This window comes from Brevibacillus sp. TJ4, from assembly GCF_044627595.2.
Lineage (GTDB): Bacteria > Bacillota > Bacilli > Brevibacillales > Brevibacillaceae > Brevibacillus.
Map to the genome: position 1 here is coordinate 1,676,602 of NZ_CP185865.1, position 112,501 is coordinate 1,789,102.

Annotated in this window: 135 protein-coding genes and 2 pseudogenes (2 of these 137 running past the window's edge); 125 read left to right on the forward strand and 12 right to left on the reverse strand. The window is 48.9% G+C overall.

Going from position 1 to position 112,501, the window contains the following annotated elements; genetic code table 11:
• From smc to istA (ACAF76_RS08135), 18 genes are all read left to right on the forward strand, one after another.
• Positions 1-222: the final stretch of a chromosome segregation protein SMC gene (smc, locus tag ACAF76_RS08050; protein WP_400163410.1), read on the forward strand. Its footprint begins 3,351 nt before the window's first position; 222 of the gene's 3,573 nt are visible here — the last part of the coding sequence; its start codon lies off the left edge, out of view; the stop codon is at positions 220-222.
• A gap of 42 nt (positions 223-264) precedes the next feature.
• Positions 265-1,278, forward strand: a complete 1,014-nt coding sequence (ftsY, locus tag ACAF76_RS08055) for a signal recognition particle-docking protein FtsY (protein ID WP_400163411.1) — start codon at positions 265-267, stop codon at positions 1,276-1,278.
• A 142-nt stretch (positions 1,279-1,420) separates the two neighbouring features.
• A complete protein-coding gene (locus ACAF76_RS08060; RefSeq protein ID WP_400163412.1) occupies positions 1,421-1,759 on the forward strand; it encodes a putative DNA-binding protein in 339 nt (112 codons plus the stop codon).
• Between the two features lie 10 nt (positions 1,760-1,769).
• Entirely contained in the window at positions 1,770-3,176 is a 1,407-nt protein-coding gene (gene ffh / locus ACAF76_RS08065) for a signal recognition particle protein (protein ID WP_400163413.1), read from the forward strand.
• Positions 3,177-3,287: 111 nt separating this feature from the next.
• Positions 3,288-3,560: a 30S ribosomal protein S16 gene (rpsP, locus tag ACAF76_RS08070; RefSeq protein WP_005834322.1), complete on the forward strand. Its 273-nt coding sequence runs from the start codon at positions 3,288-3,290 to the stop codon at positions 3,558-3,560.
• Positions 3,561-3,583: 23 nt separating this feature from the next.
• Entirely contained in the window at positions 3,584-3,811 is a 228-nt protein-coding gene (locus tag ACAF76_RS08075; protein ID WP_400163414.1) for a KH domain-containing protein, read from the forward strand.
• A 54-nt stretch (positions 3,812-3,865) separates the two neighbouring features.
• On the forward strand, positions 3,866-4,306 hold the full coding sequence (locus ACAF76_RS08080) for a YlqD family protein (RefSeq protein ID WP_400163415.1): 441 nt from the start codon (positions 3,866-3,868) through the stop codon (positions 4,304-4,306).
• Positions 4,303-4,821 carry a ribosome maturation factor RimM gene (rimM, locus tag ACAF76_RS08085; protein ID WP_400163416.1) on the forward strand — a complete coding sequence of 173 codons (519 nt, stop codon included), beginning with the start codon at positions 4,303-4,305 and terminating at the stop codon, positions 4,819-4,821. Before ACAF76_RS08080 ends, rimM begins: the two co-directional genes overlap by 4 nt.
• A gap of 12 nt (positions 4,822-4,833) precedes the next feature.
• Positions 4,834-5,580 carry a tRNA (guanosine(37)-N1)-methyltransferase TrmD gene (gene trmD, locus ACAF76_RS08090; protein WP_400163417.1) on the forward strand — a complete coding sequence of 249 codons (747 nt, stop codon included), beginning with the start codon at positions 4,834-4,836 and terminating at the stop codon, positions 5,578-5,580.
• A 154-nt stretch (positions 5,581-5,734) separates the two neighbouring features.
• On the forward strand, positions 5,735-6,082 hold the full coding sequence (rplS, locus tag ACAF76_RS08095; protein WP_400163418.1) for a 50S ribosomal protein L19: 348 nt from the start codon (positions 5,735-5,737) through the stop codon (positions 6,080-6,082).
• A 93-nt stretch (positions 6,083-6,175) separates the two neighbouring features.
• Positions 6,176-6,739 (forward strand): signal peptidase I, encoded by a 564-nt coding sequence (lepB, locus tag ACAF76_RS08100; protein WP_400163419.1) that lies wholly within the window; start codon positions 6,176-6,178, stop codon positions 6,737-6,739.
• Between the two features lie 64 nt (positions 6,740-6,803).
• Positions 6,804-7,688 carry a ribosome biogenesis GTPase YlqF gene (gene ylqF, locus ACAF76_RS08105; RefSeq protein ID WP_400163420.1) on the forward strand — a complete coding sequence of 295 codons (885 nt, stop codon included), beginning with the start codon at positions 6,804-6,806 and terminating at the stop codon, positions 7,686-7,688.
• A gap of 201 nt (positions 7,689-7,889) precedes the next feature.
• Positions 7,890-8,666: a ribonuclease HII gene (locus ACAF76_RS08110; protein ID WP_400163421.1), complete on the forward strand. Its 777-nt coding sequence runs from the start codon at positions 7,890-7,892 to the stop codon at positions 8,664-8,666.
• A gap of 42 nt (positions 8,667-8,708) precedes the next feature.
• Entirely contained in the window at positions 8,709-10,616 is a 1,908-nt protein-coding gene (locus tag ACAF76_RS08115) for a hypothetical protein (RefSeq protein WP_400163422.1), read from the forward strand.
• On the forward strand, positions 10,613-10,915 hold the full coding sequence (locus tag ACAF76_RS08120; protein WP_400163423.1) for an EscU/YscU/HrcU family type III secretion system export apparatus switch protein: 303 nt from the start codon (positions 10,613-10,615) through the stop codon (positions 10,913-10,915). Before ACAF76_RS08115 ends, ACAF76_RS08120 begins: the two co-directional genes overlap by 4 nt.
• Positions 10,912-11,283, forward strand: coding sequence for a YraN family protein (locus ACAF76_RS08125; RefSeq protein ID WP_400163424.1), 372 nt, complete (start codon positions 10,912-10,914; stop codon positions 11,281-11,283). Before ACAF76_RS08120 ends, ACAF76_RS08125 begins: the two co-directional genes overlap by 4 nt.
• Before the next feature lie 245 nt (positions 11,284-11,528).
• Positions 11,529-12,641 carry an Ig domain-containing protein gene (locus ACAF76_RS08130; RefSeq protein ID WP_400163425.1) on the forward strand — a complete coding sequence of 371 codons (1,113 nt, stop codon included), beginning with the start codon at positions 11,529-11,531 and terminating at the stop codon, positions 12,639-12,641.
• 508 nt (positions 12,642-13,149) lie between these two features.
• Complete coding sequence (istA, locus tag ACAF76_RS08135; protein ID WP_421617676.1) at positions 13,150-14,076, forward strand: IS21 family transposase; 927 nt, start codon at positions 13,150-13,152, stop codon at positions 14,074-14,076.
• Positions 14,077-14,095: 19 nt separating this feature from the next.
• On the opposite strand, the gene ACAF76_RS08140 is transcribed toward istA (ACAF76_RS08135), so the two are convergent.
• The gene (locus ACAF76_RS08140) at positions 14,096-15,316 is read right to left on the reverse strand and encodes an IS256 family transposase (protein ID WP_421617677.1); all 1,221 of its coding nucleotides are present in this window, start codon (positions 15,314-15,316) and stop codon (positions 14,096-14,098) included.
• 83 nt (positions 15,317-15,399) lie between these two features.
• Between ACAF76_RS08140 and ACAF76_RS08145 the strand changes: the two genes are divergently transcribed.
• Both ACAF76_RS08145 and istB (ACAF76_RS08150) read left to right on the forward strand, forming a co-directional pair.
• Positions 15,400-16,008 carry a Mu transposase domain-containing protein gene (locus ACAF76_RS08145; protein WP_421617678.1) on the forward strand — a complete coding sequence of 203 codons (609 nt, stop codon included), beginning with the start codon at positions 15,400-15,402 and terminating at the stop codon, positions 16,006-16,008.
• Positions 16,005-16,748 carry an IS21-like element helper ATPase IstB gene (istB, locus tag ACAF76_RS08150; RefSeq protein WP_227278642.1) on the forward strand — a complete coding sequence of 248 codons (744 nt, stop codon included), beginning with the start codon at positions 16,005-16,007 and terminating at the stop codon, positions 16,746-16,748. Before ACAF76_RS08145 ends, istB (ACAF76_RS08150) begins: the two co-directional genes overlap by 4 nt.
• A gap of 200 nt (positions 16,749-16,948) precedes the next feature.
• Here istB (ACAF76_RS08150) and istB (ACAF76_RS08155) read toward each other — a convergent pair whose 3' ends face one another.
• Complete coding sequence (gene istB, locus ACAF76_RS08155; protein WP_421617417.1) at positions 16,949-17,728, reverse strand: IS21-like element helper ATPase IstB; 780 nt, start codon at positions 17,726-17,728, stop codon at positions 16,949-16,951.
• Entirely contained in the window at positions 17,725-18,966 is a 1,242-nt protein-coding gene (gene istA, locus ACAF76_RS08160; RefSeq protein ID WP_400162873.1) for an IS21 family transposase, read from the reverse strand. The genes istB (ACAF76_RS08155) and istA (ACAF76_RS08160) overlap by 4 nt, the downstream gene beginning before the upstream one ends.
• Before the next feature lie 1,128 nt (positions 18,967-20,094).
• Between istA (ACAF76_RS08160) and ACAF76_RS08165 the strand changes: the two genes are divergently transcribed.
• Both ACAF76_RS08165 and ACAF76_RS08170 read left to right on the forward strand, forming a co-directional pair.
• Positions 20,095-20,691, forward strand: a complete 597-nt coding sequence (locus tag ACAF76_RS08165; protein WP_400162874.1) for a DUF4241 domain-containing protein — start codon at positions 20,095-20,097, stop codon at positions 20,689-20,691.
• 285 nt (positions 20,692-20,976) lie between these two features.
• Positions 20,977-22,041 (forward strand): annotated as a pseudogene (locus ACAF76_RS08170) (YifB family Mg chelatase-like AAA ATPase); the annotation flags it as partial.
• Here ACAF76_RS08170 and ACAF76_RS08175 read toward each other — a convergent pair.
• Together ACAF76_RS08175 and ACAF76_RS08180 are read right to left on the reverse strand one after the other, a co-directional pair.
• Positions 22,016-23,626 (reverse strand): recombinase family protein, encoded by a 1,611-nt coding sequence (locus ACAF76_RS08175; RefSeq protein ID WP_400162875.1) that lies wholly within the window; start codon positions 23,624-23,626, stop codon positions 22,016-22,018. The pseudogene ACAF76_RS08170 and the gene ACAF76_RS08175 sit on opposite strands and share 26 nt — an antisense overlap.
• A gap of 45 nt (positions 23,627-23,671) precedes the next feature.
• Positions 23,672-24,166, reverse strand: coding sequence for an ImmA/IrrE family metallo-endopeptidase (locus ACAF76_RS08180; RefSeq protein ID WP_400162876.1), 495 nt, complete (start codon positions 24,164-24,166; stop codon positions 23,672-23,674).
• 110 nt (positions 24,167-24,276) lie between these two features.
• On the opposite strand from ACAF76_RS08180, the gene ACAF76_RS08185 reads away from it, so the two are divergent.
• From ACAF76_RS08185 to ACAF76_RS08200, 4 genes are all read left to right on the forward strand, one after another.
• Positions 24,277-24,534 (forward strand): hypothetical protein, encoded by a 258-nt coding sequence (locus ACAF76_RS08185; RefSeq protein ID WP_400162877.1) that lies wholly within the window; start codon positions 24,277-24,279, stop codon positions 24,532-24,534.
• A 487-nt stretch (positions 24,535-25,021) separates the two neighbouring features.
• Positions 25,022-25,600, forward strand: a complete 579-nt coding sequence (locus ACAF76_RS08190) for a hypothetical protein (protein ID WP_400162878.1) — start codon at positions 25,022-25,024, stop codon at positions 25,598-25,600.
• Between the two features lie 5 nt (positions 25,601-25,605).
• A complete protein-coding gene (locus ACAF76_RS08195) occupies positions 25,606-25,779 on the forward strand; it encodes a hypothetical protein (RefSeq protein WP_400163060.1) in 174 nt (57 codons plus the stop codon).
• 50 nt (positions 25,780-25,829) lie between these two features.
• Entirely contained in the window at positions 25,830-28,085 is a 2,256-nt protein-coding gene (locus ACAF76_RS08200; RefSeq protein WP_400162879.1) for a P-loop NTPase fold protein, read from the forward strand.
• Between the two features lie 314 nt (positions 28,086-28,399).
• Here ACAF76_RS08200 and ACAF76_RS08205 read toward each other — a convergent pair whose 3' ends face one another.
• The gene (locus ACAF76_RS08205; RefSeq protein ID WP_400162880.1) at positions 28,400-28,753 is read right to left on the reverse strand and encodes a helix-turn-helix domain-containing protein; all 354 of its coding nucleotides are present in this window, start codon (positions 28,751-28,753) and stop codon (positions 28,400-28,402) included.
• A 161-nt stretch (positions 28,754-28,914) separates the two neighbouring features.
• On the opposite strand from ACAF76_RS08205, the gene ACAF76_RS08210 reads away from it, so the two are divergent.
• From ACAF76_RS08210 to ACAF76_RS08275, 14 genes are all read left to right on the forward strand, one after another.
• Entirely contained in the window at positions 28,915-29,136 is a 222-nt protein-coding gene (locus tag ACAF76_RS08210) for a helix-turn-helix transcriptional regulator (protein WP_400162881.1), read from the forward strand.
• 13 nt (positions 29,137-29,149) lie between these two features.
• Complete coding sequence (locus ACAF76_RS08215) at positions 29,150-29,308, forward strand: hypothetical protein (protein ID WP_400162882.1); 159 nt, start codon at positions 29,150-29,152, stop codon at positions 29,306-29,308.
• Between the two features lie 200 nt (positions 29,309-29,508).
• Positions 29,509-29,706 (forward strand): hypothetical protein, encoded by a 198-nt coding sequence (locus ACAF76_RS08220; RefSeq protein WP_400162883.1) that lies wholly within the window; start codon positions 29,509-29,511, stop codon positions 29,704-29,706.
• 103 nt (positions 29,707-29,809) lie between these two features.
• Entirely contained in the window at positions 29,810-30,070 is a 261-nt protein-coding gene (locus tag ACAF76_RS08225) for a multiprotein-bridging factor 1 family protein (RefSeq protein WP_400162884.1), read from the forward strand.
• A 15-nt stretch (positions 30,071-30,085) separates the two neighbouring features.
• Positions 30,086-30,463, forward strand: coding sequence for a hypothetical protein (locus ACAF76_RS08230; protein WP_400162885.1), 378 nt, complete (start codon positions 30,086-30,088; stop codon positions 30,461-30,463).
• Positions 30,464-30,513: 50 nt separating this feature from the next.
• The gene (locus ACAF76_RS08235; RefSeq protein ID WP_400162886.1) at positions 30,514-30,750 is read left to right on the forward strand and encodes a hypothetical protein; all 237 of its coding nucleotides are present in this window, start codon (positions 30,514-30,516) and stop codon (positions 30,748-30,750) included.
• Positions 30,731-30,955 (forward strand): hypothetical protein, encoded by a 225-nt coding sequence (locus ACAF76_RS08240; protein ID WP_400162887.1) that lies wholly within the window; start codon positions 30,731-30,733, stop codon positions 30,953-30,955. Before ACAF76_RS08235 ends, ACAF76_RS08240 begins: the two co-directional genes overlap by 20 nt.
• A gap of 440 nt (positions 30,956-31,395) precedes the next feature.
• A complete protein-coding gene (locus ACAF76_RS08245; RefSeq protein WP_400162888.1) occupies positions 31,396-32,340 on the forward strand; it encodes a YqaJ viral recombinase family protein in 945 nt (314 codons plus the stop codon).
• A 13-nt stretch (positions 32,341-32,353) separates the two neighbouring features.
• A complete protein-coding gene (gene recT, locus ACAF76_RS08250; RefSeq protein ID WP_400162889.1) occupies positions 32,354-33,208 on the forward strand; it encodes a recombination protein RecT in 855 nt (284 codons plus the stop codon).
• A 166-nt stretch (positions 33,209-33,374) separates the two neighbouring features.
• Entirely contained in the window at positions 33,375-34,247 is an 873-nt protein-coding gene (locus tag ACAF76_RS08255) for a DnaD domain protein (protein WP_400162890.1), read from the forward strand.
• Between the two features lie 2 nt (positions 34,248-34,249).
• Positions 34,250-34,966, forward strand: a complete 717-nt coding sequence (locus ACAF76_RS08260) for a BRO family protein (protein ID WP_400162891.1) — start codon at positions 34,250-34,252, stop codon at positions 34,964-34,966.
• Between the two features lie 3 nt (positions 34,967-34,969).
• A complete protein-coding gene (locus ACAF76_RS08265; protein WP_400162892.1) occupies positions 34,970-35,452 on the forward strand; it encodes a RusA family crossover junction endodeoxyribonuclease in 483 nt (160 codons plus the stop codon).
• Between the two features lie 22 nt (positions 35,453-35,474).
• A complete protein-coding gene (locus ACAF76_RS08270; RefSeq protein WP_400162893.1) occupies positions 35,475-36,197 on the forward strand; it encodes a hypothetical protein in 723 nt (240 codons plus the stop codon).
• Between the two features lie 32 nt (positions 36,198-36,229).
• Positions 36,230-36,385 (forward strand): hypothetical protein, encoded by a 156-nt coding sequence (locus ACAF76_RS08275; protein ID WP_400162894.1) that lies wholly within the window; start codon positions 36,230-36,232, stop codon positions 36,383-36,385.
• Here ACAF76_RS08275 and ACAF76_RS08280 read toward each other — a convergent pair whose 3' ends face one another.
• Positions 36,386-36,601 (reverse strand): hypothetical protein, encoded by a 216-nt coding sequence (locus ACAF76_RS08280; protein ID WP_400162895.1) that lies wholly within the window; start codon positions 36,599-36,601, stop codon positions 36,386-36,388. It abuts the gene before it with no gap.
• Positions 36,602-36,668: 67 nt separating this feature from the next.
• On the opposite strand from ACAF76_RS08280, the gene ACAF76_RS08285 reads away from it, so the two are divergent.
• Positions 36,669-38,510: a DNA cytosine methyltransferase gene (locus ACAF76_RS08285; protein ID WP_400162896.1), complete on the forward strand. Its 1,842-nt coding sequence runs from the start codon at positions 36,669-36,671 to the stop codon at positions 38,508-38,510.
• Positions 38,511-38,527: 17 nt separating this feature from the next.
• Here the strand turns inward: ACAF76_RS08285 and ACAF76_RS08290 are convergent, their stop codons facing one another.
• On the reverse strand, positions 38,528-38,803 hold the full coding sequence (locus ACAF76_RS08290; protein ID WP_400162897.1) for a CPCC family cysteine-rich protein: 276 nt from the start codon (positions 38,801-38,803) through the stop codon (positions 38,528-38,530).
• Positions 38,804-39,319: 516 nt separating this feature from the next.
• On the opposite strand from ACAF76_RS08290, the gene ACAF76_RS08295 reads away from it, so the two are divergent.
• From ACAF76_RS08295 to ACAF76_RS08545, 51 genes are all read left to right on the forward strand, one after another.
• Complete coding sequence (locus tag ACAF76_RS08295) at positions 39,320-39,586, forward strand: hypothetical protein (RefSeq protein WP_400162898.1); 267 nt, start codon at positions 39,320-39,322, stop codon at positions 39,584-39,586.
• Between the two features lie 17 nt (positions 39,587-39,603).
• A complete protein-coding gene (locus tag ACAF76_RS08300; protein WP_400162899.1) occupies positions 39,604-39,888 on the forward strand; it encodes a hypothetical protein in 285 nt (94 codons plus the stop codon).
• Positions 39,889-40,268: 380 nt separating this feature from the next.
• Positions 40,269-40,655 carry an ArpU family phage packaging/lysis transcriptional regulator gene (locus ACAF76_RS08305; RefSeq protein ID WP_400162900.1) on the forward strand — a complete coding sequence of 129 codons (387 nt, stop codon included), beginning with the start codon at positions 40,269-40,271 and terminating at the stop codon, positions 40,653-40,655.
• Positions 40,656-40,936: 281 nt separating this feature from the next.
• Positions 40,937-41,140: a hypothetical protein gene (locus ACAF76_RS08310; protein WP_400162901.1), complete on the forward strand. Its 204-nt coding sequence runs from the start codon at positions 40,937-40,939 to the stop codon at positions 41,138-41,140.
• A gap of 2 nt (positions 41,141-41,142) precedes the next feature.
• Positions 41,143-42,093, forward strand: a complete 951-nt coding sequence (locus ACAF76_RS08315; RefSeq protein WP_400162902.1) for a hypothetical protein — start codon at positions 41,143-41,145, stop codon at positions 42,091-42,093.
• 136 nt (positions 42,094-42,229) lie between these two features.
• Positions 42,230-42,907 carry a hypothetical protein gene (locus ACAF76_RS08320; RefSeq protein WP_400162903.1) on the forward strand — a complete coding sequence of 226 codons (678 nt, stop codon included), beginning with the start codon at positions 42,230-42,232 and terminating at the stop codon, positions 42,905-42,907.
• An 894-nt stretch (positions 42,908-43,801) separates the two neighbouring features.
• A complete protein-coding gene (locus ACAF76_RS08325; protein WP_400162904.1) occupies positions 43,802-44,317 on the forward strand; it encodes a hypothetical protein in 516 nt (171 codons plus the stop codon).
• A 43-nt stretch (positions 44,318-44,360) separates the two neighbouring features.
• Positions 44,361-44,855: a hypothetical protein gene (locus tag ACAF76_RS08330; protein WP_400162905.1), complete on the forward strand. Its 495-nt coding sequence runs from the start codon at positions 44,361-44,363 to the stop codon at positions 44,853-44,855.
• Between the two features lie 217 nt (positions 44,856-45,072).
• Positions 45,073-45,636, forward strand: coding sequence for a ParB N-terminal domain-containing protein (locus ACAF76_RS08335; protein ID WP_400162906.1), 564 nt, complete (start codon positions 45,073-45,075; stop codon positions 45,634-45,636).
• Positions 45,626-46,660: a DNA cytosine methyltransferase gene (locus tag ACAF76_RS08340; protein WP_400163061.1), complete on the forward strand. Its 1,035-nt coding sequence runs from the start codon at positions 45,626-45,628 to the stop codon at positions 46,658-46,660. The genes ACAF76_RS08335 and ACAF76_RS08340 overlap by 11 nt, the downstream gene beginning before the upstream one ends.
• Positions 46,661-46,796: 136 nt before the next feature.
• Positions 46,797-47,030, forward strand: a complete 234-nt coding sequence (locus ACAF76_RS08345) for a hypothetical protein (RefSeq protein ID WP_400162908.1) — start codon at positions 46,797-46,799, stop codon at positions 47,028-47,030.
• A gap of 34 nt (positions 47,031-47,064) precedes the next feature.
• On the forward strand, positions 47,065-47,523 hold the full coding sequence (locus tag ACAF76_RS08350) for a hypothetical protein (RefSeq protein WP_400162909.1): 459 nt from the start codon (positions 47,065-47,067) through the stop codon (positions 47,521-47,523).
• Between the two features lie 76 nt (positions 47,524-47,599).
• The gene (locus ACAF76_RS08355; protein ID WP_400162910.1) at positions 47,600-48,223 is read left to right on the forward strand and encodes a hypothetical protein; all 624 of its coding nucleotides are present in this window, start codon (positions 47,600-47,602) and stop codon (positions 48,221-48,223) included.
• On the forward strand, positions 48,204-49,613 hold the full coding sequence (locus ACAF76_RS08360; RefSeq protein ID WP_400162911.1) for a terminase large subunit domain-containing protein: 1,410 nt from the start codon (positions 48,204-48,206) through the stop codon (positions 49,611-49,613). Before ACAF76_RS08355 ends, ACAF76_RS08360 begins: the two co-directional genes overlap by 20 nt.
• 14 nt (positions 49,614-49,627) lie before the next feature.
• Entirely contained in the window at positions 49,628-51,178 is a 1,551-nt protein-coding gene (locus tag ACAF76_RS08365) for a phage portal protein (protein WP_400162912.1), read from the forward strand.
• Positions 51,175-52,086, forward strand: a complete 912-nt coding sequence (locus ACAF76_RS08370; protein ID WP_400162913.1) for a minor capsid protein — start codon at positions 51,175-51,177, stop codon at positions 52,084-52,086. The genes ACAF76_RS08365 and ACAF76_RS08370 overlap by 4 nt, the downstream gene beginning before the upstream one ends.
• A 54-nt stretch (positions 52,087-52,140) precedes the next feature.
• Positions 52,141-52,374: a ribosomal-processing cysteine protease Prp gene (locus ACAF76_RS08375; protein ID WP_400162914.1), complete on the forward strand. Its 234-nt coding sequence runs from the start codon at positions 52,141-52,143 to the stop codon at positions 52,372-52,374.
• Positions 52,349-53,047: a hypothetical protein gene (locus ACAF76_RS08380; protein WP_400162915.1), complete on the forward strand. Its 699-nt coding sequence runs from the start codon at positions 52,349-52,351 to the stop codon at positions 53,045-53,047. Before ACAF76_RS08375 ends, ACAF76_RS08380 begins: the two co-directional genes overlap by 26 nt.
• A 15-nt stretch (positions 53,048-53,062) precedes the next feature.
• A complete protein-coding gene (locus tag ACAF76_RS08385) occupies positions 53,063-54,019 on the forward strand; it encodes a phage major capsid protein (RefSeq protein WP_400162916.1) in 957 nt (318 codons plus the stop codon).
• Between the two features lie 22 nt (positions 54,020-54,041).
• Entirely contained in the window at positions 54,042-54,212 is a 171-nt protein-coding gene (locus tag ACAF76_RS08390) for a hypothetical protein (protein ID WP_400162917.1), read from the forward strand.
• A complete protein-coding gene (locus ACAF76_RS08395) occupies positions 54,193-54,510 on the forward strand; it encodes a DNA-packaging protein (protein WP_400162918.1) in 318 nt (105 codons plus the stop codon). Before ACAF76_RS08390 ends, ACAF76_RS08395 begins: the two co-directional genes overlap by 20 nt.
• Positions 54,498-54,884 carry a hypothetical protein gene (locus ACAF76_RS08400; protein ID WP_400162919.1) on the forward strand — a complete coding sequence of 129 codons (387 nt, stop codon included), beginning with the start codon at positions 54,498-54,500 and terminating at the stop codon, positions 54,882-54,884. Before ACAF76_RS08395 ends, ACAF76_RS08400 begins: the two co-directional genes overlap by 13 nt.
• Positions 54,884-55,378, forward strand: coding sequence for an HK97 gp10 family phage protein (locus tag ACAF76_RS08405; RefSeq protein WP_400162920.1), 495 nt, complete (start codon positions 54,884-54,886; stop codon positions 55,376-55,378). The genes ACAF76_RS08400 and ACAF76_RS08405 overlap by 1 nt, the downstream gene beginning before the upstream one ends.
• The gene (locus tag ACAF76_RS08410) at positions 55,371-55,856 is read left to right on the forward strand and encodes a hypothetical protein (RefSeq protein ID WP_400162921.1); all 486 of its coding nucleotides are present in this window, start codon (positions 55,371-55,373) and stop codon (positions 55,854-55,856) included. Before ACAF76_RS08405 ends, ACAF76_RS08410 begins: the two co-directional genes overlap by 8 nt.
• Positions 55,828-56,025 (forward strand): hypothetical protein, encoded by a 198-nt coding sequence (locus tag ACAF76_RS08415; RefSeq protein ID WP_421617681.1) that lies wholly within the window; start codon positions 55,828-55,830, stop codon positions 56,023-56,025. The genes ACAF76_RS08410 and ACAF76_RS08415 overlap by 29 nt, the downstream gene beginning before the upstream one ends.
• 1 nt (position 56,026) lies before the next feature.
• The gene (locus ACAF76_RS08420; protein WP_400162922.1) at positions 56,027-57,442 is read left to right on the forward strand and encodes a phage tail sheath N-terminal beta-sandwich domain-containing protein; all 1,416 of its coding nucleotides are present in this window, start codon (positions 56,027-56,029) and stop codon (positions 57,440-57,442) included.
• A gap of 11 nt (positions 57,443-57,453) precedes the next feature.
• Positions 57,454-57,855 (forward strand): phage tail tube protein, encoded by a 402-nt coding sequence (locus ACAF76_RS08425; protein ID WP_400162923.1) that lies wholly within the window; start codon positions 57,454-57,456, stop codon positions 57,853-57,855.
• Positions 57,856-57,888: 33 nt separating this feature from the next.
• Positions 57,889-58,320: a phage tail assembly chaperone gene (locus ACAF76_RS08430; RefSeq protein WP_400162924.1), complete on the forward strand. Its 432-nt coding sequence runs from the start codon at positions 57,889-57,891 to the stop codon at positions 58,318-58,320.
• Between the two features lie 197 nt (positions 58,321-58,517).
• Entirely contained in the window at positions 58,518-60,860 is a 2,343-nt protein-coding gene (locus ACAF76_RS08435) for a phage tail tape measure protein (RefSeq protein WP_400162925.1), read from the forward strand.
• A 58-nt stretch (positions 60,861-60,918) separates the two neighbouring features.
• A complete protein-coding gene (locus tag ACAF76_RS08440; protein WP_400162926.1) occupies positions 60,919-61,200 on the forward strand; it encodes a heavy metal-binding domain-containing protein in 282 nt (93 codons plus the stop codon).
• Between the two features lie 53 nt (positions 61,201-61,253).
• Positions 61,254-61,805, forward strand: a complete 552-nt coding sequence (locus ACAF76_RS08445; RefSeq protein WP_400162927.1) for a hypothetical protein — start codon at positions 61,254-61,256, stop codon at positions 61,803-61,805.
• Positions 61,806-61,827: 22 nt separating this feature from the next.
• The gene (locus tag ACAF76_RS08450) at positions 61,828-62,820 is read left to right on the forward strand and encodes an XkdQ/YqbQ family protein (RefSeq protein ID WP_400162928.1); all 993 of its coding nucleotides are present in this window, start codon (positions 61,828-61,830) and stop codon (positions 62,818-62,820) included.
• The gene (locus tag ACAF76_RS08455; protein WP_400162929.1) at positions 62,817-63,242 is read left to right on the forward strand and encodes a DUF2577 domain-containing protein; all 426 of its coding nucleotides are present in this window, start codon (positions 62,817-62,819) and stop codon (positions 63,240-63,242) included. Before ACAF76_RS08450 ends, ACAF76_RS08455 begins: the two co-directional genes overlap by 4 nt.
• Positions 63,239-63,676, forward strand: coding sequence for a DUF2634 domain-containing protein (locus tag ACAF76_RS08460; protein ID WP_400162930.1), 438 nt, complete (start codon positions 63,239-63,241; stop codon positions 63,674-63,676). The genes ACAF76_RS08455 and ACAF76_RS08460 overlap by 4 nt, the downstream gene beginning before the upstream one ends.
• Complete coding sequence (locus ACAF76_RS08465) at positions 63,669-64,415, forward strand: baseplate J/gp47 family protein (RefSeq protein WP_400162931.1); 747 nt, start codon at positions 63,669-63,671, stop codon at positions 64,413-64,415. The genes ACAF76_RS08460 and ACAF76_RS08465 overlap by 8 nt, the downstream gene beginning before the upstream one ends.
• Entirely contained in the window at positions 64,412-65,140 is a 729-nt protein-coding gene (locus ACAF76_RS08470; protein WP_400162932.1) for a hypothetical protein, read from the forward strand. Before ACAF76_RS08465 ends, ACAF76_RS08470 begins: the two co-directional genes overlap by 4 nt.
• Before the next feature lie 12 nt (positions 65,141-65,152).
• On the forward strand, positions 65,153-65,671 hold the full coding sequence (locus ACAF76_RS08475) for a hypothetical protein (RefSeq protein ID WP_400162934.1): 519 nt from the start codon (positions 65,153-65,155) through the stop codon (positions 65,669-65,671).
• A gap of 10 nt (positions 65,672-65,681) precedes the next feature.
• On the forward strand, positions 65,682-67,751 hold the full coding sequence (locus ACAF76_RS08480; protein WP_400162935.1) for a DUF4815 domain-containing protein: 2,070 nt from the start codon (positions 65,682-65,684) through the stop codon (positions 67,749-67,751).
• 11 nt (positions 67,752-67,762) lie between these two features.
• Positions 67,763-68,884 carry a hypothetical protein gene (locus ACAF76_RS08485; protein WP_400162936.1) on the forward strand — a complete coding sequence of 374 codons (1,122 nt, stop codon included), beginning with the start codon at positions 67,763-67,765 and terminating at the stop codon, positions 68,882-68,884.
• A 30-nt stretch (positions 68,885-68,914) separates the two neighbouring features.
• Positions 68,915-69,466, forward strand: coding sequence for a hypothetical protein (locus ACAF76_RS08490; RefSeq protein WP_400162937.1), 552 nt, complete (start codon positions 68,915-68,917; stop codon positions 69,464-69,466).
• A gap of 18 nt (positions 69,467-69,484) precedes the next feature.
• Complete coding sequence (locus tag ACAF76_RS08495; protein WP_400162938.1) at positions 69,485-71,110, forward strand: hypothetical protein; 1,626 nt, start codon at positions 69,485-69,487, stop codon at positions 71,108-71,110.
• Positions 71,107-72,768: a hypothetical protein gene (locus ACAF76_RS08500; RefSeq protein ID WP_421617684.1), complete on the forward strand. Its 1,662-nt coding sequence runs from the start codon at positions 71,107-71,109 to the stop codon at positions 72,766-72,768. Before ACAF76_RS08495 ends, ACAF76_RS08500 begins: the two co-directional genes overlap by 4 nt.
• 13 nt (positions 72,769-72,781) lie before the next feature.
• A complete protein-coding gene (locus tag ACAF76_RS08505; protein WP_400162940.1) occupies positions 72,782-73,105 on the forward strand; it encodes a hypothetical protein in 324 nt (107 codons plus the stop codon).
• 290 nt (positions 73,106-73,395) lie between these two features.
• Positions 73,396-73,854, forward strand: coding sequence for a holin family protein (locus ACAF76_RS08510; protein ID WP_400162941.1), 459 nt, complete (start codon positions 73,396-73,398; stop codon positions 73,852-73,854).
• Between the two features lie 2 nt (positions 73,855-73,856).
• Positions 73,857-74,699 (forward strand): N-acetylmuramoyl-L-alanine amidase, encoded by an 843-nt coding sequence (locus ACAF76_RS08515; RefSeq protein WP_400162942.1) that lies wholly within the window; start codon positions 73,857-73,859, stop codon positions 74,697-74,699.
• Between the two features lie 428 nt (positions 74,700-75,127).
• A complete protein-coding gene (locus tag ACAF76_RS08520; RefSeq protein WP_400162943.1) occupies positions 75,128-75,604 on the forward strand; it encodes a Panacea domain-containing protein in 477 nt (158 codons plus the stop codon).
• Positions 75,605-75,646: 42 nt separating this feature from the next.
• Positions 75,647-77,647 carry a hypothetical protein gene (locus ACAF76_RS08525; RefSeq protein WP_400162944.1) on the forward strand — a complete coding sequence of 667 codons (2,001 nt, stop codon included), beginning with the start codon at positions 75,647-75,649 and terminating at the stop codon, positions 77,645-77,647.
• 384 nt (positions 77,648-78,031) lie between these two features.
• Complete coding sequence (locus ACAF76_RS08530; RefSeq protein WP_400162945.1) at positions 78,032-78,274, forward strand: hypothetical protein; 243 nt, start codon at positions 78,032-78,034, stop codon at positions 78,272-78,274.
• Complete coding sequence (locus ACAF76_RS08535) at positions 78,259-78,603, forward strand: YolD-like family protein (RefSeq protein WP_400162946.1); 345 nt, start codon at positions 78,259-78,261, stop codon at positions 78,601-78,603. Before ACAF76_RS08530 ends, ACAF76_RS08535 begins: the two co-directional genes overlap by 16 nt.
• A 65-nt stretch (positions 78,604-78,668) precedes the next feature.
• Positions 78,669-79,493, forward strand: a complete 825-nt coding sequence (locus ACAF76_RS08540) for a phospholipase D-like domain-containing protein (protein ID WP_400162947.1) — start codon at positions 78,669-78,671, stop codon at positions 79,491-79,493.
• Between the two features lie 76 nt (positions 79,494-79,569).
• The gene (locus tag ACAF76_RS08545; RefSeq protein WP_400162948.1) at positions 79,570-80,247 is read left to right on the forward strand and encodes an SOS response-associated peptidase; all 678 of its coding nucleotides are present in this window, start codon (positions 79,570-79,572) and stop codon (positions 80,245-80,247) included.
• Between the two features lie 117 nt (positions 80,248-80,364).
• Here ACAF76_RS08545 and ACAF76_RS08550 read toward each other — a convergent pair whose 3' ends face one another.
• The gene (locus ACAF76_RS08550; RefSeq protein ID WP_400162949.1) at positions 80,365-80,805 is read right to left on the reverse strand and encodes a helix-turn-helix transcriptional regulator; all 441 of its coding nucleotides are present in this window, start codon (positions 80,803-80,805) and stop codon (positions 80,365-80,367) included.
• Between the two features lie 26 nt (positions 80,806-80,831).
• Between ACAF76_RS08550 and ACAF76_RS08555 the strand changes: the two are divergent.
• Both ACAF76_RS08555 and ACAF76_RS08560 read left to right on the forward strand, forming a co-directional pair.
• A pseudogene (locus ACAF76_RS08555) lies at positions 80,832-80,951 on the forward strand (ATP-binding protein); the annotation flags it as partial.
• Between the two features lie 9 nt (positions 80,952-80,960).
• Positions 80,961-81,308: an ATP-binding protein gene (locus ACAF76_RS08560; RefSeq protein WP_400163062.1), complete on the forward strand. Its 348-nt coding sequence runs from the start codon at positions 80,961-80,963 to the stop codon at positions 81,306-81,308.
• Between the two features lie 201 nt (positions 81,309-81,509).
• Here the strand turns inward: ACAF76_RS08560 and ACAF76_RS08565 are convergent, their stop codons facing one another.
• From ACAF76_RS08565 to ACAF76_RS08575, 3 genes are all read right to left on the reverse strand, one after another.
• The gene (locus tag ACAF76_RS08565) at positions 81,510-82,865 is read right to left on the reverse strand and encodes a CBO0543 family protein (RefSeq protein ID WP_400162950.1); all 1,356 of its coding nucleotides are present in this window, start codon (positions 82,863-82,865) and stop codon (positions 81,510-81,512) included.
• A 510-nt stretch (positions 82,866-83,375) separates the two neighbouring features.
• A complete protein-coding gene (locus ACAF76_RS08570; protein ID WP_400162951.1) occupies positions 83,376-83,507 on the reverse strand; it encodes a hypothetical protein in 132 nt (43 codons plus the stop codon).
• A complete protein-coding gene (locus tag ACAF76_RS08575) occupies positions 83,474-83,890 on the reverse strand; it encodes a protease inhibitor I42 family protein (protein WP_400162952.1) in 417 nt (138 codons plus the stop codon). The genes ACAF76_RS08570 and ACAF76_RS08575 overlap by 34 nt, the downstream gene beginning before the upstream one ends.
• Positions 83,891-84,114: 224 nt before the next feature.
• Here ACAF76_RS08575 and ACAF76_RS08580 point away from each other — a divergent pair, with 224 nt between their 5' ends.
• From ACAF76_RS08580 to fliY, 31 genes are all read left to right on the forward strand, one after another.
• Positions 84,115-84,852, forward strand: a complete 738-nt coding sequence (locus ACAF76_RS08580; protein WP_400162953.1) for an EAL domain-containing protein — start codon at positions 84,115-84,117, stop codon at positions 84,850-84,852.
• Positions 84,853-84,870: 18 nt separating this feature from the next.
• A complete protein-coding gene (locus tag ACAF76_RS08585) occupies positions 84,871-85,224 on the forward strand; it encodes a hypothetical protein (RefSeq protein ID WP_400162954.1) in 354 nt (117 codons plus the stop codon).
• The gene (locus ACAF76_RS08590; RefSeq protein WP_400162955.1) at positions 85,221-86,021 is read left to right on the forward strand and encodes a GGDEF domain-containing protein; all 801 of its coding nucleotides are present in this window, start codon (positions 85,221-85,223) and stop codon (positions 86,019-86,021) included. The genes ACAF76_RS08585 and ACAF76_RS08590 overlap by 4 nt, the downstream gene beginning before the upstream one ends.
• Before the next feature lie 180 nt (positions 86,022-86,201).
• Complete coding sequence (locus ACAF76_RS08595) at positions 86,202-86,516, forward strand: YbjQ family protein (protein ID WP_400162956.1); 315 nt, start codon at positions 86,202-86,204, stop codon at positions 86,514-86,516.
• Positions 86,517-86,654: 138 nt separating this feature from the next.
• A complete protein-coding gene (locus tag ACAF76_RS08600; protein WP_400162957.1) occupies positions 86,655-86,987 on the forward strand; it encodes an SCP2 sterol-binding domain-containing protein in 333 nt (110 codons plus the stop codon).
• Between the two features lie 492 nt (positions 86,988-87,479).
• Positions 87,480-88,559 carry a hypothetical protein gene (locus ACAF76_RS08605; RefSeq protein WP_400162958.1) on the forward strand — a complete coding sequence of 360 codons (1,080 nt, stop codon included), beginning with the start codon at positions 87,480-87,482 and terminating at the stop codon, positions 88,557-88,559.
• A 171-nt stretch (positions 88,560-88,730) separates the two neighbouring features.
• On the forward strand, positions 88,731-89,891 hold the full coding sequence (sucC, locus tag ACAF76_RS08610) for an ADP-forming succinate--CoA ligase subunit beta (RefSeq protein ID WP_400162959.1): 1,161 nt from the start codon (positions 88,731-88,733) through the stop codon (positions 89,889-89,891).
• Positions 89,892-89,931: 40 nt separating this feature from the next.
• Positions 89,932-90,834: a succinate--CoA ligase subunit alpha gene (gene sucD, locus ACAF76_RS08615; RefSeq protein ID WP_400162960.1), complete on the forward strand. Its 903-nt coding sequence runs from the start codon at positions 89,932-89,934 to the stop codon at positions 90,832-90,834.
• 151 nt (positions 90,835-90,985) lie between these two features.
• Positions 90,986-92,098: a DNA-processing protein DprA gene (gene dprA, locus ACAF76_RS08620; RefSeq protein ID WP_400162961.1), complete on the forward strand. Its 1,113-nt coding sequence runs from the start codon at positions 90,986-90,988 to the stop codon at positions 92,096-92,098.
• 108 nt (positions 92,099-92,206) lie between these two features.
• On the forward strand, positions 92,207-94,285 hold the full coding sequence (topA, locus tag ACAF76_RS08625) for a type I DNA topoisomerase (RefSeq protein ID WP_400162962.1): 2,079 nt from the start codon (positions 92,207-92,209) through the stop codon (positions 94,283-94,285).
• Between the two features lie 39 nt (positions 94,286-94,324).
• A complete protein-coding gene (trmFO, locus tag ACAF76_RS08630; RefSeq protein WP_400162963.1) occupies positions 94,325-95,629 on the forward strand; it encodes an FADH(2)-oxidizing methylenetetrahydrofolate--tRNA-(uracil(54)-C(5))-methyltransferase TrmFO in 1,305 nt (434 codons plus the stop codon).
• Positions 95,630-95,699: 70 nt separating this feature from the next.
• Positions 95,700-96,635: a tyrosine recombinase XerC gene (xerC, locus tag ACAF76_RS08635; protein WP_400162964.1), complete on the forward strand. Its 936-nt coding sequence runs from the start codon at positions 95,700-95,702 to the stop codon at positions 96,633-96,635.
• 17 nt (positions 96,636-96,652) lie between these two features.
• On the forward strand, positions 96,653-97,195 hold the full coding sequence (gene hslV, locus ACAF76_RS08640) for an ATP-dependent protease subunit HslV (RefSeq protein ID WP_400162965.1): 543 nt from the start codon (positions 96,653-96,655) through the stop codon (positions 97,193-97,195).
• A 21-nt stretch (positions 97,196-97,216) separates the two neighbouring features.
• Positions 97,217-98,614, forward strand: coding sequence for an ATP-dependent protease ATPase subunit HslU (hslU, locus tag ACAF76_RS08645; protein ID WP_400162966.1), 1,398 nt, complete (start codon positions 97,217-97,219; stop codon positions 98,612-98,614).
• Between the two features lie 44 nt (positions 98,615-98,658).
• The gene (codY, locus tag ACAF76_RS08650; protein ID WP_400162967.1) at positions 98,659-99,438 is read left to right on the forward strand and encodes a GTP-sensing pleiotropic transcriptional regulator CodY; all 780 of its coding nucleotides are present in this window, start codon (positions 98,659-98,661) and stop codon (positions 99,436-99,438) included.
• Between the two features lie 366 nt (positions 99,439-99,804).
• Positions 99,805-100,221 carry a flagellar basal body rod protein FlgB gene (gene flgB / locus ACAF76_RS08655; RefSeq protein WP_400162968.1) on the forward strand — a complete coding sequence of 139 codons (417 nt, stop codon included), beginning with the start codon at positions 99,805-99,807 and terminating at the stop codon, positions 100,219-100,221.
• Between the two features lie 3 nt (positions 100,222-100,224).
• Positions 100,225-100,683 carry a flagellar basal body rod protein FlgC gene (gene flgC / locus ACAF76_RS08660; RefSeq protein WP_400162969.1) on the forward strand — a complete coding sequence of 153 codons (459 nt, stop codon included), beginning with the start codon at positions 100,225-100,227 and terminating at the stop codon, positions 100,681-100,683.
• Between the two features lie 15 nt (positions 100,684-100,698).
• Positions 100,699-100,995 (forward strand): flagellar hook-basal body complex protein FliE, encoded by a 297-nt coding sequence (gene fliE, locus ACAF76_RS08665; RefSeq protein ID WP_400162970.1) that lies wholly within the window; start codon positions 100,699-100,701, stop codon positions 100,993-100,995.
• A 28-nt stretch (positions 100,996-101,023) separates the two neighbouring features.
• On the forward strand, positions 101,024-102,604 hold the full coding sequence (fliF, locus tag ACAF76_RS08670) for a flagellar basal-body MS-ring/collar protein FliF (RefSeq protein ID WP_400162971.1): 1,581 nt from the start codon (positions 101,024-101,026) through the stop codon (positions 102,602-102,604).
• A 12-nt stretch (positions 102,605-102,616) separates the two neighbouring features.
• Positions 102,617-103,630, forward strand: coding sequence for a flagellar motor switch protein FliG (fliG, locus tag ACAF76_RS08675; RefSeq protein WP_400162972.1), 1,014 nt, complete (start codon positions 102,617-102,619; stop codon positions 103,628-103,630).
• Positions 103,614-104,435 (forward strand): flagellar assembly protein FliH, encoded by an 822-nt coding sequence (gene fliH, locus ACAF76_RS08680; protein ID WP_400162973.1) that lies wholly within the window; start codon positions 103,614-103,616, stop codon positions 104,433-104,435. The genes fliG and fliH overlap by 17 nt, the downstream gene beginning before the upstream one ends.
• Positions 104,432-105,754, forward strand: a complete 1,323-nt coding sequence (gene fliI / locus ACAF76_RS08685) for a flagellar protein export ATPase FliI (protein WP_400162974.1) — start codon at positions 104,432-104,434, stop codon at positions 105,752-105,754. The genes fliH and fliI overlap by 4 nt, the downstream gene beginning before the upstream one ends.
• A 2-nt stretch (positions 105,755-105,756) precedes the next feature.
• Positions 105,757-106,203, forward strand: a complete 447-nt coding sequence (fliJ, locus tag ACAF76_RS08690; RefSeq protein ID WP_400162975.1) for a flagellar export protein FliJ — start codon at positions 105,757-105,759, stop codon at positions 106,201-106,203.
• A 12-nt stretch (positions 106,204-106,215) separates the two neighbouring features.
• Positions 106,216-107,121 (forward strand): MotE family protein, encoded by a 906-nt coding sequence (locus ACAF76_RS08695; RefSeq protein WP_400162976.1) that lies wholly within the window; start codon positions 106,216-106,218, stop codon positions 107,119-107,121.
• 59 nt (positions 107,122-107,180) lie between these two features.
• A complete protein-coding gene (locus tag ACAF76_RS08700; protein WP_400162977.1) occupies positions 107,181-108,401 on the forward strand; it encodes a flagellar hook-length control protein FliK in 1,221 nt (406 codons plus the stop codon).
• A 26-nt stretch (positions 108,402-108,427) separates the two neighbouring features.
• Positions 108,428-108,823 carry a TIGR02530 family flagellar biosynthesis protein gene (locus tag ACAF76_RS08705; protein WP_400162978.1) on the forward strand — a complete coding sequence of 132 codons (396 nt, stop codon included), beginning with the start codon at positions 108,428-108,430 and terminating at the stop codon, positions 108,821-108,823.
• 104 nt (positions 108,824-108,927) lie between these two features.
• Entirely contained in the window at positions 108,928-109,749 is an 822-nt protein-coding gene (flgG, locus tag ACAF76_RS08710) for a flagellar basal body rod protein FlgG (protein WP_400162979.1), read from the forward strand.
• Positions 109,750-109,819: 70 nt separating this feature from the next.
• Positions 109,820-110,041, forward strand: a complete 222-nt coding sequence (locus tag ACAF76_RS08715; protein WP_400162980.1) for a flagellar FlbD family protein — start codon at positions 109,820-109,822, stop codon at positions 110,039-110,041.
• A 14-nt stretch (positions 110,042-110,055) separates the two neighbouring features.
• On the forward strand, positions 110,056-110,508 hold the full coding sequence (locus ACAF76_RS08720) for a flagellar basal body-associated FliL family protein (RefSeq protein ID WP_400162981.1): 453 nt from the start codon (positions 110,056-110,058) through the stop codon (positions 110,506-110,508).
• Positions 110,509-110,548: 40 nt separating this feature from the next.
• Entirely contained in the window at positions 110,549-111,544 is a 996-nt protein-coding gene (gene fliM / locus ACAF76_RS08725; protein ID WP_400162982.1) for a flagellar motor switch protein FliM, read from the forward strand.
• A protein-coding gene (fliY, locus tag ACAF76_RS08730) for a flagellar motor switch phosphatase FliY (protein WP_400162983.1) crosses the window boundary here: on the forward strand, positions 111,537-112,501 show its 5' portion. 364 nt of this gene lie beyond the right edge of the window; the window shows 965 of its 1,329 coding nt (coding positions 1-965); it begins with the start codon at positions 111,537-111,539; its stop codon lies beyond the right edge, outside the window. Before fliM ends, fliY begins: the two co-directional genes overlap by 8 nt.

Below are 112,501 nucleotides of genomic sequence, written 5' to 3' on the forward strand. Positions count from 1 at the left end.
GACGAGGTGGAGGCAGCGCTCGACGAAGCCAACGTGACGCGCTTTGCCGAGTACATGCACCGCTTCAGCGGCCAGACGCAGTTCATTTGCGTGACCCACCGCAAAGGCACGATGGAGAGCGCAGATGTGCTGTACGGCATTACGATGCAGGAGGGCGGCGTCTCCAAGCTCGTGTCCGTGAAGCTGGAAGACAGCGGCAAGTTTATCGAGAGCGCATCCTAGCTTTTCATGTGCCATAGATACTACCGAAAAAGGAAGATGACTATGAGCTTTTTCAAGCGGCTTCGCGAGAAAATCGTGCAAAAATCGGAAGAAGTGACGCAGAAGTTTACTGACGGATTGTCCAAAACCAGGGATTTGCTGGTGGAGAGAGTGGAAGATCTGGTCCGTCGTTACAAGAAGATCGACGACGACTTTTTCGACGAGCTGGAAGAGATTCTGATTACCTCGGACGTCGGTGTGAACACCGTGATGGAGTTGATCGATGAGCTGCGCAGCGAGGTGCGGAAGCACAAGATCGAAAACGCGATGGACCTGCAGCCTATTTTGTCGGAGAAGCTCGTCGCTCTCCTGAAAAACGACGAAGCGGCAGATACCGCCCTGCAGGTGGAGGACGGACGCCTCAACGTGATCCTGTTTGTCGGAGTTAACGGCGTGGGCAAGACGACGACGATCGGCAAAATGGCTCACATGTTCAAGCAGCAGAACAAAAAGGTGCTGCTGGCGGCAGGCGATACCTTTCGCGCGGCGGCCATCGACCAGCTCGAAGTCTGGGGCGAGCGCGTCGGCGTGGAGGTCATCAAGCAGCAGCAAGGCTCCGACCCGGCGGCTGTGATCTTCGACGCGATCCAGGCAGCCAAGTCGCGCGGTGTGGACGTTTTGCTGTGCGATACGGCAGGACGTTTGCAAAACAAGGTAAACCTGATGGAAGAGCTGGCGAAAGTACGGCGCGTGCTGGCCCGCGAGCTGCCGGGAGCGCCGCATGAGGTGCTGCTCGTGCTGGATGCGACCACAGGTCAGAACGCTCTGTCGCAAGCACGGACATTCGGCGAGTCGGCAGGCGTGACCGGGATCGTGCTGACCAAGCTGGACGGCACGGCCAAAGGCGGCATCGTCATCGCGATTCGCAACGAGCTGAACATTCCGGTCAAGTACGTTGGGCTGGGTGAAAAAATGGATGACCTTCAGCCGTTTGATCCCGAGCAGTTCGTGCACGCCCTGTTTGCCGGATTGATTCAGCAGGAGGCAGCAGAAGAAGAAGAGCCACATACGCCCTGAGCGAATAAAAAAGCAGAGCGTTTTTACATGTCAACAAAAAACCTTGACACGAGGTGTGGAATTGGGTACTATAATCTACGTGCTGTAAAGAAAAACGCTTTACAGGACAGAGTCGAGTACCTCATCGCAAAGGATTGGTCCCATGCTGGAAAAAACCAATCAGGTAAATCTCTTGTTTGACTTCTACGCCCCGCTCCTCAAGGGCAAACAGCAAGAATATCTGGAATTGTACTATCTGGATGATCTTTCGCTGGGCGAAATTGCCGAGATGCATGAGGTGAGCAGACAGGCCGTATACGATCATATCAAGCGTGCTGAAAAGCAGTTGTTTGAATATGAAGAAAAGCTCCAGCTTGCACACAGGCATGAAAAGCGCTTGGGCGTGCTGAAGCAGATGGATGAGCTTGTACGACGGGTGCCGGACGAAGCGACGAGAGAGGAGCTGCAGGCTTTGCTCCACCAACTGACAGAGATGGATTAGGAGGGCTCGCATGGCGTTTGAGAGCTTGGCCAGTCGGTTACAAAACGCGTTTGACAAACTGCGCGGCAGAGGCAAAATCGACGAAGCGGTCGTCAATGAGGCGATGCGTGAAGTGCGCCTTGCCCTGTTGGAAGCAGATGTCAACTTTAAAGTAGTAAAGGATTTCATCGCACGCGTCAAGGAACGCGCGGTGGGTCAGGACGTGATGAAGAGCCTGACTCCCGGACAGATGGTTATCAAGATCGTCAACGAAGAATTGGTTCAGCTCATGGGCGGCAGCGTCGCTCAACTGACGATGGCGCACAAGCCCCCGACCGTGATTATGATGGCCGGTCTGCAAGGGGCAGGTAAGACGACCACGACAGGGAAGCTGGCCAAGTATTTGCAAAAGCAAAACCGCAAGCCTCTGATGGTGGCAGCCGACATTTACCGTCCTGCTGCGATCAAGCAGTTGCAGGTTTTGGGGGAGCAACTGAATGTTCCCGTCTTCTCCCTGGGAGACCAGGTAAGCCCCGTAGAGATCGCTCGTCAAGCGATTGAGCACGCCAAGGAAAATCACCTCGACGTCGTGCTGCTCGATACCGCAGGTCGCCTGCATATCGACGAAGCACTGATGGAGGAACTGCGGCAGGTTCGCGAGGTAGCCAAACCGGAGGAGATTTTGCTCGTCGTCGATGCGATGACCGGACAAGATGCGGTCAACGTCGCGGAGAGCTTCAACAGCCAGCTTGAGCTGACCGGTGTCGTGCTGACCAAACTGGACGGCGATACACGCGGTGGTGCAGCCCTTTCAGTCAAGGCTGTCACCGGCAAACCGATCAAGTTTGCGGCGATGGGCGAAAAGCTGGACGCACTCGAAGCGTTCCATCCCGATCGCATGGCTTCGCGGATTCTCGGTATGGGAGACGTGCTCAGCCTGATTGAAAAGGCGCAGGCTAACGTCGACGAAGAGAAGGCGCGCGACATGGAGCGGCAGATGCGTCAAGGGGAGTTCACCTTTGACATGTTCCTCGACTCCATGCAGCAGCTTCGCAGTCTGGGTCCTTTTGAAGACATCCTCGGCATGCTGCCCGGCATGAACAAGATGAAGGGCAAGATGAACGTGGACGAAAAGCAAATCGCCCGCGTCGAAGCGATCGCCAAATCGATGACCAAAGCAGAACGCGCCAATCCTGGCCTGCTGAACGCCAGCCGCCGCAAGCGCATTGCCAACGGCAGCGGTACCAGTATCCAGGAAGTCAATCGCTTCCTCAATCAATTTGAGGAAATGAAAAAGATGATGAAGCAGTTCTCTGGCGCAGCCGACAAGATGATCAAGAAGTCGAAGAAAAAGGGCAAAGGCCTGCCTTTCATGGGCAAAGGCGGCAATTCCGGCGGCATGAACTTCCCGTTCAACTTCAAACCGCCATTCAAGTAAACCGCATGATCTCTTCGCGCCGCTGACTTGTCAGCCGACGCGATGGTTCAGATATAGCAGCACCAACGCGAGGTACATTTTCGCGTTGATCCATACAGGAGGTGAATCAACATGGCAGTAAAAATCCGTCTGAAACGCATGGGTTCCAAGAAAGCTCCTTTCTACCGTGTAGTAGTAGCTGATTCTCGTTCCCCTCGCGATGGCCGTTTCATTGAAGAGATTGGGTACTACAACCCGGTTGCACAACCAGCAGTGGTGAAAATTGATACCGAAAAAGCGGTACAATGGATCCTCAACGGTGCGGCTCCGACTGACACCGTACGCAACCTGCTCTCCAAAGAAGGCGTTTTGGCAAAAGTACACGAAACCAAATACGGCAAGTAAGCCGGACATCGGGAGGTCTGATGATGAAAGCACTGGTCGAAACGATCGCAAAGGCTCTCGTCGATCATCCGAATGAGGTTCGTGTCAACGCAGTGGACAAGGAACGAATCCTCGTCTTTGAACTGTCGGTGCACCCCGATGATATGGGGAAAATCATCGGCAAACAGGGGCGAATCGCCAAAGCCCTGCGAACTGTTGTGATGGCTGCTGCCGTCGATACGGACAAGCGCGTCACCGTTGAGATTGTATAAAAAGGCTGGGAGCTTCCCAGTCTTTTTGCACTTTCATCGAAAGGGAGTGGCAGCATGATCACGATTTTTCGCAACGTACAGGTCAAGGTGATCATCACGGAAGCCTCGCGGGCCGCCCTGATGGAGAAGTTCCGCCGCCAAATGGAGCAGCAGCAAAACGAATGGGCACAATGGCAGTTTCAATCGAAAAAAATCCTCGCCGATGCGAAGAAGGTTTCCGCGGAACGGTACGCGCTCGCCCAGGAGAAAGTAGAGCGTGAGCAGAAACGGCGCCAGGAGGCGATCGCGAATCTTCAGTTTCAGTTGATGCAGGCAGAAAAGCTGCCGGTCGGTGCAGAGCTGGACTACCAGACCGTGCAAAGCCCGGTAGAGATCAAACTCGGCGATGTATGGGATGAAATCATGGCAGGAACGGAAATCATGGTAAAAGACGGACGGGTACATGAAATCCGGCAAACAGAACTGCCGATTCGAGCAAAGGAGGAAAGGGATTGAGCGAAAAACGCTTCTACACAGTGGGAAAGCTGGTCAACACGCACGGTTTGCGCGGTGAGGTGAAGGTCATTTCCACCAGCGATTTTCCCGACGAACGGTTTCGCAAAGGGAGCCAGCTATACTTGTTTCATCCGTCGCTGGACGAGCCGCTTGCGTTGAAAGTGGCGACCCGGCGCGTGCACAAGGACTTTGAAATCATCAGCTTCCAGGGCTACCCGCACATCAACGACGTAGAGTCGTTTAAAGGCGGAGAGCTGAAAATTCCGGAAGAAGACTTGATGGAGCTGGAAGAAGACGAGTTTTACATCCATCAGTTGATCGGCTGCGAGGTCGTCACGGACGAGGGAGAAGAACTCGGTGAGATCGTCGACGTGCTGCAGACAGGAGCCAACGATGTCTGGGTGGTGAAAGGCAAACGCGGCGAAGTGTTGTTACCGTACATAGACGATTGCATCAAGCAGGTGGACATCGCCAACAAGCGAGTCGTGTGCCACCTGATGGAAGGCTTGCTGTAGGGAGGAACTAGCATGCGTATCAACATCCTGACGCTGTTTCCCGAGATGTTTGACGGTGTGCTCTCCAGCAGCATCCTGGGAAAAGCGAGCGAAAAAGGGCTGGTCCAGTTCGAGGTGAACAACTTTCGCGACTTCTCGGAAAGCAAGCACGGTACGGTAGACGACACGCCGTACGGGGGCGGCGGCGGGATGGTGCTCAAGCCAGAGCCGCTGTTCCGGGCGGTAGAGGCGATCGCGGGGGAGCAAAAGCCACGCGTCATCCTGATGTGTCCGCAAGGCGTGACTTACAATCAAAAGCTGGCTGAGGAGCTGGCGCAGGAAGAGCATCTGATCTTTATTTGCGGTCACTACGAAGGGTATGACGAGCGGATTCGCGAACATCTCGTCACCGATGAAATATCGATCGGCGATTACGTCCTGACCGGCGGCGAACTGGCGGCGATGGTCGTCATCGACAGCGTCGTGCGCTTGCAGCCCGGCGCGCTGGGCAATCAGACGTCGGCGGTAGAAGACTCCTTTTCTACCGGGCTTCTGGAGTATCCGCACTACACCAGACCGGCCGAATTTCGCGGCTGGAAGGTGCCGGACATTCTGCTCTCCGGGCACCATGCCAACATCACCACCTGGCGTCTCAAGGAGTCGCTGCGCCGTACTGTGGAGCGCAGGCCCGACCTGTTGGAGAAGCTGGAATTGACAACGGAAATGAAAAAGCTGTTGGCGGAGATTGAGGAGGAGAAAAAAAACGGGGACAACTCGTAGAATCCGCCTTGTGATTTGCCGCTCCATATGTTACTATAAGTCTTGTGGCAATTTTGCCCGCTGACTAAGGCGGTCCGCTACTCGTATCATTCGACTGTAAGCCGATTGGCATAGAAGACGAGTAAGAACGTCTGATTGGAAGGAGGGAATTCAAATGAACCAAGTGATCCGTGAACTGGAAAAAGAGCAATTGAAACAGGACATTCCTGCATTCCGACCTGGTGACACTGTTCGTGTACACGTTAAGGTTATCGAGGGTCAGCGCGAGCGTATCCAGTTGTTCGAAGGCGTAGTAATCCGCCGTCGCGGTACTGGTATTAGCGAAACATTCACTGTTCGTAAGATTTCTTACGGCGTTGGTGTTGAGCGTACGTTCCCGGTGCACACACCAAAGATCGAAAAGATCGAAATTGCACGTCATGGTAAAGTTCGCCGCGCGAAACTGTACTATCTGCGTGACCGTGTGGGTAAAGCAGCTCGTATTAAAGAAATTCGTCGATAAGCATTTGTTCACACATAGAAAAAGGCGCTGGCCTGCAAGCCAGGCCTTTTTTTCCATTTTAGCAGGTGGAGTCAGGCAAGGGGGATCGAGAGTATGAGTGAAGAAGTTACCTCCCATCGAAGCAAGAAACATGAATCATGGGAATGGATCAAGGCGCTTGTGATCGCAATCGCGCTTGCCTTTCTTATCCGCACCTTCCTGTTTGCTCCCTTTATCGTACAGGGAGAATCGATGGAAACGACGTTACATAACAATGAAAAGCTCGTTGTCAACAAAGCGATTTACTACCTGCGAGACCCGAAACCAGGCGAAATTATCGTCTTTCACGCAGACGAAGAGCGGGACTACATCAAGCGGGTCATTGCCGTTGAAGGCGATACCGTCGAGATGAAAGACGACCAGTTGTTTGTCAACGGAGAAGTTGTAGACGAGCCGTATCTGGAACGAAAGGAAGAGCGGGCGAGGGCGAAGGGCGAACGCAACTTTACCCACGACTTCCCGCCGGTGACAGTTCCGGAAGGCCATCTGTTCGTGATGGGCGACAATCGTTTGAACAGCGAAGACAGCAGAGTCATCGGCCCGATCGAGGAAAGCGCGGTCGTCGGACGAGCGGAATTCACCTTTTGGCCGATTTCCGAGTTCCGCATGACGCGCTAGGCATAGAGCCATCCTCATCCACGAAAAATACATGTACAACGATACACATAGGCAGGTGAAGCACATGACGATCCAATGGTTTCCCGGACATATGGCAAAAGCGCGCAGACAGGTAACGGAAAAGCTCAACCTGATCGACGTCGTGATCGAGCTGCTGGATGCCCGTCTGCCACTTTCGAGTCGCAATCCGATGATTGACGAGATCGTCGGTGACAAGCCGCGCTTGATCTTGTTAAACAAGGCGGACATGGCGGACGAAAAGGTGACCGACGAGTGGACAGCCTATTTTCGCAACCTCGGTATTCGCACGCTGCCGATTGACGCTCTCAGCGGCAAAGGGGTAAACAAGCTGACCGAACTGTGCCGCGAACTGGCTGCGGACATGCTGAACAAGCGTGCGGAGCGAGGCATGCAGGCACGGGCGATCCGGATTATGATCCTCGGTATCCCCAACGTGGGCAAATCCTCGCTGATCAACCGCCTGTCCAAGCGCTCGGTAGCGCAGACAGGGGATCGACCCGCGGTGACGAAAGCCCAGCAGTGGGTCAAGGTAGGCGACACGCTAGAGCTTTTGGATACGCCAGGGATTCTCTGGCCCAAATTCGAAGACCAGATGGTGGGACTGCGCCTGGCTGCCAGCGGGGCGATCAAGGATGAGCTGATCGACTTCACGGAAGTGGCACTGTTTGTCATCAGCTACATGATGCACTATTATCCACAACGGCTGCTGGAGCGCTACAAGCTGCAGGAGCTGCCGGAAGACAAGGTCGCGATGCTCGAAGAAATCGGCAGAAAGCGCGGCTGCATCATCTCCAGAGGCGAGATTGACTACGACAAGGCAGCAGAGCTGTTTTTGCGCGAGCTGCGCTCTGGTAAACTGGGACGGGTCAGTGTGGAGCGTCCGATCGATTGGGAGATGGAGGAGCCGATCGGCAAGCCGCTGATGTAGGCGCCCCCACGCTTTTCGTGCTTGAGAAAACTGTCTATCAACGTGATAGGCGGTTTTTTTGTACGTTCCGAATGAATCATGCTATGCTAGGAAGGACCACGCCGCCGGATTCTGGTGGCTGCCTGTGTTCACGTAACATGCGAGCTCAGACTTTTAGCAGGACGCAGGCGGCTGATTGACATACATAAGGAGAAAAAGTGAATGAATGTAGCGAATCTGTCGATAAAGGAAATACGGGAAAGACTCGAAATATTGGACGAGGTACCCAAAGATTTTTTACAATATTTGAAAGAAGATAAACGAAAAGGCGTACAAGCCTTGGTGCGTCAGGTAGAAGCAGTGCTGGCCAGGCAAGAGCAGCTCGCCCGGCAGTGGACGGAGATGACGGAGTACGAGCGGATGCTGCGCAGCAAAGGGCATGTCCACGTGTTTGGCATTGATGAAGTCGGGCGCGGACCGCTGGCAGGACCAGTGGTCGCAGGAGCCGTCTGTCTGCCGGAAGACTTTTATCTGCCAGGGCTCAACGACTCCAAGAAGCTGCCTGCCGCCACGCGGGAAGCGTTTTACGAAGTCATCATGCGCGATGCCCTTGCAGTCGGAATCGGCATCGTAGACGCGAGACGGATCGACGAGATCAACATCCTGGCAGCGACCAAGGAAGCGATGCGACTGGCGATCGACAACGCCGGGATGATGCCTGACGCCTGCCTGCTCGATGCTGTCCAGCTTTCCGGGCTTGCATGCGAGCAGGTGCCGATCATCGGCGGCGACGGAAAAAGCGTCTCGATTGCGGCAGCCTCCATCGTAGCCAAGGTTACCCGGGACAAGATGATGGCCGAGTACGCAGCACAGTACCCCCAGTACGGATTTGATAAAAACGCAGGCTACGGGACCGCAGAGCATGTGGCTGCAATCGCTCGCTTCGGTCCCACGCCGCTGCACCGGATGACGTTTGCCGGTGTCAAGGAGCAGGCCTAGCGCTCTTATTTTGAAGTCGTCTACAGGAGGAGGTTTTCCCCCATGTTTTCCCCATCGAGTTTGGTGCAATCGATGATCCAGCGTTCTTCGGTCTCTTCGCCGAAAACGGTCGAGCTGACGCCTGGACAAGTGTTTCGCGGGACGGTGATCAAACAGTACCCGGAAAATATGGCGTTGGTGCAAATCGGCGGCATGCAGGTACAGGCAAAACTGGAGGCGAATCTGGAGACCGGGCAAAAAGCGTGGCTGCAGGTGCAGCCCAATTCTGATGTCGTCACCTTGAAGGTATTGGATGCCCCGGTAGCGGCCAATGGAAAGGATGCTTCGCTGGAAAGCCTGATCCGCTCGCTCGGACTGCCCGAAACAAAGGAGAGCCGTGCCATCGTGCAAGCCTTGGTCAATGCCAATCTGCCCGTGACGCGGGAAGCGGTCCAGGCCATTGCCAGCGTGGTTCAGCGGCTCGGGATGGATGAGGGGACGATCAAGGCATTCCTGATGGCGATGAAGCGAAATCTGCCGCTTACACCCGATACGGTGTCCGGCTTGAAGGCATTTCTGTCTGAAAAACCGCTCAGTCAGGTGGTACAGAACTTTTTGCAGCAAGCCTCGCAATTTTTGGACGAAAACCAGGCAGTTCGCCAAGGGCAAATGCAGGCGAGCACGAACGTGGATATGCGCCAGTTGGTCGGACAGATCAGAGACAAGCTGGCAGGGCTTCCCGTGCTGCTGATGAGTGCAGAAGACGCGGAAGGAAAAGCTCCAGCGAGTCCGGGACAAGCCGGGATCTCGCGCGGCGCGGCTGACCAGACTCAGGTCCAGTCCCAAGTGCAAGTCTCTGCCGCACAACCGCGCAGCAATGGACAATCGGCAGCTCCTGCTTCGACACCCGTGCAAGCGCCACAGGCATCCCCAGGGAGCGCGGTGAATGCAAACGTGCTTGCCAATACAGGACAAGCATCGGCTAGCCCCGCTGGAAATCCTGCGACGCCACCCCAGGCTGTCGTCGCCAACGGACGCCCGGATCAGCCGCTTCAGCCAGCCACCGCTCAGGCAGGACAAGCTGTAGGAAATACTGCGGCTCAGGCAAAGGACAGTCAGCCCGGACCGATCGGGACAAACTCTACCAGCAGCATGGCAGGAACGGCAACTGCGCGGACGGGTGCAACCGAACCGAGCCAGTTGCCTGCTCAGGCAGCGGGACTGTCGCGTGAAGCGTCGGGTATACCGAGTGAGCAGGCGATGCAGACGGCGGCCGCACGTTCTGCAGCGGATGCGACTGCCGCGACATCACAGCAGCGCAACCCGATCATGGAGCTGTTCCGTCAGTTGGGGTTGTCCCATGAACGCGAGCTGATGGCGCAGACCCTGTCACAGGGTTCGTGGGATGCGCAATCGCTCAAACAGATGGAGTCGGTGAAATCGATGCTGCTCCAGCTCACCCAGGCGAACTCTGCGACAATCCCAGCGGCGTTGCGGGAAGCTGCCGACCAGTTGCTCCAGCAGGTGACAGGACAGCAGTTGATGATGGTATCGTCTTCCAACCAGGTCTTGACCCAGGTGGTGCTGCAAATCCCGCTTCGTACCGAAAATGGCGACGAGACCGCATATGTACAGATCGAGTCGCAAAAAAAGGGCGGAGGTCCACTGGATGCGGAAAACTGCCGGCTGTTTTTCCATCTCGACTTGCAAGAACTGGGCACGACAATGATCGATGTCAATATTGTCAATAAGATCGTCAATCTGCACATATACAATGACACCCCTGGTCTGGAGATGCTTGCGCAGGCGATGCGAGACGGCTTTGCCGAGCAGCTCGCGGAAGTAGGTTATCAGCTCTCGGCGATGCGCTTTACTGCGATTCCCGAGCAGCAAAGCAAGATCCCGCAGGCTGCCTCCAGTGCCGTGTCGTCGATGATGGCCGATTACAAGGGAGTTGACCTGCGCGTATGAGTCAGGAGCAGGGCAGACAGGGCGAACCCAACAAGAGAAAACAGGCTGTCGCGCTCAAGTACCAGGCCGGCACGATGGAAGCGCCCAAGGTGGTGGCAAAGGGCAAAGGCTATATTGCAGACAATATCCTGAAGACAGCGCGGGAGCACGACATCCCGGTCCAGGAAGACCCTTCACTGGTAGAAGTGTTGGGCAAGCTGGACCTGAATCAGCAAATTCCCCCGGAGCTGTATCAGGTAGTGGCGGAAATTCTTTCTTTTGTATACCGGCTGGACAAGGGAGGCAAAAACAAAGGATGAGCGATCGGCGTCGCGAAGTGGGACAAAAAGGGGAGCAGTTGGCGGCTCAGTATTTGCAGCAGCAAGGGTATGAGATCGTGGAACGCAACCTGCGGACGAGGCAGGGCGAGATCGACCTGATCGCCCTGGACCAGCAGATGCTGGTCTTCGTCGAAGTGCGGACGAGAACGTCCACTGCCTACGGCACCCCTGGGGAATCGGTAAACTGGCGCAAGCAGAAAAAGCTGCGCGAGCTGGCCCTCGCTTACTTGCAACGCCAAACAGGCCGTTTTTCGTCGTTCCGCTTTGACGTCATCGCCATCACATGTCCCGCCCGGGTGACCGACCAGCAGCAGGTCAAAATCGAGCATGTCAAGCATGCCTTTTAATGGCTGCAGCAGGTAAAAAGGGCGCTGTTCGCGCCCGCATAATGGGGATACGTCTACAGCAAGCGGGTACGCCTCGACGTACTATGTAGTGTACTCGACGCGATGTAACTCCTCCAAAGCAGTACCATCTCCTTCCAGATATAAACTGGAAGGCCTTTTTTTGTATTTTCCCTTTTTTGTTACCGGATTGTTACTTTTTTTCGAATCGTGTGATCTACGATAAGGAAAGAAATGGAGGTTTTATTGTGTTCAAACGAGCGAAGAAATGGATGACAACAACCATTGTAACAGCGGTAACAGTAAGCGGTATCCAGTTTGCATTTATTCAGGTCCCAGTTCACGCCCAGTCTGCGAATAGCGTGGACATCGGCCAGCTTGCTGCCGTTCAGGCTGCTGCAGCCAAGCTGAAGGCCAGTGTGAGCAGCGTCAAGCTGGACAAGGGGAAGACAAAGAAAGTCACGCTGACCCATAACGGAAAATCGCTGACACCTTCGAAAGCCACCTGGACGACCTCAAAATCTACGGTAGCGACGGTAAAAGACGGTGTCATTACGGCAAAAGGAAAGGGGACAGCGACAATCACGGCGAAGTACAGCGGAGAAAGCGTCAAGATCACTGTGACAGTCAATGAGGACGGAGGACTCGTCGCCAAAGACTCCAAAGTAACGGTGGAAAAAGGCAAGACCAAAACCATTTCCCTGACCTATGACGGCGAGAAGCTGACCGGATCGAAAGCGACCTGGTCCACTTCGAAATCGTCGGTAGCGACAGTGAAGAACGGGGTAATTACTGCGAAGGCGAAAGGCACAGCCACGATTACTGCCAAATACAAGGGCGAGTCGGTATCGATTACCGTCACCGTAACCGATGGAAAAGACAGCAAGGACGGCAAACTGGAGGCAAGCAAGACAAAATACGCCCTGCAGGTGGGAGACAAGAAAAGTGCCAGACTGAAGTACGACGGCAAAACCTTGACCGCATCCCAGGCGACCTGGAAGACATCCAAAGCGTCTGTCGCTACAGTATCAAAGGGCAAGATCACCGCAAAAGGCGAGGGCAAAGCGACGATTACCGCTACATATAAAGGTCAAACAGTCGAGATCGAAGTGACGGTAAGCCCCGGAGATGAGCTGGAAGCAGATAATGACAAAATCTCCGTAAAAGCAGGGAAAAATGAAACAATCAAAATCAAATACAAAGGAAAAACGATATCTGGCAAGGACGTAAAATGGAAAAGCTCCAAAACTGCTGTCGCAACAGTAAAAGACGGGGTAGTTACCGGTAAGAAGAAAGGCAGTGCTACTATCACTGCCGAGTACAAGGGAGAGCAAGTGAAGATTCGCGTGAAGGTGAGTTAAGGTTTTCTAGTAGATTGCAGCCCGCTGAATGGTGTGTTCAGCGGGTTTTTGTTTGGTATGATTGTTCATATGATGTAATTGCCCGGGTTTACTTAGTAAAGAGATTCTATAAGTAAGCCGAACTTGTAACGCTTGAGTATGGTTTTATAAATTTTCAATTTTCAAAGAATCTTTTGGAGGTTGCTTTGAAAATCCGATTGCTGCAGAAAGAAATTTGGCTTCAGAACAGAAAGTTCATTGTTCTAGTCCCTGCAAACCATACAAAGGATATTTATGCCTGTGAATTCGATAGAGACATGTTTATGATTTTTGGCAACCAACGATCGCTACAGTATTTAGCTTGTATGTTCCTTTTAAGTGCAGATCACAGAGATAAGATGATTTATTGTGAATGCTAATCTAATAATTGACCACCTAGTGGTACATTGCTCATAAAAAAGTTGACCACCTGAGCACCTCTTTCCTGTATCTTGAAGTTGTCGGACCACAAGATATAGGAGGAAAGGAAATGCTTCAGATGGCTAATTACGAGTTTATCAGGAAACAACACATTCTGCTAGGAAAGTCGATTCGCCAAATTTCTCGAGAGACCGGCTATTCCCGTCAAGTGATACGAAAGGCTTTGAAATCCTCTGAGATTCCTGTGTATCAGCTTTCAAAACCGAAGCCAAAGCCAGTCATTGATTCTGTCAAGCCCATCATCTTGGAGTGGCTGCATCAAGATGAACAAGCTCCCCCGAAGCAGCGTCATACTGCCAAACGCATTTACCAGAGACTCGTTGACGAACATGGATTCACCGGCGGTGAATCTACTGTACGACGCTACGTCAGAGAGTTGCGGGTTTCTCCCCCTAAAGCATTTGTCCCTCTCGATTTCCCGCCAGGGCGCTTTGCTCAATTTGACTGGGGTGAGGTTACGGTTCATTTACAAGGGAAACAAGTAAAGGTTCAAGTCTTTTGTATGCGTTGCACATACAGCAGAAAGATTTTTATCAAAACATTTGCTCATCAGAAGCAAGAGGCTCTTCTCCAAGGTCATGTAGATGCTTTTGAATTTTTCGGTGCTGTTCCCCAAGTCATCACATACGACAACCTGACAACAGCCGTTAAGAAGGTATTGGAGGGTAAAAATCGCGAGGAACAAGAGCGATTTACTCAGCTACGTGCCCACTACCTGTTTGAAAGCTATTTCTGTGATCCCGGAAAAGGGCATCAAAAAGGCCAGGTGGAAAACCTCGTACAGTTTGCTCAGAGGCAATTTTTTACCCCTGTACCCAGTGTTTCTTCTCTGGAGGAGCTCAATCAAATCCTCCTCGAAAAATGTATCTCTTACGAGAATACAACCGTTCCAAGGTCTTCACTAACGGTTGGAGAAGCATTTGCTCAAGAGTTGCCTATCATGCTTCCATTGGGGTCTGTCAATGATTTTGTGTAAACTCCAATAGCCGTTAGGCTCAGAGGAGATATGGTTGAACTCGCTCCGGAAACTGAACGGACAGTTGTAACAGAATTTGGCCCCAGTTCTGAACTCTCCCCGTCCACTTTCGTAACACATCCATGGTTGCCAGGTAGAGCATTTTGAGCAGGGCTTCGTCTGTAGGAAAAATGGCTTTTCCTTTGGTGACCTTTCTCAGTTGGCGATGGTAGCTCTCAATGACATTGGTTGTGTAGATCAGTTTGCGAATCTCGGGTGAGTACTTGAAAAAGGTGGAGATTTCCGCCCAGTTCGTACGCCAGGAACGGACAATAAGGGGGTACTTTTGTCCCCACGTTTGCTCGAATTGATTCAGTTCTTCCAAGGCGGCCTCTTCCGTGGCCGCTTTATAAATCGGCTGCAGGGCCGATGTGATTTTCTTGATGTCTTTATAGGAAACGTATTTGATCGAGTTGCGAATCTGGTGGATGATACACTTCTGGATTTCCGTGATGGGATAGCAAGCGGAAATGGCTTCGGAGAAGCCGCGAAGATTGTCCACGCAGGTGATGAGGATGTCTTGCACGCCCCGGTTTTTCAACTCGTTTAAGACATGAAGCCAGAACTTTGCCGATTCATTTTCCCCGATCCAGATGCCAAGTACATCTTTGTGGCCTTCCAAGTCAATGCCAATGGCCATGTAGGCGGCTTTGTTGACGATGGCACCGTCTTGTTTCACCTTGAAGTGAATGGCATCCAGGAACACGACTGCGTATACCGCCTGCAAGGGACGGTTTTGCCATTCTTTGATCAGCGGGACGATCTTGTTGGTCACGTTGGAGATGAGGGTAGGAGAAACCTCGATGCCGTAGAGCTGCTGCAGGTGATCCTGAATGTCGCGGGTAGAAACACCCTTGGCATACATGGCAATGATTTGGTCTTCGATACCCGTCACGTTCGTTTGGTTCTTTTTGACGATGGTCGGCTCAAACTCACTGGCCCGGTCACGCGGTACCTGAATGTCCACATCGCCGTACTCGGAACGCACCTTTTTCTTGCTGTAGCCGTTCCGGCTATTGGTGGTTTTCTTGTTTTTCGTGTCGTGCTTGGCGTAGCCAAGAGACGTCTCCAGTTCCGCTTCCAGCATCTCCTGAAGAGTCTCGGCAAACAACTCCTTCAGGGCCAATTGCACGTCGTCCACCGATTGCATGTTCTTTTCCTTGATCCACTGCTTGAGTTGCTCTTTGGACATCAGGCTCATGGGCTCTCCCAACCTTTCTTTGAATTCATTGTACTCTATTTGAAGGTTAGGAGTTTACACAAAATAGTTTATAGACTCTTCCATTGCCTCCACGGCCATTGGATTGTTTCCGTGTTGTACCCGTGAAAAGCAATACGCTATCCATGATCCACATTGAGAAAAATGCCTATTCCGTCCCCGTTTCCTATGCATCGACCCAGCTTACTTGCCGAGTGTTTGCTGAAAAAGTTGAGGTGTATCACGGAAAAAGCCTGATTGCGACGCATGAGCGGTGTTTGGAAAAGGGAAAGGAGATTTTGCAATACGATCATTATCTGGATTTACTTCTTATTCGTCCAGGAGCAGTTCTTTATGCTAGACCATTGCATCAGGCAGGATTACCCGCCATTTACCAAAAGTTCTTGGACAAGTGCCGCAACCGACCAGGAGGGATGAAGGAGTTCGTTCGACTCTTGCTTTTGCACCGTGAATTCGATACTTCTCTTGTCGAAGAAGCACTGGAGGAGGCCTGCCAAAAAGGGATGTTCCAATATGATGCCGTAAGGCAATTATTGTTTCAGCGAACATTGCCGGAACACCGTCTACCCCAACTCTCGTTGGTGGAGGATAGCTCTGTTCCACGTATTCAGGTAAAGGCCCCAGATCTTAGCCAGTACAATCGTTTGTTACAGAAAAGGAGTGTGGTTCATTGAGTACGAGTTTCTTGCTTGAAACCTATGCGAAACGCCTTCGCTTACCTGCGATTAAACGTGTCTATAAGGAAATTGCCCATGATGCTGCTGAACGGCAAATTCCCTACGAGGAGTTCCTCTTAGCCCTACTAGAGCAAGAAGTTCAGCAAAGGGATGCTAACCAAATCGCCAGTCGCATCAAGCATGCCAAATTCCCTTCTATGAAAACGATCGATCAATTTGAATTCTCAGCCATTCCGTCTCTCAACAAGCCCAAATTGCTTCAACTGGCTCGCTGTGAGTACATCGAAAAGACAGAGAACATCATGTTTATCGGAAACTCTGGCACTGGCAAAACTCATCTCTCCATTGCACTCGGGAAGGAAGCTTGCCATCATGGCTATTCCGTCCAGTTTTGGACTGCCGCTAAAATATGCAATGAGCTTATGGAAGCTCAGTCCCAAAAGCGAATTCTCCAGCTAGAGAGGCAATGGTTGAAAACAGATTTGATTATTTTGGATGAAGTCGGGTTTGTCCCTCTCAGTCGGACCGGGGCGGAGTTATTATTCCAATTTTGTGCGGCCCGCTATGAGAAAGGAAGCATGATCATTACCAGTAATCTGGAATTTACGGAATGGACACAGATTTTCAAAGATGAGCAAATGACGTCAGCCCTGGTTGATCGGCTTACCCATCGTGCCCACATCTTTGCAATGAATGGGGACAGTTATCGCTTTAAACAGAGCATTCAAAGATCGTGATCATGAAAAAGTTACCCACCCGACGGGTGGATTGATTTTTGCCATGGTGGTCAATTTTTTGATGAGCACTGTGGTCAACATTTTGGTTGACATTCACAATTTATTTGCCAAACACAGAAAAAGACTGGCCAATACATCTCGTGTCAATATCGATTTAATTTTCCCCAAAACTATCGGTTGAAAATCCCCCATTTTTGTCGCTACTGGTTGTTTACTTCAGCAGGCTCTGGTCGGAAGAAACCTGCTTTTTTCTTTTCCTTAATGCGATAACTCTCCCCTTTGATATTGATCGTACTGGAATGGTGAAGAAGTCGGTCCAGAATCGCAGTGGCCAAAATGGTATCTCCGAAAATCTCTCCCCAGGCTCCGTACGATTTGTTTGAAGTCAAGATCAATGAACCTTTTTCATATCGTTCGGATACAATCTGAAAAAAGAAGTGAGCAGCGGTTTCGTCCATTTTGCGGTAACCAATCTCATCGATAATCAACAAATCTGGTTTGGTGAACGCGCGCATTTTTTGGGCAATCGTGCGATTGCCATGGGCCGTCTGAAGCGACTGCACCAGATCGTGGGCGGTGATAAAATAAACCGTATAGCGTTGCTTGATTGCTTCCAATCCAAGCGCAACGGCCAAATGAGTTTTACCAACACCGGGTGGGCCCAAGAAGATGAGGTTTTCCTGATGCTCGATAAAACCCAGAGTCGCCAAGTCACGGATACGTCTTTCATCGATGGAGGGTTGGAAAGAGAAATCAAATTCATCTAGTGTTTTTTTGAACGGAAGCCGTGCTAATCGCGTTCTTGTATGCAAAAATCGTTCGTATTTAGCGGCTAATTCCTCCTGTAAAAGCTTGTCCAAAAACTCCAAATACGATATGTTGTGTTTGGATGCTTCTTCGGCGTGATCGTGGAGGATCTCGGGGATGCGTACCCATCCAAAATGTCGGGACGCTTCCAACAGGCGTTCTTGCAAGATCATTGCAGCGTCACCTCTTCTTCCGCCAGTTCTTCATACGCCGTGAGAGAGCGTTCCAACACTTCGGGTGTTGAATTCGCCATATAACGGGGTGTAGGTTGGGGAACCGGTTTGCTCGTAGATGTGCGAATTCCTTCGAAGTGTTTTTTTATGCTTACGGTCTGATGACGCCCCCACTGTTTGGGGTGTTCCGCGATAAGATGGCCATTGCAATAAAATCGCAAGACTCCATTTTTCTCATCTTGAATTTCTACTACTCGACCGATGTGCTCCCATGGAACAGAGTAACGATTGGCTTCAAAAGAAACATAAGCGTCACTCATCACCTTCCGGTAATGCCGGTCCACAACAGCAAAAGGCACGAGGTTCAAAGGTTGGAGGTCTTCCTCTTTCCATCGTTCATTCGGCATTTGATGGGTGGTTCCGTGAAGGCGACAATTTGCAACGGTGTCCAGCCAAAAGCGTACTTGTTGATTGAGATCTTGCAGCCCGGTAAAAGTGCCGATGCGAGGCCAAAAGTTCTTTCTGAGATAACCCACCCCACTCTCCACTTTTCCCTTCGTTCGAGCCCGATAGGGCTTGCAGCTCAGCAGTTTGCACCCATAGTGGCTGGCAAAGCGGGCGAAACGCTCGTTCCAGATCACCCTACCATTGTCATCTCGACCAAAAACAACTGTTTTCATGTTGTCGTACAAACAACTTTGAGGCACACCCCCAAAGTACTGCCAAGCCCGAAGATGACAACCGATGAGTGTTTCCAGTTTTTCGTCCTCGGTAAATTCTACATACATCATGCGTGAATAACCCAGCACCATGACGAAAGCGTAAAGACGCTTTTGTTTTCCGTTGACATTTGCTCGAAAATGTCCCCAATCTACTTGCGCTTGTTGTCCAGGCTTCGTTTCGTAACGCACAGTTGCTTTTGAACGAAAGTGGGGGCGCAGCGGCTTCATGAAGTCTCGTAAGATGGTGTCCTTTCCGGTATAGCCGCGGGCTTTTATTTCTTCGAAGATGATGCGGGCATTTTGACAGCCCTCAGACATTCGAGTACGGATGAAATCCTTGAAGGGATCCAACTTGCTGGGACGTGGTTTGCGAGAAGGATAGCTCTCTGGCGTTTCTTTCAGGAGCCATTTTCGAATCGTTTTTCGATCCCGTCCCATTTCTTCAGCAATTTGGGTAATACTCATACCTTTCAGACGCATTTCTTTGATCACAAAAAACTCCCCATTCTTCACCATATTTACTCTCCTCCCGGAGAGTATGTCGGCTTTTTCTGGGGAATTTTAAACCGCTGATATTGGGGATTTTACAACCGATTTTGACACTCGATCGATTTTCGAATAAGAAAAAGAATAATGAACTGGTTTTACTCCATCATTCGCTACAATGTAAACTGACTCAATGGAAAGAGATAAGGCAAAAATTACATCAGCAAAAAGGGCAGATCAGGAGTTTTGAGCTCAATCCGAGAAAATTCTCTGATTTACATTATGATGATTATCAAAAATTTCATTACGAAGAAAATAAGGATAAGATACTGATTAAAAGCAATTATGATACGTTGTTTTTAATCGGGTGTAAAATGGTTTTCGAATACACGTCTGGTTTTTTTGAGCCCCTTTCAAGAACGGGAGCAGGAGCCTTCTTAAGCAGTTATGGCCACGCACACTATCATTTAGATCTTTTCACTGTAGACTCTCAAGGGCTGTGTGTTGATTACTACGACAAGTCACTGTGGGATAAACATGTAAAATAATGGAGAACACAGTTCTTCCCGCAGATAATTTGGCGGAGGCGGTCCGGTATTGGGGAGAGGGATGGGACGTACAAAGCATGCGGACATCTACCAGCCAGACGAGAATCCGACTGCGGGGCATACATAGAAAAATTCCGCGCATCCCATTCCTGCAACTCACGGAAAGCAACCGGCATCATAGTCTGCCTGCCAGCATGACGTAGGATATGACCTAGTTCATGGTAAAAAGTGCTCTCTTTGGATTTTGTGAAGGGAGCCTGTTGTCAATAGTGATACTTCTGAAACGACTGAGTTCGTGCGACATGGAAGGAATTTCTTTGAAAATGGGATGGATGTTCAATATTTAGCGATACGACGTTCATCCAATTCTTCCGGTGATTGAATCCCTAACTGCTCATAAAAGTGACTTGGCCAGCTTTCGAGTGGTGTGGGCGAATACGACCGTTTCACCAAATCGCCTCGAATAGAACGTATGTTCCTGTTGTATAATTTTACTATTTATCCTACCTTCTAACTAATGACAGTTCTTGTAAAAGTACCAGGAAACAAATCAGCGCTTGTTAGAAGATACTAGTTATACTAACGTCACGAATAGAAAGGTTTGAAAAATATGTCGAAGTTACTGCAAGAGATATACAATGGAGCACTACGTCCAGAAATTCTGGAAAAGCTGAAACTTTATTCGGGTAAAATTGTTGCCTGCGATCCATTGATTCCCCATTCGGTTCCATTCGAACGATCAATAGCACCTGGGGAGTATCCAGTTGTTGCTTGGTGGAACGACGAAGAAGACTGCATAGCGGCGGTTGAGTTGAAGTTTTCAGAATCTCAGCCAGTTCGTTGGGAAATGGCTACTAAAGAGGGACAGCGCATAAAAGAACTAGAGGAAGGGCATATATACGGCTATCCCGTGGATACAGGGCTAGGCTGTTTTGCTGACCTTGAAGCGATCATAAAAATGGATGAATTAGAAACCAAAATTCAGCGAGAGCGCGGAGAAGATTTTATTAGCTTTTATGATGACGTTCTAGATGATTTGTTGACCGAGAACAACGATACATGGTGCAATCTCATCGTAAGTCAAGAAACGGCGCTAAATGTTATGATTTTCCGTTCTGGTTACGGAGATGGTTTTTATGCTTCATATTGGGGATTTGACGAAGGCGGGAATATAGTCTCGATCGTTACGGATTTTAACATACTCTGAATAGAAGACAGTACACAGCCTCTTGATCACTGGTCAGGAGGTTTTGTGGTTTTGTGTCGGAATAAGGTGATAACATACGTAGACATTTGGCACTATGAGACAAAATGTTCTTGCACAGAAGCACTAAGAAGATTTGGGTGGTCATATGGAAGTTAAAAAAGTAGTTTGGACTAGACAGCAATAGTTTCCCCTCAAGCATGATGTGAGAGACGTAATGACGTATTCCTCATTTTCTTGCAACCACCCTCTATCTTTTCCTACCCTAAAATAGAGGGAGGAGTTGCTATGTACGCCTGCAGCTTTTCAGGAACCATATATGGAATCGACGGGATGATCGTTACCGTCGAGACGGATATTGCAAACGGTCTGCCGCAGTTTGATCTGGTCGGACTCGGCGGTTCGGCGGTAAAAGAGGCCCGCGACCGCGTGCGGGCAGCGCTGCGCAACGCCGGTTTCGACTACCCGATGCAGCGGATCACGGTCAATCTCGCCCCGGCAGACCAGCGAAAAGAAGGCTCCGGTTTCGACTTGGCTATTGCCATCGGGATATTGCTCGCGTCCAAACAAATACCGTCACGCGAAGGACGAATTTTGATGCTGGGCGAGCTGGCGTTGGATGGCTCGCTGCGTCCGGCGACGGGGGTGCTGCCGATCCTGTTGGAGGCCAAACGGCACGGTTTTACGCACGTCATCTTGCCACGACAAAACGAGGCAGAAGCCAATCTGGTGGAAATCACGGTTCTTCCCGCAGACAATTTGGCGGAGGCGGCCCGGTATTGGGCAGAGGGATGGGACGTACAAAGCGTACGGACATCCACCAGCCAGACGAGAATTCGTCTGCGAGAGAACGCCGCACAGCCGGACTTTCGTGACGTGTATGGCCAGCCGTTCGTCAAGCGGGGGCTGGAAATAGCCGCTGCCGGTTTTCACAACGTGCTGCTCATCGGTCCGCCCGGCTCGGGGAAGACCTTGCTTGCCACCTGTCTGCCGGGGATTATGCCGGAGATGACGGTGGAGGAATCCTACGAGGTGACAAAAGTATACAGCATTGCCGGCCAGCTTACACGGATGAGCGGGCTGATTAGCGAGCGGCCATTTCGCGCACCGCATCATACAATTACGGCTACAGCGCTAGTTGGCGGGGGAGCGCAAATTCCCCGCCCTGGTGAGTGCAGCCTCGCGCATGGCGGGATATTGTTTCTCGACGAGCTGCCGGAGTTTTCCCGTCACGTCCTGGAAGTGCTGCGGCAACCGTTGGAAGCAGGTGTCGTAACCATTGCCCGATCCAAGCAAGTGTTTACCTTTCCTGCGCGATTTTTATTGATTAGTTCTTGCAATCCTTGTCCGTGTAGTTAATATCCTTGGAGAAAGAATACCGAATGTTAACTGATGCACGTGGACGATCGTTATACTCGTCCCGGATAGTATGAACCTGGATTCGATCCACCAGGGTCTTGACGATTTCCCGTTTTGATTCAAAGGTAAGCTTGTCATCCAATTTTTTGCGAAGAATAGTAAGCAACTGAAAGGCATTCTGGAGTTTGTCTGAATAATCCTGGTCTGCATCCAATGTATTCCGTAATTCCACCAACCGGTTCTCTAAAACTTCTTTTTCCTGATTGATCTTTTGAATCTGCTTTTCTAAATCGGTAAAGGTAATAATGTTCCGTCTGAAAAGGTCTAGGATGCTTTGGCGCTCTGTGTCCTTTTCATCAATTGACCTACGAATAAGAGTAAGCTCAGACTCAATATCGTCCTTCCTCTGTTCTTTTGTTTGCATGGTGGCGGCTATTTCCTGGAGTGCGTCTTCAGGCTGGTTTAAAAATGCCAAACAATCTTGCCACACCAACTCCTCGATCCAATTCTGTGGAATGTTTTTCGATGTACATTTTCCCTGCATAGGGCCTTTATAAGCCTGCTTACCAGTGCATATGTAATACCCTTTGGGAGCACGCTGATTCCCTGGAAAATGGACACCTACATAAGTTAGACCGCAGCATTGGCATTTCATGAGCCCACGCAAGAGGTATTGGTATTTCGTATTTCGTGTAGCCTCAAGCTGGTTGTTCCTTAACACTTTCTGTGCTTTTTCCCATGTTTCAACATCAATGATCGCCGGAACATCACGTTCGATGATCTCACGTTCTTTTGAGCTTCTTTTACCATAACGATGGAGTCCTTTGTATGTAGTGTTGGTAATAATCCCGCGAACTCTGGATGGTCGCCAAATGCCGGCCGTATTTTCTTTTCGTTTACCTCGAGTAATCTTACGATCGTCTTTCGCATACGCAGTGGGTACACCGAGAGCATTTAGATAATCCGCGACTTTGATACAAGAATGGCCTTGGTTGGCCAGCATGTGAAAAATAAGACGGACAACCCCCGCCTCGGACATGTCTGAGTGGGGTAATTGGTCATCACAAATCTCTAGGTAGCCCTCGCTGTTTACGCGGTAACCGTAAGGGACGATACCCCCCAACCACTTCCCGGACCTTGCAGCACGGTTTGAGCCGTACCAGAGGCGCTCCAGGATGGTCTCACGCTCCAAATCAGCTACGCCAGCCAAAATGGTAAGAAGAAAGCGTCCTGAAGGATCTCCGGTGTCAAAAGGTTCTGTCATGGAACGAATCTTGACTCCGTGACTCTCTAATTCATGTACTGAGTTCAGGATAATCCTAGCCGACCTACCGAGCCTGTCCAGACGATAGATCAGGAGTAAATCAAATTCTCCGTTCTTTGCTTCTTCCAGAAGCTCTCGGCCGACTGGACGTGCTTCCAAGGGAATAGTACCCGTAACTCCGTCATCTTTGTACCACTTAATTACCTGCAGTTGATGGAGATCAGCATACTTACGGGCAAATTCGAGCTGGTTTTCGATCGTACCACGTTCAGCTTGATCATCAGAACTTACGCGGGCATAAACTGCCAATCGCATGTTTTATCCTCTCCTAGTATCAAATTAATCGTAGATTTTGGCCTGTTACAACTTTGAATGGGTTGCAAATTTGTAATAGAGATTATTTTTAATCTTACTTAATCGATCGGAGCATAGTTCCGGTGTAACCCGAAAATGTTCTGATAGAACTTCAATACTTTCTGGATGCTTAAGATCATACTTTCTGAGTAGGTGAAGGGGTAGGGCTGCGTACCGGGTAAAATTCCTTGCGTCCCATTCCTGCAACTCACGGAAAGCAGCTGGCATCATGATTTGACGGCCGGCGTGACGAAGGATATGACCTAGCTCATGGTAAAAGTGCTCTCTCTGGATTTTGTGAGGGAGCCGGTTGTCAATAGTGATACTCCTGAAACGACCGAGCTCGTACGACATGGAAGGAATTTCTTTGTAAATGAGATGGATGTTCAACGACTTCGCTATACGACGTTCATCCAATTCTTCCGGTGATTGAATCCCTAGCTGCTTATAAAAGTGACTTACCCAGCTTTCGAGTGGAGTGGGCGAATACGACCATTTCATCAGATCACCTCAAATAGAACATTCGTTCCCTTTGTATAATCTTACCATTTAATCTACCTTCAAACTAGTGGCAATTCAATGATAAGCTGCTGAAGAGAAGGAGGCAGGGAATGGATCTGTTTGACTTACAGGTAAAATTTAGCGAAGTCTTAAGACGCGAGGTAACAGTGGAGGATTTCGAGCAATGGGTATATGCCACTCCGGAAATTGAAGACCATTTTGGTTATGCCTTTTACCTGGAACTTATCAGTTTAGACTTCAGAGACAAATACATATATTTAGACCTGGAGAGAATGTTAACGCCGGTGATCCCCTTTGAAGAGCTCGAGTACCGCCGAATCAGAGCGGGATTAGAAAAAGAAAAGTAGCAAGTGATACCCACGAAATTGATGAAGTCTTAGCGAGTATTTACGAAGATTATTGCGATGGGTATGGGTTCCTTCGTTTTTTGGGACTGGCTTTTGCATTATTAAGCGGGACTGATGGAGAACTGCATATTAATCAAGCTGTACGTGAGTTACTGAGAGAAGAGGCAAGACGGATACTGTCTTTTATCGACAGCGGTAAAATCAAAGTAACCGGGAAATTTGAGTACGATGACTTTAGGGATGGTAAAGATCGAAGATCGAATTGAACTAACGAATGTAGAACTTATGTTACGAAAACTGGGTGATAGGATTTCAGGAAGAGGACACTAGCATTATGTTTTGGATAGGACGAAATTTATTTTAGTCGCTTGATCAGTGATCAGGAGACTTTGTCGTTTCGTGTCGGATTAACACGATTGATTATGGTAGGTAATTGGAACTATATGACGAATGTTAAAGTAAAGAAATAAGATAAATGGAGGACCTTATGCTCGAACTGGTAGTCGACTATGAAGATATCATCAGCAATGTAAAACAGTTCAATATAGATATTAAGAATGGGGAAGGATTCCTTCTTCAAAGACTAAGCAACTTCAAACACTGGTACTATATCCCAGAAATAGACCAATTTGGACCAAGTAAATATATCGGTTACAAGGATAATAACGCCACTAAGTATACGGACTATTACTATCAAGGGTCAGATGGAAGAGTAACAGAAGGGGAGTTGCAACAGTGGTTTAAAATCTTAGGGGATTTTGTTCCAGCCTTCAATGAATTAAAACAGAAAATTTCCACTATGCTTAAAGAGTTTAGTAAGAAGCCTAACAAAGGTTTGACTATTCATGTTCCAAGGAATTATAGCAAGGCTTCCGTAATAGGTCGTAAAGAGTCTTTATGCAACTATGGCGGAAAGAATTACTTTCCAATTATTAGTGATTCATGGGTAGTAGTATCGTCAAAAAAAGCCAGTAAGAAACTTGATAAATCAGCTTTTCTTCATCGAGGAACCGGAATACCCAAAGATGTTCGATACTTCTTTATGGAGAGCAAGGGAAAGGGGTAATTGAAATCCATCATGTTAACCCTTTAAGTCAACAAGGTGGATTAGCAAGGGAAGTTAATCCAATTACAGATTTTGTTCCTGTCTGTTCAAATTGTCATCAAATTATACATAGGAAAAAAGATCAGGTTCTGGGAATAGAAGAAATTAAAATAATGATAGGTAAACTGAGAGAGTCTTGATTTCCGTATTAATACGTATTGTAAGTATAAATAAAATATTGGGAGAAATCATGAAAATATTAATAGATCATTTAAAATTAACGGATGCTCCTTATGATCATGACAGTGACTTTTATATTAATAGTGACGAAGAAGTCACAAACCGCCTAACTAAGGAATTGATAAATGTAAAATCTACTTGTATCTTGGTCTCAGGTTACCGAGGTTCAGGTAAAACATCGTTCATTAATAGAATAGGAAAAAAAATATTAGAATCAAGTGAGAATATTGTGATCGTCAAACTAAACATCTCTAAATTTGAGCCATTATCTTACACATTGAGAAAAATGATTAGGGAGAGTTTCTTAGCTATCCCTGAAGAGAAGTTAAAAGAAATTAGAATTAGTAATCCTTTGGTGTTAAAACAGTTGGAATTGCTATTTGAAAGAACTTTTTCAGAAGTAGTTGACACAAGTAGATATTCTGTAAAAAACGATGTGAATAAAACGCTTAACATTACTATTAATATGAAGAAATTACTAGGATTTATTATAGGTTTAATACTCCTAGGTATAAACACAAAAATCGATTTTCTAGGCTATTTTACAAAGTTGAATAGTATGATTAGTGATATTATTAACTGGGCAGCATTTATCATAGTGGGAATATGGGCAACTATAGAAGGCATTAGATACGAATATAAATTACAAAAGAATGAAAGTTTGCTTGAAGAAATTAGCAGGAAAACTCTGTATGATGATGAAATTGCAGAATTTCAGTTCCTAAAAATAATTAAAGAATTAAAAAAGACGGGGTTAAAATTTATATATGTTTTAGATGAATTAGATAAAATTGAGAATGATGCTGAATTAGAAAAGATGATAGGTGAATTAAAGCCAATCTTATTGTCAGGGAGTGCAAGTTTTATATTAATTTCTGGACAGAAATTATTTTACAAATACAACCATTCACAAACCATAGATGATTCAGTGATATCAAGTATGTTTTCTCAAACAATACATATCCGCTTAACATCAACCCCTGAATTTTTTGATATGTTTGAGATATTGTCGAAAAAAACTAATTACGATCAAGAAATTTACGAGAGCTACCTAAATTCATTAATATTGAGATCTAATAAGATTCCGCGACGATTTATAAATTTACTAAGGCAAGACTTAAGCTGGGAAAAGGAAGGGTCAAGTGCTTATATTGAGGTAGACAATAAAAAATATAAATTTTATAAAACCGATTCCGAGCTACTTGCAATAATTAATAAAATTGAAGAGAGTGGCATTTCTGGAAGTAGTTACAGTGACGGAATTAAAGACTATTTTTTAACTCATTTGCATATATGGATTCAGCGAATGAAATCCTATGTTGATATATATTTTACCAAAGAGGAAATTTTAGGAGAGCCTCAAATCCTTGAAGAGAATTATTCGTCTTATAATAAACAGTTAAAAGGTCTTTTAGACATTTTGTTAGATAGCATTGTAGATGTCGGCTTACTAGAGATAAAAACTGAAAATAGTACTGAAGATGGGACAATTTTATATCGTTGGGCAGATAGGGCAAATGTGATTGAACCAAGTTCAAATGAAAAAGGAGAAGTAACCTCGAATTTTTTACTTAGTTTCATTGATTTAGAAAAATATGTTAGATATTTATATTCATTATTAATAGACAGAGACAATAGGAGTCTCAATCAAATGGTACAACGTCTAGTCGAAGAAAAATATTTACCAGAGAAGTGGGTTAAGAACAAAAGATTCCAGGATATATTTAATGTAAGGAATAAATTAGTTCACGGTGTATCATTAAAACATGAAGAGTTAGACATTGTATTGAATCTAAGGATTGAATTAAATAGAATGACTTCAGAGCTATTAGAAGTTTTCACTTATAATTTGGCTAAGAAGACATTGATAGGATATAATTATAACCTTATTTTAGGGAATGGTAATTCCTATAATAATCAAATTGATATTATTGCCATTGCACATAGCAACTTGCCAGATATTTTGATTGAAGTCAAGAGGCATCTAAACGGAGAATCATTACGCTCCTTAATGCAAAACATTCCAAAGCTGCTAAATAACCATAATAAGATGACTTCAAAAGAAAATCATTTAATCATTTGTTTCTACGCTGAAGGAACAAACTCAAATTCAAGTAGTAGGCTAAAAAGACATCAAGAAGAAATAAAACTCCAGCATCCATCTTTAAAAGATAATATTCATTTTTTATTTCTCGGAAGCAACGATGTGGAAGATAATGCAAAATGTATTGAAGACTATTTAAAGCAATTACTCAAAAATCAATAGAATATTAGAAAATTGACACTCAAGTAGCTTAATTAAACTTGAGTGTCTTTCTATTACCTAATTCTTAATGAGTCGGATATATCTGACACAATTCAAGGTCTTCATTTAATGTTTCTTCACTGCAGAAGTAGTGGTTTACAAATCCTATGTTGTAAATTTTAAAATAGAAGGTTAGTTAAAGCATAGGCATACCGGAGTTCTTCAAACAAAAAATACATCTTAAATCTATGTAGTAACGTTTCTTGGCTCTTAATTTCATCACATAAACCTCAACAATACAAAAAAGACCCGCATGATGTAAGCGAGTCTTGTTGTCATTCTTTATTACCCTGCTGCGCCAGATACCTCAAATACCTCACATGCTCTAATGCCTTCTTTTTATCTTCCTCACTCAACTTGTCCAGCTCGTAGAAGAATAGGTTTTCAAATTTTGTTAGTGGTTTGTCCATCTTGTCAGAATAAGAGGGAGTATCGGAACGACCTAAAAGATAGTCGATATTAACTTCAAAGAAGTCTGCTAGCTTCTGGAGGGTTTGGTTATCAGGCTCATTGTCCCCAGTCTCGTACTTTGCGTACGTAGAGCGATTTATTCCTAAGATTTCAGAGAGTTCCTGTTGGGTTAGTTTCTTCGCTTTCCGGCACGCTTTCAAGCGCTGTCCGAGGATCATGTTTCTTCACCTCCAATATCTCGATTATAGTCAATTATATGTGATAAATAATCACAATAAAATAAATGTCCTAATAAAGAACAAAGAGTGTTGACTGTGACGAAAAAGGACAATATAATGTGATTGTACAGAACAAAACTTAATCGAAAGGATGGTGAAGAATGAAACGTCGTACCTGGTTGATCGCCTTAAGAAATAGTAGGGGGCTTACACAAGAAAAGGCGGCAGAACTTGCTGGCATAGAGCGTTCGACTTATACCAAGGCTGAGAATGGGAGTTCCGTTGGTGTAAAAACGGCTCAAAAAATCGCAACTGCCTTCGATTGTGACTGGACTCTTTTTTTTGAAAACATTTGTGACAAAAAAGAACAAAAACCAGCCTGAAAGGAGGCCAACCATGATCAACCCACCCAAAGGTATCGAAGTCCACAGAGAGTTCGATCCCGACATGGAACGGATGGTCCACGCGTTGAAGGTCGTGTTGCAATCAAAGCCTGTTGAAGAGAAGGATGCTTCTCGGAAAGACCAGCCCGTTACGGAAGAAGAAACTGCCTAATTAATAGCTACAAAAAAATCACACAACTGCATGGAGCGCCGATGAGCGGGAGCGAGCGACGATCTAATCAGGGAGCCGCGCCGAAATACATAGACCATACCTACTGAGCAAGGTCAAAGCCAGGGAGGGCGGTGGTCACAGGTCACTGCCAAGACGCGGCGTTGCATGCAGTTGTGTGTTCGAAAGCGAGGTGATACATGATGTCGATCATTAGGCGTAATCCGGACTATGTACAAGCTGCAGATGAACTGAAGCAAGCCTTGGTCAACTACTGCTATGAAGTGAGCAAGGTCGCTCCTGAGCTAAAGGATCAGACAGATCAACTCCAACGTAGTGTTTTGCTGCAAGAGAATACGATCTTCAATCAGATTCGCGTAAAAGAAAACTCCCCTTCGTGAAAACGAGGGAGAGTCTGGAAGATGAGCACATCTTAATACTACAACTGGTAACACTTATCTACCTTTCCAAAATGGCAAGTTTTCAATGAAAGGAGGTGCCGAAATGGATTATGGTCCGTTGCTGAAAACCATGCGAGTGAGAGCTGGCTTAAGCCAAGATCAGTTGGCAGAAAAGCTTCATCGTACTGGGAGCTGCATCAGTAAGTTCGAGTCAGGAAAGAAAGTTCCCGACATGAACACATTCATGGCATGGGTTCACGCCACTGGAACAATGGAAGTGGCAGTCGCTGTTTTGTGCGGGATGGATGGAATCTCAATCATGCAGCAATTGCTGGGGATGATGTTCGCATTTTGGTTGATATAAGAAGGGGGTGATTGTATGACCGCATATCTGGGACCTGAGACGCTGGCTTCAATATCAGAAGCAGACCGTGAAACGATACACACAGCGCTGATTGAAGCAGCAAGACGCGATGCATTGACGCCAATCGATCTCCTAAAGGACAAGCGCTGGATTCTGGCTTCAAAAATCAAACGCGAGCAGCCGGTAGATGAAGAGGAGTTGGGGTGGATAATCCAATCCCTGCGCGAAAGAGCTGGCAGGACTGAGCGCAATGGAATGGTACTGAATCCGACTTTTGACCGGGTGATTGCCGAGAAGATTGCAGAGATCAAGAGTACGCGCGAACAAGCGATGCTTGAAAACATTAGGGATCGATATAAAGAAAAAACCGCCTGCGGCGAACAGACGGCTTAAAACATATCGTATTCGTAGCTTATCACAGCTACAAGGGGGAGGACAAGCACATGAAACTTCTTACTTCTCAGATGGCTGATCTGCAGCGTGAGCTGAATAACTTGGAACGCGAACGCCGCCAGGCCGATGATGAGTGGCGCGCGGTTGATGCTGAGTACGTACGACTGAAACGTCTGCGCGAAGAACTGGAGGTCCATAAACGAGACTTGGCCCATGAAATCGAGTGGAGGGCTAAAGAAATCGCATCACTGCAGGAGGCACAAATGCATGAGCGAGCAACTGCCTGACTTTCCGCAGCACGTTGAACGAACGGAGCGATCCAGACAAAAGTTGCTGCAACCACTCGTATTCGATGTGAAGAACGACGACTTGGAATGGATAGTTCGGGATGTAATCGAAGAGTTGGAGTTTTTGATAGATTTACGGGCAACGATGACGCCAGAAGATTTCCACGAGGAAGTACGAGAGCAGGCAAAACGCTTATTGAGGTAACAGGGCTTCGGCCCTGCGTGCAGGATCAGTAGTGCTGGTTTTGCACGGAGGTTCGAACCTCCAGCATCGGTGGCGGCGTGGCAATGACCGCGGTTGTTCGGCCGTCGCTACATACATAACGAGGCAAAGATCGTGGCGCAACAGAGGGTTGCAACGGCCGGCAGATGTGGGAAGGCCTGCTGGCGGCCTCGTGACCAAATGAGAGGGGGTGGATCACGTGGGTGAAGGAGCCGAAGAAGTTTTATCTGGTCTTCTATGCCAAGTGTGCGGCGGTTATATGCATGACTTTGAAGAACCGGGATATCCGAGAACCTGCGACGAGTGCCAAGATGACATGTAAAAAGACCCCGCGGCAACGGGATCTTTGGTCGATAAAGCACGATTGGGAATCTACGTCAATCGTAACTTATCGACCCTCACAAATCAATAGGAGGGATAACATGGCAGTTGCAGTCACAGTCACCTCAACAAAGGACATGGACCGCGAGATGTGGCTCCAGCTTAGACGGAAAGGCATTGGTGGTAGTGATGCCGCGGCGATCGCCGGACTGAGCAAATGGAAGTCACCCGTGGCAGTCTATCTTGAAAAGATTGGACAAGCTCCACTGGAAGAGGCGCAATCAGAGGCAGCCCACTTTGGGACAATCTTGGAGGACGTGGTTGCCCAAGAATTCAGCCGCCGCACAGGTCTGAAAGTAAAGAGGAGATATGCCATCCTGCAGCATCCTGACTTTCCGTTTATGGTAGCAAACGTCGATCGCCTGATTATAGGTGAACGCACCGGCCTTGAGTGTAAAACGGCTAGTGAATACCTGAAAGGCGAGTGGGAAGGGGAGGATATACCTGCACCCTACCTGCTGCAATGCCAGCACTATATGGCTGTCACTGGATACAGCGCCTGGTGGATTGCGGTCCTGATCGGGGGGAACAAATTCGTACACAAAAAGGTTGATCGAGACGAGGAGATCATCCAGTACCTGATCCAGCTTGAGTCGAATTTTTGGAACAATCACGTAATTCCACAGGTTCCACCGATGATGGACGGTTCAGATGCTTCCACCAATCTATTAAAAAACATGTACCCGGTAGGTGAACCAGCGAGCGAAACTGAGCTGCCGCTAGAAGCTGACCTACTCATTGAGCAACTGGAACAAGCAAAAAAGGAGGAGAAAGCAGCAGGAAATCGTGTTGCGGAACTTGAGAACCGTCTGAAAGCCATGCTTGGGGAGTATGAGACTGGGGTTGCCAGTAAGTACATCGTTACCTGGAAGACAATCACCTCCAACCGTATCGATAACGAGGCACTGGCTAAAAATCATCCGGAAATCTATCAAAAGTATCTAAAACCATCTGTTTCCCGCCGTTTCGGCGTGAAGGCAGTGTGATGGGGGGATCAGAATGGCAACCAATCAAGACGTGAGGAACCAGTTGGCTAATCGAGTAAATCAACCACCTCAGCAACCGCAGTCACCGGAACAGACCATTGCAGGTTACCTGAAACGAATGGGGCCCGAGATCGAAAAGGCGCTCCCAAGCCACATGAATGCTGATCGGATGGCAAGGATCGCGCTGACAACGATTAGAACGACGCCGAAGCTTTTGGAGTGTAATGTATCTTCTCTCCTTGGGGCAGTAATGCAGGCGGCACAGCTCGGGCTTGAGCCAGGACTGATCGGACACTGCTACATCATTCCTTATGGCCGGGAAGCCCAATTCATCATTGGATATAAAGGAATGATTGACCTGGCCCGACGTAGTGGAAATATCGAAAGCATCTACGCTCACTGCGTGTACGAAGCTGACGAATTCAATTACGAGCTTGGTCTACACCCGAAACTGCATCACAAGCCTGCTACGGGGCGGCGTGGAGAAATGAAATACGTCTATGCTGTGGCCCATTTCAAGGACGGTGGCTACCAGTTTGAAGTGATGGACAAAGAGGAGATCGAGAAGCGCAGGTCTCGCTCAAAAGCATCGAAAAACGGCCCTTGGGTGACTGACTATGAGGAAATGGCCAAGAAGACGGTCATCCGGCACATGTGGAAGTATCTTCCGATCAGCATCGAGATCCAGCAGCAGGCTTCGCAGGATGAGGTGATACGTAAGGATGTCATAAGTGAACCGGTAAGTGTGTACAGTGATGCAATTGATATCAATGTATCATCGGCAGAATCAATACCGGCTGATGATCAGAATAGTGAAGACCAACAAGCAGATTTCGCTGATAACGGAACACTGTTCGACGGACAATGATGACCCAAAAGCAATGGTTTCCACTTCCGGATCTGTACCGTACATTGAACAATCCGGAAACGCTAAAGCGATTCGCAGCAGCATACATGCGTTACAGGCACCCGGAGTGGGAGCCGATCAAGATCAAACAGTACAGAGTACTGGCTGAGAAGCGAGGTGAGGACGGTTGAATTACATACGGGAGCTGAACGCTTTTATAGATTGGCTCGAAATAAATCCATTGGAAGCAATCACACAAACTTTGTGGTTTCACCTTATGGCGATCGCAAACAAGAGTGGTTGGCCAGAGTGGTTTACGGTAGCAAATCTAACCTTACAAGCGAAGCTCAACGTCTCCGAGAACACACTTAACAAACACCGGAACCTCCTCGTACAAAAGGGACGCATCGAATACCGTTCACAGGGGAAGCACAAAGCTGGAAAGTATCGAATCATTTCGTTTTCATCTACGATTGTTACCGCAAAAAATGAGGTAGATCGTGAGGTAACAACGGGTCTTACCTCAAATTTTGCGGCAGATCGTGAGGTAATTCGTGAGGTAAACCTTGCGGTAAACCGTGAGGTAAACCATGCGGCTTTATATAAACTAAACGAAACCAAACAAAACGAAACAGATATTTCTCTCTCTACGCATGAGCGGGAAGATTTTCTCCCTTTGATTAATGAGTTGGACATCAAGTGCCGCGGGGTACGGGACATCGAAGAACTTGAATCTTATATCGGGCTCATGGAAACAGATCTCATTCGGGAAGCTTTGAAACGAGCTGAGAAGAAGAGCGTGGCATATGCTCTACGCATCCTCAAGGATTGGAACACAGACAAGATTCACACGGTTCAAAAGCTTCGAGAGTTGGAACTGCCCAAAGGCAAGCCAAAAACAAAAGGGAATCGAAATAATGTTGTTCCCATGGACAAGCTTCCGGCCTCGGTCCAGTGGCAAATGGAGCAACAGAAAACTGGAGGGTTCCAGTCGGAAAGCAAGACCATTGAAGACTATCCAGACTTGGCAAGAAGACTTCAACGACTACGGGAGGGATGAGTGTGCAAGCTATTCAAAACGCATTCAGTTTTCAAGATAAACAGGTTCGGGTTGTGGTTAGGGACGGCGATCCTTGGTTCGTTGCTCGTGATGTATGTGAGGTCCTGGACCTCAGCGATACAAGCATGGCCATTCGGCGTCTGGACGAGGATGAAAAGCTGACCCAAACAATGTTTGTATCAGGTCAGAACAGAGAAGTGTGGCTGGTTAATGAACCCGGACTATACGCATTGATCTTGACCAGTCGGAAGCCAGAGGCGAAAACATTCAAGCGCTGGATCACGCATGAGGTTATCCCGTCGATACGAAAGACCGGGGTATACTCTGCTGAACAATACAAGGTCGTTCCGCATAACGATCGTCAAGCATTGATTAAGTCACTCCAGTTGACTGTTGAACTGGCGAACGAGATGGAAGAAGTGAAATCACTAGCTCAGACGCACAGTCAAAAGCTGGTTGAGCTTGAGCAAAAAGTAGACGAGCAGATCACTATCGATCACGGGGAGCAGCGCGCTTTGCAGAAAGCAATTGCCCGGCGGGTGTACGAAGTCGAGAGCAATACACAGCAGCGCCGCGAATTGTTCCGCCAATTGCACCGTGAGATTAAAGATCGTTGGGCTGTTGCAAGTTATCGGGATGTGCGGCGTACAGAACTGCAGCAAGTAATTCGCTACGTTGATGCCTGGATGCCAAGACGGACGGCGCAGGCGGGGGCATAATCTATGCCGCGGTTGATCATCCCCTTGCTGATGGAGAAGAGAAGACGGAACAAGACAACAAAACAGATGGAAAATATCTGGGTTGTGCCCACGTGGAATCACTTGTACACGATCGTGAATAACCGTCCGACCCTGGGGAAGTGGGGCGAGATTTATAAGGAGCGTGTTGCTGAAGCTGCCCTTGAATGGGCGATGGATCACGATTGGGCACCGGTTACAGATCGGAAAGTTATTCTCCGGGTCTGGATCTATTGGAACGATGCCAGGTCGAAGGACTGCCATAACACAGACAAAGCGTGGGCAGACGCTCTTGAGGGGATCATCTACGAGGATGATAGCCAGGCCCTGATCCAATATCAGGACTTCCAAATCGATCGGTTGCGGCCGCGCATCGAAATTGAGCCTATTATTGGCGGGCCGATTTTGTTGGACAAGCCGCAGAAGGGCAAAAAAAATTCAGCAAATCAAATCGCATTCGAAATTTAAAAATCAAGGGAGAGTGTGGAAGATGAGCAAGCAAGCACAATTTATGGCGGAAGTAAAGAAAGTCAACACTGACGGAAAGAAAAAGGTTATCCAGCTTGAGGTTGTCGGAAAAATAGCACCGGAAGCATTCCTCAACACGGTTGAAATGATAGGTAGTGTGGTGGCTGTCAACCTCGGAGATTCGCAAATGGCGATCGATTTTGACGAGAATGAAGAGCGGGAAGGAATCACTTACACCACTGACGGATCGGGTGTCGTGACGAGTATTAGGAGCCAAGAAGAAATAGACAGCAACGCTACGGAAGATCAAAACGAGGTGTTATCCGATAGTGATATATCTACCTCTGATGAGAACGCCGTCGACGGTGAGGCAGAAGAGGGGGAAACTGAACAGATTTCAGAAGAGGTTCACTCCCAACCGGTCAATGAGGGGGAAGCAGGACAGTCCGGTGAGCAAGAAATAGGGGAGGATAATCAACAAGAAAAAGCATCGGCTGCAAGTAGTATCGACAAGGAAGCCCTTGAAACCTTTATTTTGAGCGGACAAGCTCCTACATTCGACGGGATCGGCTTCGACTTCCCTGACTTGTTGCGGCGCAAAAAGAACGGGGAGACGTGGATCGAGCTAGCGAAAGGCCTCGGGGTATCTTCCGGTAAGCTCCAGACGGAGTGGAGGGAGTACAAAAAGTTGGTGGCGGAACATCTGACAAAAATCGACGGCGATGGAGAGCAGGGGGCGGCGTAAAGCCGTCTCCCTTGCGGAAAGGTGGGAAACGAATGACAGCGGTAAAACCGAAACCAGATCACCCCTGGAGACGATCCTGCATCATCAACAAGCAATTGAATGACTCTATCAAAAAATCCGTCACAAATCCTTGGGTTAATAGCTTCAAAGTTGGCGGCGGCCGCCCGGCCTGGAATGGAAAGAAGTAGTCAATCAGGATAACGCTTGCCGTCGCCGCCAAAGAGGTCACGGACATGACGGTAAACTCGGACATGCATATCTGGGAAGACAAATGCTACCTCGCCGGGAGCGAGTGACAGTAAAGAACCCTGTTCAATGGCGTAGGGAATTTCCATAGTATCTAAGGCTTCTTTCAGGTAACTGACATCTGTCCAGGAGACAGGGTAATAGAACGACTTTTCCAAGCGAAATCACTCCTTTGTTACAGCATAGCACAGGGGGGATGGGAACAAAAAAGAACGGAGGTATACGATGCGGACTATATTTACATCGCTGCACTTGTTTTGCGGCATCGGAGGCGGAGCTCTTGGATTCCAGCAGGCACGAGAGGAATGGCGAGGCGTCGTCGGGCAGATTGAAACACTGGCCGGTATTGATGCAGACCCTGATGCGTGCGCTGATTTTGAACGGATTACCGGGGCGCCGGCAGTGCAAATGGACCTGTTTAGCAGAGAGCAGTATCGAGACTTTCACGGACAAGAGCCGCCGACAGAGTGGCAGGAGGTAACTGCTGACGAAGTCTGGCGCGCTACCAAGGGGCAGGCACCGGACATTGTTTTCACCAGCCCGCCGTGCAAAGGTTTCTCGGGCCTCTTGCCAGAGAAATCGGCCAAGACGAAAAAGTACCAGGCGCTCAATCAGTTGACTGTCCGAGGGGTGCAGCTCTGCTTGGAGGCGTTCCAGGATGATTTGCCGGCGCTGTTCTTGCTGGAGAATGTTCCGAGGATTACCACGCGCGGCGGCCACCTACTGATAGAAATCAAGCGAATTCTTGGGAAATACGGATATGTATTTCACGACGAAAGCCACAACTGCGGGGAAATCGGGGGTCTTGCCCAGCACCGGAGACGCTATCTGCTCGTCGCGCGGAATCCTCAGAAGCTTGATAATTTCGTCTACAAACCACCGGTCCGCCGCGTGCGGGCGATCGGAGAAGTGTTGGGACCACTTCCCTTGCCAAGTGACCCAGCTGGCGGGAAGATGCATAGGCTCCCCAGATTGCAATGGAAAACGTGGATGAGGTTGGCACTCATACCTGCAGGGGGCGACTGGCGCGATCTGGAGAAAATCGATTGGGAGAATTACCGGATTGCCTACGAGCCGCGAAAGGGTGCAGCAGGATTCGGAAGAAGCAACGGAACGCAGGCTATTTCTGACCCGCGCCTAACCTTGGAAACGATGTACCCGAGTGGATATGGTGTCCAGGATTGGGGTGAGGCAGCTCAGACCATCCGTGCAGCTGGCCGGATTATGAACGCACCAGTGTCTATCGCCGATCCAAGATTTGATCAAGAAACGCCTAAATTCAATCACGCTTTCAAACTTACTCCTTGGAATGATACTGCCGGTACTGTCGCCAGTGGTGGCGGACCTACAAACGGGAGCATTTGTATCACTGATCCACGGCTTCCAGAACGAGAAGGAAGGCACCCGGGAGTGTATCGGGTTGGCCGATTCGATGAGGCGGCACAGTGCGTGACAGGGACACGGTTCGGAAGCGGCGCGCCGGCGATCGGTGATCCGCGAACAGGCTTCAAGGACGGAACACATGGGGCCATTTACCGGGTCATGAAATACGACGAAGCAGCCAACACCATCACCGGTGCCATGCGCCCGAACAATGGCGCTCCATGCATTGCAGACCCCCGACTCGGCTGCGCACCGCGATCAGGGACGATGGGGGTGCAACGCTGGGAAGAGCCGGCCAAGACGGTCATCGGCAGCGGAGACATCCATGCCGGGGCTGCGGCGGTCGCCGACCCGCGCATACCCGACGATCACGAGCGCGGCACATGGGTGATTATCGCGGAGGATGGTACTTGGCACCGGCCCCTTACAACATACGAACTGGCTATGCTGCAGAGCTTCCCGACACACTTGACCGATGGTACTCCGTTCGAGTTGGTCGGCAACAACGACGCAAAGTGGCTGGAACGGATCGGGAACGCAGTTCCGCCATCAGCAGCCCAAGCAATCGCAGAGACGATGCTTCGCTCTCTTCTGGCCGCCCAGGACGGTACATGGCTGATGGCAGCAGAGGAAATCTGGGTGAAGCCGGAAGAGTACCGGGAGCCGGCAGAACTGGTGCATTAACAAACTGCTCAGCATGTTTAGTCGCTACCCAGAGGCTTCCAGGCATTGTCTTTTTCATCATTATGAGTAGTCTGCCTAACAAATTGTCGACCATGTTCATCACAAGCCCCAAACAGGAGAAAGTTCTTCTGTGCTTCACGAAGAGAAACCTTGTTAGCGCCACCATCGGAATCTGGGTCTAAAAATTGAAAAGGGTCATCCTCCCAAAAACATATTGGACAGATGTCGTAATCACCATCGCTATCGAGTGTTTTATAGCCACAGCAAGGGCAGGGATATTTGTTAACATTCATGCGTTCACCTTCTCAAAGTAAAGAATGACTAAATGATACCTTGATATTTAAGGTTTAACAAATTGTGTATTTTGAAAAGGGGTGCTTATTGTGTTCGACGACAACTGGATATGTAGTCGATGCAAAAAGCGAGTAGACAGAGGACGTTCGCATTATGTGGATGGTTTTAGGAGATTGCATGTTCGTTGCGTCAATGAAATGGAGACTGAGCGCCGCCAGAAGGAGAAGGAGCAAAGTAAAGCAGCCAATCTCAAATTTACACAGTAGTTAGGGAAGAAAGGGGAAATCTCATATGTGGCCTATGCACTCCAAGAACGGCTTGAAAAGAGGCGACAGGGTGAAGCATGTGAACAGTCATCGCAGCAAGTGGAAGCACTTGGTTGACGGTAAAGTGGAGGACATTTCCATGTCGGAAGAATCAGTTTATGTTCGATGGTATGACCAAGACGGGAATTCGTTTCACTGGGCTAAGTACAACTGCCATATGATTGAAAAAATTGAACAGGGGGTATAACGATGAAATTCTTTGAAATCCATTCGCCATATTACGCTTTGTTGAAAGCCAATTCGCAGGAGGAAGCTATTGCAAAGTATGCGGAATGCGTCGCTGATGATGACGGCACACTGCACGAAGAGATCGCAGAGGTGGATCGGGATTATGCACTGGTATCTTTCAGCCGGGGAGCCACAGAGGACGGTCAAGTGGTTCCCATATTGGAAATACTCAAGGATTTTCAAAGCGAAGACAGCGCGGTGCTGCTGATAGATTCGGGCCTAATTTAAAAGGGGAGGGAAAGTTTATGGCACACTGGTTTGATACTTACCCACACAAGGTCTATGCAAGCGTGCTGCTGCTCGATGGGAAGATCTACAACTACAAAATCGGTCAGAACTACTGGGAGCATCCTGGCGAAGTTAAGATGAGAATTTCCGATTTCCATAAGATCGACCGGATGACAGTGGAGCACACCTATTTTGAAGTGAATAATGAACAGGAGCATCGCGATGCATTTGAAGTGCTTGCTGTGAACTGGTTTAAGAATTGGGAAATTCATGAGGACCATGTTGGTTCTGGGTGCTACTGATTTAACACTCGGTAAGTGGGTAAGATAGCGCCGTAGTTAATTGGTTACTCATAGTGAGGGGGATGAGGGTTAAGGTATTCTATTAATTCGATAATCCCCCAAAAAATGATGAAGGTGATCAGCACATATATCCATGTCTTACGAAGCGTCTTGGCGCAAACGATGAAACCCCAACAAACAAGGGCTAGTGTCACCAAAATCAATGTTACGAAGTCGATCATGAGGAATTCACTCCTTCACGTTTTAATACGCAAATGGAGAATATTGGTTACGAGGTCGATTTTACAATCCACACGTCCTAAAAAAGAAAACGCCCCCTGGCGGGAGCAAATGTGTGTAAGAGACAACCACATTATACCACGGCCAAGGGGGAATGGAAGATGAGCGCTCCAGAGCAATTATCCTTTCTGCAACCAGTGAACGAAAGAGAGGTCCGTAAGGCTGTTGTAAAAGAGCTGAAGGCATACAAAGCCCTCCGTGTCGCCGTACAAAACAAACAAGAGCAGGCCGAAGAGGGTATTGATCAACTGTTCCCACGGTTGCATCAGTCAGAGACAAAGAACGACCTGAAAGCCAGGCAGATGGAACGGGCACTCCAATATTCGCTGGATGAAATAGAGAGGAAGATCATTGAGGAGAAGTATCTCAGCCCGGCCAGAGTGAACGACATCAACGTGTACTTGGACTTGGGACTGACGAAAGACCAATACTATATCAAAAAGCGAGAGGCGATATTCCAGCTCGCGACGGCACTCAGGATCATTTGAGTGCCGTTTTTTATTTTTCATAGTTCAATACGATGTATAGCAATTTTTTTCTTTGCAGGTAAATGTGGACTTAAAGTCTTTTTTTCATATTGCTAACCAACAGAAAGTACAATTGAATAAGCCCAAGACAACGTTTCAGGTAAGCAACGAGAGGGATTTGGAAGAAAATGTCGAAGATAAAAATTAGGATTGTTCATTCGTGGTAATCAGCCCCGAAATATCAATACAGAAAAACCTGTACTGTAATATTTAATACAAAATAATAAAAGGAGGCATTTCCGATGAATCATTTGCTGTTAGAGAAAGCGTACATTTATCCCATAGACCGTGAGGAAGCTGATCTGAACAAATACAGATTTGACTCCGAAAAAGGATACTGGATTAATTGCGAAACATCGAAAGCTTTTATAATGGAGCCTGACGTTCAAAAACCAAGAACAAAAAAGTGTGACCGAGAAACGGGAGAAGATCAAAAGGGAGAGTAACGATGCAAGAAGTCGAGATTCTGATAATATCCAACAAATTTGATTTTGGAACAGATTATATATGCGTGGAATTGGAAAAACGAAATGCGAACTATTTAAGAATCAACCGCGACGAGTTTTCACGATACGAGGTTGTGCTTGATGTTAATCGCATAGAGTTGATTGTAATTATAGATGGAAAGCGTTATCGTGTGTCGGAGGGACAACTAAAATCTGTCTATTACAGGGCTCCTATCTATTTGCGTGATATATATAAGCCTAATATCACTATGCAAGAACAACTGTTTCGAACGCAATGGACGGCTTTTATACGAAATCTTACTATTTTTGAAAAGCCAAAATGGGTCAATCATCCAGCTGCAACGTTCACATCTGAAAACAAATTGCTACAATTGAAATATGCCAAAGAACTTGGGTTTCTTTTGCCTGATACTTATGTGGTCAACACTAACAAGCTACCTTTAGACGGTAGTGAGATGTACATTGCAAAATCATTAGACACAGCTGTACTGAGAGTAAACGATCGGGAAGCGTTCATCTACTCAAATGTAGTGTCTGTTGATGAAATCAATAATGCATCGTTAGCTCTAGCTCCGGTAGTTATCCAAAACTATATTGGTAAAGACTACGAAAAGGTTGATGTTCGAATAACGGTTATAGAAGATGAACTGTATGCAGTACGCATTTTAAAGGATGGAAAGGGTATTGACGGGGATTGGAGGAGGGAAAAAGACCACATCGAATATCGGGAATTCAAACTCCCTAGTAACATCCAGTCGAAGTGTAGAGACTTGTTGAAACGACTGGGTTTGAAATTCGGTGCGATTGATCTTATTGAATCGAATGGGGAGTTATACTTTCTCGAGATAAATCCAACTGGTGAGTGGGCCTGGCTAGTTGAAGGGGCCAATTTGCCAATTTATGAAAGGATCTGTGATTCACTTGAGGGCTAAGATGATAAGTCTTCTATATTTTCTTTTCCCCTACCTAGAAAATTACATATATAAAAAAAAGATGCTTAAAAAAATTGAAGATGTAAATAAAAAACAGATTCCTTTGTCGTATATGAAAGGTTATGAGAAGCTGACGATGGATGAAATGGAAAAATTTCACGCAGATACATTTGAGTACAAAAAATTATTGGAGGACAAGGCGAAGACAAGTTTGTTTTCAGTCACAATTTCAATTACGTTGATTGTGAGCTTTGTCGATCTTCTTTTCAAAATCGATTATTTTAGGACATTATCTATAATTCTTCTATTCTTTTCGGTCACGAATATGATATTGGCTGGGAAAATGGCACTCGACGTCAGCGGAAACTTGAATGTTTTCTCGCAGCTTTTCCCATCTGAACTCCATCTAAAGAAAAAAGTTAAAAAAGAGATTTTAGCTTATGCCATCGAAGCAAATGTTAATTACAATACCATTAGAAATAACCATGTTTTTCTATCCTATAAAAGTATCATGATTTCCCTAGCGGCAATTGCTTTGGTAGGTTTACTCTATATAGTTGGGAGAAGTACTACTGCCGCATTACCTGATAAACAAACGGAAATATTGAATCAGTTGAAAGCTGATTCCATTCAAAATACCAAGTCGCTTAACGACATAAACAATATATTTACAAAAATTGATAATAATTCCGTCGAAATAACGAAAACTCTTAAAGAGATGAATGTTATCTTAAACGAGATGAAAAAGCAAATAGAGTCCCTAGTAAATGATAAAAGAAAACTGAGTCCGGAGGTCGTACCAATTCAGAAATGATTTTTCATTTCAATAGCTGTCCTAAAAAAAGTATTACAGTCACTATTTAGGGTAAGATCCCCTAATTCGAGGGAAAATTTAACAGATTCTAAAGACACGGTTGCTGAGCAACCGTTTTTTTTTAACTATTAGATAACGATAACTGAATACATCAACATAGAAAACTACCTTCAAGGTGGTTTTTTTGAATTTGAAAGCAAAACCCCGACAAAAAGCAGGACAAAATCCGGAGAAAAATACGGATAAAAATGAGGATAAAATGCTGGACGTTTTTATTTGGCCGGATCGGTACCCTTGAGTTAAGAGCTTTGCTCTTGGGAGATACCGTATCGCTCCCTTATCAAAACGGTACTCGGGGCGAAACGTAGGGATGATGATGGCTGCAGTCAACCAGGCAGAGCAGCTGGAGTCCTATATGCGCGCATGACGATGAGAGCATGCACATTCCTTATTGGGGTGTTAGGTGCGGCGGGCGCTACGGAGGAACAAGATTTCTGTTTGATCTTTGTATCTGTGTCCGTCGCGATCACGATTCACATGACTCCCATCTGCCTGGGTGAACGTTGAGAGCGACAATATACATCTGGGATATACCGGACAGGGGATTACATGCGAGAGATACGGCTCCGGCCTCTCGCCCCTTGTCCAGTACCTCTCATATCCGATACGCCGATCCTCCCCAAGAGTGCAGTGGACGTGTCATTTGCAGCAAGTAAGGGGCAAACTTGCTGGTTCGGGCTTGCAGGCCCACCTGCACCACCTCCTACAGTCTGTGACCGCAGCAGGCATAAGGATTGGCTCGCGGCGGAGCTCCCCTGCCGAAGAAAGTGGGGATTTCTTTATGGACAATTACAGCAACTGGTAGGAAAATGGGAAAATGAGGAGGGATTTTTTTTGAGCGTATCTGATACTATCGCCTTTTGGTCCTTATGCATATCTGGGGTAAATGTCATAATAACGGGTGTGTTCAGTTTCCTAGTATGGAAAGCAACGAAACAATCCTCTGAAACTGCGCAATCTAGCTATGATTTAACCAGGGAAATTCTTAATAAACAATTGAGAGAAGAGCAAGCCACTAAAGAATTGTACATGAACAATATCATGAGGAAAGCTGTAAAGGTTCAAATGGCAGTTGTCAGCCAAATGAATGGGATAAAACCGGAAATTTTGGCAAAAGCTCCGCGAACTCATGGTTTAACCGAAGTAGAACTAGCCAAGTATTTCGATGATTTTCAACGTGAAACAATAATTGCCATCTGGAATTTATTCGAACAATACTTAAGGCCGGAATGGCTTGATCAAGAGGGAAAAATAAAGCAGCAATTTGATGAAGATGAGCAGCAACGTATTATGGCATCAACTTTTGTTTATGGAAAGTTAATAAATGATCACGTTGATAGGTTAAAGTAGGCACCCGTGCGGTGCTTTTTTTCATGGAGGTGGGTGAGATGTAGTGAGACAATTTGTTGACCCTGACACTGGTGAGGTTTTCTATGAGGAGCAAATCCTCCGGCGCCCGGATGAGATCGTCAAAGTTTTCCGCCCAGCTGGGCGCAGCGCAAAATTCGTTAAGATCAAAGCCAGCCAGAAGTCAAAGCGACGGCTAAGGAAGTTGTCGCTCGCAGAGGCTGGTTTTTTGCTGAAGATCATTCCCTATGCTAGTGAAGGGACGAATCTTCTTGAGGGAGACAATGAGCGCGGCAAGAAAGGCATACCGCTCACCATCAAGGACCTCGCCAGAGTTGCCGACTGCTCCTATCTGCAGGCAAGAAGGATCGTCAAGTCATTCATCGAGCAGAGGATTCTCCGACGCATCGAGACTGACGGCAGGACGGGACTGGCAATCAACCCGCTGTTCTCTCTTAACGGGAAGGCAGCGGAAACATCTCTCCTGCAGCTATTCAGACGGGAGATCACGGAGGCCGGGGAAGACCCGAATTCCGAATAGGGGTCGCCGGAAGCGCACAGGGTCATAAGCCTTGTCGCTCTAAGCACGACCGTAGATTTTCGAAGTGATACAAAACGTATACTTTTCCGCTCGGAAAGTAGTCACTACGTAGCGCTTAAAAAAACGATGTCAGCCCTTGCCTCTCAAGGCATTCAGCCGTTTTCGGGCTGGCAATATTATTTATTCTTACTACTATTGCCAGAAGGAGCAGAAAAGCATGGAAATACGAAAGATTCCTGTCTCTATGATCAACCCGGCTCCGTACAATCCAAGGATTGATTTGCAGCCTGGACATCCCGATTATGAAAAGCTGAAACGCTCTATCGAGGATTTTGGCTACGTTGAGCCGATCGTTTGGAATGAACGTACAGGAAACCTCGTAGGAGGGCATCAGCGTTACAAGATTCTTGTCAACGAGCAGGGAGCCACTGAGGTGGAGGCATCTGTTGTCGATTTGGACGAGACCAGGGAGAAGGCACTCAATCTCGCTTTGAACAAAATCAGCGGTGATTGGGATGAGGAGATGCTTGCCCAAGTGCTTGCAGAGCTGAGGGATGAACTGGATGTCGAGCTAACCGGGTTCGATACGGAAGAAGCCGACAAATTAATCGAACAGTTTACGTTCAAGACCGATGCAGACGCGGAGTTCACCAACAAGGAGCTCGACCTGGACGATTTCGCAGAGGACAAATTTGATTGCCAGTGCCCGCGCTGCGGATTCGTCTTTAATCCCAAAGACCCGATCCCTGTTGAAGAAGGGCATGACGATGATGAAGCGTGATTGGGATTGGAGCCTGGCCGATCTACCCAGCGTCCCTAAAAATGGGCGCAAAGTTTTCTCCTGCTTCTCCTGCGGTGGAGGATCGACCATGGGGTACAAGTTGGCTGGATATGAAATGCTAGGAAATGTTGAAATCGACCCGCAAATGATGGCCCTCTACAAGCGGAATCACAAACCACGATTCCCGTTTCAGATGCCGATTCAGGAGTTTAAGGAAATTCCTGATGACCAGCTGCCGGCGGAACTGTTCGACCTCGATATCCTGGATGGCTCCCCTCCATGCAGCGTTTTCTCGACAGCAGGTAAGCGCGAGAAGAAATGGGGCAAGGAACATCATTTTCGGGAAGGTCAGGCAAAACAAAAGCTGGATGATCTGTTCTTTGATTTTCTGGATGTCGTTGAGAAGCTTCGCCCGCGGGTAGTCGTAGCGGAAAATGTCAGGGGAATGATCATTGGGCTGGCAAAGGGTTATGTCTCATTGGTAAAGCGGAGATTTGAGGAGTTGGGCTATCGGGCTCAGCTTTTTTTGTTGAACTCGGCAACGATGGGAGTCCCGCAGAAGCGTGAACGCATTTTTTTCATTGCTCATCGACGGGATCTGCAGCTTCCGCAGCTTTCCCTACAATTTCAGGAACGTCCTGTGCTGTACAAAGAGGTTCGATCCGGTAGAGGGCGACCGCTTGATCCCAAAACAATGACCTATCAACGATGGTTAAAGCGACGGCCAGCTGATGATAGTTTTGGGGATATAAACGAGAGGTTAGAGGGAAAAGCCAAGAACTTTAATTCGATCTTGGTGAAAAACGACCGAGTCCCAAATACGATCGCAAGCAGTTCATGCTTCATCCGTTACGATGAGCCCTATTACATCAGTGACATGGACATTATCCGCATTCAGACCTTCCCCCGGGACTACGATTTCATGGGGGCCGATGTACAATACGTGTGCGGTATGTCAGTTCCACCTTTGATGATGAAAAGGATTGCCAGTGCCATTCACGATCAGTGGTTTTACAAAATGTAAATGAAAAGGGAGGACGCTACAACGCCCTCCCCAACTCACCGGGACACCCCCGGCTGAGATAGCGAAATCCTGCGGCCGCAGATTCCCAAACTCGCTATCTCGTTTTCCATTTTACAGGAAAGCTGAGGGTGTCTCAATGAAAAATACAAACAGGCGTTCTGTTTCTGCTTCTGATGAGCTCCTGCTTCAGCATGAAATCGAAGTGCTTGAAGGCATTTTGGAGTCTAAAGAGCAGTATAGGAAAGTCGTGAAAGCTGCAATCGGCAAATGGGTGAAAGACTTTCAATCCGGTCACATCGAAATTAAAACGGTGGATGACCTGAAGAAGCTGATTGAGCTGGATATTGAACTTCAAAAAGATGAGTTGTAAAATAAAGGTTATCAATTTGAAGTGAGTTGAAAAAATGGAACCTATTATTACTTCAAGATCTTCAAGAAGAAAACAAAGAGAAAAACTATATAAGTTGCGAGGGATAGGAATTATGCTCCTATTTGGAATAGCAGCTTTTATTATTTTTTTAACTTTGTTTTCGTATATTGATCGAACTGAAGAGGCAATGAAAGTGCTAGGTCAAAACTTCGGGATTTTTGTTTTAACCGTAGGGGTTAGTTATCCTGCATTTCTTGGAGCACTGCTTCCCATCCGTTTATCCAATTGTAATGCAGACGAAAGAAAAAAGTTGTTGGAGGAAGTTTTCCAATTTGTAGCTACATTTTTGGCTTTTATTTGTGCTATTGCGTTTGCCCTTATTGCTGTACAAACGAATCTTTCCATTAAGCTAGAAATAGTTTCCAGTATGATAGGATGTTTAATTGGTCTGAGTTTTGTTTTTATATCTCTGGTTAACAAATTATTGAAGTAATTCTGACACCCGAACGAAGGGTGTCTTCTATTTTTTGAAAACAACCCCATGAAGTGGTGAGGTGGTGGTCATGTAGATGGCGCGAAACCCTGAGAAGCAAAGATGCAAGGCAAGGAGCAAGCAGCGCGGCGAGCAATGCAAGAACTGGGCGAAACCGGGCTGGGATGTGTGTCGGTTTCACGGTGCCGGCGGCGGTGCGCCGAAACGTAATACCAATGCGGTCAAGACGGGCGAATACCAGTCCATCTGGATGGACGCCCTAACCCCTGAGCAGGCTGAGGTCCTTGAAAGGATAAGTCTTGATCCGGTGGAGCAGGCGGAAGAAGAAATCCGATTGTTTTCGTGGCGTGAGCGTGAAATGATGCTCCGCATCCGTGACTTGAAGGAAGGATTGACAGAAAAGCAGCGCCGGGTCCTTCAGGAGAGAGTCACCATAAAGGAGCCAGTGCAGGTTCACGATGACAAGACAGGGCAAACAAAAACGGTCGTCTTGTCACGCAATGAACTGGCCACAACCGAGATTGAAGAAACCGAGTTTCGAGCGATAGAAGATATTCTCGCGCTGGAAGAAGCCTTAACCAGAGTCCAGGACAAAAAACTCAAGGCTATACAGATCAAGGCACAGCTGCTGAGCAACGGCGGCGGTCCCGAGAAGCAGATTACGGTACGGAGGTGGTCCCGTGACAAATCTGGCACTTGATCTTGATCCATTCGAGGGATGGACACCTCATCCGAAGCAAATTGAAGTCATGGACTGCAGCGCCCGAAATGTCGTCATGAACTGCGGTCGTCGTGGTGGAAAGACCAATGTAGGCGCACGGAAATTCTTCGATAACATTCTCGCGGACATTGAGGCGGGCAAGGGGCTACCGTACAAGCCTCCGCGTAACTTGAAAGTCATGAAAAAGCCGAAGCCGAGGCTGGAATACTGGTGTGTATCGCCTACCTACTCCATGTCTGAAATTCAGCAGGAGGAGTTGGCAGCGGTAATCCCGGAAGAGATGATTGAGAACTGGGACGCATCAAAGAACCGTATTTGGCTGAAAGGGTACATTCTCATTCAGTTCAAGTCCGCCGACAGACCGAAAACACTCGTTGGTAAAGGTTTGAGTGGGGTGTGGCTGGATGAGGCGTCGAAAATGAAGGCTGATACATGGAGTGGTTATCTCTCCTATGCTCTCGCTGATAAAGGCGGCTGGAGCGTTTGGACGACCACGCCTGAGGGAATGAACTGGTTCTATCATGAAATCGTCTTGAACGGCCAACACACGCCAGCTGGAGGGCATATGGAAGAGTACCGAAACGACCCGGAGTGGCGCAATTTCTACTGGACCAGCAAGGACAATCCACTGCCTGAGTTGCAGCGGAATATACAGCGCATGATCGAGACCATGCCAAAGCGATATGTTGACCGGGAGATTTTCGCCCGGTTCGATGTGTTTTTTGGGCAGGTGTATGAAGAATTTGACCGCTCTGTTCACGTTGTCCCGCAATCCCACTGCCGACAGAAGTTTGAAAACGGCGACTTTGTTTTGGTTGAGGCCGGTAAGGACTGGGGCTTTACAAATCCCGGTGTGACATTGGTTGGTGCCATGACAGCCAACGGGGAACTATGGATCGTCGATGCCATCTATAAACGCCAGATGGAAATCCTTATCCCGAGTGATTCCAATTGCTGGGTGGCCCAGGATAAAGAGCTGATGAAAAAGTGGAAGATCAGATTGTTTTGGTGTGACGAGGAGGACCCGAGTAACATCAAGACCTATCAGACGAACGGCCTGCCTGCTAAAGCGGCCAAGAAGCATCTGAAGCCTGGTATCCGTGCAGTTGCATCCCTGTTTACGGTGAAAACGGACAACGGACGGCCAAACATCTTTATCAGCGATCACCTGAAAGATGTGATTCAGGAACTGACAAACTACCGGTATCCAGAAGGAGCTTCCGGGGAAAAAGCGGAGATTCCGCTCAAGGAAAATGATCACTCTATGGACGCACTGCGGTACCTTGTATGGAACAGCAAGGTGTTCCATCAGTTGCTTATCAGCCGTTTCAAAGTCATACCGTGGAAGATTGCCGAAAAGGCAGGGTGAGGGGGTGAAAAAGCATGCAAACAACGCTGCTTGAGCAGTTTTACGAGGAGAACAAAGCCAACAATACTTGGCGCTGGGTATCCGATCTAATTTCTAAACACAAGCAAAAGGACTACTCCTTGATGCGGAAGTATGTGGATGGTGATCATGACATCTTGAAGCAGCCAGAGGAAAAGGGCAAGCCAAACAACCGAATTGTGGTAAATTTCGCCCGCAAGATCATCGACTTTGGGACTGCCTACATCGCCAGCAATCCGATCCGTTATACGGCCAACGTCGAAGAAGATGGCATCGATGAGTATACGGAAAAGCTGCAGGCGGTTCTGGTGGACAACGATGAAGAGAGTTTGTCCTACGAATTGATAGAGGACGGTTCTATCGATGGAGAGGTCTTTGAATACTATTATTTTGACGAAGACGGCCAGATTTGCATGGCCGAGTTCAAAGCAGACGAGTGCATCGCCGTATATGACACGACCGTGAAAGCCAAACTCATCGCGGTGATTCGTTACTACACGTTGACCGATGTCGCGCGTAATCAGAAGACCATGGTTGTTGAGGTGTACGACGAAAACGAAATTACTTATCTTCGGCAGGAGGGCTCCGCGCTCGTACTGGATACGAGTCGAGAAGTCAATCCGGTCGCACACAAGGTGACTGTATTAGTCAAGGACCAAGACGGCAAGCTCCAACAGAAACCAGTTGTGCCATGGACACATTACGTGAACCGCCGGCGTAAACACCAGCAATACCGAGACGATGGTTTGATTGAAGGCATGGGTGATCTGGCCGATCTGAAAAACCTCATGGATGCGATAAATAAAGCAGTAACCGGAAAGGTAAACGTCCAGGAATACTTCAAGAATCCGAAAGTTTTGTTTGAAGACCTCGATTTGGACGAATTACTGCTTTATGACGAAGAGGCAAATTTGATTACTGACACAGAGAGGAAAAAGCAGTATCTTGCGAAAATGTGGGCAACTTCTCAAATCCTCATTGGAGGTAAGGCGGTGCCTATCACGTGGGACCTTCAAGATACCCATGAGGAAAACACCATCAACCGGCTGATTGAAACGCTTCTCGATCAATCGGGAACGCCCCATCTCCGGCCTGATCAAGTGGGCTCCGCGCCTTCTGGCATTGCCTTGAAGATCATCTTCTACCATGCTGACATCAAAGCTGGCTTGAAAATGCGTCAATACGGAAAAGGATTAAGAAACCGTATCCGTATCCTGACGGGCATGCTGAATGCCAAGTACAAAAAGCAATGGGACTATCAAGACATCGATGTCCGTTTCAGTAAAAACATGCCTGTCAATTTGGTCGAAATGGTTGAAATCGTGACTAAGCTGATTGGTCAATTGTCTCATGAGGAAAGACTCGCCCTATTGCCATTTGTGGATGACCCGGGCGCCTCCCGTGAAAAGCTTCTCATCGAACAAGACGAAGAGGCTAAACGTAGAATGCGGATGCTTGATCCAGACGCAATGGAATACGACGATGAGTCGCCAGAGGACGATTTGCCGGATGATCATCGGGAGTCTCCTGAGGGTGATGCCGCATGAGCAGAGAGGAACGCTACCAAGAAGAATTGGAGCAGCGCATAGCCAAACATGGCAAAAAACTCCGCGGAGTGTTTAATGGTTCAAATGCCCGGATTATCGGCGAGATCAACGACTTGTACGCTAGGTTTGCTGAGAGCGGTGAGGAGCTGGTCTCGTTAATCTATAATGCTTCTCGTCTGGACATTATCATGGGAACGATTCGGGGGGTATTGCGAGAACTGGGGCAGGAAGAAGAGCGCGAGCTACGCCAAACATGGGAAAAAGAGTACAAACAAAGTATCTTTCACCATCTATTTTTCCTGGAACAGGATTTTCAGATTGGCGTTACGCTTCCCCAAATCAACCCGGGAATGATTCTAAGCGCCATTGAGCGACCCTGGGAGGGGCGACATTTTTCGAAGCGTATTCGCATGCGGACAGACCTTCTTGCCGCAGCTATGGAGGACGTTATCACACAAGCGGCAGTCCAAGGTTGGGGAGTAACACGGACAGCCAAGGAAATATCTATGCGCACGACGGAGAGCTGGTCGAGCGCGTTAAGACTGGCAAGGACAGAATTGAACAGAGCAGCAGCACAAGGGCAGACAGCCGCTTATCAAGCGAACGCGGATATCATTGGCGAAAAGGAATTTTGCGCCACTTTGGACAGGCGGACATCGTCACAATGCCGCAAGCTGGATGGAAAACGGTATCCGCTGGATTACGATACCTCCGACAACCCGGGGCGGGAGGGAGAGCGCATCCCCAATCATCCAAACTGCCGATCGTACTGGAGACCTGTCATCAAGTCTGCGGTGCTCGATAAGCTGCAGCGTGAACGCTCTTATCGAATCGGCAAACAAGAACGCGGCTATACGTCAGCCCGTAACTACGAAGAATGGGCAAAAGCAAAAGGCATAGCATCCTAAAGGCACCGATTTATCAGGTGTTTTTTTGTTGCTTTGAAAGGAGGGGGCATCGATGTGATTCAGATCAAAGCATACCTGGACAATGGAGAAATGAAGATTCATGCTGTCGGCCATGCAGGTTATGCAGAGCATGGGAAAGACATCGTCTGTGCTGCAATCTCTACCATCATGCAGACAGCATTGCTGGGTATCCAAGCTGTTGCACAGCAATATCCCGAATACGTTTCTTTGGAAATTCAATCTGAGGAAGGAGAAAGCGAACATGAAAAAGAGACAATGGACTTTTAAAATTCAACGATTCAATGAAGGGGGTGGTGCTGCCGGTGGCGGTGACGGCGGGAACGGAGGTGGTCAAGGTGGACAGGCCGGGAACAATGGTGGTGGTACCGGAGCAGCTGCTGGTTCCAATGAAGGAGGCGGTCAAGCTGCTGCAGGAAGCGATAACGGAGGGGGGAGCGGTGGTAAACCTGCGGTAGCTTTTTCCTCAAAAGAGGAATACGATTCCGCTCTGCAAGGAGCAGTCAGCGATTTCCTTAAAAGCTTGGGCATTGAGAAAGCTGACGATCTGAAGGGTATTGTCGATGCCCATAAACAGCAGCAGGAAGCTCAAAAAACGGCGGAGCAAAAGCTGGCAGAGCGGGAAACCGACCTGAAGAACGCCAATGGTGCTCTTCAATCCCTCCGCATTGAAAATTCCTTTATCGTTGAAGCCATTAAACAAGGCGTCGATCCTGACAAACTGGCTGATGCGATTCGCTTGGCTGATCTGTCTAAAATCGAAGTCACCGATGGCGGAAAGATCAAGAACATCGACAAGCATGTGTCCGAGTTGATCACGTCGAAACCTTGGCTCAAATCAGAGGGTACACCGCGAGGCACCACACCACAGGCCAAACCGCCAACGCCACAAAAGTCAACAATTCCAAATATTTCAGACCTGCGGAAGTTGCAGCGTATCTAAAAAGGGGGAAGATTCATGGAGATCATCAAAAAGACGTTTCAGTTTGACCTGCAAAGATTCGGTGAGGGGGCAACTCTCAGCAGCAGCCTTAGTGGCCTCATTCCAGAGGAGACGTCCCAAGAGATTATCAAGGACGTGGTTCGAGGATCAACCATTCTCAAACTCGCTGAGTTGGAGCCGATGACAACAGCGACGAAGAAAATCCCGGTGTTCTTGGACAAGCCAGGAGCCTACTGGGTGGGTGAAGGAGAGCGGATCAAGACGTCTACAGCGTCCTGGACACAAGTAACGCTGACTGCCAAAAAGCTAGCTGTCATTATCCCTATGTCCAAAGAGGCGCTTGAGCGTTCCCGAGTCGATGTGTTTGAAGAGTTGAAACCATACGTAGTTGAGGCATTTTATACGAAACTGGATGCAGCGACTCTCATGGGGACAGGGACTCCATTCACTTCCAGTATCTTGGCTGCCGCTGAAAATGCGGGTAACAGCTTCACTCGTGGCTCTGTAGCTGGACAAAAGCTTGACGATGACGTTAATAGCGTTATGGCCTTGATTGAAGCTGATGACCAAGAGCCACGCGCATTCGCTGCCCACTTCGGCTTGAAATCCTCTCTGCGCGGCCTGAAAAATAGCCAAGGCGATCCACTCTACTTGACTTCGGTGCGTGATGGCGTAAGTGAAGATTCGTTGTTCTCTTTGCCTATCGAGTACAGCCGCAATGGAGCGTGGGACAAAACGAAGGCTGATTTGATTGCGGGGGACTTCAAAAAAGCGAAGGTCGGTATTCTCAAGGATATCGAGTATGAGATCTTGCGAGAGGCTACCCTGCATACTGTTACAAATGCAGATGGTAAGCCCCTGTCTCTTGCTGAGCAGGACATGGTGGCGCTGAAAGCGACATTCCAAGTTGCTTTCTTAGTGGTAAAAGAAAGTGCTTTCAGTGTGCTGCGGCCAACCGGATTTGGTTCTTAACCTTGAAAGGAGGCGTTAAAACATGAGTAAACCAAACGATGTTCTCGCTATCAGCAAAGGGAAAGAAAAGCTGAAGGTCACGCGCAAGGCCTTCCAATTGATCTACTCACAGCACGGGTACAAGGTTGACGATGACCCTTCTCCCGAAACAGAGAAGGCGCCGGTGACAACTGATGGCGATTCTGACAAGTAGTGAACTCATCGGTTTTTACCCTGAGTTTTCGGCGTGGGATGAGCCGCGCATCGAAGCGGTGCTGCTTCGGGCGAATGTTTTCGTGGAGGGGCAGGTTACGGTGCCTGAACCTGTCCCTGCTGAACTGAAGCTTGCTGTCGCCATGATTGTTAAGGATATGTCCCAGGATCGCAGGCTGAGCAGCACCAAGCAGGGGGACTATCAAGAGTCGTTTTCTTACGTGAACAATGACCCGAAGGTGGAGACGATCTTAAGCAAGTATAGGACGAACAGGGGGCAGAAGCTGTGGATGATCTGACCGAATATAAACGGCTTCTGTGCCACTCATTTACCCTTCTGGATGTCGGGGGGGAGACTGACCCCTTCACCGGAGGAAAAGACCGCTCAGAATGGCGCATAGTGGCCAAGAACGTGCCTTGCAGGGTATCTGGTTCCCCCGGTCGCATTCAGCAGCTTACAGGGCGACTGGCGACGCCTCAGGACTTTTTGATGCACACCCTGTATGCAGGATTGAAGGCAGGAATGCGGCTCATGATCGAGCAGCCTGAGTTTACGGGCAACCTGTTTCAAGTCAGTTTGCCCTATCCGGTATATGGCGCTGCAAGCCTGCATCATTACGAAGTGGTGATTACAATGATCGACACGATAACGGGAGAGGAGCCTGAAATCTAATGGCTACCTTGAACAAGAAGGATCTTGAGCGCCAGTATCGCCGCCTGAAAAAGCAAAGCAAACGGGAAGTCGAAGCCGCAATGGATCGGGTCGCCAGAAAGGCAGGCTTTCAAGTTCTGAGGGGCGCGCAGGATCGTGCTCCTGTTCGGGACGGCGTCCTCCGTGAATCGCTCATGGTTGGGAATCCGGACAACATTTTCGATCTAATTCTTCGGGGGACAAAAGCGGAAATAACTGTTGGGACAAATCTTGAATACGCCCGATACGTGGAAGAAGGATTCACACAGCGTAAAGGGCAATTCGTGCCGGGGTATTGGGACAAAGAAAAGTTTATCTATGCTCCTGATCATCCCGGCGGTATGGTCCTGAAAGGCAAGCGAATCCCGGGAGTCCATTATCTGGCCCGATCAGAGGCAGAAGTGGAGTCGGTCATGGATGAGTTGATAAAAGAAGAGCTCGATGATTTGGCAAGGAGGCTTTTCTCCGATGGGTAATGATGTACTTTCCGTGAGACACTGGCTGTTCGCCTTGACCGGGATCAGAACGGAGAACTTGTCGGTACCCAAAGACTTCAAACGGCCCACGTGGTTTGTAGAGGAACCACTTCGTATTCCAGAACCACGGCGCGCAGACGCATATCGAGAGAAAGGGACCATGAATTTTGTTCTGATGGCACAGGATATAAAGCAGCTCACAAGTCTATCTGTGGCTGTTAAGCAAAACCTTGCAGATCGTCGTTGGCTTCTGCCACTCTATAACGCCGACAGGCAACAAGTAGGGTATCTCCGAGAGTGCCGTTTGACGATGAGTAAGCCGGATCACCTCGACCAATCTTTTGAGCTGAAATATACGGTTTATATCCCGTACACGCCAACTGTTTACGGCCCATTGGAAGTGATCCATAGACGGTACGATGAGTCGCTGAGGAAAGGAGACAAGCGTTATGGCTCGCAGGACAGAGCAAGACAATAGCCAGTCAAAGCCGGCATATAAAAAAGAACAAATTTTAAGGGGGGCAGAGCACAGATTCGGGTTAAACCGAGCAGAAGCGATCGCCGCCTTTTTTGATGCTCCAGAAGAGATGACTGTCGAGATGGCAGAGGAGCTTGTGAACAAATTCAAAGAAAGGAAGGTGAAGTAAAATGGCGGGGCAATATCAGCCTGGCGAAGAAAAAGCACTATCCGGTGTCTATACGTTTCTCAAATCATTCATCAAAGAGGCAACGACAATAGGCAATAGAGGAAAACTTGCATTACCGATCGTCGCTCACTGGGGGCCGATCGGTGAATTTGTTACTGTCCGATCAAAAGCTTCAGCTCAAAGGATATTTGGAACTACGGATGAGTTCGATTTGATCTGGGCAGCGGATCCCTACCCGACCGAGGTTTTGCTTTACCGTGTTGCTGGTGAAAGCGCTGCTGCCGCAAGTGCGATCTTGAAAAATTCGGAGACCGATGTACTTCGTGTCGAAGCCAAATACAAAGGTGAAGCTGGTAATGATCTGAAAGTCGTGGTGCAGCCAAGCTTGTTAGACCCTACGATGACAGAATTGCTCATCTATCGTGGGTTTGAGCTGGTAGACAGCCAAGCCGGGAAGACAGTTGATGAGTTGGTCTCTGCTTTTGCATACAGCGAATTTGTTGTCCTGAAAAAGCTGGCTGACTTGATTCCGGATCCGACAACAGGCGTAACGCTGGCGGGCGGTGACAGTGGTACTGAGGTTGAGGCATTGAAGTATACCGCCTACCAGAACGCGTTGGCAACCCAAAAAGGGAAGTACGGTGTTTTTACCCTTGGGATCGCCGATCCTGCACTCAACGCCGCGGCAGAAGACTGGACCAAGCAGCAAAACGCGCTCGGGAATTATGTCAAGTTCGTATTCGGTGGTGACGAAGCTAGGGATAAAAACAAGCAAACTATCATGAAGGCTTCTACCGATGTTAACGACATGGCTGTGGTCAATGTTGGGAGCGGAGTGTATTGGAAAGGCAAGGCTTATGCGAGTGCAAAACTTGCGATCTACATCGCATCTTTAATGGCTTCCCTGCCGCTTAATTACACCATGGCTTTGTACATTACTCCCTTCGATGGGTTGACAAAAGAATGGGACCCAGATACGGACCTGATTGAAATGGTCCAAGCGGGCGTACTTATGCTGAACATGGACAACAAACAGGTCATCATCCAGGAGCCCGTGAACACCTTGACCATCCCTGGTCCCGATCAGTCGATAGACTTCGGGAAAATTCGTGTCGCAGATACTTTCCACACAATCCTCCAGGCGGAGGAAAAAGCGGGTAAGGACTGGATCCGCCAGCAGCCGAACAGCAATAGTCCTGCACGGCGTGCAGCTTTTTGCCAGATGATGAAGCAGGAGGTCTTCAGGCCCCTTGCCATGCTGGAAGTGATCGCGGATGACTACGAGTACATCGAAGACCCTGACTATCACGGAGAGAATCCGATTTATACCCCGGCTCGAAATGCTGGTCATTTCATTGCGGGTTTCCGCCATCAGGACGCACTTGAAAAAATCTATATTTACAATAAAGCGAATTGAGGTGAAACAGCATGGCAGAGACGTATTCCGGTACCCACGGGCATTTTTACAATCAGAATGGGAAAGAGTTTTCCGAGTGCATTGGCTTTGAGTTAACCGAGGACTTTGAAAAGGGTGAAAGCAAGAGAGCAGGACGGCTTCGCAAGGGACACCGCGTGCTGAGCTCATCTGTCAGCATGACCGCCACCTTCGAACGAACATCTCAAATTCAGGAACTCATTCAGGAAATCGCAGCAAGCCCCGAAAAGAAAGTGAATTTCATAGGAGAGCTGGACGACCCGGTGGCTGGTAAATATCGAGTCGCAGTGACTGGTTTTTCCCCCGACTCTCTGTCGTTGGCAAAATGGAATCATGGCGAGCTAGATGAAGATACATCCCTGGAAGGAACTGTTGACGACTACGAATTTATTTAAAATGCGGGGAATACCCCCAAGGAGGAGTTTTGAATGAGTCAGTTTTTGACAATGGAAGATTTTTTAAACATGAATGCGAATGAACAAGTAAAGGGGGAATGGGAGTGGAAACGGAAGGGAGCCAAGTTGCCGATTCGGTCAGTTACAGGTGAAGTCTATTTTAAGGCCAGAAAGGCAGCAGTGAAAGTGTCTGTCACCGGGAAGAAGGGGAAAGCTGAGCGGAAAGTGGAGTTTGATGATTTGCGCCAGAAAGCGGAGATCATCATCGCGGGCATTGATACCGACCGCACGGATTTCAAAATTGATTCCCCTCAAGTCCTGGCTAAATTCGGGAAAATCGCAGCGGTTGATGTCGTTCCATGCATTTTCTCTCCGAATGAAATCGAATCCTTGTACGAGGCCATTGCCGAAATCAGCGACTTTGTTGAAGACGAGGAGGCTGAGGAAGAGGTAAAAAACTCATAAAAGAGAGCCCTGAACTGGCTCTCTTTTCTTATATCTGGCAAGAGAAAAACAGGCTGCCGTCGGAAATTCTTGATCTACCTGAGCGCGAAAAGCAGTTCATCATGATTTCTACTGCGATGGAGATTGAGCGCAAAACAGACCAGGCCAAGAAAATGGAAAAAGCAAAACGGCGAAGCAAAGGTAGGAGGCGGTAGCACTTGGCAATAGCAACTACTCTTACATTTCAAAATAAGATGTCAAAGCAACTCGCCTCAATCCTCAAGCATATGGGCAGCGTACTCGATGCTTTGGATGATGTTGAAGACGCTGCAACTGATTTTGAAAAGGCGATTGACCATATTGACCACATTCCGATCGTAGACGTTTCAGATGCACTCTCTGATGTTCAAGACGAGGCGATCAAAGCTGCTAAAAAGATTGATCATGTAGACAAGGCTGTAGATGCAGTGAATACAAAAGATATTGGCCGACTTGAAAAGGCGTTGCGTGATGCAGCGAAAGCGGGAGATGAGGCCGCAGAATCTCTTGAACATGTAGAAAAGGTTGCTGGTCACCTAGAGGAAATCGGGGGACTTGCAACTGCAGGCGGTGCGGTTGTTACTGCTGGTTTGTCAGTTGCTGCAGTAGCCGCACATGACATGGATCAAGCACTTCGTATACTTCAAGCGAATGTGGGTGCGACGGACCAAGAAATGATGGGGATGTCGGAGACGGTTAAAGGATTGTTCGCAACTGGTCTCGTGGAGACTCCATTGGAAGCAGCAGAAGCATACGGACGGCTGCGTCAACTCCTTGATGGAACGGATGAGGAGATCGGTAAGGTAGCCGAAGGCGCGCTGGCGCTTGAAAAAGCATCATTCGGAAACTTAGACCAGGCTAGTATTGCGAAAGCCTTGGATATGATGCAGGGTCAATGGGCAACGGATCCCATAAAAGGACTTGACATGATTACCACTGCTTACCAGCGCGCGAGCGATAAAGCAGACGATCTTCTTGACACCATTTGGGAATATGCTCCACAATTCGCGGAGGCTGGACTGAGTGCCGAAAAGATGATGGGGATGTTCGTAGCAGGTGCCGAGGCTGGTGCATTCAACTTCGACAAACTCGGGGATGCCTTCAAAGAATCGTTTGGAGTTCGGCTGAACAAGGCCCTGGATGAAAATGCTCTGGGCGCCCTTGAAAGCATTTTCGGTGAAGACAAACTCTTCGCGATGCTTGATCAAATAAAGGCTGGCGGCAAGGAAGCAGAACAAGCCATTATGGCGATAACCACCGGTATTGCTGCCATTGGAGATGCACGAGTTCAGGATGATGTTTTATCCAGCGTTTTCGGTACCCAGTATGAAGATGTGGGGCGGCAAGCATTGATGGCTATGCTTGATGCAGGGCCGCTTGATAACTTTGCTGGCAAGACTAGTGAAATTGCCAACCAGGTTTCTAATGAGTGGCAGGCGATGGCAAATGAAATGAAGCTGGCTATTGAACCTGTAGGGGACTCAGTGCTGGATGTGGTAAAGCCGATAGTTGGCTTGCTGGCGAAAATCGGAAAGGCTATTGGTAATTTCACGAAGGAGCATCCGTTTATCACAAAGGTGGCCGTTTCGTTCCTGATGGTGGTTGCGGCTCTTGCCATGGTAGTTGGTCCTTTAATATTATTGATCGGAATATACCCCACTTTGGTCGCCGGGTTCATGACATTAACTGGAGTCATGAGTGGATTCGGATTGGCTTCCCTCAGTGCATTATGGCCGATTCTCTTGGTAATAGCAGCTGTAATTGCATTGATTGCTGCCGGTTGGTGGCTTTACGAGAACTGGGACATGGTGAGCGCCTATTTGGTTGCAGCGTGGGAATGGGTCAAATCAGCGGGGATGGCTGTTTGGGATGGACTTACTGCTTATTTTGGGATGGTAATAGATTTTTGGAAAGGAATCTTCACTGCTTTCACTCAGTTCATTACGGGGGACTGGTCCGGGGCATGGGAGACCATTAAAGTAACATTCTTCAATGCTTTTACCACTATCGACAGTTGGTTTGATGGGTGGATTAGTGGTCTGTTTGACAGTGGACAGAAAATAATTACCACGATTGTCGACGGTATTTTGTCAGTGAAGGACAAAGTAGCTGATGCTCTATCAAGTGTATTTGAATGGGCGGATCAGTTCCTCCCTCACTCAGACGCTGACTTAGGGCCGTTCTCCCGGCTAACAGACAGTGGGATGGCGATCCCAGAGACGATGGCGATCGGCGTTGAGGCTTCTGGTGATTTACTGGCTTCAGCAATGGAAAGTTCATTCAGCAAAGTGCCAATCTATACACCTTCACTCGCCAATACAGAAGTTGCTCAGGCAGCGGTTGGGGAACAAAATGCTGGATCAATGTACGTTGATTTTCGCCCAACCATCCAGCTGACACTCCAAAGCAATCGTGTAAACAGCAAAGAGGATCTGGACAGTTTATCTGAAAAGCTTGCAGATACACTTGCCGACAAATTACAGCATGTTTTGGCAGGAACTGGCGCGGTTGTGCTTGAGTAGAAGGGTTTTATTCCAACAAGTAGAATATTTTCTCCAGATACATTTGGAGGTGTTTTGCTTGGGTATTTTTGGGGGGAAAAAGGAAGTTGCAGATCAGGACATGGACATGTTGATTACTACGATCGAGACCATTGACAAGCCTTTTGAGCCGTTAGGTCTGGTGACGGCAACTATCATAAAAGCTCACGATCCTAACCCTGAGGTAATTGCCAAGGAGCTAGCAAAGAAAGCCAAAGAGATGGGTGCCGATGCAATTCTTGGTTTCCGATATGATGTTAGGATAAACGCAATTAATTGGACTGATCAGGTTGGTTACGGAACGGCAGTAAAATTCAAATAATCACGAGGACGCTCTACAGATCGTAGGGCGTCTTTCTTTTTGGAGGTCGGGAGATGAAATTCAAGCATCTGGAGTTTTGGCTAACATGGAACAACAATAGCGAGAAGCTTCGTCTGCCTGTCATCCCGCCAAAAATCTCGGTCAAGATCGGACATAGCTACATCGACATTGAGCTCGTCGCAATTGGGGAAGCCACGATCATCGGAGATCCGACCTTGGAAGAATACTCTTTTTCCACCTTCTGGCCGGAGTCATATGACCCGGGTGTCTGCGACTATGAGGGTTTCCCTTCCCCAGAAGAGTTTGTCGCCACCATGAGGCGCTGGAAAAACTCTGGCTACCCAATACGGTTTACGGTTACAGGAAGTGATATTAACGTCCCGGTGACCATTCGTGATTTCAACTACGAATGGAACGGGTTTGACGTGGACTTCCAGCTGACGCTGAAAGAGTATCGATTCGTCACAGTGGAAAATACGGGCGTGAACATTCTTTTCCAAACAACGGGCAAAGGCAAGCGACCAGACACACAACAAGCCAAGGTTTCAGCAACCAAGAAAAAAGGAGAAAAAGAATCCTTAGTCGACAAGTACCTTTCAAGATGACTGAGCAGAAAGGAGGGGGCCGATGCTTCCGAAATATCATTATGAGGTTCGATTCCAAAAGCCTGGTAGAAAAGCGCTTCGCCTCCCCTTTACAGAAGCAACATGGTCTGGAAGTCGACAGGAGGCAAAACGAACGCTTGCTGTCAAAACAAACAGCGGACGGGACCGGTTCTGGCCAGATATGAATGTGGAGGAGGGAGACCTCTTGGAGCTGATCTCTTATTTCTCAGGTCCTCCACGCTCTCTGTTTACCGGGATGGTTGTGGATTTAGGCGTAACCGCGAAAGGAGACATTAACCCGGTCGCCTATGATTTTGGCTTTTACTTGCTCAATAACGATGTAGCTGTGGTTTCAACGGGCGAGCCTGCCGATCAATTACTGCGGCGCATTTTTGCGCAGCATGGAATTCCCGTCGGGGGTATCGGAGCTATGCCCGCCGTGGAAAAACAAGTAATTCGAGGAAAAAGTGTATGGGAGGCGATAGCGGACATTCTCAACCAAGTGTTTCGCGCCACCGGCATTCGTTACTGGTGTTGGATTGATCAGGGAAAGGTGTACGTCGGAACGCAGCGCGGGCAAACAATTCAGTGGAAGATACAGCAGGGGAGTAATCTACTGAATGCGGAACGCAAACGATCAATCGCAGATATGCGAACGGTTGTAAGAGTGATCGGGAGCGACAGGGAATACCTTTCTGTCGTCCATGATGAAGTAGACGCGGCAAACGCCAAACGGTACGGCAGCCTCGTGAAGGTAATCGAAATCCGGGACGAAGACCGAGGCAATGAGATCGCAATAGCCAGACAAGAGTTACAGAATCTCAGCCGAGTAAAGGAGCAGGCTTCGGTCACATCCTTGGGGATTGATGACGTCATTGCTGGGGCCAAGATTGAAGTCTACGAAGAAATCACAAAACTTCAAGGGGTATTTACCGTTTTCGGCGACAGCCATACGATACGCCCCGGATACCATGAGATGAAGCTTGATTTACAGATGGAGGTGAACGGAAAGTGAACGGATTTCAAAAACTCGCGCATATCCTGTCAGGCTTAGATCAAAAACAAGGAGGGGCAACTGCACCACTTCAAGATATTCGGATCGAACTGGCAACCGTAATCAATCCCCAGCCCAACTTGAAAATCCTGATCGATGGCATGACCGATCCAATCGGCAAGGAGTTTCTTACAGTGGCCGAGCATTTGATGAGGCATAAACGAATTGTCACTATTACGCACCAAGAGAAGGAAGAGCGGGATCTCGGTGACATGACAAGAGAGGACTTTTTGGATACCGATGACCTAGCACCGCCATATACATCGTACAAGCACAGCTATGTGGAGATGCAATTCGAGGATGTTCTCAAGAAAGATGACAAGATACTCGTCTTATCCGTTGGGTCAGCCTACTACATCATCGATCGGGTGGTGCGTGCATGAGCATTTTTCCAGTCTTTCCGGTAGATGAAGAGGGATCTGAGAATGAACGGCGCCCCATTTCCAATGTACTTCGTACGTATAAGTACGACTTCGGGTCAGGGCAGTTCGTGGTACGGCCGGATGGAAAACCAGAAATGATAGAAGGAGAAGAGGCACTACTGCAAAATGCAACAAAAGCTCTCCTTACAGATCGCTACACTTACGAAATCTACTCATCTGACTATGGCCATGAATTGAAGGCGTTAATTCGAAGCGATGGAACGAGAGAGTGGAAGCAAGCGGAGGCCAAGCGTTTGGTTCGCGAAGCACTCGAGTATTTATACGGGATCGAACGCTGCGAAAAATTCTCTTTTCAGTGGGAAAGCAACATATTGAAAATCTTTTTTTTAATTATCACTGAAGAAGGGGTGTTGGAGATGGTGATCGATGTCTGAAACGGATTTAAGCTTTCTGGAAGGCTTGTCCTTCGAACAGATTTTATATGACATGCTTCTCACTGTCCCGGAAGATTTAGATAGAAGCGAGGGCTCGATAATTTACGATGCCCTTGCTCCCATGGCTCTTGCCCTTTTCAAGCACCACCAAGAGCGTGGGAAGATCATCGAACAGGCTTTTGCTGTAACAGCCACGCGGAAGTACCTGGAACTTATGGCAATAGACTACGGCTTAGCTCTGGATGCAAACGAACCGACAGAGGACTTGCGTAATCGAATCTTACGTCATAAGCGTAATCCTGAGCGCGGTGGTGCGCTAGAAGACTATGAGCGCTGGGCGTTGTCCATACCCGGTGTAAACTACGCAAGGGGCCTTAACCTGATACGAGGGATCGGTACAGCTGACCTAGTGGTGGGCGGTACGATCCCTAATTTATTGGAGAGGGTTCGAGAATTAATTGATCGTCTTAAAACGCCTGGCCTCGATATAGTCGTTCGACATGTGAGCAAACAAGTTGTACCCATTGAAGTTGCAGTAACTGGTCTGGACAAAGAAAGAGCTCGACAAACAATACTGACCTATACAAGTTCAATTGGTGTCGGTGGGACCTTGTTCCTCGCGCAAATTTTTGCTGTTTTGGTTGGTGCAGGTGCTACAGACGCTGTGATTCGTCTGCCGACAACTAGCATTACACTACGGCCGGATGCACAAATTGACCCGGTGGTGACGATCCTATGAGCGAAGAGCGAACGAATGCGCTCATGGCAGAGCTGCCTAGCTATTACCGAAAAAGCCGGCATATGAAGGCGATTATGAATGCAGTCTCAGATCATCTACCGGCTGCTAGTGACATCTGGAAAGCATTTTTTCTACATCTCATGTATGAGGATTCATTGAAACTCTGGAGGAGAGAACTAGACGCTGCCGACGACGAGGACTTGCTTGCAAAGCTGAGGGCAACTAACGGAAGAATGACTGTTGAGTCCATCCTTTCTCAAGGATTTGGATTGCAAGAATCTTATCGCCTCATGCCGGAGTCTGGTGTTGAACTTTCAGAGTTTGGAGTGTTGGCTGATGGCTGGGAGTTTTCACCACTAACTTCCGTGATCTATGCGACACCGGAAACCTTGGACGTTGCACGTGGCATCGTAAAATTAATGGGACTTGCTGGATTCCGCTATCTGTTTTCAATCCAGTACATATCTTACGTCAAGGGGCAACAAGGAAGTATCGTTTCCAAACAGACTCGTTTTTTCACAACGAGCAATTACAAAGAGCGAGACGACGAGGAAATCAGCGGGAGAAAGATGGACTCGACCATTAGAAGAACCCAGTATTTATCGTCAATTTGTGATGGACGACGGAAAACATTTTGGTCGCCAAATGTAACATTTCTGGATGATCTCACGTTCATGGACGAAATGTTGGTCGTCCAGCAATCGAAAATTTCAGTAATGCCGTAGGGGGTGTACGGAGTGGGTATCAAATCATCGGACGTGGTCGGGCTGCGAACCTTCCACGCCTACAATTTTCTACACAATGGCAGCATTTTCGTAGGTGCTGGAAAAGACACGCCTTGGGCGGGTACACCCGAGGTAGTGCCAGACCCAGCGTACAACGGGACAATTGAAAAGCTGGTGGCGTTAAAACGGGCCGATCAAGTCAGGTATGCGTTACCTGATCCGAATGGGGACGTCGAGATTACGGCAGGGCAAAAATACCGACTTGTCGACGAAGCAGAAGCAATCGAGAATAATTGCCGCTGGGTGTACGTGCAAGCGTGGTTCAGATACGACCAATTCCCCATCACGACGTACAGGCAGACGGGGGTTTTCGCCAACGTCAAGCTAAAGGAAGGTGTGCCAGCGAACAAGGACGTCGCCTTGCCAGCAGACGTAGAGAATTTTGGCTTTTTCGTCAATCTATCAAACCTTGACCCGGTCGTTCGGGACAAGCAGTCCCGCGAAAGCATCGAGTACATTATCGAATTATAGGGGGAGAGCCATGACGCACTTTAATCGTTTCAATCCTGCCGCCAAGTGGGTCTCTGTCGATTTTAACGGCGGGCGACGACTCCAAAGCGCCGAACTGAACGAAATGCAATCAATTGCGCTTTATCGGGACAAGCAGATCGGGGACATCATCTTCGGGTCGGGCAGCGTGATCGAAGGCGGCGAACTGTATATCAACGCAGAAAAGACCGAATTGCGGATCACTCCCGCCCGAGTGTATCTGGATGGAATCGTCCACGACATTCCTGAAACGACCCTGCCGATTACGGGTGTAGGTGAAGAGGATGTCGGACTGAAAGTTGTTATGACCGAAGTCACCTACGAAGACGACCCCACGCTGCTTGATCCTGCTATTGACCACTCAAATTTCGGGATGCCTGGGGCGGACAGAACGGTCGCGAATCCACAATGGAGCATCAACGATCCGCAGGCCACGCCCATGTACCGACTCATAGATGGGGAACTGGTCACGAATACGATACCACCCGAAATCGACGGGTTCACCCCTATTCTGGCGCGTCGCACATATGACCAAGCTGGGTCGTTTCTTGTGAGTGGAATGGACGGGTATATCGAGCCGAGGGACGAAACTAGCGTAAACCTCGTCATTGACGCAGGGAAAGCATATGTCCTCGGGTATGAATTGTCCCGACTTGTCCCGACACGGATCGCGGTTCCGAAGTCGCTTGATTACCGAACCGTCATCAACGAAACGAAGACGTACACGACGGGAACGACCTTCTACTCGCTGAACTCGAAACCCGTCAAAGAGATCAAGCAGATCACAGCGACAGTCCAACGCACAGACACGATCACTCGCGGGAACATCGGGGGGACGGCTGACACGTTACCGTACACGCCTGTGGTAAACGTCGTGGAAGTAAAGCAAGGCGAAAAGGTATACGCAGCAGGGGTCGACTACCAACATGCGGGTGATACGGTAGACTGGTCACTCAGCGGGGAAGAACCTGCGGGCGGCACAACCTACACAGTGACGTACCAGTACACAAAAATCATGGTGCAGGGTACCGACTACACGCTGGACTCCGATCGCATAAAATGGGGGGCTGCAGCTGACCTGCCTGTGAGCGGGACGACATTCCAAACCACGTATGAATTTTACCTGTCTCGGAAGGACGTCTACTACATCGACGCCAAAAACGAGATCAAAGTCGTTCAAGGGCAACCAGCCGTCATTCCCTTTGCTCCCAACTCGCCGCCTGACGTTTTGGAATTGGGCGAATTGTATTTGCCGCCGAACAGCGACGCCGTGGTTGTATCAAATCGCAAGCCGAAGCGCCTGACGATGCTGGAACTGCGGTCGCTGTTGGATCGGCTGGAACGGGCGGAATACAATCAAGCGATTCAAAGTTTGGACACGGCAGCGCAGCTTTCTGATCCGACTTTGAGCAAGAAGGGTATCTACACCGACAACTTTACAAACTTCGAGCGCAGCGACATCGGGCACCCTGACTTTGACGCAATGATCGACCCCGCAGAAAGAGTTTTACAGCTTCCCATCGAAGGCGAGTTTATCGACATGATCGTTGATGCAACCAAAACAACTGCAAGAATGCATGAACGACTGGTGACAGCTCCATACACGGAAGAAGTCATCATCAGCCAGACGCTTTCCACCCAAACGATGAACCTCAACCCGTATATGGTCTTCGGGAACATCGCAACAATCCGTTTGACTCCATCAAGTGACACATGGATCGAAAAAGAAACCATTACGAAAAAGGTTTGGGGGTGGTGGTCTGACTGGCGGAAAGTGGGTACATCCAAAACGACCACGTCTATCATCCTTGAAGAGGACGTCCCGTTTATTCGCCAGCGAGAGGTTGTCGTGCATGGCGAAGCATTTGAGCCGTTGAGTGACAATATCAAAGCGGAGTTTGACGGCGTTCCTGTCGATCTTATTCCTATGGGGACGACGGCTGCGGGAACGGTGCCTGGGACGATCAGAGCTGACGGGCTGGGTAGATTCCAATGCAAGTTTACGATCCCGCCAAATATTCGGTGCGGGACTCGCGAAGTGTACTTTTATAACGAAATTTAAGGGGTGGGACTATGGCGATCCAGAACGAAGCGAGAGCGTCGTATACAGCCGTCGGTACGAAACAAGTCATTGAACAAACCTTCTGGCAGATCCCATCATGGCGACTGTATGACCCGCTCGCACAAACCTTTCTGTTGACGCAAGAACGATACGTCACAGCTATCGACTTGTACTTCGGGGAAAAAGATACGAACGCAGACGTCACGGTTCAAATTCGCGCGGTAGCCAATGGTTATCCGTCCATGACCATCCTGACGTCGACCGTGGTCAATGCAAAGGACATCCAAGTTTCAACGACTGGAACGGTCGCTACACGGGTACGGTTCCCCGATCCGATCCTACTGCAAGCCAACGTCGAGTATGCGATTGTTCTGCTTACGCCGTCATCGAAATATCGCGCACACGTTGCAAAGATGGGCGAAAAGGACTTGATCTCGGGTAAGGTCGTAGCCAAACAACCATACGACATCGGCCTTTTGTTCTCGTCTTCCAACGCATCGGCATGGACGGCACATCAGGACATGGACTTGAAGTTCAATTTGATCGGAACGAAATTCGTGCAGCAGGAATCGTATCTGTATTTCCAGAAAATGACCGCAGATCGGGCGGCTCAAATTGTACTTACCGTTTCGCAAATCGTACCGAAAGGTGCCGAAATTCAATGGCAGTTTTCGTCTGACGGTGAAACGAACTGGTTTGCGCTGGACGACACGAGTGTTACGGCGATCGGTTACACGACAGACGAGATTCATGTCCGCGCTGTATTCAAGCCGGGGACATCTTCTGCCGTCGTGCAGGCCGCTTGCGGCGCGTTCCCACTGTCATACAAGGACAGAGGAACGTATGTTAGTCGCGAGATCACTACACCGACGAGATTTACAACGATCACGGCATACGTCGAGATGAACACGCCGTCGGGCACCGATCAAATCGTCGAATACTCGCTGAATGGCGTGGATTGGGAAGGATTCGGAACGGCGGTGTCGTCTCAACAGATCGACCAAAACTTCATCCAACTAAAATTCGTCGCAAACGTGCCTACGTCTACGCGAGCAAGGATTCGCATTCGCCAGCTATCGTCTTCACGTCTGATCACGCCAAGGGCGCGTAATCTAATGGTACACCTTACGTAAGCATTTCAAATCAGAAAGGAGTGATCAAGCATGGCGGTAACAAATCCGAATCGGATCGTGCTTGACATTCTCCAGCCCGATTCGCTGCAAGAGGGCGCGGAGAAGATCAATGACTCGTTTGATTTTTATGACCAAAAACTAACCTCACAAGAAGACTTGCAAACAAGCATCTGGAACTATATCACTCTGGTAGAAACAGAAGTAGGCGAGAACGAGAGACAGCTTATGCAGCACGAAGAAAGAATCACCAACGCCGAAGGGACTTTGACCACAACGACCGCGACGGCAAATGTCGCCAAGCAAAAGGCGGACGCCAATGCCGTGACACTCGCGAACCTGACACGACGTCCTTTGTACACAATACGCTCAGACAAGGACGAAAACGGCATTTTTCGGCGCATTGAATATCGGCGTAGCGTTGACGGAATTCTCGTAAGATCGACTGTCCTGTCTGAACCTGACGACGAAGGCAGGTACACAAAAAGAACGGTGAGGGTGCTTGGTGACGATGGCAAATATTACGAGTACATCAGAACATTGAGGTATGACGCTGACGGCGATTTCGAGCGCGAAGACCCCTAAAGAAAGGCGGCTGACCACATGGAAGACTTATACCTACACGGGATTGTCGGCGGGAATAAAGGCGAAAGCGATCTGAACATCATTCACAAATTGACGACACTTTCAACCCAAAACAAATTCAACGCTGTCAGGGTACATTCTGGCTTGAGCGCCGTTTATAAGTACGGCATGAGCGCGGAACAAGCGGCGACGTTCAAGCTACCGAGAGCGGGAACAATAGGGGATGGGATAACGGGAGTAAAGGCGGCAAACGTCGGTCTGGACGGCTCAGGAAACGCCTTGATCCTGCTTGTAAACCAAGACTCGGGCGGTATCCAACTCCGCGCTTGCAAAATAACGACCCGTGGTACTCTTCAATACGGAGCGTCAGAGTATCTTTCGGGGTGGACGTGGGGAACATCAACATACCAGTATTTGGACATGATTTCAATGGACAGCAACAAAAGGGTGCTGCTGGTCGGACGGAAAGGCTCTTACGTAACGGCCTTGGTGGTCACGGTCGATAATTCCTTGCAACTGTCATACGTCGAAAGCGTAAGCTCGATTGCACAAAGTCATTTGTACAATCCGACGGTTATTTACGGCGGAATGACGGGTAGGTACATCGTGGCGTATCGGAACGGTAGCGGTCACGCTTATGCGTTCGGTATGAATGTGAGCAGCAGTAACATCGTGACTTTTTCGTCCGCAACACTCATCAGCAGCGCTTATACTACGTACCAGTGGGCGAGAGGGGTGACGATGACTAGCCCGTATGGTGCAATTGTCGTCTTTACTACAAGCGGCACACAAACGACGTTTACTCAAATCACCATTTCAACGGCTACAACGCCGACACTTACCATGAACAAGACGACGCACGTTTCGTCGCTCCTACTCGGTGCAAATACAATGTGTGTTGTGGATAGCCCTCGTCCGTACCCTGACGGAGTCACGAAAAGAATCGTGGTTGTAGGGAAAAAAACCGCGAATGAACTGATCATGTTTCCGATTAACTTCACCACAAACTCGGGATTCACGGTGCCTTCATCTGCGGATATACCTGTTTTGCTTCATGTGTATGGGCAGGGCGACATTGTGGGGTGCGAAATCCTCCCCGTTGGGGAACCTGACGGCTCGCTCGTTTTGCTGTGTGTCTACACCGTAGGAGCAGCGCAATACTTTTTGTACGACTTGGCGACGGTGCTGGTTGATGAGCCATGGGTAAAGCCGTCTCTTTCGCCGAAAGGAAAAATGGTTTACTTGACTACGGCGTCGTTTACAAACAGGGCTGCTACACCGTTTACATGCACCTCAGTATCGGACAGGAATTTCCGCATCGTAGACGTCTACCCTGACGGCACATCAGAGTTATCTATTTCGACAATGGCACTCAGCCATGCGAGAGGCGTGTTGGGTAGGTATGTAGAAGACGATTACCGACCCATCGGGATTTGTTTGGACTCCAACACGACAGCGACGGGGCAGGTGCGAGTGCAGTTTCGCGGGATCGTCAAGGGCGTGTCGGTGGTTCCAGGCTCTAAATATTACATCGACGAAAACGGGAACCTGACAAGGAGAGTGACCCCATGGATGGCAGGGATCGCTATTTCCTCGGATGAATTACTCATCCGAAAGGCTTTTTTCGAAGGGGGTATGAAATGATGGAAACCATCAGGAAAAGGTACCCGATAGTAGGTAGCGGCGGGCATGAAGGGGCAGAAGTAGCGACGCTGATGACGAATGGAAATGTATGCGCAAAAAGAAGGAACACGCTCGACGGTTTGGTAACAACCAACACAACGGAAGTCATACCATATCGCATCAATACCCCCGTGCCTTTCAGTGAGGTTGCCGGGATTATCGGTTATCAACATATCGGTTCAGTGGTTTCAATGAGTACCGATAAGATGATCCATTTTGTCGCTACAAGCAACGGCGTTAAGTATAGTGTCTTCGATAAGACAACGGGCTTGATCGGAACGGGTGGGGCGCTGGAAGTCGGAGGGAAAACGGGGATAACACATGTATTTGCAATCAAGTGGAGCGAAACAGAGGTTGCCGTATTCTACGCGCAAGCTGGGCAGACTGCCGGCGCCAGCCAATTTATTGAGTACGGATTGTACAATGTAGACTTCTCGACAGGGGCGCTAGTAAATTCGGCTATCGTTCCTGTCCGTTCGGGCAACGTACACGCACCACGATTCTTGCGAATGGGGAGCCGAGAAGTGTATATCGACTTTGTGAACAACAGCACCAAGGAATTAAACGCCCTGCTCGTAAATAACGGCACGGTGGGAACGGGATACAGATACCCGCAAGAAAGCGGTTATGGATACCACCTAACATACGGGCATGGCAGGGGCGTTTGTCTTGGTTCGGGTAGGAATGTAATCACTATGTCGAGAACGGACGCCCCGCACACATGGAAGATATGGAAAGTGACTGTTAATTCCACGGGTACAATAGCCGCATATGCGCCAACCAGCGACCCGATCATGGCAGACGCAAATTATGTTACCCTCGCAAGGTTATCGGGCGACAAGGTTGTTGCGCACAACTGCGACAACAGAGATTTCGCACTTAGGACGTACCTGACTTATATCGATATGACGAACGCCGCCACCCCTGTAATTTCCGCCCCCGTGGAAGTGCAAAGTTTCATGTCGCAATACAAACAAGATCTGGTGACGACTTCACTGGGTGAAAAGTTGAACTCCCACTTGATATTCCAATTGAACCCTTCTGCCGATCGACAGACCATGCCCATCGTCGTCGAACTGGGACAAAACAAAGTGGCGTTGGTCGGTCAGGCGAGCAGATACGAAGGCGGAGAGTATCAGGGAACTACACGTTTTTCAAGTACGCAAGGGTATGTACTTGCGCTAGTGATTGAATTATCGGAGGACGGCAAAGGCATCGTCGTTTATGACCCATTCCCGCTTATTTACAACAGCGGAAACGACGATCAGCAAACCATCGACATTCAGCCAGCAGAGGGCGGTGGGTATGTTTATTACCACGGGCACTACACGAAAAACATGCAAGCTGGTTTTTTCGATGCGTCTCTGTTTGATGCGGGGATAGACATCGGTTTGTTTGGCAGTAAATCCGACAAGCACACATACCTGAAAGGAATGGTACCTCACGGTTACACCAGCAACGGTTTCCGGCTAGGTATGACACTATATTACTCCACGAGCACTTCATTTCCAATTACATCAGCCAGCGAATCGGTCGGAGTCCCTAATGTGCGTCTCGGAGAAGCCATCGACAATTCAAACATGTACATGCCTGATTTTTTGGGATTCAAAATCAAATAAGGGGGTTACTCACATGTATATTATCTTCCGGAAAAAAGACGGGCTGGTCATTGGAACGGCTCAACAAATCGAAGTGGACATCGAAAATAATGGATTCGTAACCGACGGCGGGCTGGTTTTCTATGCGGGCGCGAGCGAACTGGATTATCGAGAGATCACCGAAGAACTGCCAGCAGACGTCACAACGGGGAAGTATCTGTACCAAATCGAAAATGGACTCGTAATAAATCCTGACTATGTGCCATACATCTCGCCTGAAGAAGAGGTTAAGGAGTTGAAAAAGCGACTTGAAGCGACAGAAGACACCCTATTGCAATTACTTCTCATGCAAACGTAACTGTAATAATGTCGAAAGGATGGTGAGGTAAAATGTTTGCTTTCTTGCTGAATATGTGGATCAGACGTAAAGTTACGTCGGCAGACTTACAAAAGATGGTTGAAAGACAGCCGCCTTTCATTAGCCAAGACGAATACAAGAAAATCGTCTCCTTACCACAAGAGTAATATCACTAGTTGTAATACCTTTCCAAAGCGGAGGGTTTTTTTTATGACATAAAAACAAGCAGCCCGCCCCGAGCCGACCGGGGCTATTTTTATTGCCCCGTGGGGGTGAGAGGAAGATGAGCGATGAAATTTCTACAGAGTCTTGAAAACGTGGCGACACCGGCTAATGGCTGGGCAGCGGCAGCCGGGGCAACCTTGGCTCCGATCCTGCAGTATCTTTACGGGAGTAACCGTCAGGATATCCTCATGGTATTACTACTGATGATCGTACTAGACTGGGTGACCGGAATTTACGCTGCAAAGAAGGACAATACGTATTCATCTGAGTATGGCCTGAGCCGGATCCCGCGCACTCTTTTCCTGGTTGCCTTGCCAGCCGTGGCAAACATGCTTGACCGGGTGATAGGGACGCCAGGCTTTCTCTTCTTCGGCGTGACATTCGGCTTGATCTACCACACATGGACGAGCCTGACAGCCAATGCAGCGCGCGCCGGATGGCCCGTGCCGGAGGCTATCGTTAACCTGGTCAGTTCGGAGATCAAGGCGAAGGCAGAGCGTGCTGCGAGAAAGGAGTCGAAATAAACATGCAAATCACAGAAATGCTACTCACGAACAAAAATGCACGTCCGGGCACCCGTATTACACCTCGAGGCCTTGTCATCCACTGGACAGCGAATGAAAAAGTGGGAGCAGATGCAGTAGCAAACAGGGGGTACTTCAATAAGCCGACGACGATTGCCAGCGCACACTACATCGTCGACGACAAGCAAATTGTCCGCTGCCTACCGGAAACCGAGATGGCGTACCACGTCGGTGCGAAAACGTACAAAGCAGAAGCGCTGGTCAGGCTCAGCTCGTATCCCAACAACTGCACGATCGGCATCGAGATGTGCGTCAACCAGGATGGCGACTTCCGGGCAATGTACGAGCGAACGGTGGTGCTGACAGCCGATATTTTGCAGCGATATGGCTGGACCACAGATAACCTGTGGCGACACTTCGATATCACTGGGAAGAATTGCCCGGCTTACTTTGTCGCGGACGACTATGCCCGCCGATTTACCGGCCTGACGGCAGCGCAAGCATGGGAAAAGTTCAAAGATGACGTGGAGCTTTTGCTCAAGGGAAAACAACAAGACCCACACAAAGCTGTGGATACGTGCAGCGTGCAAGTTGTCCGGGAGGCAACGGGTTTCCTTGAAAACGGCGTGTCGTATGTACCGGTGCGAGCGGTGGCCGAAGCGGTAGGTGGAGTAGTGGAGTGGGAGCCACACAGCAAAAAGGTGCGCGTAAACGGCAAGGAGATCGTTACGCAGATCGAGGATGGTACTGCGTACGCCGCTGCGCGCGAGTTGGCGATGGTGCTTGATCTGCAAGTGGAGTGGGATGGTGCGAACAAAACCCTGATTTTGAAAGGTGGTCTGTAGTATGGATTGGTTCGTACAAACAATGATATTTTTTCAGGAGTGGTGGCCGGCGTTGGCCCTACTCCTTTTTGTTTTTCTTGGCCATGCTGCAGACCTGTTCCCGAAGCTGAGTTTACGCGCGAGGTTGAGCAGTGCTTTCTGCAGGTAACGGAGTACCCAAACCTGTACGAACAGTACGTCATCCACTGCTATGACAGACTGCCTCCGAGGATTCGGGCCGATGTCGCGGTGATTGGTGGGAAACGGGCGTGGTCATGGTTGGTGAAGGTGGGGTATGCGTATCTCAGGAGAAAGCAGAAAAGCGAATAATCAAAATAAAGCCCTTCACCGGTCTCGCGTTGAAGGGCTTTAAATTTTTATAGAAAAAGTGACATAGTGGTTATCCTAATGTATTATAAAAGTAGTATCCGTGGAGGGAGGGTTCAAAAATGGTTTCGGTTTTTACGGTTGCTAAGTATTTTTTGACACGAAGTGTCCCGAATACTGATAAAGCTATAACTCACCTTAAACTCCAAAAGCTGGTATATTATGCCCAAGCATGGTACTATACATTATTTGATAAGGCGCTTTTCAATGAAGAAATTGAAGCGTGGGTGCACGGACCAGTTTGTCCCCCGTTATATAATTACTATAGGGACTATGGCTTTGACATTATTAAAAAACCTAATGATCCCGATGAAACCTTATTAGTAATAAACTCTCATAAAAATGTAAAAGCAGTGCTTGAATTTGTGTGGGACCTTTACGGTACACACACTGGAAAAGAGCTGGAGGATTTAACTCATCGTGAAGATCCTTGGAAAAACGCGAGAAAAAATATAGGTCAGTATGAGCATTCAAACAACATAATTACTCTTGAGAGTATGAAAAAATATTATAGAAAGTTTTTATCAGGAGTAAAGTAATATATTTATTACTTTACTCCTTTTTTCTGAAGGGGAGTTTTTATGGGTGATATCATAAATCAAATTATTACATTATACGAATCGTCGAATACATTTGTATATTTGCTAATAGTGCTTATTCTGCGTTTAATGCTAGTTTTAAATCGAAGGTACGATTTAGGCAATAAAATACTACGCTTCGTGCAAAAAGTTCCTAATTGGGCAACCGTATTTAAGAATACAATAAATAAAGGATTAATATTAATACTTCTTATCATAGTACAAGTTACCTTAACTATTCGTTTCATAACGGCATCTATAGGGAAATTTTTAATTAATCGGACATTTTGGGGGCTTACCTTTCTGTTCGGTTTTATTATTCTGCTTTATTGGGTTTCTGGATTTGTATCATTTAAGTATATTCTATTGTTTTTTTACCTATTCAATCCATTATCTCCCGATGATCAACTAGTGTTGAAGATTATCACAAATATCACCAACGTAATTGGTATTTCTTTACCGATAAGTATTACTCTTTATGTTTTTGCATTCCGAGAGCAAAAAGCTTCATCAGTTAGCGGTATTTATTCCAGAAACTTGTCTTTAATTATCTTTGTACTAATTTCAGTTATTATGATCCCTTACGGAAAATTTTTAGTGCATTCCATGGTCCCAGATGTTGCAGATGGGCAATTTAACTCGACGTACTTACATTCAGGAAGAATAACAACTTGGTTAATATTGGCTGCTATAGCGGTAGTGTTTGGTGCCAGGATGTTAAAAGAAACAATTAGAAGCGTAAACATTCGTTGGTTACTCCACGACATAAATATGGAAATTAATGATTCAATATTTAAGATGCTCTTTGCTTGGACTAAGAAACAAAGAGTGACATTATATCCAACCTGTCACATGTATATTGAAAGTCTTTATCAGTTGTTTACCATTGCGAGCGAAAAAAATATGAATGAGGTGTATGATGATAACTATAAAAAATGGACTGGAATATTGGCTAAATTATTTCAATCTCCCAGATTGGATTTTGTAGATAGTACTACGAGATACGAGTATTTATTATCAAAAGAAAAAAGCGGGTTCCAATCATTGTATAAATCTATACTAAGAAACCACATCTCTCTAATATTAAGTTTATCGAAGAATAATAAAGTTGAGGAAGCGCATAACGCTATTAAGACTTTTTTTGAATTGGTTCCTCGTTCAGAAGAGCTCTATTCTATATATTTAACAAGCCTACATGAATTATCGGTTTTATTAGCAGATGATAATGTGATTGGCATCCATCCGATTTTGAATGAAATTGAACAAATTTCAAGCAACTCTGATTTCAAAAATGGGTTAGTCTTCATATACAAGGCTCTACTGATTCGTGCTGTTCAAAAAAATGATGTAAAAGCAATCTCCAGTTTTGCCTACTCACTATCCAAGTGTATTGAAAAAGAGGAGTTCTCGCTTACAAAGGAAAGTGTAGACCAAGCTATAGACAAATTAAAAAATTCACTTGGTCAAAAAATTACTTCAAACAACTTCACTCAAACCAGTAGTATAGTACGTAATAGTACGCTTGAGAATGCTGGGATTTTTGTATTATTACAGGCTGCACTAAAAAGTATTGAACTAGCACATTATTCATCTACAGGATTTCTCATAAAATTCATGGTTACTAATTATGACCCAAATATTTTTAATTTTACCTTCAAGAGGTTTTGTAAACATAAGGGGGCTAACAATCCTTTTATTAGTCAGCGACAAGAATATTCAAAAATAAATGTCTCTTTTAATTTCAATGATAAAACCTTAGAGTACTGTACTAAGAAACTTGTTATTTTAGTTTATGGTCAACAGATGTACGTAAAAGAAAAAAATATAGATTTCGGCTATGTCCCGAACACATTCATAGAAGAAAGCCTTGCATCTTGTTCATATCTAGACCATCTACTTGACAATATTAAAAAAGTTGGAGACAAATACGGATTTAATTTTACTATTGATGATAAGCTTACTGAGGGTTTGAAAAAAAATGAAATTCAAACGTCTCCTAAATAGAAAATGATTGATTATCTTATCTTCCCTATACTTTAAACCTCCTCTTTTCTTTGATTCAGTACAGGAACGTCCTAAAAAATGTTTGTACACACCCACTCGAATATGGTGGGGTTATTTTTTAGTTGAGTAACGAACGTGTGTTTGTGTATAATCTGAACAAATGTTCTGATCTGGAGGAGAACAGTGTGATATTGTACCAATCTCAAAATCAGCAGCAGAAAGTCAAAATCATTTACCTAGGAAGAGCGGGACAGACGACTCAGAGAAAGATACGGCCGCTCGTTATAACGAACGGTCGGTTAAAAGCGTACTGCCTCACAAGGCAAGCGCCGCGAGTCTTCATCATTGCCAACATTCTTGCTGTCGAACCGGTGGTGAACAGGCATGCTGTCTGATATCGAGCACAAGGTGCTCCGGGTGATCGCCGATTACTCTGTGGGGCGACGTCGGACACCTACAGTTGACGAGCTGAGTATTAAAACGGGACGTACCCGCGGCGGGATCGTGGAAGTGTTTGAAGTTCTGAAGCGTGAGGAGTACATCGAAGGGGACCGCATGCAGCCGGACAAAATTGAGATGCTCGAAGCTTGGGAGAGAGGAGTGAATCACCAATGGAAAATAAGATAGCAAACATGTGGACTGCGTCCCGTTTTGTCCTGCCCGAGCAACGCGAGCTGTATCTGCAACATCGTGAAGACGCAAAGCTGGTAAAGATGCCGGTGCTTGAGCAGGATGAGTTGGAGTCATTTCATTACATCATTCGCGACTCTGCAAGGGAGGATTACGCGATCACAGTGACCTGGTGGCAGCCGGTAAAGGATGATCTGGGAAAAACCTGCAGCATGTGGGGTGTCGTAAAGTGGATTGATCCTCAGGCCCGGAGCATGAAACTGATCAACGACGCTGAAAGTCAATGGATTTCGATAGATTTGATTGTAGATGTCCTTCCTTCTTAATAGGGACTATATGATTTTACCTTCCTGCGTTAAAATGGATAAAAATACTAGGAAGGGTGTTAACATTGAGGAAACTGAAAATTGCTTGGTGGCTAGTGCCTCTACTGGTCTTATCATTGGTTGGTACCGCGGTGGCTACATCAATTACAAGTAAGACAGCCGACAACAAATTGGAATGGGCTTTTACTAAGGCCGATCAAAACCCTGAGCAACTACTCATAAGTGTGATCAATGGTGCTCAAACTCAATTGGACATAGCGATTTATAGCTTGACACATCCTGACATCGTTGCTGCGATTCGCGATGCGAAAAAACGTGGAGTAAACGTCCGATTGATTACTGACAAGCAGCAGGCAGGAGGACAATCTCAAACGGAAGCATTGAAAATCTTAGGAAGTGCGGGGGTTCCGACCAAGATTAATGCTCACAGTGGCCTGATGCATCTTAAGGTCGTTGTTGCGGATAAAAAGGTAGCAACTATCGGTTCCTTCAACTTTTCAAAAGCTGCCAGCACAACAAATGATGAAGTGCTCATGGTACTGCGCGATGAAGCTGTAGCAATTTCTTTTGCAGAAGAGTTTGAAAGAATGTGGAACAATACACAGAAGTTCCAGTCAGTAGAGTATCGGATCGCTCAACCTGCCCCTGCTTCTTCATCTGAAAGCAAGCCAGCTCAGGCTCAGCCTCCAGTGAATCAAACTACTAGTCCCCAGACAGCAGTACCTTCTGCCGCTAAAGGATGCGAAAAACCTGCGATCAAAGGAAATAAAAACTCGATGATCTATCACGTTCCAGGTGGCCAGTCTTATGATAAAACGACTGCAAATGTAGAGTTGTTCTGTACAGAGGAAGAAGCACAAAAAGCTGGATATCGTAAGGCACAAAGATAGTTTCCTGAAAAACCCGTCATTTTGGCGGGTTTTACTTCTCTATACATGGGTTATTATGAGGGCAGGAGGGTTGCTTGTGTGTGGACGATTCACTCTCATTACTGAACCAGAGAAGATATTGGGGCGCTTTCGGATACAACAAATGCAATTTGACCTGCAGCCACGCTACAATATCGCGCCGGGTCAACTCATACCAGCTATCATCGAAGACCGAGGAGAGCGCCGGATTGGACAACTCAAATGGGGGCTGGTTCCATCCTGGGCGCAAGACGAGAAGATCGGTTATAAGATGATCAACGCTAGAGCTGAGACATTGCAAGAGAAGCCAGCCTTTAAACGACTTTTTGAACGGAAACGCTGCATCATACCTGCGGATGGCTTTTATGAATGGCAGCAGCGCAAGTCTGGCAAGCAGCCAATGAGGATTATGATGAAAAGTGGAGAGATTTTTGCGTTTGCCGGCCTGTTTGATACATGGACAAGACCGGACGGCCAAAAAGTCCACAGCTGCACGATCTTAACGACCAAACCAAACGAGGTTGTCAAAGACATCCACGATCGCATGCCCGTAATCTTACGCCAAGAAGATGAAGCGATCTGGCTTGATCGAGAACAGTTCGATGCTGACCTGCTACAATCATTACTGGTTCCGTACGATCCAAAAGAAATGAGAGCATATCCAGTACCAACTTTGGTAGGAAACCCCAAAAACGATGTGCCGGATTGCATTGAAGAAATTTCTGCTCAAGCATGATGATCACAATGCACTTCGCTACACTACAGCACCGCCCAAGCAATGTTTGCGAAAGTACCCTCACAAAAAACAGCCCTTTTCCTGTACGGTGAAGGGCTGTTCTTCCTTATAGAATGTCTACTTTTCCAGTATCTTAAGATAGTCCTTTAGTATCTGCATGTACTTATCTGTAGGAAAATACTCATCTTTTTCCCACCCCTGGATCATTCGAGGGCTCAAACCCAAAATATCGCCCAGCTCTCTCTTTGTATGTCCATGATACAAGCGCGCTTTTTTGATTTGCTGGCCAAGAGTATCTTCTGGAAGGCCTTCAAAACAGCCAAGGTAGGCGATCGACACCTCCAATGCTGCAGCCAACTTTCTGAGATTCGCTGGGGTTACGGATGTCTTGTTCTGTTCTGCCATTCGTAGAGACACGACACTGAGACTTGTGGCTTTAGATAGATCGACTAGCAGCATGTTTTTCTTACGTCGCGCACAACTGATTCGTCCTCCAGGTGTACCATCATCCGGCAATGCAGAAGACTGTGAAGCTTCTTTATGAATAGAGATTCCCAAGTAGTTATCCTCACCCTTGTCCGTGCGGCTTCTACGGCACGCGCGACCAGCAGGAGTGCTCATGTACGCCGCAGCAGGTGCAAAAATACCGTTCCAAGCTGTCCGGACCGCTGTTGGACCGGATTGATCTGCATCTGGAGGTGCCGCGCGTTCCCGTGGAGCTGTTGCACGAGCGAAAAGAGGAGGAGCCTTCCGCGGCCATTGCGAAGCGCGTTGAGCACGCGCGGGCGATCCAACTGGGGCGTTTTCGCTCCCGTACGACCTTTCCATTTAATAGCGGTATGGGTGGAGACGAGTTGCGACGGTATGCACGCTTGGAAAAAGAAGGACAGGAGCTGTTGCAGCTCGCTTTCGAGCGACTGGGCCTGAGCGCTCGCGCCTACGACCGGATCGTCAAGGTTGCGCGGACGATTGCCGATCTCGACCAGTCCGAGCGGGTGGAAGCAGCCCACGTAGCCGAAGCGATTCGCTACCGGGCGTTGGACCGTATGGTGATGGGGTGAGTAGTCTGAACATAGGCTGTATTCGAAATTTCGGACGCCTGGACAACATGTCTCCCGGGGAAGGTAAGGTGGCATATTGTTGCCATCTTGTAGATGGCATACCGAGCTCATTCGCTTTGTAGTTTGCTATTTTCCTATCCTAGCCTTATCTCTGTCGACTTGTTCCTGGGACCTGAGTGTCGGGTACGGTATCACCACCTCCTACGAAAACCTCCGATGAAACTTCCAGACAAGACCCATAAACAAGACGTAGCCAAAAAAGGAATAGATGTGCCGCCAATCGCTGCTGTGTACAAACCATCCCATCGCTTCCGAAAACTGTTCGGCATACGCGGCAATGATGCCAAACAGCAAGATCGCGAACCCTCTTTGCCATCTGCGCATGCGCTGCAAAAGAGCGAGGCAAAATGCCGTGACGAGCGGCAGGACGAGCAGTGTAAAGCCGATATGAATCTCAAACAGCTCGGGAAAGGGGCGTACAGGAAAGGAATACAGCTTTTGTTTGACGCAAATGAGGTCCAGGTAGGTTCCCAGCCACGATGCGAAGATCATCGACGGCAGGTAGGTTGGGCGTCTAGCGCTTGCGGATCGTGGTTTGCGCCAAGACCGCGAGCTCGATTTGCGCCGCGCTCCCGGTCGCAGTCTTCCGTTTGCTGTTCGTTTGAGATACGGGATTCCCGGGATGGACACTTTGACGTCATGGAACAAATGGGGCCAGTAATCCTTGCGGGAGCCGGTGTGCGGATTCGCTTCAGCCCAGCGCAATGCGCCTTGCAAGACGTCGGAGCGACCAAACAGCAGTGCGTACAACCGCTTCCCGAGTCGGATGCGTTCGTGGAGGGAGGCAAAGTGCTGCAGTGTTTGTCCGACCAGATACAGCTCCTCGCTGCCTTCCTGGTAGCAAGGAAAGAGTATCTGATTCAAGCGCAGCAGGTCCTGCAGCTTGAATTCGAGCGTATGCAGAACGGTTTTTTGATAGTGGGGATTTTGAATAGCCCGTTTTTCCAGGTAGTTTTGCTCGTTTATAATCATGCCGATCGCCAAAAGCGCGCGATCCCCCGTCTTCCAGAACTGGTCCCAGATGGCTTCCATGAAGACGGATACGCCGAAGCACGGCAAGAGATAAAACAGGTTTGTCTTTTTGCGCAGGCTTTCTTCGTACAGCAGACATTGCGGATAGACGTCCTGAAAAATCAGCCAGTTGCCGCGCTCCAAAAACTGAAAAAAATCGTTCTGCTCTGATTCAGATAGCAGGCGAGACAGCAGCTCTCCCTTCAGATCGGTCATGTTCCAGCCGCCGTTTCGCGATACCATGTGTCCCAGAAAAGCCCAGTGGATCTCGGGATGACGTCTGTAGTAGTCGTAATATGCCATCGTGCGCGTCACGTTGTTTCGGTTGCACAGTCGCGTGCGCTCCCTGATTTGCAAGATAAGCTGCCGGTCCGCATCCGATAATTCCGACATATTTGCAGCGAGTCTGGCTTGCCGTTTTCGCTTCTTGTTTACTTCCCTACGAATGGTGTACAGCATTGCCATGCGGCGAAAGGGGATATTCATGCGTGCCCTCTCCTATTCTGAACCGTTTGTGCGCATGTGCATAACGAGGGAATAGGCAGGAATATTGGGGGAAAAAAGTTGTGGCTGATCATGAATGAAAGAGTGGAATCAGAGAATGTCCAGCTCGTCCAAGTATTGCAAAGCGCCAATCTGCCGGCGTAGCGTGGTGTTCTTTCATGGAAAAGCAGGCCGCTGACCAATGTGTATATGATCATCTTATTGTGCAGTTTGCAAAATGATGACGCAGAGTTGATCCGTGTGGTTTGTCGCAGCAACCTGCCGCCTTCCAGGAAAGCCTGGGCAATTACGTGGATGAGAACTCAGTGGGGTTGTCAGGTGGGTTTTCCTTCCATTATCATAGTTACCGGTATGTGCGACCCTTGCTTGATCTTGCACAAGATCATAGGAAGTACGGGTGACAAAAGACATGTCGCAATCTGTTGTCCGCTTTCTGGGGGATCAGCGGTCTACAGGCGAGAGCGAGGGTCGGACACTAGCGAAGGTCGGACACTAATGCGGCTCTTGCGAACTGATCGTAATCATGTAAAACAAAAAATTCGGGCAGTCGTTCGCGTCCCACGGACGGCAGTATTTCAGCGAGACGGATGTCATTCCTTGCTGGATCGCGTACAACGTAAACACCTGATGCCCGCTTTGTCCGACGCGAACAGTGGAGCGGGCGGAGAGTACGCACGCGAAAGCAGTCCCAGATAGCGGGGGTCCAACGGATTGGAAAGCTCCCATTGATACCCGGTGCTCGGATTGGATTCCAGCGAGAGGGAAAAGATTTGTCCCGCTCGGACGGTGACAGCATGTATGGCGGTGGATGCCATCGTCGTATCACCCTTTCTTTTGTTGTCGGTATATTTGTCATACGATATGTCTGCAGAGAAATTTTGTTTACGGGAAGGCAAGGCGATGGATGGGTAGTGGAACAGCCGCTGGCATGACGAGCGGCTGTTTGTTTTTCGTTCACACATCTTCTTTCCTGCGTGCAAAAGAGGCTGTTTGTCCCTGCAGATCATCGTACAAATTTTCGACAAAGGAATTAGTATGATTTGGAAGGAAAAATGCCCGGTAGTGCCGAATGAGTAGGAACAAAGGCGCAATATGTCGAACAAATCCACTTTTCTTCTAATCTGATGGGCCTACATATTCGGCTGGGCAGGTGTCGGGAATGACCAGGCACTCGCCTGGACAACGGATCTGAATGTACAGGCTACCTTTGAGGAAAGGGACAGGACTACTGATGGAAAACTTCACGGAATACTTTATAAAAAAAGAATATTACCATGTATTCCAGCCCATTTGCAGCCTTCCAGGGAGTGAGAGCATAGGCTTTGAGGCTCTGCTGCGCAATCGGGCGGGGACAAAACCGGATCTTTTGTTTCAAGCAGCGATGAAAAAAAGGGAGCTCCCTGCATTGGACATGCATTCTCTTTATTTTGCGGTATCTGCTTTTTTTCACTCGCCCTTCGGTACTGGGAACAAGCTGTTGTTCGTCAATCTCTTTCCGTCGACGATCGTCGCGGAGTCATTCCCTGCCTGGATAGAGCAAATTGTTCGAGACTTTTCTTCCATGACCAACCGGATCGTAGTGGAAATCAATGAATCCGTGAAGGAAGAAGAGATTTGGGGCGAACCTTTGTTCATGGAGCGAATCGCATACTTGAGGGAGAAGGGATTTTTAATTGCGCTTGACGATGTCGGCGAAGGAACGATTACGTTTCGCAAAATGCTGGATATGTCGCCGGATTTTATTAAGATAGACCGCTACTTTTCCCAGCAGTTGGCCGAGTCAAAAAGGAAGCAAAAAGTGGTTCGACTGTTTGTGGAATATTGCAGAGACGAAGCCCGGCTCATCCTCGAAGGGATTGAGCAGTCGGCTGATGTCGCATGCGCCTTGGAGCTGGGCGTCGTGTACGGACAAGGATACGTACTGGGCAAACCAAAAAGACTCGACGACTCCGTCATGGTGCATGGATGATTTGGAGGTATAGAAACAATGAGCGATAAGAGCATCTACTCACGAAAAGCAACTCTTTCCTTGAACATATCGGAATTTGAACTGCCGCCAATGCAGGATTTGCTGATCATCGGAAAAAAGGCGCCGATCGGTCCAGAGGCTGTGCGCAGAATGGCCGAAGCCCTGTCACCCGAGCAGTTCACGCTGGTCAAGATCGACCATCCCAAAATCGAAGCTGTCCTGTTGCGGAGTTCCCTTTTGCAAATTCTCGACCAGGAGCTGCTGACCAAAATCATTATGGAAGAAACCGAAAAAATGATCAGCGACTCGATGGTACTGCGCTCCGAGCTGAAGATTTCCGTACAGGTACAGCGGGAGGTCGACCTGCCATGAACATTTCCGAGATCATGGCCCCCGAGATTCCCACCATCACTTCGGACAAGAGCGTCGCACATGCTGCCGATCGCATGTATCGGGAGAGTCGTCGTTGCTTTTTTGTTGCAGACTATGGAGAAATCTTGGGCATCCTCACTTCCCGGGATGTATTCGCTGCCCATCCGAACCGGATTGTCGCCGATGCCATGACACAAGAAATTTTGACCATCTCGATCAATCAGGATATTTGGGCTGCTTTGGAACTGATGGAAGCGACCGGGTTGGAGCAAGGATTGGTCGTGGACGAAGATCAGTTGGCTGGATATGTCACACGCGAGAGAATTTTGATCAAGCTGGCGGAATACATGGATTCGCTGACCGGTTTGTACAAGGCTCCCTACATTCAATCCGTTGGGGAAAAATACTTGAATGATAAACAGCCGTTCCATCTCCTGTTTATTGATCTGAACGATTTCGGAACGATTAACAAACTGCACGGCCATCCCTTTGGCGACGATGTCATTCGCGCTTACGCCTCGATTCTCGCTTCTCTCGTAGTAGAAAAACGCGATTTTTTAAGCAGGTATGCAGGAGATGAATTCGTGTTGATTTCGAGGGCGGATGAGGAGGTCATTGAGAGGTACATCGAGGCGATCACACAGCCGAGCCAAATCGGAAACATCTGGGTTACTGCTGCAGTCGGTCATGTAAATGGCTTTCGCGAACCGGACTTTTTTCGTTATCCATTCCGGGAGTTGGTTGAACGGGCGAGCCTGCAGTCGTCGGCGGTAAAATCGCAAAATGTCGTATCGTAACTATCCGAATAGCGTTATCCTCCCCCATGCGACTCCCCTGGTTTGGAATACAATGCCGATTGCATACATACACTTCTTGATAACCCGAGCATGATCGTATCACGAAATCGTTGCAACTGATTTGCTCAACAGACGTATTACGTAGGGAAGCATTCATCTTACCAATCGGGAGGCATTACGATGATCGTAACGACGACAAACACGTTGCAAGGAAAAGAAATTCAAGAGTATCTCGGCATTGTCAGCGGAGAAGTAATTATGGGCGCGAACGTCGTGCGCGATTTTCTCGCAGGCATTACCGATATCATTGGCGGCAGAAGCGGATCATACGAGAGCAAGCTGGCGGAAGGACGCGAGCTGGCCATTCGTGAAATGAAAGAAAAAGCCCGTTCTCTCGGAGGCGATGCTGTCATCGGCGTAGACCTCGATTTCGAGACCTTGCGCGAAGGCATGATGATGGTAATCGCGACGGGAACTGCAGTACGGCTCAAGTAAAACCGGGACACACCGGTTTTCTTTCTTTGGCGGATGCGCGACGTTCGTACTCCAGCGCTGAGAGCGGGATGTGCTTTCGCTGCCAACGCGTCTTGTCGGCTCCGTTTCGGAGTATGTTGAGAAGAGGGAGGATGCGTGATGTCCGTCGAACAGACAATCGCCAGACTGTTGGAAAAAGTGAACGCTAATCCACAAGGAATCGCCGGATTTACAGCGGTCTACCACTTTATCGTGAGCGGCAATGACGGCGGGGCTTTTCAGGTGACGTTTGCTAATGAGCGAGCGACCTACGTGAAAGGCACGCCAGATACTGCGGGCTGCACGATTGAATTGTCAGACGAAAATTTCCACAAATTAGTAGATGGCAAGCTGCATCCAGCCACTGCCTTTATGCTCGGGAAAATGAAGCTGAAAGGCGACATGAACCTCGCATTAAAACTGCAGTCGATCTTCAAAACGTATCAGTCCTAGCATCTTTTTTTGCCTGAGCGCATTGCGATGGGCGTCAGATTCACACTGGCAGTACGAGTGTGTTCTGACGCCCTTTTTGTTGTTTGTTGCGAGAAAGCAGGAATAGCCGTAAAGGATTGGAATACATAGGGAGAAACGGGTCGTAATCGATCGGAAGCAGGTCTTTTTTCCTGGGCAAAAAGAGCCTGTAGTGAAGAATTAACTAGTCAATTTACAGAAGGTTGCGTTAAAATATGACCAACAACTGAGATGGAATCAGAATGCTTCCACAATTTGTACGGTACGCGCCGCTTTTTCGAATACGCTGTGTGCGATTGGCAAGTTGTGGTGGCGATGCATGGTCAATAGCTCCTCGAAGCGAGTCGGCGGGAATCGACAAAAAACGAGAAAGGTTTGAGCAATACATAAAAATAGCGTGCAGCAAGTGAGGTTGTCGATTGGGTTTGTGGTGCATCTTGGATTGGAGTGGCATGCGAGAGGGAGGATTGATGCATGATATCGTCTTTTCGAGCTTTCCTATTTCAGACACTTGTAGCCGTCGTGTTCGTGACGGGATGTTCGCAGGCTGAACAAGGAATTACCCCCGACATACAATCGAATATCAGTGCAGAACTAGGGGCGGTCGAAAAGGTGACCGTCATGTCGACAGACGGGCAGGAAGTGACGCTCGACCAGTCCGTCTTTTTTAGCGAAATGGAAAGCCAGGGCAAAAACTGGGAGGTATCCACAGAGCCTCTGAAACAGGAGGATGTGCGCTTTACCCTCGTGTTGTACCGCAGCAAAGCGGCTCCACTCGTCATCTCTGTTGGCGAGACCGCGAGCCAATACGGTGACATGACGTACAGGGGCAATTCTGCCAGCCAGTTTTATCGCTGGCTTCATCGCCAGATTGGGCAAGGGCTGATCAATCAGCCAGTGGAAAGCGTCCAATTGTCTGCAGAAGATCTGGAGCAGACGAAAATGCTCCGCGAAGACGAAATGCAAGCGGTACGAGAGGTGTTGGCCAAGGCTGTTCCGCAGGTGGAGGAGATGCAGCTCACCAGCCAATTCCCCTTGCACCCTCACTACAGGATGCGCATTCACACCGGAGAAAAACCGCTGGAGGTCACGGTGCTCACTCCGACGCTGTTCTCGGTTCCGTTTGGGCGCGAGACGCACTATTTTCATGTTGAAGGCGCCTTGTTCTCCAAGCTGACGAGCTGGCTGCCGCCGCGCGAGCACAAGGAGGACCCGTTTGAAAAGCTGTTCAAGGCGACTCAACTGCGCATTGAGCCGCAACATGGAACAGCGGTCGAGGACAAGAAGTACGATGTGACGCATACGACGATCGACCAGGGGATCGCCCATCAGATCGTCCGGACGCTTCGGGCAGCGCCGCAACTGGCGCAGGCGCCTGCTCAGCCAGGAGCGGCACAGTATATCCTGCACTTTACCGGCAATGGCTACGAACGGAAAATTACGTTTTACCCAGCGCATTTTCAGATTGAACATTTTTGGTTTTCGCACGATTCTGTAGACGATCAGATCGTGAAAATGCTGGAATCTGCGGGTTTGCAGGGCGAACCGTCTTGAGAAAAAGAGGTTAAGGTCGGGAGAAATTGTGAAACATATTACTACCACTTTTGCATTTTTTGTCGTAGAATAGAAACTGTTGCAATGATAGTGGAGGATTCGACTGGAACAGATGTTTTTTGAGCCTGTCGAGAAACCTGCCGATCTTTATCTGCCATAGGAGGATGGAGAATGAACATTCATGAGTATCAGGGCAAAGAGATACTTAAACAGTACGGTGTCAAGGTTCCAGAAGGACGCGTTGCCTTTACAGTGGATGAAGCTGTAGAAGCGGCGAAAGAACTGGGAACGCAAGTTGTTGTCGTGAAAGCGCAAATTCACGCAGGCGGCCGCGGTAAAGCGGGCGGTGTAAAGGTAGCGAAAAACCTGGATGAGGTTCGTACATACGCCCAGGAAATTCTCGGAAAGGTCCTGGTTACTCACCAGACTGGACCAGAAGGCAAAGAAGTCAAGCGTCTCTTGATCGAACAAGGCTGCGATATCAAGAAAGAATACTATGTCGGTGTGGTCGTTGACCGCACAACAGGTAGCGTCGTAATGATGGCTTCCGAAGAGGGCGGTACGGAGATCGAAGAAGTAGCAGCGAAAACACCGGAAAAAATCTTCAAGGAAGTCATTGATCCGGTTACTGGTCTGAATGCGTTCCAAGCGCGCCGTCTGGCTTATGCAATCAACATTCCGAAAGAGTTGATCAACAAAGCGGCGAAGTTTATGATGAGCCTCTATCAGGCATTTGTCGATAAAGACTGCTCGATCGCGGAAATCAACCCGCTGGTTGTAACTGGCGACGGAGAAGTGATGGCTCTCGATGCGAAGCTGAACTTCGACAGCAACGCATTGTTCCGTCACGCTGACATCGTAGCTCTGCGCGATCTGGATGAAGAAGACGAGAAAGAAATCGAAGCGTCCAAGTACGACCTTTCCTACATTGCACTGGATGGAAACATCGGTTGCATGGTCAACGGTGCGGGTCTGGCGATGGCGACGATGGACATCGTGAAATTCTACGGCGGCGATCCTGCCAACTTCCTCGATGTAGGGGGCGGCGCTACCGAAGAGAAAGTAACGGAAGCATTCAAGATCATCCTCCGCGACGAAAAAGTAAAAGGCATCTTCGTCAACATTTTCGGCGGAATTATGAAGTGCGACGTCATTGCCAACGGCGTTGTCAACGCAGCGAAACAAATCAAATTGGACAAACCACTTGTTGTTCGCCTCGAAGGTACGAACGTGGACCTCGGCAAGAAAATCCTGAACGAGTCGGGATTGAACATTGTCGCTGCAGAATCCATGGCTGATGGAGCAGAAAAAATCGTATCTTTGGTGAAGTAAACTAGGCGTTTCATACGTGGAAAAAGGTGGGAAATAACCGATGAGTATTCTCGTTAATAAACATACAAAAGTAATTACGCAAGGGATTACGGGTGCAACTGGTCTGTTCCACACTCGCGGTGCAGTGGAGTACGGTACGCAAATGGTCGGTGGCGTAACACCGGGTAAAGGCGGCACCGAGGTCGACGGTATTCCGATTTTCAACACTGTAGCTGAAGCTGTAGAAAAAACGGGTGCAAACGCATCTGTTATCTACGTAGCTCCTCCGTTCGCCGCTGATGCGATCATGGAAGCAGTTGACGCCGAGCTGGACCTGGTTATCTGCATTACAGAAGGTATCCCTGTTCTGGACATGGTAAAAGTAAAGCGTTACATGGAAGGCAAGAAAACCAAGCTGATCGGACCAAACTGCCCGGGTGTCATCACTCCTGGCGAGTGCAAAATCGGGATCATGCCTGGATACATCCATACACCAGGGAAAGTGGGAATCGTGTCCCGCTCCGGTACCCTGACGTATGAAGCAGTACATCAAACCTCTACTCGCGGCATCGGCCAATCCACAGCAGTGGGTATCGGTGGCGACCCGGTAAAAGGCATGGAGTTCATCGATGTACTGAAAATGTTCAACGAAGACCCAGACACGGAAGCGGTTATTATGATTGGCGAGATCGGTGGTACAGCGGAAGAAGAAGCTGCTGACTGGATCGCTGCCAACATGAAAAAACCGGTAGTCGGCTTCATCGGAGGACAAACAGCGCCTCCAGGAAAACGCATGGGTCACGCAGGCGCAATCATCTCCGGCGGAAAAGGTACAGCAGCCGAGAAAATTGCCAAGCTGGAATCTTGCGGTATCCGCGTAGCCAAGACACCTGCTGTCATCGGCGAAACGCTGGTTGAAGTCCTGAAAGAGCGTGGATTGCTGGACAAAGTAATGTCCAAATAAGACGCTTGGCACAAGAGCAATAAAGCACACGAAGGCGAACAGGCTGCTGCTTGTTCGCCTTTTTGCTGTGCAAATTTTTTTGAACCCCTCTGCTGTGATTCGCTACAATAGGCCAAAAGCGAGCAAAGCTAGGGCGGAGAGGGTGGATAGCATGACGGGCAATCCCGTATCGGAACGAGATCTGTTGTATTTGTTGCTGCTGGTTCCCGGTCTGGGTCGAAAGCGGATTCGTGCGATCTACGAGGCATACGGCTCTTTTTACGCGGCAATCGAGGAGTGGCCGGATCTCGTCGAGCGATGGAAGCTGGCTGAGGCTTGGTCGAAATTTGTCAAAAACGAAAAGCCGTTGACAGTCGCGGCTGCTCTCGCGCAAAAACGAAAGTCAGCAGGGGTGGAGTATGTGTGCTTTCTCGATGCGGCGTTTCCGGACAGAATGCAGCATATTCCCGACCCGCCGCTTGCACTGTTTTATCGTGGCGATCTTTCGCTTTTGCAGGAGCCGCTCGCCATCGGGGTCGTCGGTTCGCGGAAGCCGACCGCATACGGTCGGGCTGTATGTGCTAGGTTGAGCCAGGAGCTGGCTGTGGCAGGCGTGGTCATCGTCTCCGGTCTTGCATACGGCATCGATGCCGAGGCGCACCAGGCAGCACTCAAGGCAGGAGGCAAGACCATCGGCGTCATGGGCTGCGGCATTGACCAAATCTATCCTGCCAGCCATCGGCAGTTGTATCGCAAGCTGGAGGAGGCAGGACTGCTGCTTTCGGAGTATCCGCCTGGCACTCCCGCCATGCCCGGGCTGTTTCCGGAACGCAACCGGATTATTAGCGGTCTGAGTCTCGGTGTGCTGGTAGTGGAGGCTGCCGAGCGAAGCGGTTCGCTGATTACCGCGGACTGCGCGCTGGAACAAGGCAAAGACGTGTTTGCCGTCCCTGGCCCGATTTTTTCCGAGCTGAGTGCAGGACCCCATAACCTGCTCAAACAGGGAGCCAAGATGGTGACGACGAGCGTAGATGTACTGGAGGAGTGGGAGCACCTCATAGGTCGTGATATAGGTAGATATAATATAGAAGAAACGCGAATTGTGTCGATGACTCCTGCCGAACGTGCGGTATACGACCTGATTACAGAAGAAGGCGTACATACGGATGTGCTGTTGCGCAGTACAGCACCTGGTCGGCTGGCGCTGCTGCATCAGACCTTGCTTGTTTTGGAAGGAAAAGGATTGATAGTAAGTCAGCCAGGAGGGTACTTCGCCCGACGGTAACGTCTCATCCTCTAGTATTGATGCGGCTCACGGATGCCAAGTGTTTGACAAACCGGATGGGCATCATTAATAATAGGGGAGATTCCTTACAAAAAGGGGAGGAAATAAATGGCTGATACGCTCGTAATCGTAGAATCCCCTGCGAAAGCGAAAACGATTGGAAAATACTTGGGCAGCAAATATATTGTAAAAGCATCTATGGGCCATGTGCGCGATCTTCCAAAGAGCCAGATGGGAGTAGACTTCAAGCATGGTTTTGAGCCTAAATATATAACCATTCGCGGCAAGGGCGATGTTTTAAAGGGTCTGAAAGACGCAGCAAAAAAAGTAAAGAAAGTCTATCTCGCGGCGGACCCGGACCGCGAAGGAGAAGCGATCGCTTGGCATCTGGCGCAGTATCTCGGGCTGGACACCAATCAGCCGCTCCGCGTTGTCTTCAACGAGATCACCAAAGACGCGATCAAGGAAGCATTCAAGCATCCTCGCCACATCAATATGAATCTCGTGAATGCACAGCAAGCACGGCGGATTTTGGACCGTGTCGTCGGCTACAGCATCAGCCCGCTGTTCTGGAAAAAGGTGCGAAAGGGTCTCAGCGCTGGTCGCGTGCAATCGGTTACGGTCAAGCTGATTATCGACCGGGAACGCGAAATTCAACAGTTCGAACCCGAAGAGTACTGGACGATTTCCAGCCAACTGGTCAGCGGCAAAAAAGGATTTGAAGCCAAGTTTTACGGTTATGGCGAGGAAAAGGTAGAACTGCACTCCGAAGAAGAGGTCAAGCAGGTGCTGGAACGCTTGAAAGATCAGCCGTTCGTCGTGCAAAAGGTGACGAAACGCGAGCGCAAGCGCAACCCGGCTGCACCGTTTATCACCAGTTCCCTGCAGCAGGAAGCAGCGCGCAAGCTCAATTTTCGTACCGCCAAGACAATGCGGATCGCGCAGGAGCTGTACGAAGGGATCGACGTGGGAGGAAAGGACGGCGCAGTAGGTTTGATCACGTACATGCGTACGGACTCAACCCGCGTTTCAGCGACAGCGCAAAACGAAGCCAAGGAATACATCCTGGAAAAATACGGCGCTGAGTATGTCCTCTCCGAACCGCGCGCGCAAGCCAAGAATGAAAATGCGCAGGACGCTCACGAAGCGATTCGCCCGACGTCCGTGTTCCGTACACCGGATGAGATCAAGCAGTATTTGTCGCGTGACCAGCTTCGTTTGTACCGTCTGATTTGGGAGCGCTTTTTGGCCAGTCAGATGTCTTCTGCTGTACTCGACACGATGAGCGTCGATATTGAAGCGGGCGGAGTCACCTTCCGGGCGACAGGTTCCAAAGTGAAATTCCCCGGCTTTATGAAAGTGTACATTGAAGGCAGCGACGACGGCTCCGAAGAGGAAAGTTTCCTGCCGCCGATCGAAGAAGGACAGACGCTTGAGCTTGTCGAGCTTCAGCCCAACCAGCACTTTACACAGCCGCCGCCTCGCTATACGGAGGCACGACTGGTCAAAACGCTGGAGGAAAAAGGGATCGGAAGACCATCCACCTATGCGCCGACCTTGGAGACGGTGCAGAAGCGCGGCTACGTGGCACTGGAGGAAAAACGCTTCGTTCCGACCGAGCTGGGTGAGATCATCATTTCCTTGATGGAGGAATTTTTCCCGGAGATTCTCGATGTGGAATTTACCGCTCACATGGAGTCCGACCTCGACCATATCGAAGACGGGATTCGCAACTGGGTAGAGGTGTTGGATGCGTTTTACGATGACTTCGCCAAGCGGGTAGAGGTCGCCGAGGAAGAAATGAAGGAAGTCGAGCTGAAAGACGAGGAATCAGACGAGGTTTGCGAGCTGTGCGGCAAGGTGATGGTCTACAAGCTCGGCCGTTTCGGCAAGTTTCTCGCCTGCTCCGGCTTTCCAGAGTGCCGCAACACCAAACCGATTGTCAAAGAAATCGGCGTAAAGTGTCCGCAATGTGAAACCGGGGAGATTATCGAACGTAAATCAAAGAAGAGCCGGATTTTTTATGGCTGCAATCAATATCCCGAATGCGAGTTTGTCTCCTGGGACAAACCGATTGCCCGCCCGTGTCCGAAATGCTCGCATATGCTCGTAGAAAAGAAACGGAAAAAACAAGGTGTCAGCGTCGTCTGCACCTCGTGCGACTACCAGGAAGAAGCAGACTCCTGAGCGCAGTAAATAAGCAAGAAGGCAGGGAGGATCAACAGCATGTCACAGCAACCGATTACTGTAGTGGGCGCCGGCCTGGCAGGTAGCGAAGCCGCCTGGCAAATCGCACAGGCGGGCGTCCCTGTAAAACTATATGAGATGAGACCGAAAACGCAGACTCCTGCCCATCATACTGACAAGTTTGCCGAGCTGGTTTGCAGCAACTCGCTGCGGGCCAACTCGCTTACCAACGCAGTCGGCGTACTAAAGGAAGAAATGCGTCGCTTCAACTCCGTCATCATTGGCGCGGCAGACCGTTGCGCCGTACCTGCCGGAGGAGCACTGGCGGTCGACCGGCACGAATTCGCCGAGTACGTGACACAGGCGGTGCGCAATCATCCTTTGGTCGAGGTCGTCAACGAAGAAATTACGCAAATTCCCGATGGCATCGTCGTGATCGCTACAGGACCGCTGACTTCCCCGCAATTGTCAGAGCAGTTGAAGCAGCTTACAGGAGAAGAATACCTGTACTTTTACGATGCGGCCGCGCCGATTCTGGAAAAAGACTCGATCGATATGAGCAAGGTATTTGTCGCCTCGCGCTACGACAAGGGAGAGGCTGCGTACCTCAACTGCCCGATGAACGAAGAGGAATTCAACCGCTTCTATGAGGAATTGATCAATGCCGAGGCAGTGCCGCTGAAGGAATTTGAAAAAGAAATCTACTTTGAAGGCTGCATGCCGATCGAGGTCATGGCCAAACGAGGACGCCAAACGATGCTGTTCGGTCCGCTGAAACCGGTTGGATTGACCGATCCGCGCACAGGCAAAAAGCCGTATGCGGTAGTACAGCTTCGCCAGGACAACGGCGCTGCTACCTTGTACAATATTGTCGGCTTCCAGACTCACTTGAAATGGCCGGAACAAAAGCGGGTGCTTTCCTTGATTCCGGGACTGGAAAACTGCGAAATCGTCCGCTACGGCGTGATGCATCGCAATACCTTTATCAACTCGCCCAAACTGTTGAAACCGACCTATCAGTACAAGGAGCGGGATACCCTGTTCTTTGCGGGACAAATGACAGGAGTGGAAGGGTACGTGGAATCGGCTGCGTCCGGACTGCTCGCGGGGCGAAACGCAGCGCGTCTGGCCAAAGGCGAAGAGCTGATCGTACTGCCGCCGGAATCGATCATGGGCAGCATGGCACGCTACATTACGACTGCCGATCCGAATCACTTCCAGCCGATGAACGCGAATTTCGGACTCGTTCCCGAGCTGCCTGAGCGGATTCGCGACAAGCGTAAGAAGAACGAAAAACTTGCTGAGCGGGCGCTAGACACAATTCAGAATTTTACACAACAATGACACAATTGACATTGAAAACTGATTTTCCACTGTGTTACTATATAGGTGCTTCGAGGAGGGTGCATCTCACATGGACATGACGCAGCAATTTGATGCGGAAATTTCGATGTTTGCTCGTTATTTGCGAGTCGAAAAAAACGCCTCTCCTCACACGGTGAAGCAATACATGGCAGACATCAAGGAATTTGTCTGCTTTCTGGAACAGCACCAAATCACCGCATTTGCTGCTGTTTCTTATTTGCATGGCCGCTCCTATCTTGCATATTTGGCAAAAAAAGGGCTTTCCCGGCGCAGTATCGCTCGCAAGCTGTCTAGTTTGCGAAGCATGTGCCGCTTTTTGTTGCGTGAGGGCCATCTGGAACAAAATCCGTTTCAACTGCTTTCTACACCGAAAGTTGAAAAGAAGCTTCCTTCATTTCTGTATCCGCAAGAAGTCCAGGCTTTTTTTGATCTTCCGGACGTGTCCGAACCGCTCGGAATGCGCGACAGACTGATTTTCGAGCTGCTTTATGCGAGCGGCATGCGCGTTACTGAACTGGTCACGCTGACGGTCGATGCCGTGAACCCTTCGATGGGGGTAGCGCTGGTCTTCGGAAAAGGAGCTAAGGAACGATATGTTCCGGTGGGCAGTTATGCTTGTGACATTCTGCGGAAATACCTAGAGTATGGAAGAAAAAAGCTGCTGGCTGGCAAGGAAGATCACGGCGTCCTGGTGGTAAATTATCGGGGAGAGCCGTTGTCTGATCGCAGTGTTCGCCGGATCGTGGACAAATATGTTGAGACTTATGCGCTCCATCTGCGTGTATCACCTCATACGTTTCGTCACACATTTGCAACCCATATGCTGAACGGAGGAGCAGATTTGCGCACCGTCCAGGAATTGCTGGGGCATGTGAACATCTCGACGACACAGGTATACACGCACGTGACCAAGGAGCGGCTTCGCCATGTTTATGACACCGCTCATCCACGTGCGCATCCACGCGACACCGGTTCCAGTACATAGTCGGGAGGTATCCGTTCATGGAACAGTTTCACGCCACAACGATATTTGCCGTTCAGCACAATGGTTCTGTCGCGATGGCAGGGGATGGTCAGGTTACATTTGGCAACAGTATGGTAATGAAGCACGGAGCCAAGAAGGTAAGAAGGCTGTATCGGGGCGAAGTGCTCGCCGGATTTGCCGGATCTGTTGCCGATGCGATCACGCTGTTTGAAAAGTTCGAGGGCAAACTGGAAGAGTATCACGGAAACCTGCAGCGGGCTGCAGTGGAGCTTGCCAAAGAGTGGCGCATGGACAAAGTGCTGCGTCGACTGGAAGCGATGATGATTGTGGTGAACAAGGAACATATACTGCTCATATCGGGCAATGGTGAGATTATCGAGCCGGACGATGGTATTCTCGCGATCGGCTCTGGAGGGGCTTACGCACTCGCTGCCGGCCGTGCGCTGAAAAAGTTTGCTCCGCATCTGACTGCTCGCGAAATAGCAGAGGCTTCTTTGCAAACGGCTGCCGAGATTTGCGTCTATACCAACAACAACCTGGTAGTAGATGAGATGAACTAAGCAAAAAGGGAGGACTTTTTTGTGCTGAATCTTGAGCAGTTAACCCCGCGTAAGATTGTAGAGCATTTGGACAAATACATCGTCGGGCAGGCCCAAGCCAAGAAAGCCATCGCTGTGGCGCTGCGCAATCGCTATCGTCGAAGCCGTTTGTCGGAGCAGATGATCGAAGATGTCATCCCGAAAAACATTCTGATGATTGGTCCAACCGGCGTCGGGAAGACCGAAATTGCCCGCCGCATCGCCAAATTGACAGGTGCTCCGTTCATCAAGGTAGAAGCCACCAAGTTCACAGAAGTCGGCTACGTCGGACGTGACGTGGAATCGATGGTTCGCGACCTCGTGGAAGCCTCCATCCGCACCGTCAAACAGGAAAAGATGGAAGACGTCAAGGAAAAGGCTGAAAAGCTGGCAAACGAAGCAATAGTCAACCTGCTTGTTCCATCGCGGAAACAGCAAAATTCCTTTAAAAACCCGCTGGAGATGTTTTTCGGAGGTCAACAGCAGCAAACTGCGCCTTCGAACGATGCGGATGAGACCTCACTGGAGCAGCAGCGCAGACAGGTTGCGTGGCAATTGGCAAATGGCCAGTTGGAGGAGCAGGTTATTGAGATAGACGTGGAAGATCAATCCCCTACCATGTTTGACATGTTCCAGATGCCGGGAACAGAACAAATGGGCATGCAAATGCAAGATATGCTCGGCAATTTACTGCCAAAGCGTACCAAGAAGCGAAAATTGCGAATTAAAGAAGCGAGAAAGGTATTAATTCAGCAAGAAGCGCAAAAACTGGTGGATATGGATGAAGTCACGCAGGAGTCTATTCGCCGTGCTGAAAATCACGGAATTATTTTCATCGATGAGATTGACAAGATCGCGGGCAAGGACGGCCGTGGCCCCGATGTGTCCCGCGAAGGCGTACAGCGCGACATCTTGCCGATCATCGAAGGCTCTACTGTAATGACCAAGTACGGTCCGGTGAAAACAGACTACGTGCTGTTTATCGCTGCCGGCGCTTTCCACATGGCCAAACCGTCTGACCTGATTCCCGAATTGCAGGGGCGGTTCCCGATACGCGTGGAACTGACCAGCCTGCGTACGGAAGACTTCGTGAGGATTTTGACGGAGCCGAAAAACGCTTTGCTGAAACAGTACATCGCACTGCTGGAAACGGAAGGCGTGAAAGTGGAATTTACCACGGAAGCGATTCAGGAGCTGGCGAAGCTGGCTGCCGAAGTGAACCAAAGTACAGACAATATCGGTGCGAGACGCTTGCACACAATCCTGGAGAAGCTGCTCGAAGACCTTTCGTTTGAGGCTCCGGACATTCACCTGGATGTCGTGCAGATTACACCCGATTACGTACGACAAAAATTGGGTACGATTGCTGGAAACAAAGATTTGAGCCAATATATTTTGTAAGGGTAGAGGTGAAGAACCGTCACCCTTTGGGAGGAACTACCAAAATGGATCTTTTATCAAAAACGAGAAGAATCAACCGTATGCTGCAAAAATCTGCAGGTCATGCCGTAAACTTTAACGAAATGGCACAAGTGTTGAGCGACGTGATTGAGGCCAACACGTTTGTCGTAAGCCGCAAAGGCAAGCTGCTCGGTGTTGCTATCCACCAGGAAATGGAAAATGAGCGCATGCGCAAGTTTATTGAAGAGCGTCGTTTTCCGGAAGAGTACAGCCAAGGTCTGTTGAAAGTCGAAGAAACTTCTGCCAACCTTGATGTCGACAGTCCATACACAATCTTCCCTGTGGAAATGAAAGAAGTATTCCGCACAGGATGGACGACTATCGTTCCGATCATGGGCGGGGGCGATCGTCTGGGTACGCTGATTTTGGGACGTATCAACGATCAGTTTGTGGATGATGACCTGATCCTGGCCGAAGTAGGGGCAACTGTGGTAGGAATGGAGATCCTTCGCGAGCGTTCCGAAGCAATTGAGGAAGAAGCGCGCAGCAAAGCCGTCGTGCAGATGGCAATCGGTTCGCTGTCTTACAGCGAGTTGGAAGCAGTTGAGCACATTTTCGAAGAGCTGGAAGGCAAAGAAGGGTTGCTTGTCGCCTCCAAAATTGCCGACCGTGTCGGAATTACACGATCCGTGATCGTCAACGCCCTCCGCAAGCTGGAGAGTGCAGGAGTTATCGAATCGCGCTCCCTGGGAATGAAAGGGACGTTTATCAAGGTGCTGAACGAAAAACTGTTGCCAGAGCTCGAGAAACTCAAAAGTTCCTAAGCCATCAATTGTTTTATCGTTGATAAAGGCGCGGTAACTCCGGTTACTGCGCCTTTTTTTCTGGGCATAAAGTCCTATCTTGGATGTTGAAATTTACCTGTATATTACATATATGTTGATTGAAAAGAGAGAATATACCTGCAAATTTCTGGTATAGACCTTTTTCTCACTCGAAAAACGGCGATTTTACGCGATTTTTGGATCATTTAGTCCCATTGAATCATTTTATGAAAACCATATGAAAAAGGTCTTTTTCACCAATTGCGATTTTGCTATGATTGGTACGTAATCCCATGTCGAAAATAGAGGAAAAACCAATACATTTGGTGAAAAAGAAAGAAGTCACAAAAATGGGGGAAATGTACTATGTTGGATAGTTATCACTTGCAGATATTGGAACGGTCACTCGATGCTGCCACGCTTCGACATCAAATGATCGCAAACAACATGGCGAATATCGATACCCCTCACTACAAGAGCAAGCAGGTGGTATTCGAAGATTTGCTCCAGCAGGAACTGGCAGGTGGCGTGTCAGGGCAGCAAAGACTGGCGGCCTATCGAACGGACAGCCGTCATATCCCGTTTGCAAATGCGAGCGGATTCGCGATGCCACAAGTCATTTCAAATGGTGAAACATTGATGCAAACCAACGGAAATGATGTAGACATGGAATACGAAATGAATCAGTTGGCCAAAAACCAAATTTGGTTCAACGGATTATCGCAAATTACAGCAGGATCTTTCCAAAAGTTGAAAACAGTAATACAGGGCGGAGGGAAGTAATAGATGAGCTTGTTTCATGGAATGAACATTAGCGGTTCTGCACTGACCGCGAATCGGCTGCGTCTTGACACAATTGCCTCCAATATCGCCAACTACGACTCTACGAGAGCCGCATATGTGGATGGGGCATGGCAGCCTTACAGAAGGAAAATGGTGGAATTGGCACCAAAAACAGACCAGACCTTCGACAACTTTTTACAAGCAGCCGTAGGCATGGCTTCCGGTCAAAACGGGGAGCAGGGTGTGCGCGTGACGGCAATCCGGGAGGACGAGACTCCATTCAAACGAGTATTTGATCCGACTCATCCGGATGCAGATCAGGAAGGATACGTGCTCAAGCCGAACGTGGACGTGATGAAGGAAATGGTCGACATGATCTCCGCATCGCGTGCCTATGAAGCGAACGTCACAGTTTTGAACGCAACCAAGAGTATGATGCTCAAAGCATTGGAAATTCGATAAGGCAGGTGAGAAAACATGGAAATCAACGCTCTGAATCCGTTTAGTCCGATCCAAGCACAAGCGACACAGAAGCTGCAGACTCCGGCAGAGGCTACCGAAGGGTTTGCCAACTTTTTGTCTGACGCTATTGACCAAGTGAACCAGTTGCAGGTTGAATCGTCACGTATGGCAGATCAATTTGCTGCGGGAACTGTCGAAATTCATCAAATGTCAATTGCGAGCCAGAAAGCGTCCGTCATGCTTGAATTAACTTTACAAGTGCGCAACAAAGCGATCGAATCGTATCAAGAGATCATGCGCATGTCCATTTAGGGCTGTTGGATCCTTCGAGAGGTGAATCATGAACGAACGTCTGGCACTATACAAAGAAAGATTTGGACAAAAATGGAACCAGTTCTCAAAAAAGCAGAAGTGGATGATTGTTGGTATTTCCTCATTTTTGCTCATTTCGTTGGGTCTATACATATTTATTGCTGCACAACCAGTTTATAAGCCACTTTACAACCAACAATTGAGCGAACATGAGATCGGAACAATCAAACAAGAGCTTGAGAGCCTGAAAATTCCGTACCAGATTACCGGAAACGGAACAGGCATTGAAGTTCCGGAAGCAATGGCTCAGGATGTCATTGTGGACTTGGCGGCAAAAGGAATCCCGAGCGAAGCCGGATTTAATTCCGAACTTTTCTCCAGCACATTGGGAGTTACCGACCGCCAGTTCGACGTAATGAAAAAGGGCGCACTGCAGCAGGAACTGCAAAACTTGCTCAAACGCGTCCAGGGTGTTCGCAACGCCCAGGTCATAATTACGTTGCCCCAGGAGAGTCTGTGGGTCACACAAACCCCTGAGACGGCAACAGCGTCGGTAATCGTGGAAGTTGAACCGGGAACAAGACTGGATCAAAACCAGATCAACGCAATGTACCTGCTCGTCTCCCGAAGCGTACCGAAACTGCCAATGGAAAATATCGCCATTACTGACCAGTATTCCAATCCGCTGGAGCGCACAGATGGCAATGAAAGTGAAGGGTCCCTGACTGCTTTCAAACAGCAAGAAGAAATCAAGGCAGAAGTGGAACGCAAAATCCAGCAAAACCTGTACAACTTGCTGGGGACCATTATGGGGCGCGACAAGGTCGTGGTTCACACGTTCATCAAAATGAACTTTGACAAGGAAAACCGTGTGGAAAACCTCGTCCAGGCGCCAGATCAAGAGAATAACGAAGGACTTATTATTTCTTCTCAGCGTTTGTCAAAGGCCTTTTCCGGACAAGGAGCACCTCCAGGAGGAATTGCTGGAACTGGTGACAATACGGTACCTGGATACCCAGGCAACAACACGCAAGGTTCGAACAGTCAGTACGAAGAGCTCAACGATACAATCAACCGCGAAGTAAACCGGATTACTCGCAACATCACTGCGAGTCCTTATAAAATCGAGGACATTACGATCAACGTAGGGGTAGAACCACCTGTTGACGGAGAGCTGGATGATGCAACAATCGAGAGCATCCGGCAAGTGCTTCGCAATGTCGTGCACGTCACTTTGAGCGATCAAGGGATGACCTTGACGCAAGAGCAGCTCGACCAGCGCATTTCCGTACTGCCGCGTGAATTTTCCGGGAAAGTCACCCTGGATGAATCTTCCTCGATTAGTCAACCGTTGCTTTGGGGTGTTGGCGCTCTCGCTGTACTTGCTCTCGCTGCTGTCGGCTTCCTGCTGCTTCGCAGACGTCGTCAAGCTGCTGAAGTGGAAGAGGATGTACCGTTTGCCGATGCCGCTACGAATACGGAAGTACCAGAGTTGATGTACCAAGAGGATGGCGACCATGTTGTCGTCCGCAAGCAACTGGAAAAATTGGCGCGAAGCAAACCAGACGAATTTGTAGTCCTGCTTCGTTCATGGCTAGCAGAAGATTAAGGAGTGAAAGATATGGCTCGCGGCGCTAAAGAGTTGACTGGACGACAGAAGGCAGCTATCCTTCTCATCTCGCTGGGGCCGGAAATCTCAGCCCAGGTGTTCAAACACTTGCGCGAAGATGAGATCGAGCAGCTTACGTTGGAAATTGCCAATGTCCGCAAAGTAGACAATGAAGAAAAAGAAAAGATTTTAAGTGAATTTCACCAGATCGCAGTTGCCAAGGAAGTCATCGCACAGGGCGGTATCACCTATGCCAAGGAAATCTTGCAGAAAGCCTTGGGTGAAACCAAAGCGATGGATATTATCAATCGCTTGACGGCAAATCTGCAGGTGCGACCCTTTGATTTTGCCCGCAAGGCAGATCCGGGACAGATCCTCAACTTTATCCAGAACGAACATCCGCAAACGATTGCGCTGGTCTTGTCCTATCTGGAAGCACAGCAGGCAGCAATGATCCTTTCCGCACTGCCACAAGAGCGGCAGGCTGAGGTAGCGAAGCGGATTGCGACGATGGACAGTACGTCACCGGAAGTAATCGCACAGGTAGAGCAGGTGCTGGAGCAAAAGCTCTCTACGACCGTCACTCACGATTACACGCAAGCCGGCGGTATCGAAGCAATCGTTGCAGTATTGAATGGTGTTGACCGCGGTACTGAGCGCACGATTCTCGATTCGCTGGAGATCCAGGACCCAGAACTGGCAGAAGAAATCAAGAAGCGCATGTTCGTCTTCGAAGACATCGCAACATTGGATAACCGTTCCATTCAGCGTGTGATTCGTGATGTGGAAAATGCCGACCTGCAGCTTTCCCTCAAGGTGTCCAGCGAGGAAGTACGAGAAGTTATCTTCCGCAACATGTCCAAACGGATGGCGGACACGTTCCGGGAAGAAATGGAGTTTATGGGGCCGGTTCGGCTTCGCGATGTAGAAGAAGCACAGTCCCGCATCGTTGCGATTATCCGCCGCTTAGAAGAAGCGGGTGAGATCATCATCGCCCGTGGCGGAGGAGATGATATCATTGTCTAGGATCTTCAAAATGGCTCAGTACGCGTCCTCTGAGGATTATGTACTGCTCTCTGTGAAGCAGCCTGTACTCAAACAGACGGAAGTTGATCCGGAAAAGTTGCAAAAAAAACAAGAAATTTTGCATGAAGCAGAAGCAGAAGCCCAAATCATTATTTCCGACGCCGAGGAAACCGCGCAAAACATGCTCCGCCAGGCTGCGGAGCAGGCGGAGGAGGCAAAGCAAAGAGCCCAGCAGGAGATCGAGCAATGGTGGGAGCAAAAACGGGCCGAAGCTGATGCACTATTTCAGCAAATAAAAGAACAAGCCGCCAATGAGGGGTACATAGCCGGGCAAGCCGAAGGGAAAAGCCAGGCGTATGAAGAAGAGACGTCGGCGATCGCTGAGGCGAAGCGCATATTGGAGCAAGCCTACCTCGAAAAGGAACGGATTCTCGCAGAGGCGGAACCTTTCCTGGTGGAACTGAGTATGGAGGTTGCGAAAAAGGTGATTGCCAGCGAATTGGAGCAAAGACCGGAGCAGGTGCTGGAAATGGCCAAAAAGGTTTTGCGGCGCTCACGCGTACACGGCAATATCGCGATTTGCGTCAACCATCAGTACTTCGAGCAGGTGCAGGAACAACGCGCACAATTGCTCGCTTTGCTCGATGGACAAGCTGAGCTGGCAATCTATCCTGACTATACCGTGCAAGACGGCGGATGCGTAATACGCACACAGATGGGCAGCGTGGATGCACGTGTCGACACGCAGTTGGAAGAAATAAAGCGGGCATTGCTGGAAATCGCCCAAGGAAGTGACAAGGCATGACGGTTGTTCTCGATCTGGCCAAGTACAAGCAAGCCTTGCATACGATCGATCCCATGCGTGTAAACGGCAAGGTGACACAGGTAGTCGGGCTGACGATTGAATCGGAGGGTCCGGAAGTAAGACTCGGTGAGATTTGCCACATCATACCGCATAACAATGTCGAACCGATCATCGCTGAGGTGGTAGGGTTTCGCGAAAACAAAGTGCTGTTGATGCCTTTGGGTGAACTGTCCCAGATCGGACCGGGATGTGATGTGGTCGCCACAGGGCGCTCGCTGGAAGTAAAGGTCGGACCGGAGATTCTCGGAAAAATACTGGATGGACTGGGCCGACCGTACGAAGGGACGCTTCCCAGAGGCCTGGCCTCTTATCCGACCAACAACCAGCCGCCCAATCCGATTACGCGCCCGCGCATCAGGGACCCGCTCAGCGTCGGCGTGCGTGCCATCGATGGCTTGCTGACGATCGGCAAAGGACAGCGGGTCGGGATCTTCGCCGGTTCCGGTGTAGGGAAAAGTACGCTGATGGGGATGATTGCCCGCAACACGACAGCCGATATCAATGTAATTGCGCTGATCGGTGAACGCGGTCGCGAAGTTTTGGAGTTTATTGAACGCGATTTGGGGGAAGAAGGCTTAAAGCGGTCCGTTGTGATCGTAGCCACTTCTGACCAGCCGGCGATGATCCGCATCAAGGGAGCAATGATCGCAACTGCAGTCGCTGAATACTTTCGCGACAGGGGCATGAATGTGATGCTGATGATGGACTCGGTGACCCGATTTGCCATGGCGCAGCGGGAAATCGGTCTGGCGATTGGCGAACCTCCCGCGACGAGGGGGTACACGCCTTCTGTCTTTGCCCTTCTGCCAAAGCTCCTGGAACGGGCGGGAACGGCTGACAAAGGCAGTATCACGGCATTTTACACCGTGCTGGTAGATTCCGATGACATGAACGATCCGATTGCCGACGCGGTGCGGGGGATTCTGGACGGACATATCGTGCTCGACAGAAAAATTGCGCAAAAGGGGCATTATCCAGCAATCGATATTTTGGCCAGCGTCAGCCGGGTGATGTCCGAGATTACGACGGACGATCATCAGGAAGCTGCGCGGTCGCTGAAACGATACATGGCTACCTACCGCGATGCGGAAGATTTGATTAATATCGGAGCTTACAAAGCGGGAACCAACCGCGAAATTGACGCTGCGATCCGTTACCGCGACCTGATTCGCGATTTTACGGCACAAGGAACGCATGAACCTTCGGAATTGCATGGCACGATCAAAGCGCTGACTGCTCATTTTGGAGGTGTGAACTAGCAATGAAAGGTTTTCAGTTTCAGCTCCAGAAGGTTCTTGATCTGAAGGAAAAAGAGAAGGAACAGGCGGAGTGGGCTTTCGGCAAGTCCGTTCAACTGAAAAACGAGGAAGAGAGCAAGCTGGTTCGTTTGTACGAGCACCGCGACGATATGGCCCAGATGCTGGTACAGGCGCAGGAACAGGCGTGTACGGCTTCCCAGTTGATTATGATTTCCCAGTATCGGCAGTCCGTCGAACGAAACATACGGCATCAGCAGCAGACCGTACAAGGCTTGGAACAAGAAGTGGAACGCTGTCAAGTAAAGCTACGCGAGCGCATGAAAGAATCCCAATTGTGGCAACGACTGCGCGAGCGTTCTCTCGCCCAATACCATGAGGAGCTAAAGGTGAGAGAGCAGAAGGAGCTCGACGAAATCGGCACGCAGCTCTATCTTCGGCGAAGCAACTGAGGGGGGTAACAAATGGAAGAAATCCAAGAAGAGCGTGAGTACAGCAAGTGGGAATGGTTTTTTTACATGATTGTCATTCCCGCTTTGTTCGCCAGCCTCCTCGGCGGAGTGCTTCTCAGCTTTCTGGGCGTAAATGTGCTGGGGAACGTGCTTCAGTGGGCCAACTCCATACCGTATGTGGAAAAGATTATCCCCGACGAGTATGCGGCTACTGCCGAAGGTGAAGGAGACAAAAAAGAAGATGTGAACCAGCAGCTTGCCCAACTGCAGGCTGAGCAAGCGAATCATCAGCAAGAGATGGCTGCTCTCCAGGTACAGACAGAGGAAAAGAATGCGACGATCCAGGCGCTGGAAAAGCAGGTCCAGGACCTGACCAAGCTGCTGGAGAACAAGCAGGCAACAGAGGAAGAACGACAGCAGCAATACCAGGATTTGGCCAAGGTATACACCACGATGCAGCCGAAAAACGCGGCAGCAATCATTGAAAACCTCAGTCTGGAAGAGGCTGTAGCCGTGATGAAAAAGATGAATGCGACACAGCGCGCAGACATCTTGTCCAAGATGGACCCGAAGCTGGCAGCAGACATTTCCATTTTGCTGAAGGACTCTGTGGTGAACGTCAATGACGACATCGCCGCATTGCAGGAGCGCGTACAGGTTTTGACAAAAGCCTTGAGCGAGACGCGGGAAGGAAGCCAGGAGAGTTCTCTCATCAATACGTTTGTGCAAATGCCACCTGCAGATTCCGCGGCTGTGATCCGTTCGCTGATGCAGACCAACAAAGACCGGGCGATTTCCATTATGGCCAACATGCCGGAAGCAGCACGGGCGCAAACCTTGTCGGTCATTGCCCAGGAAGATCGCAAAAACAACGACAACCTGGCAGCGCGCATTTCCGAGGAGTTGCTTCGACAGTAGAGCTTGCACCGCTCCTGTCGTTTTGATAAGCAACAATTGACCAAAAGGAGGTGAAAAACATGAACGTACCTGTCGTTACATTGCCAGTCGGGGCTTCCGGTACAGTGACAGCCATGCCAGGACAAGGTGACGCAAAAACAGCGGATCTCGGTTTGGGGCAGCTTTTCTCGCTGCAAATCGGCTTTGCCCTGCAAAATGCACAAGAGGAAGAACTTTCTCTGAATGGCCAAGGCTTGAGCGAAGAAGAGTTGCAAGCAATGGATGACTTGATGGCCATGCTGTCGCAATTGCTCGTGATCCAGCAAGAGAATGAGCAGGGGGCACAAGCGTTTCTGGCCGATTCTGGCAAGCAAGTGGAGCAACTGGTGCAAAAACTGCAAGGACCACTGCCGGAACTGACCAATGAGTGGAAACAACTGCTCAGCAAGCTGACCCAGCAGGAACCGGCTGTAGACGAGACGCAACGGATGCTCGCTCTGCTGCAAAACTACCTGGGAGACAAGGGAGCAGAACAGGCAAAACGCGCACCGCTTGCCCGTCCTGACGCTATCCCGGTCGGAGCAGGAATGCAGGAGATGAGCAAGCTGATCCAACCGTTGCGCATCAACCACGGCCTGCAGGCGTACAAGCAAGAGGCGGGCATTCAGACGCAAGCCGTACAAGTTCTGCAAACAGCTGCAACGCTGGGGCAAGAGCAAACGGACAGCCTGACACAGTCTGCCATTTCGGCTTCAGTGCCTGTGGCATCGGGGAATGGACAAACCGCTCCACTCTTCCAGATGTCGAGCACCGCAAGAACGTATCCCGTTCCTGCCAACCAGTTTCCGGAACAGGTGACCCAGATATTTGTGAAGCAGATGAATCTGACACAAGCAAACGGGTTGCATGAGGCAAAACTGGTTCTGCACCCGCAATCGCTGGGGCAAGTAAACGTGACGATTACTTCTCACAATGGAGTAATCACCGCACAGTTTACGGCTGAGACCAAGGCTGGACGAGAACTGTTGGACAACCAGATGCTCAATTTGCGTACCGCTTTGGTTCAAAACGGCTTGCAGGTAGATCGTCTGGAAGTATCGCAGCAGCAAGCATCTGACAACCTCAATTTCCAGCAGCAGCAGCGGGAACAAGCGAAGCAGCAGCAAGAGCAGCAATCTCGTCAGCAAGAACAGCAGAATGAAAGCGAATTTGTCCTGGAATCCTTGGTTGACGAAGACGAAACGGCATCGGCTTGGGAACAGCTACGAGCAGTTTCCCGTGGCGTAGATGATGTCGTCTAAGAATTGGGCTGAGGAGAGGAAGAGCGATGAACCATTTTTCAGTGGGGCAAACCTACTTTCCTCCGAAAACGAATCACGTCACCAAAGCTGCGCCACAGGCAACCAATGGAAGCAGCAACTTGTTTCAACAGTACCTGACGGAATCACTCGCCCAAACGGCAAAGGGGAAAGGACTTACCTTCAGCCAGCACGCCGCGAACCGGATGCGTGAACGGGGCATATCGCTTGAGACCTCGCAAATCGAGCGTCTGGAATCGGCTGTACAAAAGGCAGCTTCCAAGGGAGCCAAGGAATCCTTGATTATGATGGATAACGTGGCTTACGTCGTGAGTATCGTAAATCGGAAAATCATTACAGCCGTCGACGATGGGAGCATGAAAGAAAACGTGTTTACCAACATCGACAGTGCAATCTTTGTCTAGCGAGACAAAACAGGCTGGACCTATCAGGGAGCCTGCGCGTTGCCGATTGATTGAGGCAACCGGAATGGATGCTTTTTAAAAAGACAATGAGGAGGTAACGTCTCATGTTGCGTTCCATGTACACCGGTATTTCCGGATTGCGTGGCTTTCAAACAAAATTGGATGTGATCGGTAACAACATCGCCAACGTAAACACGGTAGGCTTCAAAAAAAGCCGCGTGATGTTCCAGGACATCCTGAGCCAAAATATCCGTGGAGCAAGCGGCCCTCCTGAAGATGGCGGCAGAGGTGGTACAAACCCTGTGCAAGTTGGTCTGGGCTCGATGATCGGATCGATCGACACGGTATTCAATGCGGGCAGCCCGATGATGACCAACCTGGCGACAGATTTGTCGATCGAAGGCGACGGCTTCTTCATGGTAACCCCTGACGATGGCGACACCTTCTACTATACGCGCGCAGGGAACTTTACCCGTGACGCCCAAGGGTTCCTGGTGAATCCACAAGGGATGAAACTGGTAGACTCGGGCGGCGGTACGATCCAGATCGACCAGGGAGCAGGGATTGTCTCTTTCTCTATCGGTCAGGATGGCGTGATTACAACAGTGGATGACACAGGTACGCTGGATACGCCGTACACCATCGGGATTATGACGTTTAACAACCCGAGCGGTCTGAAAAAAATCGGAAACTCGCTGTACGAGAACACGATGAACGCAGGGGCGCGTGATGAAGCGCCAGATACTCCTGTAACACCTGCTGAGGCATCCGTGAGCGTTATTTCCGGCCAATTGGAAATGTCCAACGTGGACTTGTCCGAAGAATTCACCGAGATGATCGTAGCTCAACGTGGATTCCAGGCGAATTCGCGGATTATTACCACTTCCGATACGATTTTGGAAGAACTGGTAAACCTGAAACGATAGTTTTTTTCGTAACAGTTGAATCGGGGGAGGAGATTCTCCCTCCCCTGATTATTTGAAAGGAGGGGCCATTGTGATCAAGCTGACGCGATTTAACGGTGCCACGTTTTACCTGAACGCAACGCACATCGAGACAGTCGAGGCAACTCCAGATACGGTAATCACTCTTTTTAACGATAGAAAGTACATCGTCAAAGAAGCGGCAGACGAGGTAGCGCAGCGTGTTCGAAATTTTTACCAGGCGGTTCCTCCGGCAGCAAGTACGCCGATTTTGCCGGACGATACAGATGAATAGCGGGAGGCATTGCGATGTTTCAAAATCGATTGTTTAACATGGCACTCATAATTATCATCGCGATTTCTCTATTGGGTGTCATCTCGTTTGTGCTGTGGCAGACATTCCTCGCCCCGACCGCGCAGACGACTGCGGAAGAGACCGAACCGAAAGTCCTTACCGCCGAGGAGATGAATGAATACTCGGTTGATACAGGAGAAATTACGACTAACTTACTTACGAACAACTACATTATCGTGCGCTTCACCATTACTGCCGAGAATGCAAAAGCCAAATCAGAACTTGAACAGCGACTTCCGCAGGTAAATCAGGTAATCATCAAGGCGCTGGCAGGGTTGACGCCGGAGGACATCAAAGGAACCGAGGGAGTAAACAAGCTGGAAGCAAAAATTATGAATGAAATCAGTGCCCTGATGCAACAAGGAAAAATCGTTCAGGTGATTACTACCAAGCGAGTCTTGTCGTAGGGATGCCCGTGACCTATACATAACAAGGAGGTGACGATAGATGGCCGAGGTTCTCTCACAAAGTGAGATTGATGCTCTATTGGCGGCTCTCTCTTCCGGGGAGATGGATGCCAATGAGCTGAAAAAAGAAGAGACTGAGCGCAAGGTGAAAGTATATGATTTCAAGCGTGCCCTGCGATTTTCCAAAGATCAAATTCGTGGACTGACACGCATCCACGAAAACTATGCACGACTGTTGACGACTTATTTTTCCGCTCAGCTCCGTACCTTCGTGCAAATTACGGTTGCCTCCGTCGATCAATTACCGTATGACGAGTTTATTCGCTCCATCCCGAAAATGACGATCCTCAACATTTTTGAAGCACCGCCCCTGGAAGGCCGAATGGTTCTGGAAATAAACCCGAACATTGCGTACACGATGCTGGATCGGTTGCTGGGCGGACAGGGAGGCATCCCGGACAAGCTGGGGGCGCTCACTGAGATCGAGACTACCGTAATGGAAAGGGTGTTTGGCAAAGCGCTGGACACGTTCCACGAAGCCTGGAAGCAAATCATCGAACTGGACCCTTATCTGGAAGGTCTGGAGATGAACCCGCAGTTTATGCAGATCGTATCTCCCAATGAAATTGTCGCTGTTATTTCCTTCAGCACAAAAATTGGCGATACGACAGGCATGATCAACCTGTGTCTCCCGCACGTCGTACTAGAGCCGATCATGTCCAAGCTGTCCGGACAATACTGGTTCTCCAAGCAGAAAAAAGTCAGGGGCGAAGAAGAGCGGCTGCGTGTGGAAGAGCGCGTGAAGACGGCCATGCTGCCGATTATTGCGGAGATGGGAACGGCGACGATCACGGTCGGCGACTTCCTCCAACTGCAAAAAGGCGATGTGATTCAACTCGACCAGTCGCTGGACAACAAGCTCAAAATCAAAGTCGGCGATCAGTTGAAATTCCTGGGTCAGCCGGGTACGCAAAAAGGGCGGATTGCTGTACAGATTGATGAAGTTATCGTAGAAGGGGAGGACGTAAATGAGTAGAGACATGCTTTCTCAAGACGAGATTGACGCGCTGCTTCGCGCGAACAACTTGGTTGAGGATGAAGAGGAAGCGGCCGTGGAGAATCAACCAGACGTGGCTGAATATCTATCCCCGTTTGAGCAAGACGCCTTGGGGGAGATCGGAAATATCTCCTTTGGTAGTGCAGCGACAGCACTGTCTACTTTGCTGAACCAGAAAGTAGACATCACGACGCCTACTGTATCGGTGGTTCAGGTAAACGAGCTGGAAGGCGAGTTTCCCGTACCTCATGTAGCCGTCCATGTGGAATATACGGACGGTTTCAAAGGTATCAACTTGCTCGTCATTCGCATGGAGGATGCCGCGGTAATTGCGGATTTGATGATGGGGGGAGATGGCCGGCCGACCAACACGGAGCTGAGCGAGCTGCACATCAGTGCCGTACAGGAAGCGATGAACCAGATGATGGGTTCTGCTGCGACCTCGATGTCCACGATCTTCAATCAGTTTATCAACATTACGCCACCTGGGATCGACGTCATGGATTTGGCAAAGGGACAGGGAACAGAAAGCTTTTCAGAAGATGATACCCCGCTGGTCAAAGTCTCTTTTCGCCTGAAGGTGGGAAATCAGGGAGAGTTGATTGACTCCAATATCATGCAGTTGCTCCCGCTCTCCTTTGCGAAAAAGATGATTGACCAACTGGTAGGCGGTTCGGAAGAGGAAGTGGCATCGGCGGCTACTGCCGAAATGCCAAAAATCTCGACGAATAGCGCAGCAGCTGCCCAGCCTGAGCCGGCACAAGCTCCTGCCGCTGCCGCACCACCAACGCAGCCAGAGATGCCGAATCAACCGCCAACGGGCTATGCTCCGCCGCCACCGATGGGGTACCCGCCGCATCCTGGGTATCCGGCTGATGCCCATTCCGTACCGCCGGGCTACATGCCGTATCCGCCGCAGTACCAGATGCCTACGCA

Coding starts and splice junctions, on each gene's coding strand:
- ACAF76_RS08575 (WP_400162952.1), bottom strand. CDS start 83,890: ATGATCTGCAGGGACAAACAGCCTCTTTTGCACGCAGGAAAGAAGATG.
- ACAF76_RS08420 (WP_400162922.1), top strand. CDS start 56,027: ATGGCGGGGCAATATCAGCCTGGCGAAGAAAAAGCACTATCCGGTGTC.
- ACAF76_RS08515 (WP_400162942.1), top strand. CDS start 73,857: ATGCAAATCACAGAAATGCTACTCACGAACAAAAATGCACGTCCGGGC.
- istB (WP_421617417.1), bottom strand. CDS start 17,728: ATGATCTTGCAAGAACGCCTGTTGGAAGCGTCCCGACATTTTGGATGG.
- trmD (WP_400163417.1), top strand. CDS start 4,834: ATGCGTATCAACATCCTGACGCTGTTTCCCGAGATGTTTGACGGTGTG.
- ACAF76_RS08500 (WP_421617684.1), top strand. CDS start 71,107: ATGATGGAAACCATCAGGAAAAGGTACCCGATAGTAGGTAGCGGCGGG.
- fliH (WP_400162973.1), top strand. CDS start 103,614: ATGATATCATTGTCTAGGATCTTCAAAATGGCTCAGTACGCGTCCTCT.
- topA (WP_400162962.1), top strand. CDS start 92,207: ATGGCTGATACGCTCGTAATCGTAGAATCCCCTGCGAAAGCGAAAACG.
- istA (WP_421617676.1), top strand. CDS start 13,150: ATGCTTCAGATGGCTAATTACGAGTTTATCAGGAAACAACACATTCTG.
- ACAF76_RS08215 (WP_400162882.1), top strand. CDS start 29,150: ATGATCAACCCACCCAAAGGTATCGAAGTCCACAGAGAGTTCGATCCC.
- ACAF76_RS08165 (WP_400162874.1), top strand. CDS start 20,095: ATGTCGAAGTTACTGCAAGAGATATACAATGGAGCACTACGTCCAGAA.
- xerC (WP_400162964.1), top strand. CDS start 95,700: ATGGACATGACGCAGCAATTTGATGCGGAAATTTCGATGTTTGCTCGT.
- ACAF76_RS08310 (WP_400162901.1), top strand. CDS start 40,937: ATGAATCATTTGCTGTTAGAGAAAGCGTACATTTATCCCATAGACCGT.
- ACAF76_RS08585 (WP_400162954.1), top strand. CDS start 84,871: ATGAGCGATAAGAGCATCTACTCACGAAAAGCAACTCTTTCCTTGAAC.
- ACAF76_RS08080 (WP_400163415.1), top strand. CDS start 3,866: ATGATCACGATTTTTCGCAACGTACAGGTCAAGGTGATCATCACGGAA.
- trmFO (WP_400162963.1), top strand. CDS start 94,325: ATGTCACAGCAACCGATTACTGTAGTGGGCGCCGGCCTGGCAGGTAGC.
- rplS (WP_400163418.1), top strand. CDS start 5,735: ATGAACCAAGTGATCCGTGAACTGGAAAAAGAGCAATTGAAACAGGAC.
- ACAF76_RS08450 (WP_400162928.1), top strand. CDS start 61,828: ATGCTTCCGAAATATCATTATGAGGTTCGATTCCAAAAGCCTGGTAGA.
- ACAF76_RS08305 (WP_400162900.1), top strand. CDS start 40,269: ATGAGCGCTCCAGAGCAATTATCCTTTCTGCAACCAGTGAACGAAAGA.
- ACAF76_RS08700 (WP_400162977.1), top strand. CDS start 107,181: ATGAACGTACCTGTCGTTACATTGCCAGTCGGGGCTTCCGGTACAGTG.
- ACAF76_RS08175 (WP_400162875.1), bottom strand. CDS start 23,626: ATGCGATTGGCAGTTTATGCCCGCGTAAGTTCTGATGATCAAGCTGAA.
- ylqF (WP_400163420.1), top strand. CDS start 6,804: ATGACGATCCAATGGTTTCCCGGACATATGGCAAAAGCGCGCAGACAG.
- ACAF76_RS08380 (WP_400162915.1), top strand. CDS start 52,349: ATGAAAAAGAGACAATGGACTTTTAAAATTCAACGATTCAATGAAGGG.
- fliI (WP_400162974.1), top strand. CDS start 104,432: ATGACGGTTGTTCTCGATCTGGCCAAGTACAAGCAAGCCTTGCATACG.
- ACAF76_RS08565 (WP_400162950.1), bottom strand. CDS start 82,865: ATGAATATCCCCTTTCGCCGCATGGCAATGCTGTACACCATTCGTAGG.
- ACAF76_RS08460 (WP_400162930.1), top strand. CDS start 63,239: ATGAGCATTTTTCCAGTCTTTCCGGTAGATGAAGAGGGATCTGAGAAT.
- ACAF76_RS08530 (WP_400162945.1), top strand. CDS start 78,032: ATGCTGTCTGATATCGAGCACAAGGTGCTCCGGGTGATCGCCGATTAC.
- ACAF76_RS08470 (WP_400162932.1), top strand. CDS start 64,412: ATGAGCGAAGAGCGAACGAATGCGCTCATGGCAGAGCTGCCTAGCTAT.
- ACAF76_RS08720 (WP_400162981.1), top strand. CDS start 110,056: ATGTTTCAAAATCGATTGTTTAACATGGCACTCATAATTATCATCGCG.
- ACAF76_RS08465 (WP_400162931.1), top strand. CDS start 63,669: ATGTCTGAAACGGATTTAAGCTTTCTGGAAGGCTTGTCCTTCGAACAG.
- ACAF76_RS08490 (WP_400162937.1), top strand. CDS start 68,915: ATGGCGGTAACAAATCCGAATCGGATCGTGCTTGACATTCTCCAGCCC.
- ACAF76_RS08520 (WP_400162943.1), top strand. CDS start 75,128: ATGGTTTCGGTTTTTACGGTTGCTAAGTATTTTTTGACACGAAGTGTC.
- flgG (WP_400162979.1), top strand. CDS start 108,928: ATGTTGCGTTCCATGTACACCGGTATTTCCGGATTGCGTGGCTTTCAA.
- fliJ (WP_400162975.1), top strand. CDS start 105,757: ATGAAAGGTTTTCAGTTTCAGCTCCAGAAGGTTCTTGATCTGAAGGAA.
- sucC (WP_400162959.1), top strand. CDS start 88,731: ATGAACATTCATGAGTATCAGGGCAAAGAGATACTTAAACAGTACGGT.
- ACAF76_RS08110 (WP_400163421.1), top strand. CDS start 7,890: ATGAATGTAGCGAATCTGTCGATAAAGGAAATACGGGAAAGACTCGAA.
- ACAF76_RS08405 (WP_400162920.1), top strand. CDS start 54,884: ATGGCTACCTTGAACAAGAAGGATCTTGAGCGCCAGTATCGCCGCCTG.
- ACAF76_RS08695 (WP_400162976.1), top strand. CDS start 106,216: ATGGAAGAAATCCAAGAAGAGCGTGAGTACAGCAAGTGGGAATGGTTT.
- ACAF76_RS08060 (WP_400163412.1), top strand. CDS start 1,421: ATGCTGGAAAAAACCAATCAGGTAAATCTCTTGTTTGACTTCTACGCC.
- ACAF76_RS08185 (WP_400162877.1), top strand. CDS start 24,277: ATGGATCTGTTTGACTTACAGGTAAAATTTAGCGAAGTCTTAAGACGC.
- ACAF76_RS08355 (WP_400162910.1), top strand. CDS start 47,600: ATGGCGCGAAACCCTGAGAAGCAAAGATGCAAGGCAAGGAGCAAGCAG.
- fliM (WP_400162982.1), top strand. CDS start 110,549: ATGGCCGAGGTTCTCTCACAAAGTGAGATTGATGCTCTATTGGCGGCT.
- ACAF76_RS08240 (WP_400162887.1), top strand. CDS start 30,731: ATGAGCGAGCAACTGCCTGACTTTCCGCAGCACGTTGAACGAACGGAG.
- ACAF76_RS08340 (WP_400163061.1), top strand. CDS start 45,626: ATGAAGCGTGATTGGGATTGGAGCCTGGCCGATCTACCCAGCGTCCCT.
- ACAF76_RS08425 (WP_400162923.1), top strand. CDS start 57,454: ATGGCAGAGACGTATTCCGGTACCCACGGGCATTTTTACAATCAGAAT.
- ACAF76_RS08510 (WP_400162941.1), top strand. CDS start 73,396: ATGAAATTTCTACAGAGTCTTGAAAACGTGGCGACACCGGCTAATGGC.
- ACAF76_RS08365 (WP_400162912.1), top strand. CDS start 49,628: ATGCAAACAACGCTGCTTGAGCAGTTTTACGAGGAGAACAAAGCCAAC.
- ACAF76_RS08595 (WP_400162956.1), top strand. CDS start 86,202: ATGATCGTAACGACGACAAACACGTTGCAAGGAAAAGAAATTCAAGAG.
- ACAF76_RS08415 (WP_421617681.1), top strand. CDS start 55,828: ATGGCTCGCAGGACAGAGCAAGACAATAGCCAGTCAAAGCCGGCATAT.
- ACAF76_RS08395 (WP_400162918.1), top strand. CDS start 54,193: ATGGCGATTCTGACAAGTAGTGAACTCATCGGTTTTTACCCTGAGTTT.
- ACAF76_RS08370 (WP_400162913.1), top strand. CDS start 51,175: ATGAGCAGAGAGGAACGCTACCAAGAAGAATTGGAGCAGCGCATAGCC.
- ACAF76_RS08705 (WP_400162978.1), top strand. CDS start 108,428: ATGAACCATTTTTCAGTGGGGCAAACCTACTTTCCTCCGAAAACGAAT.
- recT (WP_400162889.1), top strand. CDS start 32,354: ATGGCAACCAATCAAGACGTGAGGAACCAGTTGGCTAATCGAGTAAAT.
- ACAF76_RS08605 (WP_400162958.1), top strand. CDS start 87,480: ATGATATCGTCTTTTCGAGCTTTCCTATTTCAGACACTTGTAGCCGTC.
- ACAF76_RS08265 (WP_400162892.1), top strand. CDS start 34,970: ATGCCGCGGTTGATCATCCCCTTGCTGATGGAGAAGAGAAGACGGAAC.
- ACAF76_RS08505 (WP_400162940.1), top strand. CDS start 72,782: ATGTATATTATCTTCCGGAAAAAAGACGGGCTGGTCATTGGAACGGCT.
- ACAF76_RS08225 (WP_400162884.1), top strand. CDS start 29,810: ATGGATTATGGTCCGTTGCTGAAAACCATGCGAGTGAGAGCTGGCTTA.
- fliE (WP_400162970.1), top strand. CDS start 100,699: ATGGAAATCAACGCTCTGAATCCGTTTAGTCCGATCCAAGCACAAGCG.
- ffh (WP_400163413.1), top strand. CDS start 1,770: ATGGCGTTTGAGAGCTTGGCCAGTCGGTTACAAAACGCGTTTGACAAA.
- ACAF76_RS08495 (WP_400162938.1), top strand. CDS start 69,485: ATGGAAGACTTATACCTACACGGGATTGTCGGCGGGAATAAAGGCGAA.
- ACAF76_RS08580 (WP_400162953.1), top strand. CDS start 84,115: ATGGAAAACTTCACGGAATACTTTATAAAAAAAGAATATTACCATGTA.
- lepB (WP_400163419.1), top strand. CDS start 6,176: ATGAGTGAAGAAGTTACCTCCCATCGAAGCAAGAAACATGAATCATGG.
- flgB (WP_400162968.1), top strand. CDS start 99,805: ATGTTGGATAGTTATCACTTGCAGATATTGGAACGGTCACTCGATGCT.
- sucD (WP_400162960.1), top strand. CDS start 89,932: ATGAGTATTCTCGTTAATAAACATACAAAAGTAATTACGCAAGGGATT.
- ACAF76_RS08535 (WP_400162946.1), top strand. CDS start 78,259: ATGGAAAATAAGATAGCAAACATGTGGACTGCGTCCCGTTTTGTCCTG.
- ACAF76_RS08205 (WP_400162880.1), bottom strand. CDS start 28,753: ATGATCCTCGGACAGCGCTTGAAAGCGTGCCGGAAAGCGAAGAAACTA.
- ACAF76_RS08140 (WP_421617677.1), bottom strand. CDS start 15,316: ATGAGCCTGATGTCCAAAGAGCAACTCAAGCAGTGGATCAAGGAAAAG.
- ACAF76_RS08345 (WP_400162908.1), top strand. CDS start 46,797: ATGAAAAATACAAACAGGCGTTCTGTTTCTGCTTCTGATGAGCTCCTG.
- codY (WP_400162967.1), top strand. CDS start 98,659: ATGGATCTTTTATCAAAAACGAGAAGAATCAACCGTATGCTGCAAAAA.
- ACAF76_RS08190 (WP_400162878.1), top strand. CDS start 25,022: ATGCTCGAACTGGTAGTCGACTATGAAGATATCATCAGCAATGTAAAA.
- ACAF76_RS08115 (WP_400163422.1), top strand. CDS start 8,709: ATGTTTTCCCCATCGAGTTTGGTGCAATCGATGATCCAGCGTTCTTCG.
- flgC (WP_400162969.1), top strand. CDS start 100,225: ATGAGCTTGTTTCATGGAATGAACATTAGCGGTTCTGCACTGACCGCG.
- ACAF76_RS08120 (WP_400163423.1), top strand. CDS start 10,613: ATGAGTCAGGAGCAGGGCAGACAGGGCGAACCCAACAAGAGAAAACAG.
- ACAF76_RS08525 (WP_400162944.1), top strand. CDS start 75,647: ATGGGTGATATCATAAATCAAATTATTACATTATACGAATCGTCGAAT.
- ACAF76_RS08230 (WP_400162885.1), top strand. CDS start 30,086: ATGACCGCATATCTGGGACCTGAGACGCTGGCTTCAATATCAGAAGCA.
- fliG (WP_400162972.1), top strand. CDS start 102,617: ATGGCTCGCGGCGCTAAAGAGTTGACTGGACGACAGAAGGCAGCTATC.
- ACAF76_RS08245 (WP_400162888.1), top strand. CDS start 31,396: ATGGCAGTTGCAGTCACAGTCACCTCAACAAAGGACATGGACCGCGAG.
- ACAF76_RS08385 (WP_400162916.1), top strand. CDS start 53,063: ATGGAGATCATCAAAAAGACGTTTCAGTTTGACCTGCAAAGATTCGGT.
- ACAF76_RS08430 (WP_400162924.1), top strand. CDS start 57,889: ATGAGTCAGTTTTTGACAATGGAAGATTTTTTAAACATGAATGCGAAT.
- ACAF76_RS08285 (WP_400162896.1), top strand. CDS start 36,669: ATGCGGACTATATTTACATCGCTGCACTTGTTTTGCGGCATCGGAGGC.
- rpsP (WP_005834322.1), top strand. CDS start 3,288: ATGGCAGTAAAAATCCGTCTGAAACGCATGGGTTCCAAGAAAGCTCCT.
- ACAF76_RS08350 (WP_400162909.1), top strand. CDS start 47,065: ATGGAACCTATTATTACTTCAAGATCTTCAAGAAGAAAACAAAGAGAA.
- ACAF76_RS08220 (WP_400162883.1), top strand. CDS start 29,509: ATGTCGATCATTAGGCGTAATCCGGACTATGTACAAGCTGCAGATGAA.
- ACAF76_RS08270 (WP_400162893.1), top strand. CDS start 35,475: ATGAGCAAGCAAGCACAATTTATGGCGGAAGTAAAGAAAGTCAACACT.
- ACAF76_RS08390 (WP_400162917.1), top strand. CDS start 54,042: ATGAGTAAACCAAACGATGTTCTCGCTATCAGCAAAGGGAAAGAAAAG.
- hslV (WP_400162965.1), top strand. CDS start 96,653: ATGGAACAGTTTCACGCCACAACGATATTTGCCGTTCAGCACAATGGT.
- istA (WP_400162873.1), bottom strand. CDS start 18,966: ATGGTGAAGAATGGGGAGTTTTTTGTGATCAAAGAAATGCGTCTGAAA.
- ACAF76_RS08295 (WP_400162898.1), top strand. CDS start 39,320: ATGAAATTCTTTGAAATCCATTCGCCATATTACGCTTTGTTGAAAGCC.
- ACAF76_RS08210 (WP_400162881.1), top strand. CDS start 28,915: ATGAAACGTCGTACCTGGTTGATCGCCTTAAGAAATAGTAGGGGGCTT.
- ftsY (WP_400163411.1), top strand. CDS start 265: ATGAGCTTTTTCAAGCGGCTTCGCGAGAAAATCGTGCAAAAATCGGAA.
- ACAF76_RS08075 (WP_400163414.1), top strand. CDS start 3,584: ATGAAAGCACTGGTCGAAACGATCGCAAAGGCTCTCGTCGATCATCCG.
- ACAF76_RS08235 (WP_400162886.1), top strand. CDS start 30,514: ATGAAACTTCTTACTTCTCAGATGGCTGATCTGCAGCGTGAGCTGAAT.
- ACAF76_RS08320 (WP_400162903.1), top strand. CDS start 42,230: ATGGATGAAATGGAAAAATTTCACGCAGATACATTTGAGTACAAAAAA.
- ACAF76_RS08315 (WP_400162902.1), top strand. CDS start 41,143: ATGCAAGAAGTCGAGATTCTGATAATATCCAACAAATTTGATTTTGGA.
- fliF (WP_400162971.1), top strand. CDS start 101,024: ATGAACGAACGTCTGGCACTATACAAAGAAAGATTTGGACAAAAATGG.
- dprA (WP_400162961.1), top strand. CDS start 90,986: ATGACGGGCAATCCCGTATCGGAACGAGATCTGTTGTATTTGTTGCTG.
- ACAF76_RS08480 (WP_400162935.1), top strand. CDS start 65,682: ATGACGCACTTTAATCGTTTCAATCCTGCCGCCAAGTGGGTCTCTGTC.
- ACAF76_RS08180 (WP_400162876.1), bottom strand. CDS start 24,166: ATGAAATGGTCGTATTCGCCCACTCCACTCGAAAGCTGGGTAAGTCAC.
- ACAF76_RS08600 (WP_400162957.1), top strand. CDS start 86,655: ATGTCCGTCGAACAGACAATCGCCAGACTGTTGGAAAAAGTGAACGCT.
- ACAF76_RS08290 (WP_400162897.1), bottom strand. CDS start 38,803: ATGAATGTTAACAAATATCCCTGCCCTTGCTGTGGCTATAAAACACTC.
- ACAF76_RS08335 (WP_400162906.1), top strand. CDS start 45,073: ATGGAAATACGAAAGATTCCTGTCTCTATGATCAACCCGGCTCCGTAC.
- ACAF76_RS08590 (WP_400162955.1), top strand. CDS start 85,221: ATGAACATTTCCGAGATCATGGCCCCCGAGATTCCCACCATCACTTCG.
- ACAF76_RS08275 (WP_400162894.1), top strand. CDS start 36,230: ATGACAGCGGTAAAACCGAAACCAGATCACCCCTGGAGACGATCCTGC.
- ACAF76_RS08300 (WP_400162899.1), top strand. CDS start 39,604: ATGGCACACTGGTTTGATACTTACCCACACAAGGTCTATGCAAGCGTG.
- ACAF76_RS08200 (WP_400162879.1), top strand. CDS start 25,830: ATGAAAATATTAATAGATCATTTAAAATTAACGGATGCTCCTTATGAT.
- ACAF76_RS08410 (WP_400162921.1), top strand. CDS start 55,371: ATGGGTAATGATGTACTTTCCGTGAGACACTGGCTGTTCGCCTTGACC.
- ACAF76_RS08125 (WP_400163424.1), top strand. CDS start 10,912: ATGAGCGATCGGCGTCGCGAAGTGGGACAAAAAGGGGAGCAGTTGGCG.
- ACAF76_RS08445 (WP_400162927.1), top strand. CDS start 61,254: ATGAAATTCAAGCATCTGGAGTTTTGGCTAACATGGAACAACAATAGC.
- ACAF76_RS08485 (WP_400162936.1), top strand. CDS start 67,763: ATGGCGATCCAGAACGAAGCGAGAGCGTCGTATACAGCCGTCGGTACG.